The sequence below is a fragment of the Brevibacillus fluminis genome, assembly GCF_052072235.1.
Lineage (GTDB): Bacteria > Bacillota > Bacilli > Brevibacillales > Brevibacillaceae > Brevibacillus_D > Brevibacillus_D fluminis_A.
This window is the reverse complement of sequence record NZ_CM125436.1, coordinates 5,182,672-5,298,014: the sequence shown is the minus strand read 5'-3', so window position 1 is coordinate 5,298,014 and position 115,343 is coordinate 5,182,672. Positions and strand designations below refer to the sequence as shown.

Below are 115,343 nucleotides of genomic sequence, written 5' to 3'. Positions count from 1 at the left end.
CTGCCCGACACCGGAACGGTCGATGCAAACTCGGCGTAGCAAAGCGCCGCGAAAACGCATGCAAGAGCGGCGAGCACGAAAGAAATCACCAATGCAGGTCCGGCATGCTCAGCAGCCGCGACCCCTGTGAGAACAAAGATACCCGTTCCCACGATCGCCCCGATCCCCAGCATGGTCAAATCGAATGCACCCATGCTTTTTCGTAAGGAGGTATCGTGGTTAGTAGCCTGCGCCAACATAGATTCAATCGACTTTTTTCTGAAAAAACTCATATTTTTTGATAACCCCCAATACTGTCTCTCATAGTGATACGTTTGACATTATAGCGCGAATGAAAAAGAAAATTAACAAACAATTTTTAACTGTGTGTAAAAAAAGTTTAATGATCGATAAATGTAATTTTATTAAAAATGTTGATTATATAGTGAACTTTAGTATCGCATCGTTCCAACAGAGTAAAAAAATAGTAGAATATCGAATAAACGCTGCTGGCAGGAGAGTGCGATGAAACGATTGATGAAACGGATTCTGTTGGGATTTCTGCTGTGGTTTTCTGTCCATCTGGTTATCATCACGATCGACGGCTTGCTTGACAAGAAGCAGGCAGCTGACGTGGGCGTCGTTTTAGGAAACAAGGTGGAGCCGAACGGCCGACCGTCGGACCGATTGCAGTCCCGCCTGGAAAAAGCAGCAGAGCTGTACAAGGAAGGATACTTCCCGCGCGTGATTGTGAGTGGAGGAGTCGGGGTAGAAGGGTTCGATGAGGCAAAGGTCATGAAGCAGTATTTGGTGGACAAAGGCTTGCCACAGGAGGCGGTCATTGTGGACAGCCAGGGCTTGAATACAATCATGACGGCACAGAACACGCAAGCTATCATGAAAGACTTGCACATGCAATCGGCCATGGTGATTACCCAGTTCTATCATATCAGTCGGACCAAGCTTGCCTTTCATCAGGCGGGGATCGATCCTGTTTATTCCGCACATGCCGATTTTTTCGAATGGCGAGACTTGTACGCACTGTTCCGCGAGTTTTTTGCCTACCACAAGTATTTGCTTTTCCAAACACCATAACGCTCCGGAAGGGGGATGGCATGAAGTCATGTCGTTCCTCTTTTTTTGCATAATATTCCTGTTTGTCTGCGTTATTGTTGAAAAACAGCGAAGAATAAAAAAAAACAAATAATAATCATGTACAAACAAAAACGAAGGATGTATAATCTGTGATATAAAGACAAACAGGTAAAAACAAAGATAAAAAAATAAACATAATGTTGTGACAACAGCATCGTTTCGTTTGCACAGCGAATAGGAGGACGTTTATGTCTGAATACGTTCTTGAACTGAAAGGAATTACGAAAACGTTTCCAGGCGTCAAAGCGTTGGATCAAGTCCACTTTCAGCTGAAGCCGGGGGAGATCCACGCGCTGATGGGCGAAAACGGGGCGGGCAAATCCACCTTTATCAAAATCATCACGGGCGTGCATCGTCCCAACGAAGGCGAGATTTACGTCAATGGGCAGCTGACGGAAATCAAAAACCCGAAGGATGCGCAAAAGCTGGGAATCGCTGCGATTTATCAGCATGTGACCTGCTTTCCCGACCTGAGCGTCACGGAAAACATCTTCATGGGGCACGAAAAGATCGCCAAGGGGACAAACCGCATCCTCTGGGGACAGATGCATGCGGAGGCGCAGAAGCTGTTGACCGAGCTTGGCGCCAATTTCGATCCGAAAACGAAAATGGGTGCGCTTAGCGTAGCCCAGCAACAAATCGTCGAAATTGCGAAAGCGCTTTCGATGGATGCGCGGATCATCATCATGGATGAGCCGACCGCCGCCCTTACGGCGAGAGAAAGCGAGGAACTGTACAAAATCGCCGAGCAGCTGCGGGACAAAGGGGCTTCGATTATCTTTATTTCCCACAGATTCGAAGATATGTACAGATTGGCTTCCAAGGTGACCGTGTTCCGCGATTCAAAGTACATCGGCTCCTGGGGCATTCACGATATTTCCAATGAAGACTTGATCGTTGCCATGGTCGGCCGCGAGATCACGCAGCTGTTTCCGAAAAAGGAAGCCAAGCTGGGCGAGGAGCTGCTGCGGCTGGAAGGTTTGGGCAAAACGGGCTTTTTCGCAGATGTGTCTTTCACGCTGAGACGCGGAGAAATTCTCGGACTGACCGGATTGGTCGGGGCGGGACGCACCGAGGTTTGCCAGGCGCTGTTTGGGATCACTTCCTATGACAAGGGCCGGGTTTTGCTGAAAGGCCAGGAGATACGGGTGAAGAGCCCGCTGCACGCAATGGAGCTGGGCATCGGGTACCTTCCGGAAGACAGGCAGAAGCAGGGGCTTGTGCTGGAATGGGGCATCGACCGCAACATTACGCTCAGTGCGCTCGACAAGCTGTCCAATAAAGGCTGGATTCAGGAGAAAAAGGAAAGCGAGCTTGCCAAAACCTTGGCGGAGAAAGTGCATGTGAAGGCGCGCAGCATTTTTGATCTCGCCAGCTCGCTGTCCGGCGGGAATCAGCAAAAAGTGGTTGTCGCCAAGCTGCTGACGGCGGACTTGGACATCATCATTCTCGACGAACCGACAAAAGGGGTAGACGTCGGCGCCAAGTCGGCGATCTACGAAATCATCAGCGAACTCGCTGCGCAGGGATATGGCATCATCATGGTTTCCTCCGAGATGCCTGAAGTGATCGGAATGAGCGACCGCATCGTCGTCATGCGCGAGGGCCGGGTGACCGCCACGCTCGATGGGGCGAATGTGACGCAAGAAGCGATCCTGGAGGCTTCCATGGTGAACAGCGCCATCCCGGCGGCAAGCGGTTCTTAGGGAAAAGGGAAGAAGGTGGGAAGGATGTCAATTGGTGCGAGTATAGCCAAGTTTCGCGAACTGGGGCTGTTGGTTTTCATAGTGCTGCTCTCCATCGGCGTGCAGCTGCGCAACCCCAGCTTTCTGACGTGGGAAAATTTGAATGATATGGTGACGAATACGGCGATCCTCGCCATTTTGGCGGTAGGCATGATGCTGGTGATCGTCACGAGGGGAATCGACCTCTCCATCGGCGCGACGCTCGCGTTATCAGGAATGATCGCTGCGTTAACCGTAAGCGCTTACCCGGATACGAATCCGGTCGTGGCGATCTTGCTCGGCATCGCGGTCGGCGTGGTGAGCGGCGTTGTTATCGGATTTTTGGTTTCGAAGGCAGGGATTTTGCCGATCATTGCGACGCTCGGGATGATGAACGTGTTCCGGGGGGCCACCTTTATCGTGAGCGGCGGGAAGTGGGTCAGCGCCCACCAGATGCCGGATTCGTTCAAAGCGATTGCAACCAGCTCGGTGCTTGGAATCAACACGCTGATTTTCATCGCCATTTTGATCTACATCGCATTTTATTACTTCATTACGTACACGCGCACCGGCAGGCAGATTTATGCCGTCGGGAGCAATCCGGATTCCGCGAAGATCAGCGGGATCAACAATGACAAGATTTTGTGGCTGGTCTATACGATCATGGGCGGTCTGTCCGGTCTCGCCGGCGTGCTGTGGGTATCCAAGTTCGCTTCCGCACAGGGCGATACGGCATCCGGCTATGAGCTGAGCGTCATCGCCGCGTGCGTGCTCGGGGGCGTCAGCATTGCAGGTGGCTCCGGCAAAATTTCCGGCATTATCCTGGGTTCGATTTTGCTGGGCATTTTGAACAACGCCCTGCCGTTGATCGATGTGTCGCCGTTCTGGCAAATGGGCATTCAAGGCTCCATCATCCTCATCGCCGTCATCATCAATGCGCTGGTGAAGAGAGGCGTCGACCGCAACAATCTGATGAGGAGGAGAATCTGACCATGGAAAAGAGAGTGATCGAGGGCAGCAAAGCGTTTTCGTGGAAAACCTTTTTCCTGCAATGGGAATGGATGCTCGTCCTGATCTTTATTCTGGTAAACATCATCAATGCCAACCTGTCCCCTTACTATTTAAGCGGCGACAGCCTGCGCGATGCCACCATGACGTTCCTCGACAAGGCGTTCATCGTGCTGCCGATGGTGTTCATCATCATCCTGGGTGACATCGACATCTCGGTCGGCTCCATCGTCGCCTTGTCCTCCGTCATCATGGCGGACCTTTATACAAAAGGAGTGCCGATGGAAATCGCGGTGGTGATCTGCCTGGCGACAGGCACGCTCTGCGGCTACATCAACGGGCTTTTGATCACCCGGTTCAAGGAGCTGTCGGCGGTTATCGTCACGCTGGCCACCATGATCATTTATCGCGGGATCGCGTATGTGATCCTGGAAGACCAGGCGGCGGGCAAATTTCCCGAATGGTTCAGCTATCTCGGCTGGGGCTACGCCGGCTCGATTCCGTTCATCTTCATCGTCTTTGTCATCTGCGCCATCATTTTTGGCTTGCTCTTGCATAAAACAACGTTTGGCCGCCGCGTCTACGCGATGGGCAGCAACCTGACGGCCAGCCAGTTTTCCGGTATCCAGGTCGATAAAATCAAGATCATCGTCTTTACGCTCGCCGGGCTGATGGCGGCGGTCACCGCCTTGTTCCTCACCTCGCGGATGGGCAGCACCCGTCCGAATGTTGCGACCGGCTATGAGCTTGACGTCATCGCGATGGTCGTGCTTGGCGGCGTGAGCACCGCAGGCGGAAAAGGCAAGATGATCGGCGCGATTTTGGCGATCTTCCTCATCGGCTTCCTGCGATACGGCCTCGGGCTCATCAACGTGCCAGCACAGGTGCTTTTGATCATCATCGGTCTTCTGCTCATCTTTGCGGTCATGGTGCCGAATTTGAAAGGCAAACTGGGCAAACTGCGGAAAACGTCTTGAGACAGGTGCATTACAGTTGAACAAACTGTTTTGTATATGAATTGAAAATGGGGGGAATTTCAGTGAAAAAAGTAGTGACGACATGCTTATCACTCATACTCGCAGCGTCCGTGTTGGCTGGCTGCGGCCAGTCGGCGACGACAGATCCGGGCAAACAAGGCGATGCCGGAAGCGCTGCGGGCGGCAAAAAGCGATTCGCCATCATCTTCAAAAACACGGGCAACCCGTATGGCGAAAAGCAGATGGAAGGCTTCAAAACCGCGATTGAGGAAACGGGCGGCGAGGCGATTCTGAAAGCGCCGGACCAACCGACCGCCGAAGCGCAGATTCAAATGATCGAAGAGCTGATTTCGCAAAAAGTCGATGCCATCGCGGTGGTCGCCAACGACCCGGATGCATTGCAGCCTGCTTTGAAAAAAGCGATGGATGCGGGCATCAAAGTGCTTTCGCTCGACTCGGCGGTAAATACAAAGAGCCGTATGGTTCACATCAACCAGGCTGACCCGGAGCGGATCGGCCGCGTACAAATCCAGGCTATCTCCGAAATGATCGGCGGCAAAGGCGAAATCGCGGTATTGAGCGCAACCTCGCAAGCGACCAACCAAAACCTGTGGATCGATTGGATGAAAAAAGAGCTGGAAGATCCGAAATACAAAGACATCAAGCTGGTGAAAGTAGCTTATGGCGATGACTTGCGCGACAAGAGCGTTTCGGAGACCGAAGCGCTGCTGAAATCGTATCCTGACCTGAAAGGGATCATCGCGCCAACGACCGTAGGGATCGCAGCTGCGGGCAAAGTGCTGACCGACAAAGGGCTGAAAGGCAAAGTGATGCTGACCGGACTCGGCTTGCCAAGCGAGATGGCTGAATATATTGAAAGCGGTGTCAGCCCGTGGATGTACCTGTGGAATCCGGTGGATGTGGGCTATCTCGCTGGCTATGCGGCTGACGCGCTGGTGAAAGGCACGATTACAGGCAAAACCGGCGACAAATTCAAAGCAGGCAAACTGGGCGACAAAGAAGTGATCGCCGATGGCGACGGAACCCAAGTCATGCTGGGCGATCCGTTCAAATTCGACCAAAGCAACATCGGCGAGTGGAAAAAAGTGTACTAATCAATAGCTAGCCGTACCATCATGCCTCCAGCAAATCGGGTTTGTTGGAGGCATTCCCATCAGAATACGTTGCGGAGGATGTGCCATGGGCCGATTCGCCAACCTGAGCCTTGTGAAAAAGATGATCGCAGCATTTGTCATCGTGTCGCTGGTCTGGAGCGCCATCTGTGCGGGGACGATCGCGTACATGCTCCAGATGAAAGCGGCGTATGCCGAGCTTTTGCAGCAGGATGCGGCGGCAGCCCTTGCCGCAGAGGAGATTCAATATCAGGTTGCAACGCAAAATCATGCGCTCGTTGCTTATTTGGTCGCGGTCGGTGCTGGTGCAGTCACGGACCAGCAGTCGATTCAGGCGATGCAAAAAGCGAACAGCCGCATTGCCGAGCTTGGGCAAAAGACGCTTGGGCTTGTGCGCAACGGCGATGACCGCGAGACGCTTTCCCAGATCATCGAATCGAACAGGCGCTACAGAGAGAAGGCGGAGGAAGTCATCCGGGCGGTGGAGCAAGAGTCCAACAGGAAGCGGGCGGAAGTCATCATGCAGACAGAGGTTGTCAATCTCTCCGCTCTCATGATTGCGCGCGCTGCTGAGGTAGCTGGCAAGCAGCAGGCTGCCATGAACGAAAAAGAACAGCAAAACACAGAAAAAACGGCACATCTGATACAGACGGTGATTATGAGCGGGGCGGCAGCCATGTTTTTGGCGATTGCGGCAAGCTATGCGGCAGCCAAAAAAATGACCCGTCCGCTGATCAAAATGGTCGACCAAACCGAGCGAATTGCCTCGGGGAATTTGAACATGGAACAGTGGGAACAGACGACGGGCGACGAGATCGGCCGGCTGTCCCGCCACTTTCAGGAAATGGCGCATCAGCTGCGCGGATGTATCGAGCAGATTGCAGCCAGCTCCGACAGCATCGGCGGATCTGCCGTTCATTGGCAGGCGAGCGCGGAGCATACGACAGCTGCCAGCAGATCGATCGCGCAAATCATGCAACAGGTGCAGGCCGCCATCATGGAGCAAATGCAGCAGGTCGAACAGACTGCGAGGCTTGCCGTTGAAATGTCGGCAGGAATCGGACAGATTAACCAAAGCGCGCATCATACTGCCAGCCGTGCTGAGCAGATGCTCCAGCTTTCCCGAAAAGGGACGGAAGAAATGAAAAGCATGGACAAACAGATGGCACAGATTCGCCAGTCTGTGCGTCAGTTGCAAACGCAGTTTTTGGAGTTGCGAGCCAAAAACGACAACATCGGAAAAATCGTTGGCTTCATCCTGGACATCGCCAAACAGACCAACATGCTTGCGCTCAATGCGTCGATCGAAGCGCAGCGGGCAGGGATGCATGGTCGTGGATTTTCGGTCATCGCGGAACATATTCGCCAACTCTCCATACAAACCGGGCAATCTGCCGCCCAAATCCAGACGTTCGTGGGCGAGATCGCCATCGGTTCCGATCAAACGACCGCCTCCATGGAGAACAGCATGCGTGAAGTGGAGCGGGGGATAGCGGCTGTGCTGCAGGCAGAGCAATCTTTTGCAGCAATCGGCCAGGCATTGGAGTCGTACCACGGGCAGATGCAGGAGGTCGCGAGCGCCTCATCGTCCATCGAGGGGATGACGGGGCAAGTTGCTGCCGCGATCGAGCGGATTAACGCTATTTCGCAGACGACGTCCGCCCAAACGCAGGAAGTCACCGCCGCTACGGAGGAGCAGCTCGCTTCTATGGAAGAGATTTTGCATGCCGCCAAAGGCTTGACAGCCCTCGCAGGCGACTTGCAGCAAGCAATCTCCCGCTTTCGGTGGTCTTGAAAAATAAAAATAAAAACATATATTCAAAAATAAACAATAGTATTATAATCAATAACAAACGAAAACGAAGAAATCTTTGGAGGTACGAAATGATACAGAGCTTATGGAATCAAACCCAAGCCGAACAACTTCAAAGTGGATTAGATGAGCTTGTCTACCGTTCCAACCTGATCGGAAGCGACCGCCGCGTCTGCAACTGGGGCGGGGGAAACACCTCCGCCAAAACAACCGTGCAAGATTTTCGCGGCAGAGATGTTGAGATTATGTGGGTAAAAGGCAGCGGTTCCGACTTGGCGACGATGAAAGCGGGCAATTTCACAGGTCTGCGGCTGGACGATATCGCCCCGCTGTTCGAGCGGGACTCGATGACCGATGAGGAAATGGTCGCGTACCTGGCACACTGCATGATCGACAGCAAGCATCCGCGGGCATCGATCGAAACGCTGCTGCACGCATTCCTTCCTTATAAGCACGTCGACCATACGCATCCGGATGCGATCATCAGCATCTGCTGCGCGGACAACGGGAAGGAAGTGGCGCAGGAGATTTTCGGCGATCGGTTTGTCTGGGTGCCATATGTACGCCCTGGGTTCACCCTTTCCAAAATGATCGCGGAAGGCGTGCGCAACAATCCGAAAGCCGAGTTGGTGCTGATGGAAAAGCACGGCTTGGTGACATGGGGCGATACTGCGGAAGCGTGCTATGCGCAAACGATCGCAATCATCCAGGAAGCGGAAGCTTATATTGAAGCGAAAATTCAGGAAGACGCCGTGTTCGGCGGCCAAAAGTTCGAGAGCGTTCCGGAAGAAGAGCGCAGACAAATCCTTGCGCAGGTGATGCCGGTCATTCGCGGCGCAGTCAGCGATGCCAAGCGGATGCTGCTCACCTACGATGATGCAGACGATGTGCTGCAATTCGTCAACAGCAAGGACGCCCAGGTGCTGTCGCAAATCGGCGCGGCGTGCCCGGATCATTTGGTACACACCAAGATGGTGCCGCTCTATGTCGAGTGGAACCCTGCCACAAGAGATGTCGAGGAATTGAAGCAAAGCGTACTCGCGGGAATCGCCCGCTTTAAAGAGGAATACCGGCAATATTTTGAACGAAACAAAAACGAAGGCGACCAGATGTTTGAAGCTGCGCCCCGCGTCATCCTGATCCCGGGAATCGGCATGGTCAACACGGGCAAAAGCTGGTCGAATGCCAAAGTGAGCGGTGCGCTGTACCATCGGGCGATCGCCGTGATGCGCGGCACAACCGCACTCGGCCGATTCGTCTCGCTCAGCGAAAACGAATCGTACAATGTGGAATACTGGCCGCTGGAGCTGTATAAGCTGACGCTGGCTCCGGCCGAAGCGGAATTTTCCCGCAAGGTCGCTTTCATCACCGGCGGAGCGGGAGGCATCGGCAGCGAGACGTGCCGACGGTTTGTAGCCGAAGGCGGACATGTCGTCGTAGCCGACCTGAATATCGATGGCGCGCAAAAGGTGGCGCAGGAGATCAATGAAACGTATGGCGAAGGACGCGCGATCGCCGTGCGGATGGATGTGACCAAGGAAGAGGATGTGCTCGCCGCTTTGGCGGAAGCAGCGCTCGCTTACGGCGGCGTCGATACGGTCGTGAACAATGCGGGGCTGGCGACGTCGAGTCCTTTCGAGGAAACGAGTTTGAACGAGTGGAACTTGAACATCGCGGTTTTGGGCACCGGCTACTTCCTGGTTGCGCGCGAAGCGTTCAAGCAGATGAAGGCGCAAAATCTGGGCGGGAACATGGTGTTCGTCGGCTCCAAAAATTCGGTGTACGCAGGCAAAAACGCGACAGCATACAGCGCGGCCAAAGCGCTGGAGGTGCATCTGGCACGCTGCATCGCGGCAGAGGGCGGCCAATATGGCATCCGTGTCAACTCGATTTTGCCCGATGCGATTTTGCAAGGATCGGCGATCTGGAACTCCAACTGGCGCAACGAGCGCGCAGCCGCTTACGGCATCGAGCCCGATCAATTGGAAGAATACTACCGCAATCGTACGACCTTGCTGGTTAACATTTACCCGAAAGACATCGCGGAAGGCATCCTGTTTTTCGCTTCCTCCAAATCGGAGAAAACAACCGGCTGCATGCTGACCATCGATGGCGGCGTACCGGCAGCGTTTACGCGCTAGGGCAGCACTCATTTTTTGCAGACGTTATGACAGGAAACGGTTCTGAAAAAGGAGAACCATCCAAATAGGAGACCGACACCAATACGCAGTGGAAAGAGGATGGCCATGCTTGTAGCAGAACGACTTGAAAAAATCGTCCGTCTTGTCAACGAAAGAGGGAGCATTCGGGTTTCCGAACTGAGTGATGTGTGCAGCGTGACGGAAGAGACCATCCGCCGTGACTTGGACAAACTGGAGCAAGCGGGTCGTCTGCTGCGAAGTCATGGCGGTGCGGTCAGCATGAAGGACCAGCACGCAGAAATCCCTTATGCCGAGCGGGAAATTTTGCATATGGACGAGAAAAAGCGGATCGCCCAGGAGGCGATTCACTTCATCGAACCGAATGACAAAATCATTCTGGATGCCAGCACGACCGCGTGGTATATGGCGGCCATCGTGCCTGACATTCCGTTGACCGTCGTTACCAACTCGATGAAGGTCGCGATGGAGCTGTCCGGCAAGGAAAAAATTCAGGTGATCGCCACAGGCGGCATCATGGCTCCACGCTCGTTGTCTTATGTCGGGCCACGCGCGGAGAGCTTTTTGGACACGTATTACGTCGACAAGGCGTTCGTCTCCTGCAACGGCATTCATTTTGAGCGGGGACTGAGCGAGTCGAACGAAATGCAGGCCAACGTGAAGAAAAAAATGATCGGCATTTCTGAAAAGGTTTACTTGCTGGTCGACTCCAGCAAATTCGGCAATCAGGCATTCACCCAGTTCGCCACGATTGATCAGATCGACGAAATCATCACCGACGAAAAGGCGGATGCGGAAGTCATTCAAAGCTTGCGCGAACGGGCGGTGCAGGTGACGATTGCACGGTAAACGGGGATGGAAAGAGGGGGGAGTGCGGCTAAGCCCCGTCTAAACGACGGGACTAAGCCGCACCAACATGTCTGATAAGCTGACAATTGGAAAGGAAGGTGATTTAGATGAAAATCTCCCTGTTTGTCACATGTCTGTGCGACAGCGTCTATCCGGGCGTCGCCGAGGCGATGGTGCGGTTGTTGGGCAAGTTTGGCGTACAGCTTGATTTTCCGCAGGTGCAGACATGCTGCGGGCAGCCAGCTTTCAACAGTGGCTACTGGGATGCGGCGCGGGAGTCGGCGAAGACGCTGCTGGCGGCTTTTGATGACAGCGATTTCGTCATTTCGCCGTCGGGCTCCTGTACCGGCATGATCCACCATTACTATCCCGAGCTGTTCGCTGACGATCCGGCCATGTTGGAGAAGGCCGAGCGGCTGAAGGCCAAAACTTATGAATTTACCCAGTTTCTCGTGGGTGTGCTGGGGATTGAGGATGTGGGGGCGGCGTTTCCGCACAAGGTCACGTTTCATCCGTCCTGCCACGGATCGCGTTTGCTGGGGGTAAAAGACGAACCGACAGCTCTGCTCAGCCGGGTGAAAGGAATGGAGCTGGTTCCGCTGCCGTTTGCGGAGGATTGCTGCGGCTTCGGCGGAACGTTCGCTGTCAAAATGAGTGAAATTTCTGGCGCCATGGTCTCGGAAAAGGTGGACCACATCCTGGAGACGGAGGCGGAGGTGCTGGTCGGCATGGACATGGGCTGCCTGCTCAACATCGCGGGCAATCTGCGCTACCGTGGAAAGCCGGTGCGGGTCATGCATATCGCGGAATTGCTGTATGAGGGGGTGATGAGCCGTGAAGGAAGCAGCAGGCAGCACGGTTAAGGAACGGGCAAAAGTCGCGCTCAACGACGAGTTTTTGCGCAACGCGGTCAAATTCACGACGGAGCGGCTGCGCAGCGGCAAAAAAACGGCATCGACCGAGCATGGCAACTGGGAGGAGTGGCGGGAGCGCGGCCACCAGATCCGCCTGCATACCATCGCCCATCTCGACTACTACTTGAATCAGTTCGTCGAAAATGCGCGGGCCAACGGGGTTCACGTTCATTTCGCCGAAACGGCGCAGGAGGCGGTTGCGATCACGATGGAGATCGCCCGGGTGCGGGGCGCGCGCTCCGTGGTCAAATCCAAATCGATGGTGTCCGAAGAGCTGCATATCAATCATGCGCTCGAAGAGGCGGGCATCGAGGCGGTAGAGACCGATCTTGGCGAATACATCATCCAGCTGGCGCATGAAACCCCGTCACACATCATTATCCCGGCGATTCATAAAAACCGCTATCAAATCGCCGAGCTGTTGTCCAAAGAGGCGGGCGAGCCTTTAACGCCCGACACGACGGTGCTGGCGGGCTTTGTCCGCAAAAAGCTGCGCGAAAAGTTTCTCGAAGCCGACATTGGCATGACGGGCTGCAATTTTGCCATCGCGGAAAGCGGCTCGATGGTGCTGTTTGAAAACGAAGGCAACGCCCGGATGGTGACGACCGTGCCGAAAACGCAAATCACCTTGATGGGGATGGAGCGGATCATTCCGACGTGGGACGATCTGGAGGTGATGGCGACGCTGCTGCCGCGCTCGGCGACCGGTCAGAAGCTGACCGTCTACATGTCGGGAATCACGGGGCCGCGCCGGGCGGAAGACGGCGATGGGCCGGAGCAGATGCACATCATCATCGTCGATAACGGCCGCTCGCTGCAGCTGGGCGATCCGCATTTTCAAGAGCTGCTTAACTGTATCCGCTGCGGCGCCTGCCTCAATGCCTGTCCTGTCTACCGCCATATCGGCGGCCATGCTTACGGCGGCACATACAGCGGACCGATCGGGGCGGTGCTGACGCCAGCGCTCAACAAAAATGTGGCGGAATGGGATGACATCGCCAACGCGTCCAGCCTGTGCGGCGCCTGCTATGAAGCGTGTCCGGTCAAAATCCCGCTGCACGATATGCTCGTCTATCTCCGCAACCGCAAAGTGGAAAACGGGCTGGGCGCACCGGAAGAGAGCATCGGCATGAAAGGCTTCAAGTATGTGATGGCCAATCACAAGCGTTATGGAAGAGTGCTGAAAATGGGCAAGGTCGCGCAAAAGCTGCTGATCCGCGACGGCGTGATCAAGGCCAAAATCGGCCCGTTGAAAGGCTGGAACAGCTACCGCCACACGCCCGCACTGCCAGCCGAATCATTCCGTGAGAAATGGTCGTCGCTTGAACAGGAAGTCCGGCAAAACGCGTCTGCCATGGACGACGAGCTGAAAAAACGGCTGGAACGCCAGCTGCAGCAGCGCATCGAAGGAGGGGCAAGCCATGAGTGAAGCGACAGATCAAGCATTGCAGCGGCTGGCGGAGAAATCGCGCCAAAAGCAGCAGACATTCATGCAAAACATCGCGGATCGGCTTGGGCGGCCGCGCGTGACGGAGAAGCCGCATCATCCGTTTAAAGGAGCCCCTGACTTTTGGCGCCAGTTCGACTTGAGCCAGGAGGACAAGATCGCGCTGTTCAGCGAGAACTGGAAAAATGCCGGCGGTCATGTGTGCCGCTTTGCAAATATGGAAGAGGCCAAGCGATTCATCACCGAGAAGGCGCAATCGCTGCAAGCCCGTCTGCTCGTCCGCCAAAACCAGCCGGAACTGGATGCGCTCAAACTGGAAAACGAGCTGCCCGATACGCAGATCGTGGTCTGGAAGGCGGAGGAGAAGGAGTCGCTGCTCACCCATGCCGCAGGAGCGGATATCGGCCTGGCCGTTGTAGATTATGCAGCGGCGTATACCGGGTCCATCGTCGTGACGTCATCGGGGGACAAAGGCAGGGGAGTCAGCCTGCTGCCCACCGTTGTCATGGCGATTATCCCGGTGGAGCGGATGAAAACGCGGCTTGGCGAGGTGTTGGCCCATTTTGACGGACGCCCGCGCGAATCGTTTCCGGCAGGCATCCATTTCATCTCGGGTCCCAGCCGATCCGCCGATATTGAAAACGACCTGACGATCGGCGTGCACGGTCCCGGCGTCGTTTTTGCCCTGATCGTCGGATAGGCGCGACGGAACCGAATGCGGACGGGATGGTGCAACCGATGGAAATCACACGTTTGACCAAAATCAACCATTATGAGCAAATTACCGAGCAGATCAAGCAGCAGATTATAAGAGGCGAGCTGAAAGCAGGCGAACGGCTGCCCTCGACCAAAGAGCTGGCCGAGCGATTCGGCGTCGGCCGCTCATCCATGCGGGAGGCGCTCAGCGCCCTGAAAGCGATGGGGCTGATCGACATCCGTCAGGGCGGCAACAGCACGGTGATCGGCCCCTCGCAGCAAGAAACGGCGCCGATCCCCGGCCTCGCGCATTTGCAAACCAACAAGCAAACAGTGCTGGAGCTGCTCGAAGCCCGCAAAGCGCTCGAAGTATCCAATGCAGGCATCGCCGCCACGAAAGCGACGGAAACCGATATTCGCCAGCTCGCAGCCATCGTTTCCCAAATGGAGATGCATATCGGCAACGAGGAGATCGGCGAGCAAACAGACTGGCAGTTCCATTCCACCCTGGTGCAGGCAACCCACAACTCCATCATGGTCAGCCTGTTCACCAGCATCTCCACCCAAATGGAATCCGCCATCCGCGACACGAGAAGAATCGAACTGTACGCCAATAAATCGGTCTCGCAAAGACTATACGAGGAACATCGGGCTATCTACGAAGCGGTGCGAACAAGAGATGCAGAATCAGCCCAACGCACCATGAACGAACACCTCATCCATGTTGAAACCATTTTGATGAAATATCTCAAGTAGTGGGTTTTTATGACATTACACAGTTATTCAAAAACAAAACAAATAAAACGGGTGTGTTTTTCGTTTTGTATGTGTTGACTCACTAATACGGGTCGATTACTATTATCGTGTAACCGTTTTCTTGCATGGGGAGAGTTGCGAAAATTTCGGGTATTGGAAAAAGAAGGTCGCTACGCTGAATCCTCCTTAAATAATCTTTTTTGCTATTCCATTCATTTTTGATCTTGTTTATTTTTTCTATCCAATAAAAGTTTGTGGACCACTGCAGCGAAGGGCCTTGCGGGAAAAAGGCGCAGCGCAGCCTTGGCGATGCCGACCCAGGCGTAAGCGGAAAAGCGGAACGGCTTTCGCGCCTAACATCATCCGTGAGATACACCCGCCGCGCAGCGAGTGGCTTTTGGGCGCGGTTCCGCTTTTCCGCTTACGCCGGACTCCCATGCCCTCAGCGGGCATTGCCAGTGCGGAGCAGCGCGTTTTTCCCGCAAGGCCCCGCTCAACCACTACAACCAACCAATCAAGAAAGGGTGCCAAAAACCATGATCCGAAAAGCATTCGCGATGAAAGTATTTGCCGACGCCCACGAGGAATACAAAAAACGCCATGACGAAATCTGGCCCGAAATGACCGCCATGCTGCGCGAACACGGCGCACACAGCTATTCGATTTATTTGGACGAACAAACCAACACCCTGTTCGCCTATCTGGAAATCGAAGACGAAGCCCGCTGGAGCAAAACGGCCGAAACCGACATTTGCCAAAAATGGTGGGCGTACATGAAGGACATCATGGAAACGAACGAGGACAACAGTCCGGTCAGCATCGAGCTGAAAGAAGTGTTTCATCTGTAAGACTGCCAACGATAGAGGAGCATTGCCATGCGAAACCATATAGCAGTAGATATCGGTGCATCGAGCGGCCGTCTGGTCTTGGGCACAATCGTGGAAGGCCGCATCCGGCTACAGGAAATCCATCGCTTCAAAAACGGATTTGTGGAAAAAGAGGGACATTGCTACTGGGACATCGATACCCTTTTTGATGAGGTGATCGCAGGTCTGAAAAAAGCGAAAGCACAGGGGATTGACGACTGCACGCTGGGAATCGATACGTGGGCTGTCGACTATGTGCTGCTGGATGAAGCAGGGCAACGGCTGCACGATGTATACGCATATCGTGACGACCGAACCAGCCAAGCCATCGCTGACGTGACCGCCCGCATACCGGCGCGAGCCATTTACGAAAAAACGGGCATCCAGTTCCAAAGCTTCAACACGTTGTTCCAGCTGAGCGTGCATGACCGCGAACAGCTGCGGCAGGCTGCCAGCATTTTGCTTGTTCCCGATTATTTGCACTACCGCCTGACAGGGCAGCGGGTCAATGAGGTGACGAACGCATCGACGACACAGCTCTTGCATTTGCAGACGAAAGACTATGATAAAGATTTGCTGGCCCTGCTTGGCCTTTCGCGCAGCCAGTTTCCGCCGCTTATGCAGCCGGGGGAGTCGCTCGGGTATTTGAGCGAGCCATTGCGCGCAGCGCATGATCTGCCGGACTGTGAAGTGATCTGCGTGGCCACGCATGATACCGCATCGGCGGTGCTGGGCGTTCCGGCGAGACAAGGGGAGAATTGGGCGTATTTGAGCAGCGGGACGTGGTCGCTGCTCGGCGTGGAGGCAAGCCGTCCCATCACGAGCGAGCAGGCGCAGGAAGCGAATTTTACCAACGAATGGGGCGCATACCAGACGTTCCGGTTTTTGAAAAACATCATGGGACTGTGGCTGATCCAGGAAGTACAGCGCCATTGCGGGGGCACGTACTCGTTTGCCGATTTCGTCGCAGCGGCAGAGCAGGAGAAGCCGTTTCAATCTTTCGTGAACTTTGACGATAACCGGTTCCTCAACCCGCACAACATGATGGAGGAAATCCAGCGCTATTGCCAGGAAACCGGTCAGCCTGTGCCACAGACGCCGGGACAGATTGCGCGCTGTATTTTTGATAACCTGGCTATTCTGTATGCGCTGTCGGTCGAAGAGATGGAGGCCATCACTGGCAACGCGATCGAGGTCATTCATATTGTCGGAGGCGGGGCGCACAACGATCTGCTCTGCCAGCTGACGGCTACGGTTTCCCATAAGCGCGTGACGGCAGGGCCGACTGAATCGACAGCGCTCGGCAATCTGGTTGTGCAAATGATCGAGACGGGCGAGGTGGCCGATCTCCACGAGGCAAGGCAGCTGATTCGCCAATCTTTTGACGTGAAGGAATTCGTTCCGGCAGAGACGGCGGAGAGAGCGGCGTGGTTCCGTGAATTCCGCAAATATACGAAACAGACGTGAAGGTTCCCATCAACATACAAGCAGGGTGAAGGAGGCAGTGAACATGCAAAACGGGATTGAGGCAAGCTATCAGGAAGCCAAAACATTGTATGGAAAACATGGCATCGACGTCGATCAGGTGCTGGAAAATCTGGCAAAAATCAAGGTGTCGATGCACTGCTGGCAGGGCGATGACGTGCGCGGGTTCCTCAACCGTGATCAGGAGCTGACGGGAGGCATCGCGGTCACGGGCAATTATCCGGGAGCGGCACGGACAGCGGATGAGCTGCGGCAAGATCTGGAGAAGGCGTTTTCGCTGATTCCGGGCAAGCACAAAGTGAACCTGCACGCCATCTATGCGGATACGGATGAAAAGGTGGACCTCGATCAGCTCGAGCCCAAACATTTTGAAAGCTGGGTCGCTTGGGCCAAGGAGCAGGGGCTGGGCCTCGATTTCAACCCGACCTGCTTTTCGCATGAAAAGTCGGCGGATGGCTTCACGCTCAGTCATGCCGACCCGGCGATCCGCCAGTTTTGGATCGACCATTGCAAGGCGTCGCGCAAAATCGGCGCGTATTTTGGCGAGCAGCTTGGGCAGACATGCGTCACCAACGTCTGGATTCCCGATGGCTACAAAGACATTCCGGTAGACCGGATGGGACCGAGGCAGCGGTTGAAGGACGCGCTGGATGAGGTGTTCAAGGAGGAGCTTAACCCCGCTTTCAACCTGGATGCGGTGGAAAGCAAGGTGTTCGGCCTTGGCTCCGAAAGCTATGTGGTCGGCTCGCACGAGTTTTACATGGGCTACGGCATCCAGAACAACAAGCTGATCTGCCTCGATGCAGGACACTTCCATCCGACAGAGATGATCTCCGGCAAACTGTCCGCGCTTGCGCTTTTTACGAAGGGGATTTTGCTCCATGTCAGCCGCCCGGTCCGCTGGGACAGCGACCACGTGGTCATCATGGACGACGAGCTGCAGGACATCGCCCGCGAGCTGGTGCGCCACAATTTGCTCGACACGACGCATATCGGCCTCGATTTCTTCGATGCGAGCATCAACCGGATCGCCGCCTGGGTCATCGGCATGCGCAATACGCTGAAGGCGCTGCTGCGCGCGATGCTGGAGCCGACCGAAACGCTCAAAAGCATCGAGCTTGCCGGTGATTACACATCCCGCCTGGCCTTGATGGAAGAACTGAAGTCGTACCCGTTCGGCGCGGTCTGGGATTACTACTGCGCGAAGCAGAATGTGCCGGTGCGCGAAGAGTGGCTGGCCGAGGTCAAGGCGTATGAGAAAGAGGTTTTGGTGAAGCGCGGGGAGCAGGGCGTGGTTTGCAAGTAGCTTTCATCATTCAATCAAAAACGGCAGGCAACAAGCTAGGTCATCGTTCCAGCTTATTGCCTGCCGTTATTTTTTCTTGCATTTCACCCGCCATGCTCGCGAAAGATCGCTTCCACCTTGGCTTTGGCCGCGAGCGACCAGTCTTCGCCGAGGCTTTTTTCCAGCTTGAGCGCAGCGCTCCGGGCATTTTTGACGAACCCGGCTTGCAGCAGCAGGGAGATATAGCGGTAGTGAATCTGTTCCGCATACGGATCGCACGCCAGCATCCGTTCGAAATAATCGATGCCTGCGGTAAACTGCATCTGCTTCCAGTGGTGCTCGGCCAGTTCCAGCAGGACTTGCAGATAGCTGTGCCTGAGCCGTTCGCGCGCAGGTTCGATGAACGATTCGTACGGGTATTCGGCAAGCAGATCGCCGCGGTACAGGGCGGCTGCTTGCTGCAGCTTTTGCAATCGCTCTTCGCCGGTCGCCCCGTGCTGTGCGATCAGCTGGGAATAGCGAGCCAAATCAAGGTCGATCTCCTCCATATTCAAATAATAGGAGTCTTTGGCCTGCAGGATATACCGCGATTCTCTGCCCGATTGCGAGGTTGGCTCCAACGCTTTTCGCAGTGTCGAGAGCGATACGAAAAAGCGGTTTTTTTTCGATTGGTAGTCACCGTCCGTGAACAATTCCTCCAGCAGGAGATCCTGAGGCACCTTTTTGCCGTAATGGATGAGCAAATAGTGAAACAGCCGCAGGCTTGCCTTCCGCTGGAGCGAAATCGGCTTGTCTCCGAGCTTCATCTGGAAGCTGCCGAGCACATGCACGGTGAGGGCGTCGTTCGCTTTCACTCCCGCTTCCGGCAGAATTGGCTCGGCAGCTCGTTTCGCATCGCGCCTGAGCGCGGTGATCGCTGCCAGATGGCTTGCCGTGATCTGCTGAAAGTGGCCGTAATTGCGGAAATGCGCGGCTGCTTTTTGCATGCATGTTTCCGCCTCGGCGTAGTCGGCTTCCGCCAAATATGTGAGGGAAAGCTCCATGAGCGCCCAGCCCAAATCGGTGTCGAGGCTGGATTTCTGCGCCTGCTCCAAGCCTTGCATCATCCATGTGCGGGCTTGCTCGTAGTTTCCTTGCAGCCGGTATAATTTGCCGATGGAGATCAACGGGTAAACCCGTGCTCCGACGTCCTCGTATTCCTCCGAAAACCGCACCATTTCCTCCAGGAGCCGCTCGGCTTTGTCAAATTCCTGCTGCTCCAAAAGCAGCTCGGCCATCACCCAAAACGTGTGCGTCAAATTGTTGAAGGTCCCGTATGCTTCCGAGTTGGTCAGCGCCAGCCGCGCATATTCCAGGCCTTGGGCGAAATCGCCGGTGAACCGGCAGCACTGTGCCAAACAGGAGTAATTGAGCGACACCAGGTCCTGGTCGTGCAGCTTCTCGCTGCCATCCAGCGAATCGCGAAAATGCCGCTTCGCTTCCTCCATCTCTCCGCTGTAAAACAAGATCAGTCCCAGACGGTTTTGCAGATAGGTCAGCGGGGCGGACAGACTGCTTTGTGAAAGCGCCGCAATGTTATCCTCAAGTGGGCCGATGAACGTGCGCAAGATGGGGATCGGGATGCAGCGGCAAAAAAAGAGATTGAACGTGACGGTTGGAAATGTCGGACATAGCGTATCGATCGAGCCGTTGAGGAGCAGCAAAAATCGTTCAGGGGTATACAGTTCGGTCATTTTCCGCAAAAGCTGCGCCGCAAGCGCGAACCGTCGGCCGGAGATATAGTGGGAAAATGCATGAAAATACTGATACTTCTTCTCGTAGACATGCGCTACTTGGGCGTGAAGGTCGCAGACGGCCTTTTTCCCGAATTGCTTGAGCAGCCGCTCATACAGATAGGCACGGACGATGGGATAGAACTGGTAGGTTCCCGCCGGTGTTTTATAGACGAACAGATGGTCTTTCAAAAGCGTTCCGATGATCGGTCCGGTATTGGTACTCTCGATGTAGTGGAGCAGCACCTCGGGGTCAAGCTCCTGCAGCAGGCTTGCCTTGAACAAAAATTCCTGCGTGGCATCCGGGAGGGAGCGGATGACTTCTCCACCGATATATTCAAACACTTCTTCGGGCGGAGAGATTCCGCGCCAAAGCTGTTTGCGTTCCTCATAGCTTTTTTCGCGAATCACTTCATGGATCAGCGGCAGCAAGACAGCCCATCCGCTTGTTTTTTGCAGCAGCAGATCGTGCTCGTGCTCCATCAGGCTCATGCCGCGCACCGTTGTGAAATAGGCACCGACTTCCTCGCGGGTAAACGCCAGTTGATCCATCGAGATTTCCAGCAGCCGGTTTTGCACTTTCAATTGCAATAAGGGAAGCGAGGGGCGGACTCTGCTGCTGATCATGACCGTGACGTGCGCAGAGGAGAAGCGGATCAGCTTCATGATGATGTCTTTGATTTCGTCGCACGAATCGATGAAATGGTAGTCATCGAGCACGATCGCCAGGGGAGAAGCCCACGACGCAAGCGCCTTCAGCAGCTCATCGAGCATCGCGTCCGGACGGTTATTCGCGAGCTGGGGGACAACCTCGGCATGGGCTGCAGCCTTTTGCAATCCTGCCAACATGTATCGGAGAAAAGGCAGGGACTCATTGTCTTCAGATGTGAGCTGATACCACAAGGTGGGCAGTTCTTTTGCGCGGACATAGCTGGCGAGCAGCGTTGTTTTGCCGTATCCGCTTCCGCCCGTGATACAGACCAGCGAGCGCCCCAACGAACGATCGAGCTGCGCGAACAGGCTGTCCCGATTCAGGACAGGCGGTAATTCAGGGATGTTCAGTTTGGATTCCAGGATGTTCATCGCTTGAAGGTCACCACGCATCATGAAGAAGGATTGTAGTGTCATTATAGCGTGTAAGAAAATGGTCTGGAAGTGTAAGGATGCTGTAAACCGCGCGAAATACAATCAAAATTGATTCGATTACCACCATCCGAGAGGAGATGCACATGAAGCATACGTTGTATGAAAGAAACAAGCTTTTGTTGACGCTGTATGCCGCCACCGTTTTGTCGGGGATCGTCGGCAATTATTTCTCTGGTTTGGAAGCGTCGCTCAATCTGCTGGTCGCCTCGATCGGCGGCGGCACGATCCTGCTTTTGGCCCTGCTGGTGTTCAAAAGGTGGCTTGTTTCCCAGACCAAATACATTTTCGCGCTCGCACTGGGCGCGCTGACTTATTTGGTGGGCATCACGCACCCGGAGCCTTCTGCCCACACCATGATTTATTACAGTTTGGCCTTATTGTCCCTTTATCTGGATTCACGCCTTATCATCGTGTCCGGTTTGATCAATCTTGGGCTGGTGAACGTCGACTATGTGACACTGCCGGGCATGTTCGCGCCGCATGATCCGAAAGAGCTGTTCATTTACAATGAAATGCTGTTGCTCGTCATCGTGCTTTTGCTCGTGCAAAACAAGATCGGCGAAAGGCTGCGGAAAGAGTCGGTGCTATCGGCGGACAATGCCCAAGCGGCCAAGCGGCAGACCGAAAGTGTTCTGCACAAGGTGAATCTTACGGCGGCTGAGCTTGACCAGTTTCGCGGCGCCTTGAAGCAAAACGTCACGGCGACAGGGCACATTTCCAGGGAGCTTTTCCAGGCATTCCAGGAGATTGCCGCCGGGATCGAGGCGCAAGCGAACAATGTCAATGAGGTGCGCGATTCGATTGAAGCGATCGATGAAGGGATCCAGGTCGTCTCCCAAGCCTCCGAAAATACCAAGCGGCTCTCGCAAAGCACCGCGATCATGACGGTGGAAGGGAGCCAGCATGTCGCTACGCTGTCCCAGCAAATGACGAAGGTGGATGTGCTGGTGCATGAGACGGTTTTGCTCATGAATGAGCTGCGCGAAAAAAACCGCTCGATCAATGATATATTGCAAACGATCACCACGATCAGCCAGCAAACCAATCTGCTGGCTTTAAACGCCGCCATTGAATCGGCGCGCGCAGGTGTGCATGGCAAAAGCTTTGCCGTCGTCGCGGAAGAAATTCGCAGCCTGGCGGATCATTCGCGGAAGTCGACGAAGGAAATCACGAACATTTTGGAAGAAATTCAGATTAAAACCAACATCGTCTCAGACAAAATCATCGTCGGGCAAACGGAAATCCGCGAGGGGCTGCAGGTTGCGACGAAGACGGAATCGATTTTCGGGCTGATTTCGGAGACGACGGAAAGCGTCCGGAAGCAGAGCGTGGAAGTAGAAGGGCTGGTGAAAACCATTCAAGGCAACTCCCACGCGATTTTAAAAGACATCACGTCTGTGGCGGGTATTACGGAAGAGGCGGCAGCATCGGTGGAAGAGGTCGTCGCCAGCGCCGAGGAGCAGCAGAAGCAGATCGACGAGATTGTGACGCAGTTCCGCGTGCTGGAACGGCTCATGATGAATTTGTCCGCATTGGTGAAGGAGGGGCAAACGGAACGATAAGGGAGCAAGGGAGATGATGGTGTCCATGGAACGTTCGGTATCTCGCGCACGCTCTTATTTTGTTTCTGCGGTGCGCTACAAGGAGATTGCTTGTCGGGAAACGGTCATTGTGCTGGTCGTCAGCGATCGTAAACTTTTCATCGATGGAATGCGCGCCTTGTTGCAAAGAGAGACAGACATCATCATGAAACATGCCTCCTATGAGCAGCTGCAACGAAGTCTGGATCTGGAAGAGGACGAGCCTGGCGTCGTTTTGTTCGACGGCGAAGGGTGTGAGGATGCGATTGTGCCAGAAGCGGCGATGCAGCGGTGGCAGCAGGCGAAGATCATTGTCCTCTCGCCGTTTCTGGCGCTCAGCTACCCCAGGCTCTCGGTGAAAAGGCGCGGGGTGGTCGTCACGTCGCTGCGGCCGAGCAGTGTCGCCCAAACGATTCGCATGGTGATCAGCGGAAACTGGTTTTTGCCGTTGCAGGTTGTCCAGCGATCGGCAGACGAGCCTGTTCCGCAATGAAAAAAAGAGCCTCCGTCATGTCACGAGCGTTTCGATGACAGACGGGGGCTTTGTTTCTCTTATTGAGCTTGCGGCAGATTTTCAGGCTGCGCTGCTTTGCGAGCTGCCGGCGAAGCCGCGCTTTTCTTTTTCCTGGACTGCTTCAGACGCATCATGACCAGGCCGGTAACCATCAGCAACGTCGGCACGAGGCCGCCGATGGCGTACAAAATCTGCGTGACCAGTCCGCCGATCCGTCCGGTGTGCAGCGGGAACAGCCATGTTTGGTAAAGGGAAGCAAAGCTCGTATCTTTTACAGAGTCGGTGATGGCGAGCACCTTTCCGCTATACGGCTCGACCCATGCCCGCGCGTTGCCGATGCTCGCTGCGGAAGGATCGTACTGATGGGAAAGGCGGAACTCGATGACGCCTTCCTTTTTGCCTGCCTCGGCCTTTTTCGGCATCCGGATTTGGGTGATCGTCGCGTCAGGCATTTCTTTTTTGATCGACGCGATCATGTCGTCGAGCGGTATGTAGCCCGCAGGAAGCGGCTTGGCGACGAGAACCTTGTCGGACGGCGATGTGCTCGTCTTCAGATTAAAGGCGCCCAAAATGTCTTTGCCAAACGGGAAAAGGAAGCCTGTCAGCGAGACGACCAGCAGAAACGGTACCCAGGAGATGCCGAAGACACGGTGCACGTCAAAATGACGCACGTATTGATTGGTCGTACGGCGGATGACAAAGCCGCGCGCCCAGTTTTTGAGGCCGGGGAACCAGATGAACATGCCGGTCAGTAAAATAAGAAAGAAAAAAATAGCGATAATCCCGACAATCGTTCTCCCGTTGTACTCTTTCAGCAGCAGGTTTTCATGGAAATCAGACAGCCAACCGGTCAGCGTATCGGCGGACGATTGCGTCCCGAGGATGTGGCCTGTGCCAGGATCGACGTAGACCATCAGCGATTTCCTGTCAGCTTTGATGGAAAACGTGTAGATGCCTTCCGAACTCATTTCGTTCGGACTGTAGATGCGCGAGATTTCCGCCTGTGGATAGGCAGCAAGCACGCTTTCCAAGGCAGCCTGATACGAGACGGCAGAGCCTGGGGTTGCCTTGTACAAATCGGCGTTCAGCATCCGGTTAATCTCGTCTTTAAACACCAGTGCGCTGCCGCTCAAGGCGATCAAGCAAATGAATGTGCCGGCAATGAGGCTCAGCCACAGGTGAAGCTTCCCCATCGTCTTTTTGAGCTTCATAATGTTTCGTTACCCCCATCAACGATTTTGATAATCATTATCATTGATAATAATTATCGATCTCAATAATAGAGGCTCGCGTGCGCTTTGTCAATCGTGATCGCGTTAGAAAAACAAAATGCCCCTCATCCCAAACGGGACGAAAGGGGCTTTCGTTACGTCAGACTCATGATTTTTTCCGCTTCACGCACACCTGACAGATAGGCGCCGTGGACGCTCGCATAGTCCGCCCGGTTGGTGGCTTCCCCTGCAAAGAAGAGGCGATTTGCCACCGATTCCGCGACGATGTCCATGTCATCCGGCGTCGAGGCTCCGGTGTGTGCCGTATAGGAGCCGCGAGCATACGGATCGGATGCCCAGCGCGTGATTTTTGCGTCTACAGGGTGAGGGATTTGTGCCCCGTATTGCTTGCGGAGCGATTGCATCGCGTGGTCAACGATCTGTTCATCGGTCCATGCTTCGATTTCATCGCCTGGAGCGGACGAGTAGGAACCGAGCAGCACCGGCTGCTTCGTATATTTGTACAAGCTCAGAAACTCGCCGAGATGCCGGGCAGAGCTGTCAAGGGAGATGGCGCTTTGCGATTGATCCCAAAAAACGTGCGGGAAGCGCAAGTAGACTTTATTGAGGCTGCCTGCATCCAAGCGGCTGATCGCTTGCTGCTTTCGCTCCGGCAGCTCGGGATGAAAGGCGACCTGGCCGCTTTGCAGAACGCCGAGAGGAAGCGTGACGACAGCGCGCTGCGCCTGATAAATGCCATTGTATGTCCCGATGGCGACGCCTCTGTCGTTGTAATGGATCTGATAGACGACCTGGTTGAGGTGGATGTCCAGCCCTTTGGCGATGTCCGCGTACACTTGTTCAAAACCGGAGATCGCGCTCGCTCCGTCCGCATGCAGCATCTCATATTTTTGCGCCAAAAAGCGAATCGGACTGCGGTAATCGATTCCGTGAATCCATGATGCGCCCAGTTCGAGCGGGACGCCGAGATCATGGTTCGTCCAGATGCGGCCGCCGATTCGGTCGCGCGCCTCCAGGACGACAACTTGATGTCCTCCTGCCTGCAGCGCGTGCGCCGCTGCCAAACCGGCAATGCCAGCGCCGATCACGATGACATCCGTCCGATTGACAGGAGTCGGGGTGGTGGCAGCTTGGGCGCGACCCGTACCCATGAGCGTATCCGTCACATCTCCCCAAAGCAAACCTGTTAACGTAGCAAACATACTCGTTTTCAGGAATGAGCGTCTACTAACCTTTTCGAACATTTTGCAAACTCCTTTCGAATGGAACGTCAGGTGATCGTGCGAAAACCTACACATGTTATACCATATTTTTCAGGAGTAGCGATATACCCCCTTTGGATGATTGACGTATTGCAGCAGACTCTCTAAACTAGCAATACATACCAGTACGCATGTATTGCATATTCAATAGAGAAGGGATCGACATGATACATACAATACTTGTCAGCCAGGCAGATGAAGAATTTTTGTATCAGCTATACGCGGCGTCACGCGCTGAGGAGTTGGCAGCGTGGGGAATGGATGAGGGGACTCGCGACATGTTTTTGCGCATGCAGTGGAATGCGCAGCGGCAATCGTACGAGCAGCAATTCCCGGGTGCCGAGCATCAGATCGTTTTGGAAGACGATAATAAAATTGGGAAAATTGTGATTTATCGAACCGAACAGCAGATTCGGCTGGTGGATCTCATCATTTTGCCGGCTTTTCAAAACAGGGGGATTGGAACGCGATTGCTGCAGGAGCTGCAACAGGAGGCAATGCGGGAAGACAAGCCCCTGTTTTTGAGCGTGCTGCAAACCAATCCGGCCAAACGGCTCTACGAAAGGCTGGGTTTTCTCGTCACGGGCGGGGATGAGGTCTATGCCGGAATGGCGTGGCAGGGTACGTGATTATGCAAGCAAACAGGAAAATAGATTTCGAGAGATGATGCTGGCATTCTAGCAAGCGGAGGAGAAAAAAGATGAGTCAACCGTATATTGGTGAAATTCGCATGTTTGGGGGGACTTTTGCCCCGAGTGGTTGGATGAAGTGCGAAGGGCAGCTTCTGCCGATTTCGGAGTATGAGGAGTTATTTAGCCTGATTAGAACCACGTATGGCGGGGACGGGCAAGAGACGTTTGCCTTGCCTGACTTGCGCGGGAGAGTGCCGATTCATTGGGGCTCCGGCGGCGGCGATAACTATTCGTTGGGGCAAATGGGAGGAGTAGAAAACGTTACGCTGACGGTGAGCCAGATTCCGGCGCATACGCATACGCCGATCGCGTCGACGAAGGCGGGGCAAAGCTCGCCATCCGGCAGCTTATGGGCGACACTGCCGCTCTCTGCCTACCAGACGGATACAGCGAACCTGCAACAAATGAACGTGTCGGCGATCGATCCGGTAGGAGGCAGCCAGCCGCATGATAATATGATGCCGTATCTTTCGGTTAATTTCATTATCTCTCTTTTCGGGATATACCCGAATAGTAACTGATCGCGTAATTCGTTCAATGACTTACAGGAAGGCGTGAATCAAATGGCGACACCTTATTTAGGCGAAATTCGCATGTTTTCTTCAATTGTTGTGCCAAAAGGCTGGGCTTTGTGCAATGGCCAGCTTCTGCCAATCATCCAGAATCAGGCGCTGTTTTCTATCTTGGGTAACACGTATGGCGGGGATGGACGAACAACGTTTGCCTTGCCGAATCTGCAAGGAAGGGTACCTGTGCATTGGGGATCGGGAAGCGGCGGGACGATCGTTTTAGGGGAAGCGGGGGGCGAAATGGCTCACACGCTTACCACTCAAGAAATGCCGGTTCATACTCACCAAGTGAAGGCATCGTCGGCTTCAGCGAATGGAATAACGCCTTCGAACAACGTCTGGGCAGCTCAGGAGAATTGCTACAGTCCGGCTACGAATCCGTTGCCGTATCCGCTTACGCAACTGCATCCAGCTGCAGTTTCAACTGTTGGGGGGGGGCAAGCCCATCTCAATATGCAGCCGTTTTTGACGATCAATTTTATCATCGCCTTACAAGGCATTTTTCCAGGTCGTAATTAAGGAGGAGTCAACATGTCGGATCAATTTGTCGGCGAAATTCGCATCTTTGCAGGAAATTACGCGCCAGATGGCTGGGCGCTCTGCGATGGCCAACTGGTGTCTATTGCGCAAAATCCCGCGCTGTTTGCCGTTCTCGGCACGACGTATGGAGGCGATGGAAAAACGTCATTCGCGTTGCCAAACTTGATCGGTCGAGCGCCGATGCACCATGGGCAAGGTCAGGGGCTGAGTGACCGAACCCAAGGGGAGCAGGGCGGGACGAGAACGGTTACCCTGACAAGCACACAGATGCCAGTGCATACCCATATCGCTTATGGCTCTGGACAAATCGGAAACACCAACAATCCGCAGGGGGCGGTGTGGGCGCAGCCGCCGGTACAGGGGAAATTCAACAAGACGCAAACGCCGTTGTACGCTTCATCCGGCAATGCGCCGATGAATTATTCCGCGCTGCCGACTGTAGGAGGCAGCCAACCGCACAACAACATGCAGCCGTATTTGGGCCTTACCTTCATCATTGCCACAAAGGGAATATATCCGCCGAGGGGATAGCGATTTTTATAATCTGTGATTCACGCCGGTTTCGATGCAGTTAACAAAATGGAGGGATTTCATTGCGAAGGTCACGTTGCCTTCCCCTGGTATATCGCTTTTTTTTGATTTTTTCTTTATTTGCGCTTCTTTTTCATGCGGGCGTTACGGGCCAAACGGCTCTGGCTGCGCCTGCTGCTCCGACCTGGCTGAGTCCTTCCGCCAACACGGGCTATATGCTGCAAGGTGTCCGCTATGGAGCAGGCGAATGGCTTGCGCTCGGCATAAACAATACGATCGCCTCTTCAGGGGACGGAAAGAACTGGACCCTTTATCATCCGAACGGCGGCTTTAACGAATGGGCCGATGCCGTCTATGACGGGGGAAACTGGATTCTGGTCGGCAGCGGCAAAATTTTTCAATCTCCTTCAGGAACAGCCGCATCCGACACCGGCTGGACCGCATTGAAAACCGATTTTGCCAGCAACTTGTGGGGGATCGCGTACGGGGGCGGGAAATACGTTACCGTTGGCAGTGATGGCGTGATCCTCACCTCAAGCGATAAAGTGTCGTGGACTACTCAGAATTTGAGCGGGGAAAGCGGAAAGTTCCTTGCGGCAGTGACTTACGCCAATGGACAATTTGTGACGGTCAGCACGTCCGGCAACATTTACGCATCGACGGATGGGCAGTCGTGGTCCAAGGTTTATTCCGGCAGCTCGCCCATCAACGGCGTAACCTTCGGCAATGGAAAGTTCGTCGCGGTGGGAAGTGGCAAAGCGTATACATCGACCGATGGCAGCTCGTGGTCAGTGTCGCCTGATTCTGTCCCGGTGCTGTATTCGGTCGATTACGGCAACAACAAATACGTCGCTGTCGGGGCAGGGGGCATCCTGGCCACCTCGACGGATGGAACGACGTGGAGCACCGATGAGCAGTCAAACACCTTGCAAAACTTGTACGCGGTGCGATACGCGCCGGAGCAAAGCCGCTTTGTCGACGTCGGCGAAAACGGTGTGGTGCGAACGCAGTCGGGCATGAGCGACTTGTCCAATTTGACGATTAGCGCCGGAACATTGACGCCGGCATTCGCCCAGGCGACGAAAAGTTATACGGCAAGCGTCGGTACAGCGGTAGATCAAATCACGCTTACGATGACGCCAGTCGATTCGGATGCCACGATCCTTGTCCAAGGCAACAATGCGGTTGTGACGGGGGGAACGGCGAGCAGCAATGTGTCCCTGAATCCTGGTGCAAACACCATCCCGATTCGAGTGACGTCACAGGACGGCTCCAAGCAGACAGACTATACGCTGACCGTGACAAGAGCCATACCGAATGCGCCTCCGACCGACATCGGGCTGGATAAGACCAGCCTCCCCGAAAATGCGGGCGTTGGCACATTGATCGGAACGCTTTCCGCGACAGATCCGGATTCTACGGTGTTCACGTATTCGCTGGTGAGCGGGTTTGGCGATAATGCGAGCTTTGCGATCGCTGGAAACCAGCTGAAATCGAATGCCGTTTTCGATTTTGAAACAAAGAACAGCTTCAGCATTCAAATTCGCGTAATCGATTCCGGCGGAGCGAACTATGACAAGATTTTCACGATTCAGGTGACAAATGTAGCGGAAGCGCCGACGGTCAGCAACAGCAGCAAGAGCGGCGCAGAGGACAATCCGTTGCTGCTGGGTGCAGCTGATTTCACTGCCGCTTATGCCGATCCGGAAAACGATAGCCTGAAAAAGGTGCAGGTGACGAGCTTGCCCAATGCGTCAGCAGGCACGTTGAAGCTGAACGGGACGGCGGTTGCGGCGAATCAGGAAATCGATGCAGCGGACTTGGGCCAGCTCGTTTTCGAGCCTGTGGCCAACTGGAACGGGACTGCCGCCTTTACGTGGAAAGGAAACGACGGGACGTTTGACTCCGCCAATGCAGCGACATTTACGCTGACGATTGGCGCCGTCAATGATCTTCCAACCGTGACGGACAGCACGAAGAACGGTACGGAAGATACCGCTGTGAAATTTGGGGTGACTGATTTTGCGCCGCAGTTTGCAGATGTCGACGGGAATGCGTTGGCAGGCATCAAAATCGTGAGTTTGCCGAATGCCGGGGCGGGCACATTGATGCTGAACGGCACAGCCGTAAAACTGGATCAGGAGATTGCGGCAAACGCACTGGACCAGCTGCAATTTGTCCCTGCTGCGAATTGGTATGGCACCGCGAGCTTTGATTGGAAAGGCTTTGACGGCACCGACTATTCGCAATCCGCCGCAACGCTGACGCTTTCGATCGTGGCGGTCAATGATCCGCCGACGGTAAGCAACAGCGCGAAAAACGGCACGGAAGATACGGAATTGCCATTTGCACAAGACGATTTTGAACAGCAGTACCAGGATGTGGAGCAGGAAGCGCTGGCCAGCATTCAAATCGTCAGTTTGCCTGCACATGGGACGCTGAATTTGAATGGAGCAGCGGTCAGCGTCAACCAGAGCATCGCGGCCAATCAGCTGGGGCAGCTCGTGTTTGTCCCGGATGCGGACTGGAATGGCAGCACCAGCTTCACATGGAAAGGCTACGACGGCCAGGCGTATTCGGCAGCGGCAGCAGCGTTTACACTGACGATCGGCGCGGTGGAGGATTTGCCTACGGTGACGGATGGCATCGCCGACGGGGTGGAAGACCAGACGTTGCCATTGTCGCACGGCGTGTTTGCTCCTCATTTTGCCGATGCCGACGGAGACAGTCTGCATGACATCCAGATCGTCAGCTTGCCGGATCACGGAACGCTGCAGCTGAATGGAACGGATGTCACCGTGGATCAGAAGCTGACAGACGCCGAGCTGGCGAATCTGTACTTTGTCCCGGATAAAGACTGGAACGGTGAGACCAGCTTCTCCTGGAAAGGAAGCGACGGCAAAGGAGAGTCAGCTACAGCAGCGAAGCTTTCCATCGCAATCGCGCCTGCGAACGACTTGCCGACCGTTACCAACAGCAGCAAGACAGGTGATGAGGATACGAATGTCGCCTTTGCCCTGGCCGATTTCAGCGGGCACTTCAGCGACATCGATCAAGACAACTTGCGCAAAATCCAGATTGTCACCCTGCCGACAACCGGCCGCTTGCAGCTTGAAGCGACCCTGGTGACAGGCGGGCAAGAGATTGCCGCAGCGGACTTGGGCAAGCTAGTCTTTGTGCCTGATACGAACTGGAGCGGCACGACAAGCTTTGCATGGAAAGGCCATGACGGCACAGGGTATTCGCTCAATGAGGCGGTGATCGAGCTGACCATTGCCGCTGTCAACGATGCGCCGACTGTGACGGCCAGCAGCAAAAATGGCACGGAAGATACGGCATTGGCGTTAGGGTCTGCCGACTTTACGCTACAGTATCAAGATGTCGAGAACGAACCGTTGGCGAAAGTGCAAATCGCAAGCTTGCCAGCGCACGGTGCGTTGAATGTCGACGGACATGCCATCAGTGCGAACGATGAACTGACAGTGGCCGACCTGGATCACCTCAGCTTTGTGCCGGATGCCGACTGGAACGGCAGCACGAGCTTTACGTGGAAAGGCTACGATGGCAACTCGTATTCCACGCTGGCGACGTTCACGCTTGTCATCGCGCCGGTTGAAGATTTGCCGACTGTGAAAAACAGCCGCGTAGCTGGACAGGAAGATCATGTCTTGGCGTTTGTGCCGGCGAATTTCAACGACAATTTCACGGATGTCGATGGCGACAGCTTGAGCCAAGTGCGGATTGAAAGCTTGCCAGCCAATGGCGTCCTGACGCTTGACGGCAACCCGGTTTCGGCAGGGCAGGTTATCGCGGCAAGCGACCTGGGTGCTTTGAGCTATGCGCCGCAAGCCAACTGGCACGGAACAGACAGCTTCACCTGGAAAGCCTGGGACGGCAAAGGGTATTCGGCCGATGCCGCGACGATTGACCTGACCATTGCGCCGGAAAACGATCCTCCGACAGTGAGCGACGTGACCATGAACGGCGATGAAGACAAGGAATTGGCGTTTGCGCCAGACGACTTCACCGCGCACTTCACAGATGATGACGGCGATCATTTGAGCAAAATCCAGATCGTCATGCTGCCAGCACACGGCACGTTGACACTCGACGGAGCGGCTGTGAACGAGAACCAGGACATTGCGGCGGCAAAGATCGGCAAGCTGCGTTTTATACCGGATGCCGAATGGAGCGGCAGCACGAGCTTTGTGTGGAAAGCGCACGATGGCATCGACTACTCCGCATCGACGGCAAATGTGATCGTGAACATCGCTGCAATCAACGATCCGCCAACGATGGATGACAGCAGCAAAAATGGCATGGAAGACACAGCGGTTGCTTTTGCGGCAGCTGATTTTACCGGCGTTTATCACGACGCGGAGAATGACAGCCTGCAAAAGGTCAAAATCGTTTCTCTGCCAAACCACGGCACATTGCTGTTGAACCATACGCCTGTCGCTGTGGATCAGCAAATCGATGTGAATGAGCTGGATGAGCTGACGTTCGCTCCTGATGCGGACTGGAATGGAACGACCGGCTTCACATGGAAAGGGTACGATGGCGCCGATTACGCCACGAAAGCGGCAGAGCTGTCCATTGACATCGCTTCGGTGAACGACCTGCCGACGGTGAGCGACAGCAGCAAAAATGGCTCGGAAGGCAATGTCATGACGTTTGCGGTCAATGACTTCACGACCCATTTCAACGATGTGGACGGGGACGCTTTGCAAAAAGTCCAAATCGACTCGCTGCCGACAGGCGGAACGCTGAAGCTGGATGGAACGGCGGTCAGCCTCCACGACGAGATCGATGCGACCGATTTGCGCAAGCTGACCTTCACGCCAAAGACGAGCGGAACGACCAGCTTTACATGGAAGGGAAGCGACGGCAGCGGCTATTCAAACGATGCGGCTACCCTGACCCTGCGAATCGCTCCGGTCATCGTGATCCCGCCGAGCAGCAACGATGCCGATTTGCGCAGCTTGTCCATCTCCGGCGGCACGCTCAAACCGGAATTCCGCGCAGACCAGACAGCGTACAGCGTCGAGGTTGGCAGCGATGTGACCCGGATTACCGTGACACCGATCGCTTCCCATTGGGCAGCGGCGATCATGGTGAATGGCAAAGCGGTGGCAAGCGGAACGAGCGAGACGATCGCGATCAACGATGGCGGCGCAGACGTGCAGATTGTCGTCACCGCGCAAGACGGCACGACAAAAACGTATACGATCAGCATCAGCCAGGGCGATGCGCCGATTACGGACATCAAGCTCGACAAGCGCAGCATCTCCCTGAAAGAAGGAGATCGTCCGGTTCAGCTGAACGTGAGCGTCGAGCCAGCCCACGCTTCAACGAAAGGTCTTGTCTGGACGTCCTCCAAACAAGAGGTCGCTACGGTTGACGACACCGGCACAATCGTGCCGCTGTCCGTTGGAACGACCACCATCACCGTTTCCACGCCTGACGGCAAAATCAGCGCGACCTGCCGAGTGACGGTAAAAGCGGGCAAGATTCAGGAGCTGCTCGCAGAGCCGCAACTGCTTGTGCTGGGTGAAGGAGAGTCCGGGAGCGTCGCCATCAAGGCGTTCTATGGCAATGAGACGGTGAAAGAAATCGAGGATGGAATCGTCTGGTCGAGCGATGATGAAGAGATCGCCACCGTGACAGACGGCGAAATCACAGCGGAAGCAGAAGGCACCACATTTGTTACTGCGTCCTACAAAGGCAAGAAAGTCAAAATTTTGGTCAAGGTGATTCCGGTCAAGTTCGTGGATGAAGCGGCGGTGAAGGCTGCATTCACGCCGCCTGCAAAAGGAAGCTCGCGCTACAAGCTGACGGTGGCGGGAACGCTTTTGACCAAGGAGAGCGTCACCGTTCAGGTGAAGCTCGGCACCAAAACATACAGCGCGACGATCGGGAAAGACCGCAGCTTCAGTCTGGATCGCGCGATGACGTGGAAGGGTGAAATCCCTGACCGGATCGACGTCGTCATCAAGTCGAGGAAGGCGGGGGGCAAAACGCAGATCGTCACGGTTCCGCTGAAGACGTTTGATCCGGAATCGATCGAGGTGACGGAAAAGGGCAAGGGCGAGTACACCATCACCGGTGACTTGCTCGACCCGTCGCTTGTCGCAAAAGTGGAGGCCGTCACCAAGGATGGCGAGCATTATGCCGGCAAGGTGGACGATCAGCAATTTGTAATCTCACTGAAAAATGTCAAAGAGCAAACCGTAACCGTACGGGTCGTCTTGTACTCTGGCTTTGAACAGGAAGCAGAAGTCGAGATCCCGTAGCAGCACAACAGGAAAACAGGCAGCCTCTGCATGAGGGACTGCCTGTTTTTTGTCGTGATCTTTGATGGGACGTGCCGTTAACCTTGAGGGAAGTGACGTTACCGCAGTAACCGGACAGCGAACAGCGGCATACATTGGGCGGGTAGGCATGAATCCATTTGTGGGAGGTTCACATGATTCCTGGGTACCCTTACTATTCCTATAAAACCGAGTGTAACGTGGTCCCGATCTCCTTCCCGCCGCAGCATCAGGATCGACAGCCGGGGCTTGAATATTTGATGGTCCCGCGGCCGATTTCGGAAAATCCGTCGTATCTCGGCTCGCAAAAGCTGAAGGATAAAGTGGCGATCATCACGGGGGGAGACAGCGGGATCGGGCGTGCGGTGGCGATCGCCTTCGCCAAGGAAGGGGCGAATGTCGTCATCCCGTATTTGTACGAGACAGAGGATGCAGAGGAGACTAGACAGCGCGTGCAGCAGCTGGGGCGCGAATGCTTGCCGATCAAATGCGATCTGCGCATGGAGCGGTCATCGGCCGATGTTGTCAACCAGACGATCGGGACGTTTGGGAAGCTGGATGTGCTGGTCAATAACATCGGCGTGCAATTTCCGCAGCAAAGCATTCTCGACATCTCGGCACAGCAGCTGGAAGATACGTACCGGACCAATATTTTTTCGTTCTTCTATATGACCAAAGCGGCGCTCCCGCATTTATGCCAAGGCAGCTCCATCATCAATACCACTTCTGTCACCGCCTATGCCGGGGAAAAAACGCTGATCGACTATTCCTCGACGAAAGGCGCGATCGTTTCGTTTACGCGCTCGCTGTCGCTTAACCTGGTCGAGCAGGGGATCAGGGTGAACGCCGTCGCACCCGGCCCGATCTGGACGCCACTGATCGTATCCAGCTTTTCGGCGGAACGCGTCAGCACATTCGGCACAGACACGCCGATGAAACGGGCCGGACAGCCGTTCGAGCTGGCGCCGACGTACGTATATTTGGCCTCGGATGATTCGAGTTATGTAACCGGACAAGTTTTGCATGTAAACGGGGGCACGATGGTGGAGTCATGACATGGCATGCAACCAAAAAAGGAGCGTGAAGCGTGGGGATTACGCTGCCTTCTCCTTTTTTTGCGGTTTCAATGATCTTTCAACAAGACGGTAAAGGTCGTTCCTGCCTGGAGCTTGCTTTCCACGGAGATTTTTCCTTTATGCTTCGCGACGATTTGCGCCGCGATGGACAAGCCGAGGCCGGTTCCGCCGGTTGCGCGCGACCGCCCTTTGTCGATTCGGTAAAACCGTTCGAAAATAAAAGGGAGATCCTCTTCCGGGATGCCGCAGCCGGTATCTTTGACCGTGATCTTGAGCTTTTTGTATTTCACCGAAGCGACTGAAACGGCGACGAATCCGCCCGAATCGGTGTACTTGATGGCGTTATCGATCAGGATATAGAGCAGCTGGCGGATCTGGTCCTTGTTTCCGTGAAAAGGCAAAGGGCCAAGCTTCTCCTCATCCGCGAGCGTGAGCTGCACGCCTTTTTGGGCGGCGCTGCCGTACATTTGCGTGCAGACTTCCCGCGCCATTTGGCCCACGTCAAATTGCTCCTGCGCGTCATGGGGAAGCTCGGCTGCATCGGTTTCGCTGCGCGCCAGGGAAAGCAAGTTTTCCACCATGCGGATCATGCGGGTGATTTCGTCCATCATGCCGGTTAATACCGTTTGGTGAAAGGGGGGCAAGCTCTCCTTTTTCTCCGCCAAAATTTCCGTAGAGGAGAGCATGACGCTCAGCGGGGTCCGCAGCTCATGGGATGCATCCGCCGTAAATTCCTTCTGGCGCTTGTACGCCTGGGTGATGGGAACCATGGCGCGGCCGGCAAAAAAATAGCCGGCGGCTGTTCCCAGTCCGAGCAGAAGAACGGATGTAATGGTGAGCAGCAGCTGCATCTGGCCGAGCAGCTGATCCATGGAGGTAATATCTTCACCGAAATACACGATCGGATCTGATGGATCAAGCCCGTCAATCGGCGCTCGGAAAATCGCGTACGTCTTGGTTGTACCGTCTACTGTAAGCTGAATGTGGTCCATTTCGCCTGGCTCAAGCGGCTGCTGGCTGATGAAATCACTGACTGTTTGCGTCAACTGAACCTGGGATTCTCCCAACGAAGTAATGGGGGGGCCTCCCTCAGGCCCCTGTACGAAAGCAAACTGCGTCGGTTGCAAAAAGTCCCAATCGACCCGCCCCTTCCGGCCTTTTCCTTTGTCGGGAAGCGGAGGCGGTTTGTCCGGCTCCCAGTCGAACATGTGATGCTCCCGCGATTCATGCCCGATTTTGGCCGTCAAAAATTGCAAGCTGTCTTTCACGTTTGCCGTGATGACGAACGAGAGGGAAAAATAAAAGAAAAAGACCATGACGAGGAGCAGCAGAGCTGCGATTCCTCCATAAAACAGCGTCAGCTTCCTGCGCGTCTGTTCAAACATGGCTGTTTTCCTGGCTGTTGGACAGACGATAGCCGATCCCCCGGATGCTGTGGATCAGCTTATGCTCGAACCCGTGGTCCACTTTTTTGCGGAGCAGCTTGATGGCGGCATCGATCGCATTCGGTGTGATGGCGGAATCGACTCCCCACACTTGATCGAGGATTTGGTCGCGGGAGAGAGTCTGCTCGGCGTGACGGATAAAAAGCAGGATGAGCTGGAATTCCTTCTTGGTGAGGGAGAGGGGCACATTGCCGCGCCTCACTTCATGTGTTTGCGTGTTGACCGTCAAATCGCCGAAGGTGTAAATCTCATCCTGAAAAACAGCGAGATTCGTGCGACGGCCCAAAGCGTTGACGCGGGCGAACAGCTCTTCAAACGCAAAGGGCTTGACCAAATAATCGTCAGCCCCCGTGTTTAAGCCCTGTACCCGATCGGATACAGAGTCTCGTGCCGTCAGCATCAGCACGGGTGTGGTGTCTTTTTGTTTGCGAAGCTCTTCGCAGATTTCCAGCCCGCTTTTTTTCGGCATCATCCAATCAAGAATGTAGAGATCGTAGCTGCTTTTTTGCAAATAGTCCTCGACCAGGTCCGTGTCGCTGACCCAATCGACCGTGTGATATTCCTGGCTAAGCTTATAGTGCAAGAGCGGTCCCAGCTTCAAATCATCCTCGATCAGCAAGATATGCACCGGCTTTTTTCCTCCCGATCACCATCCGAACGATGAGTAATACCAATAGTATGCCAAACGTGCTGACATACAGCAAATACATAAGAGGAGATTGGGAATCCGTTCCCACTTCGATCCCGTGGATCATGGCCATGACAAACGTCGGGTACGAACCGATATGGATGATGCGCCACAGCGTTTTGTTCAGTTTGGCTCGCAGGTCTGTCGTCAGGATGATCACAAGCGTGCCATACAACGCGAGTGAACCTAAGCCGTTCCAGAGCGGATCGTTTTCTGCGGCAAACGGAAGCAAAATTTCCTTCCATGAAAACGGCATGTACGTATCCACGATCAACAGCATGGCATGAAGGATCGCGCTAAAAGTCCCGGTAATGGTGGCGTACGAGTGAACCTTGTAGAGCGTGGCTTTCGCTTTTCCTTTCCAGACCGGCATGCTGTACAGCATCCCCAGGCTAACGCCGAAAAACAGCAAAATGTAAGCGGTGATGCCCAATGTGCGGATCGATTGCCAGATCGGCAGATTGGTAATGATCTCAACCATGGTGTATCCATCCTTCCTGTTCAATGGTGTCGTGAATGAAAGCAACGGCTGTCCCATGCCAGTTCGCTTCCAAACGATTGCGGTCGCCTGCGAAGTGCAGCTCGCCCGTCTGGGTGACCAGCAAGGCGTCACAGTGGGGGAGATGGCGTCCAAACAAGGGGAGGAAGGCAGAAAGGCCAACGATGCAGGCAACCTTTGCCCATACTTCGCATTCGGTGACATGGCTTCCGACAATCGTGCACTGGACGATCTCGCTTTTGCTCGGGCGCAGCGTGCGCGGATCGATCAGGTGGTGCATGTCTCCTTGTTTTGTCTGCCAGCGTCTTCCCAACACGCTTGAGGTGGCGACCGCTCCGTCGACAAGCGCGACCTGGGCGATTTCCACATCATTGTCGCGGGGATCAGCGATTCCCACGAGCCAAGGCTCATCCTCATCGAATCCGCCCCACACGAGCAAATCCCCGCCTGCATTGAGAAATCCTCTTGTCACGTGCTTTTCGCGCTTCAGCCAGTCGCCCAACCGGTCAACCGACCAGCCTTTTACGATTCCTCCCAAATCGAGGTGCGTCCCGGGACCAAGCTTTACCGACCGCATAGATGCATTCAGGGAAATCTGGCAGTCGTGGGGAACCGGCGGCTGTGCCAGGATGTCCCGCATAGGCGCAAGCTGCTCAAAGGAACGGGAATACCCTGCATGCTGCAACGCATCGAGGAGCATGAAATGAAAGATTCCGCCTGTCTTGTGCCGGTACATCTCTGCGAGTGCCAGCACTTCTGCCATTGCAGCCGAAATCAATGTTGTCTTTCCAGACAGCTGGTTGATCCGGGAGAGTTCGCTGTCAGGCAGGAAACGGCTGAACCGTTTTTCGGTCCGGGCAAACCAGTCCGTGACGTCTTCTTGCAGCGGTACGTCGGTTCCCAAGCTGACCTGAATATCCGTGTTCATCGCACGGAAGGAAAGTTCGCGAAAGGGTGCCATCGTGTATTCCTCCAATATGTAGCATCAGGAGCGACGGGATTTGGTATGGGACTTTTTGGGCTGTTCTTCCACATCGCTTTGGCTGTCCGTATTGCTGTTGTCAGGCACCGCTGGCTGTTCCACGCTTTCGGATGATGGCGCATCTGCCGGGCTGCTGTTTTCGACGACAGGCTCCGGAGCGGCTGGAACCGGTTCGGCGGGAGGGGCCGAAGGTTGTTGTGCCGCAGCAGGTGCAGGCTGGTGTACGACAGGAGCAGGTTTCTCATTTGTAGGCTGCGTTGGTGCAGCAGCTTTTGGCGCACTTTTGGCAGCAGCGGGTTTTGAAGCGGAAGCAGTTTTGACTGCTGCCTTTGCTTTTGGCTGAGCGCTGCTATGTGTCTTTGGCGAATTCGTTTTATTGGGTAAAGGCGCAGCCTCTGTTTGAGCTGGTTTCGCCACGCTTGTTTTCGCGGTTTCGGCAGAAGGGGCAGCAACGGCGGGCTGTTCGCTCGGCGCTGTTTTGGCGCTGGCTGCTTCATTCGCTTCATGTTCTGGACCGGCCTCATCCTCCGCTTTCCACTCGTCGATGACAGGGTCAGCCGCAGCGGTTTCTTCTGGCTCATCCCCTTGGTCGGCGGCTTGCAAGGCGGCTTCATGGGCTTTTTCAAAAGCAGGATCAGCCTTGGCCGTTTGCATCAACAGCGCCAGAGAAAAAACAACGCCACCCCCGACTTTCCACTTCAACCATTTGGATCGTTTTTGCTTTTTCATCGTGCATGCCTCCAGTCGAGAAGATAGTCTCATGGTAGTGACCGTTTCTGAAATTCACATGAAAAATCATCTGGAAAAACGAACAAGAGTTGTGGGGGTGGACATCTTGGACGATGGATTTTTTGATGGCGTCGGTGTAGCATGAAATGTATGGATTTTCAGAAGAAGAGAACAGAACTGGCAGGAGGGAGAGGAAAACGCATGTCACTTTCAGCAGTCAATCAACCCGATGGAATTTTTCGCTCTGTATGCTCGCTTGATTGTCCGGACCAATGCGGGCTGTTGGTCCACAAGCAGGATGGCAAAATCGTCCGCATCGAGGGGGACCCGGATCATCCGGTGACACAAGGCGCAATCTGCAACAAGGTGCGCAATATGACCGCCCGCATTTACGATGAAAAACGGCTGACGCATCCGTTGAAGCGCGTCGGCGCCAAAGGGGAAGGCAGGTTCGAGCGGATCAGCTGGGAGGAAGCGATCCAGACGATTGCCGCTCGTTGGAAGGAACTGATCGCTCTGCATGGACCGGAAAGCATCATTCCGTACAGCTTTTACGGGAACATGGGCAGATTGACGGCGGAAGGCATGGATCGCCGCTTTTTCAATCGGCTCGGCGCCAGCAGGCTGGATCGGACGGTGTGCCAATCGGCCGGAACGAAAGGGTACAGCTACACGATGGGCGCTTCCATCGGCACAGACCCCGAGGATACGGTGCACGCCAAGCTTTTTGTGATGTGGGGCGTCAATGCGGTCAGCACCAACATGCACCAGGTGGCACTGGCTGAAAAGGCGCGCAAGAACGGCGCGCAAATCGTGGTCATCGATGTGCACAAAAACCAGACGGGACGATGGGCAGACTGGTTCATCCCGATTTTGCCGGGGACGGATGCAGCGCTGGCGCTCGGGCTGATGCACATTTTGTTCGCGGAAGGGATGATCGACAGCGAGTTCCTCGCGCAATATACGGTCGGCCACGAGGAACTGCGCGAGCATGTGAAGCAATACGACCCGCACAAAGTCTCAGCCATCACAGGCGTGCCGGTCGAGGACATCTACCGGCTGGCTCGCATGTACGGGCAGACCTCGCCGGCGTTCATCCGCATCGGCAACGGTCTGCAGCATCACGACAACGGCGGGATGATCGTGCGCACGATCGCCTGTCTGCCTGCCTTGACAGGACAGTGGCTCGTCAAGGGCGGCGGCGCGATCAAAGGGAACAGCCGGTTTCTCGCATTCAATACGGCGGCGTTGCAGCGGCCGGATCTGCTTGCAAACAAAGGAACGCGCCTGATCAACATGAACCGGATCGGGGAAGCGCTCTTGAACCTCGATCCGCCGATTCGCTCGATGTTCGTCTACAGCTGCAATCCGGCGGTCATCGCGCCGGAGGGCAACAAGGTACGGCGCGGGCTGATGCGGGACGATTTGTTTACGGTTGTCCACGATCTGTTTTTGACGGAGACGGCGGCTTATGCCGATATTGTTTTGCCTGCCACATCGGCATTCGAAAACCTTGATTTTTACACATCTTATTGGCACCACTACATCCAGCTGCACCAGCCGGTCGTCGAGGCGTACGGCGAGAGCAAGTCGAACTCGGAGGTGTTCCGCCTGTTGGCGCAGGCGATGGGCTTTGCGGAGCAGGCGTTCCGCGACAGCGACGAGGACTTGATTACGCAGGCGTTAAGCGGTCACGGCAACGGCTATATTGCGGACGTTACGTATGAAGCGCTGAAGGAACAGCCGTACATCAAGGCGCGGCGTGAACCATTTTTCCTCGATGCATTGGAAACGCCGAGCGGCAAAATCGAGCTGTACTCCGCTGCGATGGAACAAGACGGCCACCCGCCGCTGCCAACCTACACGCCGCTGGCGGAAGACGGGAATGATCCGTTCCTGTTTATTCCGGCGCCGAACCACAACTTCTTGAACTCGACGTTTTCCAATAACGCTAAGCACATTCAGCTGGAAAAAGTCGCGCGCCTGCACATGAACAGCGAGGATGCCGAACGGGCGGGGATTGCCACCGGCGACGTCGTGCGAATCTGGAACCAGCGGGGCGAAAGCGAACTCGTCGCCGCCGTAGGCGACAATGTGCTGCCAGGCGTGGTCGTGAGCCAAGGGTTATGGGCGGATTTGCCGGGGACCAAACAGCTGGTCAACTCGTTAACGCCAGACCGGATTTCGGATATGGGCGGCGGTGCGACCTTCTTTTCGGGGCGGGTGAATGTGGAAAAGAAACGGGCGAAGGCTGAATAAGCGAGGCAAGGTCAGCAGAAAAAAAGAACAGTCAGGGCGATTTCCCCCTGACTGTTTTTTCATGCAAATTACTTAACGGTCACCTTGATTGCAATCGTTTTTCCGCCATAGGTTACAGTTATGGTTGATTTCCCTTTTGAGATGGCCTTGACCACCCCTTTGGAAACCTCAGCTACCTTGGTGTTGCTGGAAACCCAATCTGCCAGATTCGTGATCTCCTCTGTGGTATTGTCTGTGTAGACAGCCTTTACGGTTATTTTTGTGCTTTTTCCGTTGGGGAGGGTAACCGAGGTTTTACTCGGCTTCAATTTGGAAACGATCATATCAGTAACTTTTACCGGGATATCCACTGACAAACCCTCATATTCAACCGTAATGGTCGTCGTACCCAAAGCATTGGCCGTCACTTCTCCGTTTTCCACACTTGCGACTGTGTCGTCTTCCACAGACCATGTTGCGTTATCACTAATGTCTTCTTTCGTGCCATCCGCGTAAACGGCTTGAATCGCAAGGGTAGCCGTTTGATCAGGAGCTAAAAGCAAGGCGCTTTGGGATGGTTCCAGTGAAACAAGCTTGTCCGGGTCGGGATCGCCGCCGCTGTCACCGCTCTTTTCCAGAACATAAGAGAGTGTGGCCAGGGAAGAAGAGATTCGATCCACCCTTACTTTGGCATAGACGTTATCACGAATTTTCATCAAGTATATTTTTCCGTCCGCTACGCCACGCAGAGACGTATCGAATCCGGTGAGATTATTATCGGTCGGTTCTTGCAAATCCTGGTTCGGCAATTCAAGAATCGCTCGTGCTCCGATCGCGCCATATCGGTTGATGACAAAGTCGGCATCGTCTCGTTTGGTTGTCACTTGCTTGCTGGTCAGATTGAAACCGCCTTGGCTCAGCTCATCTCCAAAAGCCAGAATGGTATCCAGCAAAGGGGAGTATTTGGCGGTTTGCACCTCGCCCCACATGATTTGATTGTCGCTTGTTGAGCCAGCCGATACTTTCACTTTTACGCTGGCGGTAAAGCCGCCATCCACGGTTGTGGCCGTAATCGTCGCTTGACCTTCTCCGACAGGTGTAACGGTTCCGGTAGCGTTAACGGTCGCGACAGATGTTTTGCTGGAACTCCACGTAACCGTTTTGTTTGTTGCACCGGAAGGCTTGACGGTGGCAGTCAGCTTGCCGACAGACCCGCCTTTTGTCAGTTCGAGTGTAGATTTGTCAAGGCTGATGCCTGTCACACGAACTTCACTATCAGAAGAAGAGAGTTTGCCGTTCGTTGCGATCGCATAGGGTTGTGAACCTTTTGGAACGTTGTACCCGGTGACTTTAACGGTATAGGTACCTTTTTCGGGTGCCGAAAAGTAAAGATTCTCTACGTTGTTCAGGTGATCTCCACCGTTTGCTGCATACGTTTTGCCGCTTGGGCTGGTGAGCGTCAAATCCAAATCGTTGACGAGAGTTTTCCCTGCGTTCGGGTAACTCGGGTAATCTGTCCAAACCAGCGTTGTGGAAAATGGCTTGGATGGATTGTTCACAGTAATGGTGTAGGATGTACTTTGACCGGTCTTAAGGCCAGCAGTCTCATCTTTATAATCAGAAGCGATGGCCGCTGCCAGATTCGCGCGCCCAAAGCCTTGATCAAACAGATTTAATCCCAGATCGTCTGAGCCATTCACAATCATCGACTTGATCAATGCTGAGCTGGGCGAACTGACGCCTTGTTCATTTAAAAACTGTCGGACTTGCGCGACTCCGCCAGCGAGGATCGGTGTTGCCATGCTGGTTCCGCCCATATAAGCGTAAAACTGATTACTCACGGTGGCATCGAATGAATCATCAGGGGCGAGAGCGGAGCGCGTAGATAAAATCCATGTTCCCGGCGCTACGACATCAGGCTTGGTACGTCCGTCAGCGGTTGGGCCGCGACTGCTGAAATAAGCAATTTCGTTCGGGTTGTCCGCATCGGTAATTCCGTATGATACCAAATCGGGACGATTATTTTCAGATGCTCCGACCGAGATCACGTTTTTTGCAGTAGCGGGACTTCCGATCGTCCGTTTGCCATTTTCCCCCTCATTTCCTCCTGCAACCAGAACCGACATGTCTTTATGATCCCAGATAAACTGATCAACGATGGCGGAGCTGTATCCATACACGCCTCTGTCGTCAGTTCCCCATGAGTCGGAGTGGATACGTGCCCCTGCGTTATACGCTTCTGTTAAAAATTGATTGAAATCACCAGTCAATTCACCCTCGCTGTCACTCATCGAATGGAAGACCAGCTTGGCATCCGGTGCCATTCCTTTTACTTTGCCGTTGGAAGCTTTGCCCGTTCCCACCACAGAGCCTGCGACATGGGTACCGTGGCCATCCGGATCGCTTGCGTCATTGGGACGCCCAACCGGGATGAGCTTTTTTACCCGACCGACAAAATCAGGATGGATGTTCGTCGTGCTTCCCTGGTCCAACCCGGTGTCGGCAACACCGATGATTTGATTTTTTCCCGTATAGCCCGTTGAGGCAAGGGTATCAGAGTGAATGATACCTGCAGCGCGGTCATTGGAAAGCACCCAATGCTCTTTGGGAAGGACAGCGACGATGTCGTCAGAAAGAAGCAGATCCTCCAAATCAGTGCCTTTTACCGATAATTGCGCAAACCCTTTCGTTGTTTGGGTAGGGGAAAAGCGTTTCACTGAGCGAGTCAGGTCTTTTTTGCGGTCAAATCCTACCGCGGTGACTTCCACTTTTTCATTTTGGTCAAGCGCCTGAAGGAGTTCCGGGGAGAGCTTGTAGGCGGGATGGAAAGGACGTACGCTCACAACGAAGGATAATTCCGTCAGTTTGTCTAAATCGGAAGAATCTTTTACTTTTGCCAGATAGGAATATTCAGGCAGGTAATCTCCGAGTGTTGCCCCTGCTTGTTCAAGCGACTCCTTCCATTCCTCCTGAATCGGGCCGGAGCACTTGATAACGACCAAGTGGGCAGAAGCGGGAAGGCTGGATAATTTGCGATGGGAGGCTTCGGTTGCGAACATGGAGCGGTTGACTGATTGAATTTTGGCAGACTCTGTTTCCCGTTTTTGCAAGCTGTCGGAGGCATGGACAGGCAAGCCGCTCAGGAGCATGCAAACGATCAGTGCTCCTGCTGCCATCCGTTTTGTCGTACGTTTAAACATAAAACACAACCTTTCCGAGATGATCTACATTTCTGGTATCGAAGTAGGACTTTAGTAGGGATGCTTGGCTCATTTTTCTATATCTTACCATAAGGTTCAGAATGATGTGGGGAAATGGAAAAATCAAGGGATTTTGAACGGAAAAAGTTTTTCCGCTTCCCCATCGTAAAAGAAGGATGTCCCTCAGTCTTGATCAGACTTTTGGGACATCCCCATGTTTTCGCTTACCCCCGCATTGATTTTGTAGCACAGGCTTTTGCAAGGCGACTGGATCGGCGGAACGAGAAACAACCTGCCGATCGCCATCACCCGCGCGATCGAGAATCAATGCTTTGTCGTCAGCATCAACCATCCGAATCCGGTCGGGATGGGACACTCGGTGGCAGTCGACCCGGAAGGAAGGATCATTGAACAGCTAGGCGACTCCGAATCGTTCACGATCGTGTATTTGAATCTGGATGAGGTTCGGCGCGTCAGGGAAAACGGGTCCATGGGCATGTTCGGGTTTTTGAAAATGCTGAAAGGGTTCAAGGAATCGGGGATTTCGGTTGACGAATGCTACTCGGCCGGCATTGCGGAAGCGCCCGTCTATCAGTCCATGCCAACGCCCTTCCCGAAAACGCCGGCGGACATCCAAAAATACGCTCCTGCAGAAAAAACGGTAAAAATATAGATGTTCCTTCTACACTGGTGGCTCGCCGCCAGTGTTTTTTGTCATCTCCTGTTCATCGTCCGTTCATATTCGGGCCTTATCCTTCTGTAGCAGAAGCGCCGCAACCCGCGTGCGGTCAAGACCGAAAAGAAGGGGGCCTGAACACAGGTGCTGTGGTTGACCCGTTTTTCCGTAAAAAATCCTGTCGCCGTCCTGATCATCTCGCTGCTCGTCGTTTTGGGCGGCGTCTATTCGTTCCTCGTGATCAATATGGAAAGCGAGCCGCAGGCCAAATTGGGCATGCTGACCATTTCCACCGCGTATCCCAATGCATCGTCAGAGGACGTGGTGAACGATATTACCAAACCGTTGGAAACAGCCGTGGACGCGGTGAGCGGCGTCAAAGAGTATATCTCCGCATCCGAGGAAAATCACTCGTTGATCACCGTCTCGCTGGAAGAGTCGGCAGATGCGGACAAAGTGCAGCGCGACGTGGAGAAAAGCATCGCCAACGTCCGTTTGCCGTCCGGAGCCGGGCGCCCCAAGATCGCACTGCAAATGGTCGGGAGCGAGCCGCTGTATTTTTTGGCGATCAGCAACCAGGGGCAGTCCCGTACAAATGAAGCTTTTTACCAGCTGGTGGAGGACCGCTTTGTCGACCGCCTGGAAAAGCTGGACGGCGTATCGTCCGTTCAGGTGATCGGCATGCAGAAAAAAGTGGTCCGGATTAAGCCGAAGCAGGAAATGCTGCTTCATTACGGCCTGACAGCCAGCGATGTGAAACAGGCGGTTGCCGCGCAGCATGTGGCAAGCTCGGCGGGCAGCGTCAACGCGGATGGAACGGAAATGATCGTCCGCCTGGAAAATGAGTATACCGATCTGGAGCAGATCAAGCATACGAGATTGCGCCTGACCGGCACAGGCACGATGGCAGCGGGTTCAATCGAGCTGGGCGACGTGGCCGAGGTAGGCTGGGATACGTCCATCATGTCCGTGAGCCGGCTCAATGGAAAGCCTGCCGTAGCGCTGCAGATCGCCAAGACGCCGGAAGGCAACATCGTGAAAATCAGCGGCGCGATACGCGCCCAGCTGGATGAGTTCCGCAAGCAGTATCCCGATTTGCGGTTTGAAATCGTGTCTGACCGCTCCGATTATGTGAAGTCGTCCATCGGGGGGATGGCCAGGGAAGGCGGCATGGGGATCGTCATGGCGGCGATTGCCATCTATTTGTTCCTGCGCCATGTCAAATCGACATTGATCGTCCTCGTTTCCATCCCGCTCTGCGTGCTGATCAGCCTGACCTTCCTGCAGTACATGGGCGTCAGCATCAATTTGATGAGCCTGTTCGGGATGACCGTCGCGATCGGGCGGGTCGTGGATGACAGCATCGTCGTCATCGAAAACATTTTCCGCCACGTCCGCACAAGACCCGGCGAGAAAGCAACCGTGCTTGTCGCCGTAAAAGAGGTGGCAGGGGCGATCACGTCCTCCACGCTGACGACGGTTGCCGTTTTTTTGCCGATCGCGTTTGTCAGCGGAATCATGGGCGATTTCTTCAAGCCGTTTGCGCTGGCTGTCGTCTGCTCGCTGCTGGGCTCCTTGCTGGTGGCGGTCACCGTCATCCCGCTTCTGGCGAGCGCCACGATGCTAGGTGAGCAGGAACCGGAAAGGCGCGAGGGAAGGCTGCTCGCCGCATACGAGAAGCTGCTGGGCTGGGCCTTTGCCCACAAAGGCAAGGTTGCGGCCATCACGCTGGCCATGTTTCTCGCAAGCGCCGGCCTTGCCGCCAGTCTGCCAACCGGATTCATGCCGGAGCTGAACATGAAGCTGCTTTATGTGAAAGTGAGCATGCCGGCCGGCACGGCGCTGGAAGTAACCGACGCAAAGCTGAAGGAGATCGAAGCGGCTGTTCTGCGGCAAAAAGAGGTTGTCTATGTGCAGAGCCGAATCGGCGCGCCGCTGGACGAAGCGAAGAAAACCACCCTCGGCAATTTGACCATCAAGCTGCGGGACGATGCGGAAGATGACGCTGTGCTGAACAGGGTGAGAACGGCTGTAGACCCGTTGGTACCGGTAGGGGCGCAGATTTCCTACAGCAAACCGGCTGCTGGCGGCCAGGGCGGCTATCAGATCGAGATCAACGCTGACGACTCGGGAGCCTTGAAGGAAGCCGCGACAGTCATCAAGGCCGCAATGAAGCAAAACCCGCTGCTCGCCAACATCAAAGACAATCTGTCTGAACAAATAGAGCAGCTTTCCATCAAGGTTGACCGCGAACGGGCGAGTGAACTGGGGCTGTCGCCCGGTCAAATCGCAGACGAGGTGGAGACAGCCATCGGAAACAACAAGCAAAAGCAGATCGTGGTGAACGGAAAAGAGTACGATTTGATCGTTGGGACGGGAGAGGCAACCGGGATCGCGCAGCTGGAGCAAATGTGGGTTCATTCCCCGCTCGGTCAGCAGGTACCGTTAAGCGAACTCGCCTCCTTGAAAAAAGAAGTAGTTCCCGGGCAGGTGCTGCGCAAGGATGGCAAGCCGTACGTTCAGATTACCGCAGACATTTTGAGCGAGGATAAGGGCGGGGTCTCTCAGGAACAGACGAAAGCGCTCCAGCAGCTGAAGCTGCCGGCAGGCGTGACGATCAGCGCGGAGGGGCTGCAAGCGGATATGCAAAAAGGCTTCATTGAGATGTTTGCCGCCATGGGGGCAGCCGTCCTGCTGGTGTTTCTCGTCATGGTGATCACCTTCGGCAATCTGTCGGCGCCGCTTGCGATCCTGCTTTCCTTGCCGCTCGCCTCTATCGGCGGCCTGCTGGGATTGTGGCTCTCAAATGGTGTAATGGACATGACGGTTCTCATCGGCTTCCTCATGCTCATCGGAATCGTCGTCACCAATGCCATCGTCTTGATCGACCGAGTGCAGCAGCTGCTCGGGGCAGGCGAGTCGATCCGCGCAGCCCTTGTGGAAGCGGGGAAAACGCGCATGCGCCCGATCATGATGACCGCAATCGCCACCATCGCTTCGCTGCTTCCACTGGCATTGGGATTTTCCGAAGGCAGCCTGCTGTCAAAAGGACTGTCGACCGTTGTCATCGGCGGTCTGCTCACCTCGACGTTGCTTACGCTTGTGGTCGTTCCGGTGGGGTATGACAGCCTGTATCGCTTCATCAACCGCAAGCGTTCGCGTCGCAAAAACAACGCTGCACAACTTGAAGGGGGAGTAGCAAATCGATGAAAAAGCAAACGAAGGTGATCGCTCTAGCCGCGTCTGTCCTTGTGGGCGCAAGCCTCGTGTTCGGAGGCTGCACGTCCCCCGCGACAAAGCAGGAAGAACTCAAGCCGCAGCCTACGGCAGTCACCGTGGCCGTTCAGGAGGCAAGGCTGGGCAGTCTGGCGGATCATGCATCTGTCACAGGCAGCGTGAGGGCAAAAGAGACAGGCACCGTGATTCCGGCAGCATCGGGGATCTTGCTGAAGCTCCATGTGAACAAGGGGGATGTCGTCCGCAAAGGCCAGGTCATCGCCGAGGTGGACCCGACCCAGCAGCAATTGGCGGTAAAAGATGCAGAGGCAAAGCTCGCTGATGCCGAGGCCAGGCTCGCCCAGGCGAAGGTCATCCAGACGGCGCAGCCGGATCTGCCCTCGTCTGCCCTTGCACAGCAATCGCTCGCCAATGCGAAAAAAAGCTATGAGCGGATCAAAAAGCTGGTGGCGGAAGGAGCGTTGCCCGCGAGTCAACTCGATGCTGCCGAAGCCGACTTGATCAAGGCGCAAACGAGCTTTCGCACCACTTCCGTATCGGATGCAAAGGATCAGCAGGGGATTGCGATTGCAAACGTCGGCGTACAGCAAGCGCGGGTAGGGTTGGAAAAGGCAAACCAGGCATTGCGCGATACCCGGATCAGGGCGACGATGGATGGCACCATCTCCGAGCTGAACGCCACTGTCGGGGACTTGCTCACCACGCAGGCGCCTCTGGCAAAAATCATCAATCTGCGGGAAGTCATGATCGCGGTGCAAGTGCCGGAGGGGCAGCTGGCCGCGTTTGCTGCCGGAAAAGAGCTGCAGGTGGCTATCCCGGCGATTTCGCTGAAGACCACCGGCAAGGTCAGCTTTGTGGGCATTGCCTCGCAGGCTACGGCCAACTTATACCCGGTTGAAATCAGCCTCGCCAATCCGCAGGGGGCGATTTTGCCAGGCATGAGAGCCGAAGTGACAAGCGGGGAGCTGGCAAAAGAAACGGGGATTTTGGTTCCGTCCGAAGCGATTGTGCGGGAGGGGGCGAAAACGTTCGTTTTTGTCGTGAAGGAGGGCAAGGCGCGCAAGGTAGAGGTCGAGGTTGCGGAGGAGAACGCAACGGATGTGCGGATCGGGAAAGGGCTTGCTGCGGGCGATCAGGTCGTCATCACGGGTCAGTCAGAGCTGGCCGATCAAGCAGCCGTCACGGTTGTTCAAAACTGACAAGGGAAACGGGAAGGATGAGAGGGAGGGCAGATTGCCTTGGCCTTCATTCATTTGGTAACCTTGATAGGAAGAAGGCAGAACCTGTTTAACGCTATTTTCCGAAAACATGAGCCAGCATGAGATGTGCGATCGAGGGAGGGTATCCGATGAGAATCAGCATCCTGGTTGTGGACGATGATCCCCACATCCGCGAGCTGCTCCGCTTTTTCCTGACAAAGGAAGGGTATCGGGTGCAGGCTGCAGCTGATGGAGAAGAGGCGACGCGATTGCTGATGGAGGAACAGATCCATCTGGCGGTCGTCGACGTCATGCTGCCTGGCAAGGGCGGCTGGGAGCTGTGCCAGGAGATTCGCGAGTATTACGACATTCCGGTGATTTTGCTGACGGCGAAAGGAACCGTAAAGGATAAAGAAAAAGGCTTTCTGGCCGGTACGGACGATTATGTGACAAAGCCGTTCGAGCCGGCCGAGCTGCTGTTTCGGATCAAGGCGCTGCTGCGCCGCTACCAGATGGTCAGCCGCAACGTCATCACGATCAATCGGACGGTGATCGACCGCAACAGCTATGTCGTGCGTGTGGGAGAAGAGCAGATGCATCTGCCTTTGAAAGAGTTCGAGCTGTTGGCGCAGCTCGCCAGTTTCCCGGACCGGATTTTTACGCGGGAGCAGCTTTTGGAGCAGATTTGGGGCGCTGATTATGCCGGGGGCAGCCGGACCATCGATGTCCATATCAAACGGCTGCGGGAACGCTTTGATCCGTACGGCGACTTCACCATCGCGACGGTGCGGGGCCTTGGCTACAAGCTCGAGGTCGCCTCGCCATGAAATCGCTCTATGTCCGGCTTGTCGTGACGTTTGTCGGGATTGTGTTTCTTAGCAGCCTGCTGGGGTTTTTCATCGCCAACGGGTATTATCAGCAAAACTTGAAAGCCTTCAATGAACAGAAGCTGACGCGAATCGGCGAGGACATCGTCGATTTGTATCAGGAGAAAGGCACGCTTGGGCTGAACGAATTTTTTCAACGGATCGGCGGCATCAACTATCAGATTTATCTGGTCGATGAGAATGGAAAAGGCACTTTTTTCGGCGCGCCGTTCCGTGATAAGACGATTGCACCGGAGCATGTGCAGCGCGTGTTGGCAGGGGGGATGTATCGCGGGATTACGGAGGAAAAGCACGGGCTGATGGTGACCGGCTTTTTTGAAAATACGCTGACGAACAGCATCGGCCTGCCGATCCACTCCGATCACAAGACATATGCAATGTTTTTGCGCCCGAATACGGAAGGGCAGTTCGGCGAGGTGCAGATCATGCTGACCGTGCTTTTGATCGCCACTTTCGTGCTGAGCATCCTCTTCATTCTCGTGTTTACCCGCTATCTGGTGTGGCCGATCAAAAAGCTGACGCGGGCGACGGAAAAAATCGCAGGCGGCGATTATGCGATCGGGTTGGATATTTCGCGCAAGGATGAGATTGGCACGCTGGCCACCCATTTCGAGAAGATGACGACAGCCCTCAAGCAGCTGGATGAGATGCGGCAAGAGTTCGTCTCCAACGTCTCGCACGAAATCCAGTCGCCGCTCACGTCCATCCAGGGCTTCACCCAAGCGATTCGGACTGGGGAAGTCGACGCGGCACAGCAGGAGGTTTACCTCGGCATCATCGAGGAGGAGAGCAGGCGCTTGGCCTCACTCAGCAAGCAGCTGCTTGTCCTCGCGTCTCTCGAAAAGGAGACAGGCTTGTTCGAGCCAAAGCAATACCGCCTTGACGAGCAGATCCGGCAGGTCGTGCTGCTGTTGGAGCAGCAGTGGCGCGAGAAGCAGTTGAATGTGGAGCTTGATTTGCCGGAAACCCAGATCATCGCCGACCCGTCGCTGCTCAATCAGGTTTGGATCAACCTGATCGCCAACAGCATCAAATTCACCCAGCCGCACGGCACCATCTCCGTATCCATACGCGCCGACAAAATGATCGTCGTGACGGTAGCCGACACCGGCTGCGGAATCGCCCCTGAAGATGTGCCACACATTTTCGAGCGCTTTTACAAAGGCGACAAATCAAGAACCCGCACCGCTTCCGGCAGCGGACTAGGACTCGCCATCAGCCATAAAATCATCAAACGCTCAGGCGGAGAGATCGAAGTGCAGAGTGAGCCGGACCATGGAACGGTCTTCTCGATTAAACTTCCGCGCAGTACCAAAGTGTAAACGAGGTACTGCTTTTTTGTTTTTAATGTTTTTACCCATTCCGCTCGACCACTGCAGTGAGGGATTTTTGCCAGAAAGCGGAGCGAAAGCTTTGGCGATGCCTCCCAGGCGGAGCGGAAAAAAGGGAAACGCTCTTCGCGCCCAATGGCCTCCTTGCGATACATCCGCCGCGCAGCGAGTGGCTTTTGGGCGCGGTTTCCCTTTTTTCCGCGGAGCCGTCCAGTCAATCCCCCAGCAGGCATCGACATGCCTTTCGCGCAGCTTTCTGGCAAAAATCCCGGCTCCTGCACCCCACCCCTCAATTCACATTCAGTTCATAAAACTATCGTATCTTTTCCATGCAAACGAAAACAGCAATGAGCCTTCGGGCCAACGATACAAAACGCAAAGGAGAGATACGACAGATGAAGCAACCCGAAACAAAACAAGCAGGAGGCTGGCAAGCTTTTTACCATCTGATCAAAGAAACCCGCCCATCCAAGCTGCTGCTCGCCACCGCGCTGTTCATGAGCGTGGCGACGACGCTGGTTGGTCTGGCGATCCCGCTTGGCACCAGCAGATTGGTCGACAGCTTTTCCATCTCTACGATCAGCGCCTCGCAAATCGTCCTGTTGGCTGCGGCTTTTCTCGCGCAGGCCATCGCGCTCGGGCTATCGACCTACATGCTCAACCATGTCGGCCAAAACATCGTGGCAAGCCTGCGGGACCGGCTGTGGAAAAAGCTGCTGTCCTTGCCGGTAAGCTACTATGACAACCACCAAACGGGCGAGACGATCAGCCGGATGACCAATGACACGGGGCTGGTCAAACAGCTGATCACGGAGCATTTGTCCAACTTTCTCAGCGGCGTCATTTCCATCACGGGATCGATCGCGGTGCTGTTTTACCTTGACTGGCGAATGACTTTAATCATGCTGACGGCAGTGCCGGTGGCTCTCGGCATCCTGTTCCCGCTGGGGCGACGGATGCGCCTGATCGCGCGGGGACTTCAGGATGAAACGGCCAAGCTCTCCGCTGTATTGACACAGGTGCTCTCCGAAATCCGTCTGGTCAAGTCTTCGAACGCCGAAGAACGGGAATACGGCAACGGGAAGAAAGGGATTGCGGCGCTCCTGCACTTCGGGCTGAAAGAGTCCAAAATCCAGGCGATGATCGCACCGATCGTCTCGTTTGTGCTGATGATGCTGCTCGTGGTGATCATCGGCTACGGCGGCATGCGCGTATCAAGCGGCGCGCTGACAGCCGGAGGGTTGGTGGCGTTCATTTTGTACCTGATCCAAATCATCATGCCGATGGGCCAGCTGACGATGTTTTTCACCCAGCTGCAAAAAACGATGGGCGCGACGGAGCGCATCGTCGGCATTCTCGCGGTCGAAGCGGAAGAGTACGCGAAAGGCCATGAAGTGGAAAATGCGAAGCAGCCGATCCGTGTCGAGCATGTCACATTTGCCTATGAAAATGGCGGGCCGATTTTGCGCGATGTCAGCTTCACCGCCCAGCCGGGGAAAGTGACGGCGGTCGTGGGGCCGAGCGGCAGCGGCAAGACGACGCTGTTTTCCCTTCTGGAGCGGTATTATCAGCCGAGCGGCGGTACCATCCGGCTGGGCGTGGACGAGATTAGCGACTTTTCGCTGGAATCGTGGCGCAGGCAGATCGGCTACGTCTCGCAGGAGAGTCCGATCATCGCAGGCACGATCCGTGAAAACATCTGCTACGGCGTCGACCGTCCGATACCCGACGACGAGCTGGAGCGCGCGGTTGAGATGGCGTATGCCAAAGGATTTATCGAGGATCTTCCGAATAAATACGAGACAGAGGTGGGCGAACGGGGCATCAAGCTGTCGGGCGGACAGCGCCAGCGGATCGCCATCGCGCGGGCCTTGCTGCGCGACCCGAAAATCTTGATGCTTGATGAAGCCACCTCCAGCCTGGACAGCAAATCGGAGATTGTTGTGCAGAAAGCGTTGAAAAACTTGATGAAAGGGCGCACGACACTGGTCATTGCCCACCGGCTTTCGACCATCGTTGATGCCGACCAAATTTTGTTTATGGAAAAAGGGAAAATTACTGGGAGCGGCACGCATGAAGAGCTGCTTTCCACCCATGCGATGTACCATGAATTCGCGACGCAGCAGCTGCGGATGAAGGAGCATGCGTAAAGGAGGCGAGAAGCTGTGACGAAGCTGTTGGTTGTAGATGATGACATCAATATCCGCGAGTTGGTCGCGCTGTTTTTGCGCAATGAAGGCTTTGACGTATATGAAGCGGGCGATGGCGTCGATGCGCTCGCCCTGCTGGAATCGGTCAAGGTCGACATGGTGATTTTCGATATTATGATGCCGAATATGGATGGCTGGACGCTGTGCCGGGAGCTGCGCGAGTTTTACGATTTGCCGCTGCTCATGCTGACGGCAAAAGGGGAGACGACGCAAAAGGTGAAAGGCTTCGAGCTGGGCACCGACGACTACCTCGTAAAGCCGTTTGAGCCGGCGGAGCTGGTGGTGCGGGTGAAGGCGCTGCTCAAGCGCTACCGGATTTCGATCTCGCAGACGGTGCAGATCGGCGAGCTGACCTTGGACCGCAAAACATACGAAGTTTTCTGCGAGGGCAAAAGCATGACGCTGCCGTTAAAAGAATTCGATCTGCTGTTCAAGCTAGCCAGCTATCCTGGCAAAACGCTGTCCCGCGAGCTGCTGATTGAGCAAATTTGGGGCTATGATTACGAAGGCGACGAGCGTACCGTGGACGTCCACATCAAACGGCTGCGCGAACGCTTTCCTGAGGAACGCCATTCGTTTCGGATCAAGACGATCCGCGGGCTGGGGTACCGCCTGGAGGTGCTCGCTTGAAAAAGTTTTGGCATGTCGTCCGCCATGTGCTCGGGTTCATCGCCATCGTCGCCGCTTTGTGCGCCAGCTGGTGGGCCGCTTATTATCTGACCGAGTATGTGTACCGCAAGTTTGACATTCAGTTGGCGGACTATTTTCGGCAAGTCCTGACCGGTTTGGTCGGCATTTTTCTCCTGGGTGCGGTGGCAAACATCATCGGTCGCTTGTTTCATCCCAAACGGATGCGCGGCATCCATATGCTGCTCGATGCGATCCGGCGGATTTCCAAAGGGGACTACAATATCAACCTGAACATTCAGGGCGATGAAGACCACCCGATCAATGCGCTGGCCCACAGCATCAACAACATGGCGGTCGAGCTGGGGCAGATGGAGCAAATGCGCCAGGAATTCATCTCCAACGTCTCGCACGAGATTCAGTCGCCGCTTACCTCGATCAGCGGATTCGCGCGGGCGCTGCAAAACGAGCGGCTCGGCCCGGAAGAACGCGCGCACTATCTGGGCATCATCGAGGCCGAGAGCTTGCGTCTGTCCAAGCTGAGCGACAACTTGCTGAAGCTGACCTCGCTTGAATCGGAGCACCATCCGTTTGACAAAAAAGCGTTCCGGCTCGACAAGCAGCTGCGCAGCATCGTGCTGACGTGTGAGCCGCAATGGCTGGAAAAAGACATCGAAATGGCCGCATCGCTTGCGGACATCACGATCGTGGCGGATGAAGATTTGCTGAGCCAGGTGTGGGTCAATCTTTTGCACAACAGCATCAAGTTCACGCCACATGCAGGCACGATCGGCGTCCAGCTTCATCGGCGGGATGGTGAGGCCGTCGTCCGCATCTCCGATAGCGGCATCGGAATTGCGGCAGAAGATCTCGAGCATATTTTCGAACGGTTTTACAAAGTGGACAAATCCCGGAACCATCGCCTGGGCGGCAGCGGGCTCGGCTTGTCGATCGTGAAAAAAATCGTCGAGATGCATCAGGGGCGGATCGAGGTGGCGAGCACGCCGGGGGAAGGCACCGTGTTTACGGTCGTGCTGCCGATTGGTGCGCACCCACAGCCATAAAAAGGATAAAGGGAAAGCCGGAAGGAGTGTCCGGCTTTCCCTTGTGCCGTTTTCAGGGACAAATTTGGTTCCGATTTATGGCCGTTTTTCCAACGCAAGCCGAATGCCGAAGCCGACCAGTACCAATCCGCTTACACCCTGGATCGCGCGCTGGACGGACGGCTTTTTCATCCACACGCTCAGCGTATCGATCAAGAGCACGTAGAGCAGGAACCAGGCGATCGTGATGGCGGTATACGTCATGCCCATCAGCAGAAATTGCCACAGCGTGTTGCTATGCGTGTCGACGAATTGGGGAAGGAACGTCAGGAAAAAAACAGCAACTTTGGGATTGAGCAAATTCGTGAGAAATCCTTGGCGGAAGCTCGATTTGCCCTGGTGCTTGTGCCCGCCGGATTCGTCCGGCTCCTGGGCGGCTTTGTTTTTTAATGCCCAGAGCGATTTAACGCCGAGGTACAGTAAATAGACGGCGCCGGCGTATTTGAAGAGGGAGAACAGGACAGCGGATTTGACCAGGATGGCGGATAGGCCGAGTACGGCCGCTGCCGTATGAATGACGAGCCCGCACGAAATTCCCAGCATCGTCTGGAACCCGCCTTTTTTACCGTGCAAGATCGTGTTTTGGGTCGTCAAGCCGGTATCAGGGCCAGGCAAGATGACGAGAAGCGTCGCCATCAGGACAAAAAGCGAAAAATGTACCATTGATGATCCCACCCATTGTGTATGTTGCAGAAAATTCTATACCAAATGAAAAGCAGCGGCAATTGGTTTTTCAGCTGCACCATGATGGGAACGCCGAGTAAAAAATCGAACCCTGTGAAAAATGCTCCAGCATCGTCCTGTTCAACGCTGTTTTCGGATGGCAAGGCAGATCAGGCATTCAAATGAAACGATCATGCAAGCTCGCTAACCGCTTTCCTCACATTGGTGTCGACCTCGACCTGCGAAAAAACAAACTGCGTTTTGGTGGCGGCGAAAGGGGTTACGGTGTTGATGAAGGCTTCAATCTGTTCCATGGAACGGGCGGAAAGCTTCACGAGAAAGCAGGCGTCCCCCGCAATCCGGTAGCAAAATTCGCTGTCCGGATAGCTGGCGATAAATCGGCTGAAGCGCTCGTATTCGCCGGTTTTCATCGTGAGCATGACGAAGCATTCGAGCGGGAAGCCCATTTTTTTTCGGTTGATCTTGATCGTGTAGCCTTCGATGATCCCCTGGTCCTCCAGCTTCCGCACCCGCTCCGCCACAGATGGAGCGGACAGGTTAATCCGCTTGGCCAGCTCGCGGATGGACAGCCTGCTGTCCAATTGCAGCTCAGATAAAATCTTGATGTCGGTTTGATCCATATGGAAACCTCCGTGAGTTGATTTTGTTGCAAACGAAATGCAGATGTGTAAATTGCGTTTCAAATGGAGTGTGAACGCTCTTTCTTTACAAATATCATAGATATACAGCTTTATCTACACTCATTGTAACGGAGGTATTCTTATGGCACGCATTTCTTTTTCCGCAAACGGGGCAACGCCTTTCCAGCGTCTTTTGGGTCATAACGAAGCGATTTTGGCAGGGTGGAACGCATTGGGGGAGACCTTTTCCGGCGGCAGGCTGTCGGCGGAGCTGAAGGAGCAGGTGCGCCGGACACTGGCATTCGGCAATGGCTGCGAATACTGCATGGCAAAAGGGAAGCCTGCGGATCTGCACATCGATCCGCGTGAATCACTCGCCGTCGCATTTGCAGGCATCGTGCTGGAAGGCCATCAGCGAATCGATGATGCCGTATTCGATGTGCTGCGCGAGGCGTTCGATGAGCAGGAGATTGCCGAGTTGCTCGCCTATATTTGCTTCACGACCGCCTCGCAAATGTTCGGTGCGCTCACCCGGCTTGAGCCCGGGCCTGAACCAACGGTTTAAAGCATGGAACATAGTCGACATTCTCCCGTGCGGACCCCCGTACTATACTCGATATACGAAAGAGGGGGAAGCAATGATGGAGAATCGTGTAAGTGTTTTGGGCACAGGACGGATGGGCAAGGCGCTGGTAAAGACGCTTGCGCCCCATGTCAGCCGCTTGCGTTGGGGAACGCGCGATCCGCAAAAGCTGGCCGCGTTAATTGAAAAAGAAGCGGGATTGTCACATGTCGAGGTTTGCACCTATGAAGCGGCGCTACAGAGCGAGGTCATCATCCACACGTTGTGGCTGAGGCATTTGCTGCCATTGGCAGAAGCAAACCGCGAACGGCTGGCGGGAAAAATTCTGGTCGACGTGACCAATCCATTCACAGAGGATTTCACCGATTTCAGCCTCCCGTGGGGCACGTCGGCGGCGGAGCAAATTCAGCAGGCGCTGCCGCAGACATTTGTCGTAGGGGCGTTCAAAAACACGTACTTCCAAGTGTTTGACCAGCCTGTGCACCAAGGGATGGTGAGCGATTGTTTCGTGACGGGCGATGCGGAAGACGCGAAGCGGCAGGTGCTGTCTTTGTTTGCGCCGCTGCCGTTTCGTCTGCTCGATGGCGGCGTCTTGGCGAACAACCGCACGATCGAGCGGATGACGCTGTTGGAACGCGAAATCGCTTTGCGGTACAAGTCGTATCCGTATGTGTCACTGCGACTGTTCGGAATCGATGAACAGCCGCACACAAAACGTGAAGCGACTGTCGAATGATTAGAGAAAAGGCCCTGCTCAGGCAAAATAGCGAAGCAGGGTTTTTTCGAGGGAAGCGGCATGCCAGATCAGTGAAATCGTCCGCTTTGCCGCTTCTTCCTCGATCGGCATCGCCTGCAAATCGGCATGGGGCAGGTGCAAGGCGACGAGTTCGGGGACGATCGCCATCCCTGCGCCAGCGGCGACAAAGCCGAGCAAAAAATCACCGAAGCCGACTTCCGTTTTGATGGCAGGGACGTGACCGTGTGTAGCCATGATCGTGCCAACCGTTTTGCGCACGCTGCAATCGGGCGGATACATCACGAGCGGTACGTCGGCAAGCTCGCCAAGTGACACGGAGGCGGCGTTTGCCAGCGGGTCGGACGTTCGGGTGACGGCGTAAAAGCGTTCCTCGAACAGATCGACAACCCGCAGCGACTTATGGGTGGGGATGCGTTCAATCACCGCCGCATCCAGCTCTTCTTTTTTTAACAGGGCGAAAATCTCGGATGACGTAGGGCGAACGACAAGTTCAATCTCAATCGCGGCAGCTTCCATCGCCACGATTCGCTTCGGCAAGTAATGGGCGGCCAAGCTGGGCAAGGTGCCGAGCCGGATGCGCCGCTTTTGCCGACATGCTTGCATATCGCGTTGAATGTGGGCAAGCTCGTGCAGCAGCGGTTGAATCCGCTCCGCCAAAAGCTCACCGCCTGGAGTCAGCTCGACGCCGGATGTAGACCGGTAAAACAAGGAAGTGCCATAGTAGCTCTCCAGCCGCTTGATTTGCTTGCTCAGGGCCGGAGGGGAAAGATTCAGCTTTTCACTCGCTTTCGAAATGCTTTTTTGCCGCGCGGTTTCGAGAAAGCTGTAAAAATAGTCGGTATCCATAGCGAAAACCTCTTTCCGGTGAATTTACAGTAATTGCCGATTGAAAGCCCACGGTTTCAATCGTGGGATGGGCAGGGCAAACACATAGCACATGTGTGAGTGCTATTCTTTTTAAATTTATCGTATCAGTTTGATTATAGTACTGATACAATAGTCATATGGGACAAGAATATAGACGTACAGCTACCACAGTATCTCTCATCAACTATCATTTTGTTTTTTGCCCTCGTTATCGAAGAAAAGTGTTAGTGACACAGGTGGAAATTCGATTCAAGGAACTACTTGAGATGATATGCCAAGAGAACGACTGGCGTATTGTAGCAATGGAAGTCATGCCGGATCATGTCTATCTGTTCCTGAACTGTCTTCCCACTGACTCTCCATCAGACATAATGGCAAAAGTGAAAGGAGTGTCATCTCGAATATTGAGGCAAGAATGTAAGCATCTTGCTCATTTGCCGAGTCTGTGGACACGCTCTTTTTTCGTAAGTACAGCAGGAAACGTATCAAGCGAAACAGTACAACGTTATGTCGAAGAACAAAAGAAAAGGGGGTGAGCTCATGCAATCATTAACTGTAAAAATCCGAATTTTCCCTGATCATCCAGATGTTCTACGCCAATTAGGAAAAGAGTATATTCGGGTAGTTAACCAACTGAGTGAACAGGCGGAACAACTTGGAGTGTTTCCGAAAGTGACAACCAAAGATGTAGAATCCCAACTCCCCTCTGCCGTCTGTAATCAAGCCATTCGTGATGCCAAGAGTGTATACCGAAAAATCAGGAAGTTGGGGACTCGCCCCATTCTGAAAAAACCTGTCTATTTCATCAACAATCAAAACTACACGGTATCCGAAAATACAGTTGCCTTCCCGATCGTTACAGATGGAAAGGCGAAGAAAACAACGTTTTGTGCTACGATGACGAGCCGAGATAGGGAATGGTTAGGCAAAGGAAAATCTGGATTGATGCGTATCGTTGAAAAGTCAGGGAAATGGTACGCTCAAATTTCGGTAGAAGTGCCTACAAGCGTAACAAACAACGAAACCATCATGGGTATTGATCTTGGTTTGAAAGTTCCTGCTGTTGCTGTCACTTCTACAGGTAAAACCCGATTCTTCGGAAACGGCAGACAGAACAAGTACATACGAAGAAAGTACCAACAACGTAGACGTAAATTAGGGAAACTCAAAAAGTTGTCTGCCATTCGCAAACTTGGCAACAAAGAACAACGTTGGATGAAAGATCAAAACCATAAGATAAGTCGTCAAATTGTCAATACAGCCATTCAGGAAGGTGTGTCCATAATCAAGCTTGAGCGACTAAAGAATATTCGCAAAACGGCAAGAACAAGCCGTAAAAACGCAAGGAATCTGCATAGTTGGACATTCTATCAGCTTCAGCAGTTCATCTCCTACAAAGCAAATCTTTCTGGTATACAGGTTGTGGAGGTCAATCCTGCCTACACTTCTCAATCTTGTCCTGCCTGTAGAGAGAAGAACAAAGCGAAAGACAGAAGGTACGAATGTTCATGCGGATTCAAAACTCATCGTGATCGGGTTGGAGCTATCAATATCATGCGTCAACCTGTGGCAGATGGTAACAGTCTGTCAGCCTAAGATGCTAGATGCACTGTCTTAGGACGGGCTGATGAGACAGCCCTAAACTTGGGGGAACTACGGATAGCAGAAATGCACTTCCGACTACCACCCAAGAATCCCACTGATACCGAAGGTGTCAGCTTGCGGCTTTAGCCGTGGGAGTCTCAAAGCCGATCATACACTGTCTGCCGCCATTTGCAAATGCGTCATCACACATCGCGGCAGGCAATACCCGTGGCCGGTACGGCAAGCGTATCTCGCCCAACTCATTCCCGATGATGCCAGGAGTTCGTACATGGCGGTCAATACGCTGGTTTTCCAGGGGGCGCGAATCATCGCATCCTTGTGCATCACGGCTGGATCGGTCGTTTCGCCGGTCACCATGGGCGTCTTCTTCGGCGCAATCGGCCTAATCAGCATCTTGTTGTTTTTTCAGGTCATTCACAGGCTCAATCGAAACAGGCAGCAGCAGCTGTCTGCGTAAAGGGAGAGACTATCGTTTGTGAGAAAGGGGATCGGCTCGCTCGGGGCCGGTCCGTTTCAATTTTGTCCCAGTTACGAGGGCGAGATCTTGAACAAGCTGGAAAAAAGCGCTATGATAAAAGGGAATATACGTTCGTTATTTTTCGTTATAGGGGGAATCGAAATGAACCGATGCGGATGGGTGACGCAGGACCCGCTGTATATGGACTACCACGACAAGGAGTGGGGGGTGCCTGTTTACGATGATCGGCTGCTGTTCGAGTATTTGAATCTGGAAGGTGCCCAGGCAGGGCTCAGCTGGTATACGATTCTCAAAAAACGGGAGAACTACCGCAAAGCGTTTGACAATTTCGATGCCGAGAAGATCGTCGCCTATGACGAGCGAAAAATCGAGGAGCTGCTGCAAAACGAAGGCATCGTTCGCAACCGTCTCAAGGTCAATGCCGTGATCGAAAACGCTCGCGCTTTTTTGCGGGTGCAGGAGGAGTTCGGTTCGTTTCGCGACTACATCTGGTCGTTCGTGGGAGGAAGCCCGCTTATCAATGATTTTCAAAGCATGAGCGAGGTGCCGGCCTCCACCCCGATCAGCGACAAAATGAGCAAGGACTTGAAGAAGCGCGGCTTCAAATTCGTCGGCTCCACCATCTGCTACGCATTCATGCAAGCGGTCGGCATGGTCAACGATCACATTGCCTCATGCGACTGCCGCGCTGCTGTGCAGACAGCGGGGAAGTAAGGGCATTTACATCGAAGGATGCAGGGGCGTCTCCAAGTCGAAAAACCGGCTTTTGAGACAGCCCCTTTGTCATTTCCGAGAGAATCCCCCATGCATCGGCGAGAAGTTGATGTGATGTTATATATTCTGACAAATGAATGTATTTATGAAGTTTGTAAATATTCGTGTAATAAAATATTACATAATTCATGTTGAAAACAATCGGGTTGTTGTGTAAAATCCGAATTAAATAAATCATGTCAGGAAATATAACATTAAAATACAACAGAATCGTTCGCGCCATTGCATACGGAAAAGGAGGGGAAACATGGGGTATTTGTATGATGTGATCATGAGGCAGCTCAACAAACAGAAAAAGTCCGCGTCAAAGACGTATGATCCGAAATACAAGGAGGGGAGCCGTGTTGATCGGGGCACGAGTGATAAAAACGTCCCTGGCAGTCCTCCTGTCCATCCTGATCGCCAGAAGCGTTGAGCTGCACACGCCGCATTTTGCCGGAATGATCGCCGTTCTGTCTGTCCAACCCTCCAGTGGGGATCGGGCATGTTCTGGCGGGAGCGCATGCCGCGACATGGCAAAAACGCAATCAGCCGGGCCATGCCCGATCGTAGGACAGCAGTTATGATTTTTCCGCTGAAAGGCTGCGGTTCATAAGCTCCTGCACCGATGTCGCCACAGATTCGCGCAACGAGTACATTGTTCGGAAGCCGCTTGCTCTGATCTTGTTATCATTCCAGATCCGATCGACGGTAAAGCTTTTGACCATGAACGGATTGACGCGGTAGCTCGCCATCTGCTCGGCAGTCAGCTGTTCGGGGATGGAGAGGACCGGGGCGACTGTACCGGTGCATCGGTCGATCTCGTCTTTCAGCTGCTGCCACGTCGTATCGAATCCTTTGAGCAGATAGACGCCGGGGTCGCGCTCAGGCTTCTCGCTTGTGCCTAACCACACCATCGCGCGCCCGATGTCGCGGGTGTCGACGAGCGAGACTTTGCCCGAGCCATCTTTGATCAGCGGAAACGTCCCGAGGGAGTAGGCGCCGAACAGACGGGAAAAGAAAGAGGTGATGTCGCGTGGACCGATTGCGCTGGCCGGTCGCAAAATCGTGATATCCAGCCCGGTTTGGGCGGCAACCTCGGAGACGACGGCTTCGCGTGCGAGGGCTAGCTGCTGGATCGGGAATTCGGGCTGCGTGGGATACGCTTCATCCATCGGTTCGCCTGTGCGGAAATCGTAAAGAACGATGGTGCTCAGCTGGATGAAGCGCGAAACGCCGAGTAAGGCCGACGTTTCGGCGAGTGTCCGCGTCAGCTTGACCTCAATCGCCGCATCGAGCGAAATGCTGGTATCGAGCTTGGCGTCAGCGGTGCAATTGTACACGGTGTCATGCCCGCGGATCGCAATGCTGATTTCGCTTGGTTGATCGAAATCGACCGTGACCATCGGGACGCCCAGCCTTTCCAAAAACAACGTGTTGCTCGTGCAGCGGACGGCAGCCGTCACGTCATGTCCTGCTGCATGAAGCTGTTCCACCACATGGCTGCCGATAAAACCGGTTGCGCCAAATACGATTGCTTTCATCTTCTCCACCTCTTCGTTTCATCATGTTTAAACTTTTAAACATATCGTGTGTAAAAAAAGTGCGTGGCGCACTCTATTTCCGTCATGCCGCAGCGGACGGTTCATCCTTCTTCAATTGTGTTGATCAGCTCTTTAACCGGGAGCAGTGATTCCCTGATTTGGCCGCTTAAGGTGTAATATTTTTCTTTTCCGCTTTTAAGAAAAGCGACCAGACCAGCTTGTCTCAATATTTTGAGATGGTGTGAAACCGCCGGGCGAGACAAGTCGATCTGCTCGGTAATCTGGTTTACATTCAAGCTGCCCTGATTGAGGAGGAGAGCCAGAATCTGCTGGCGGTTCACATCGCCCAGTGCCTGAAAGACGAGCGTGCCCTGCTGCAGCTTTTCCAGAATGCGCTCCTTGTTCGTGCATGCCGCGCGCTCCATGCCATCACCTGATATGTTTAAAGTTTTAAACATGTTAATCATAAGCGACTTGCGGCACTCTTGCAAGAGGGGGCTGCCGTTTTCGCCCATGTTCAACGGCAGTCTGGATGATGTTGGAATAGCGAATCCGAATCCGTTCATACTAGGGAAAAAAGCGAGGTGGACCGGTTGAACTTTTCTCTTATCATCGGCTTCGTAGAGTCGCTCACATCCTATTATCTCACGTTCATCTTCCTCGTGATGGGACTGTTGCTGCGCTTTCGCACGTATCCGGCTTACAAGAGCAGGCAGCTGACGATGGATGCAGCATGGGCGAGAATCGGCGGGATCGTCTGCATGATCGTGTCGGGAATCGTGCTGGTTTCTCATTTTCTGTTTATTTAGTTTGTCCGATGCGGCGGATTGACGTTTCGACTTGCACCGCAACCTCTGCATCTTTGAAAACCTGCGGCCAATCTTTCTTGTGCGCCTTCCAGTATTTGTAGTGGTGCCTGCGCAACTGCTCCCCGAATCCAAAAATATCAGCCTGGTACACCTGCTGTACCTTCCGGATGTGAGTTTCCAAATCTTTTTTGATTTTTTTGCTGAGCAGTTGTTCCTTCTCCCTGATTTTTTGTAATGTGGGGTTGCGGTTGAATCCGTCCTCCGCGATATGCCCTTCAATCTGGAGGCGGATTTGAAAGACTGGCCGGCTATCCCGCATTGCAGCGTGAATGGTGGCACGGCTTGATTTGACCTCAAATGTGGAATATTTTCCGTTTTCGAGAAAGATCACTTCGTCTCCTGCGCTTTTCGTGCCGACGATCCACCGATGCGCTTTGACTTCCTCACCGCTGAGCCATCCGACCAGTTTATCTTGTTTGAAAACAGCTCCCCCGGAAAACCTTACTTCCCGGTAGTTCGGTTCGATCTGCGGCAGCAAGCTGTCCGCACCAGCGTGCAGATTGCTGGTGAACTCGCCGACTGCGGACATGAGCGGGATGCGTGTGGTCTTCACCTGCGCTTCCTCCGTAAGCATGCTGATATAGCGCGCGGGGACGGGCATCAGCCGTGGACGCACCTCCAGCACATCCTTCGCTTCTCCTTTGGCAATCACCAGCTTGATTTTGCGCCGCATTTCCTGGTCGCGCAAGAAGAGGTCGAGCGGCTTCTCAATTCCTTCCCGGGCCAATTCTTCGCCGATCACAACCACCTGGAGGTGCTCATAAAACGGCTTTCGCGCAATTCGGGTGGCGGTTAACCGGATGCATTCAAAAATCGACTCTCCGACCGTGCTGATGTTCCAGATCGGTGCGATGTTAGGGTTCTTCACCTTCCCTGAAAGAGCCTGCGCCTCGGTCAATTGAACGGTTAGCCGGTATCGGGTCTTCTTTTTGTCCTTGCTCGGCAGCTTGTCGATTCCAACGCCCATGACAAAGAGGCGGTCCTGAATCTCAACACGATCCCAGCACCCGGCGAGGAGCAGGGAGACGAAGAGGATGACGCACAGACAAGGCAGCGACCACAGCTTCATGATTTGGCCCTCCTGTTTTTCCAAAGGTAGACGACCGACATGGATAGCGGCGTGAAGATGGTCATCGCCATCCCAACCCAGCTGACGACATCGCTGAGGTTGCTCACCTCAAAGTCATTGCGCGGCAAAACCGCGATCAAAAAGACGACAGGAAAAAACAGCATGCTGATCACGCGCTGCTCCTGCATCTTGAACAGCTGCGAGGCAATCAGGCTGGCACAGTAATGGAACAGCATGATGGTCGTGACGGTGAACGGAATCCAGACCAGCATCATGATGGAATCGAGGCGTTCGATGAAAGCGCCCGGCACCTCGATGTTTTTGATCACGGTCAAGGTTGGGTACAGCAACAGCGTCACTTCCGGTGCTCCCATGACGGCGATGCAGATGACCGTCACGATCGTATAAAGACCTGTGACGATCAACAGGGAGACGATGGCTGCGGTGCGGGAACGCTCCGGCTTTTCCATGAATGGCAAAATGAACAGCAGCATCTCAAAGCCAAGAAACGAGAACGACGTCGTGGGCAAGCCTCTCAGCACAGGCCCCAAGCCGTCTCCCAGCACGGGCAAGAGGCGTCCGAAATCGGCGTCGCGCAGCGTTTGCGTCAGCACGAGCAGCAGCAGAAGCAGGGAGAGCGGCTGAAACAGCTCGTTAAATCGCGCGATCGCGTTGATCCCATGCTGCACTACATAGGTACTCAGCGACAAAAGCCCGATGACGATGACCTCCATCGGTGTCAAATCGAGGAGGAACAGCTTGGTCACATCGGCCGAGACACGGACAACCATGCCGACGAACAGCAGGAAATACAAGAGAAAAATGACCAGCACCAACGTTCCCAGCCACTTCCCGAACAGCAGCGGTCCATAGTGGATCAAGCTTTGCTCGGGATAGCGCGTCCCGATGAAGCTGATCACGCTCACAATCAAGATCGCGATCAAGCCTGCCAGCAAAATGTCGATCCAGCTGTCGACGCCTGCCTTGCTTGCGACAAGCCGCGGGAGGGAAAGCACTCCGACACCAACCACCGCGCCGAACAGCACGACGGTTACCTGTGGAGCGGTAAGCCTGTCCTTTATCACGCGTTACCATCCTTTCTTGCGTTTACGGAGGTTCATCCGTACGCGATCAAGCGGATGCAAAATCTCGGGGCGTTCCGTTTGGTTGGTGAGCGGCGCCCGGATGATAATGTCTTTCCAGTCGCTAGGCCGATAAGGGGCGAACGGCGAGAAATAATTGATGCCGAAAGATTTGAGTGAGATCAGATGGGCAGCGACCGCGAGAATGCCCAGAATCACCCCTAATAGCCCAAGCGTGCTGGCGAGGATCATCAGCGGGAAGCGCAGGAGACGGATGGCGATTGCACCGTTATAGGCCGGAACCAAAAAGGAAGAGATGGCGGTAATGCCGACGACAATGACCATGACGGGACTGACGATGCCCGCTTCAACCGCTGATTGGCCGATTACCAAGCCGCCGACGATGCCGATGGTCTGTCCCATCACTTTGGGGAGCCGCATCCCTGCCTCGCGCAGCATCTCCAGCGTGGTTTCCATCATGAGCGCTTCCAGAATGCTTGGAAAAGGCACCTGGGCTCGGCTCGCCGCGATGCTTAGCGTCAGCTGTGTCGGGATCATGCCAGGGTGGAAGGAAACGAGTGCAATGTAGAGTGAAGGGAGGACCAACGCGATCAAAGCCCCGAGAAACCGGATTGCGCGAATTGCCGAACCGAAGATCCAGCGCTCAAAATAATCGTCAGGAGCCTGAAACAGCATCGAAAATGTGATGGGGACGATAAGCGCGCTGGGTGAGCCGTCCACGATGATCACGACGCGGCCCTCGCCAAGGGCGCTCACGACCCGGACCGGCAGCTCCGTATATTGCGCCTGCGGGAACGGGGAGTACCAGCTGTCCTGAATCCATTGCTCGATCGTTCCGCAGTCCAGCACCTCGTCGATATCGACGGTGGCGAGCCGTGACTGCACCTCCTGAAGGATCGTCGGATTGACGATGCCGTCGACGAACACCAGCGCCACTTTTGTTTTGCTTCGCCTGCCGAGTATGCTCATCTGGACTTTTAAGCCGGTGTCCGGAAATCTGCGCCGAATGAGCGACAGGTTGACGGAGAGCGATTCGACAAAGCTGTCGCGCGGGCCGCGGATGATGCTCTCGTTTTCGGCGGCCTGGATGGTGCGATTCTCGCTTCCGCCTCCATTCGCCACGTAAGCGGTGGAAGAACTCTCGAAAAACACGACGATGTTCCCGGACAAAATCGCCGTGATCGCTTCATGCAGATCGGGCAGGGGCGTAAGAATCGGACCGCCTTGCCCGGGAAGTGGATGTATATTTTGACCGATATGTTCATTCGCAAAGGTAGTGTCGACCAAGCTGTTGAGATAGAGCAATGTGACACAGTCATCGCCAATCTGAATCGGGTGCGAGACGAAATCGGAAGTGTCCCGAAATGCAGCGTGCAGTTCTTCCACCCCATTCATTTCTTCACATACCCCCTCGTCTGCAGATGAAGGTAGTGTTTTACGTTTATGGAAAATTATTCGTCCAAAAAATATTATTCGACAATCTGTAATAACCTTCCCAATCGTTCGTCAAATGGTGAGAGTTGACATTATGAGGCAGAGGGAAGGAATTCGGAATGAAAAAAATGGTGAAACGCGTCGGCGGATTGTTGCTGCTGCCCGCATTGCTTGCAGGTTGTGCCGGATTGAACCAAGAGGGGACCGGCGAGACTGCAAGCGCGGTGCAGGAGCCGCCGGCCATTGCGGCACAAGTAAAAAATCCCGCAGCACAGATCACAGAGCCGAAACAGGAAACGGAAAAAGAGGCGAAGCCTGCGCAAACAGAGGTGCCAAAGGGCGATTGGGTCGCGTATAAAGGGCCGGTGGAGCACATCTTTTTTCACCCGCTGATCGCCTATCCCGAGCTTGCCTTCGACAATGACAGCATGACAAAAGGCTATGACGACTGGTTCGTCACAGTGAAAGAGTTCGACCATATTTTGGAGGACCTGTACAAAAACCAGTACGTACTGATCAGCATGGATCAGCTGTATGAGCAAAAAACGGTGAACGGGAAAAAGGAGCTGGTCAAAAAACCGCTCATGCTGCCGAAAAACAAAAAGCCGCTCGTGCTGTCCGTGGATGATATGAACTATTACGACTACATGCTGCAAAACGGCAACGTCTACAAGCTGATCCTCGATGAAAAAGGGAGAGTGGCGACCTATTCGCTTACGCCGAAAGGGGAAAAACGGATCGCCTACGACAACGAAATCGTGCCGATTTTGGACACGTTCGTAAGCGAGCATCCCGACTTTTCCATTGACGGCGCCAAAGGGACCATCGCGCTGACCGGCTATCAGGGCGTGCTCGGCTACCGCACGAACGAGCTGACATCGCCAGCCTACCAAACCGAAAAAGCCGACGCGATCAAGGTAATCAACCGGATGAAGGAGACCGGCTGGAGCTTCGCCTCCCACGGATACGGCCACCGCGACGCCCATAAGATCAGCTACAAAAGCCTTGTCGAGGACACGGAGCGCTGGAAAAAAGAAGTCGAACCGCTTGTAGGCGATACCCCGATTTATATCTACCCATACGGCAGCCGGGTCGACACCGACAGCGACAAATACAAGTATTTGGTCAAAGCAGGCTTCCCCGTCCTCTGCGGCGTCGGACCGCAGCCCTACCTCAAATACAAATCCGACTCCATCATGATGGACCGCCGCCACATCGACGGAATCGCACTGAAAACGCAAGGAGACAAACTGAAAGACCTGTTTGACAGCAAAGAAGTGATCGATAGCGTCAGGCCAAAGGGGAACTAAAAAAAGCATCCCGATCCACGCAAAATAGAGCGGATTGGGATGCTTTTTTTTACACGCCGCAGCCAAGGGATTTTTGGAAAAAGCGGAACGCAAGCCTTTGACAGGGCCGACCGAGACGCAGCAGAAAAACGGAACGATCTTTCGCGCCCAACATCATCCATGAGAAACACCCGCCGCGCAGCGAGTGGCTTTTGGGCGCGGTTCTGTTTTTCTGCGGAGTCGTACAGTGAATCCCCCAGCTGGCCCAGTCAACAGCGGCCGTGGAGCTTTTTCCAAAAATCCCGGTACCTGCACTACAGCCAGCCAAAAACTCAAACCGTAAACCGCATCACAATCCCCCTAAGTTCCGCCGCCATCTCATCAAGCCTGCGCGCAGACGCCGACATCCTCTCCAGCGAATCCAGCTGCTCCCGTGTCGAGCGAGCCACGAGCGACAAGTGATCCGCCGAATCTTTGGAAATCGTCGCCAGCTGCGTGACCGTAGCGGAAACCTGCTCCGAGCTGGCCGACATCTGCTCGGAGACCGCCGACACATCCTGCACCTGCAAAGCGACATGCTGGGTCGCCTCCCGAATATGCCGAAATGCATCGCCAGCCTCGCGCGCGACGCGCATGCCCGTTTCGACCACCACGGCGCCAGCCGCCATCGCCTGCACGGCTTTGCTGGTGTCCGCCTGGATTTCCTGAATCAGACTGGTGATTTGCGCCGTGGAGCGGGCCGATTGCTCCGCCAGCTTCCGCACTTCATCGGCGACGACCGCGAAGCCTTTGCCTTGCTCGCCGGCCCGCGCCGCTTCGATGGCGGCATTGAGGGCGAGCAGGTTGGTTTGGGCGGCGATGTCCGTAATGACATTGACGATGCTGCCGATTTCCTGTGACCTGGCGGAAAGCGAGGTGACGACAGACTGCGAGAGCGCTACCGACTGGCTGATCGCATTCATTTGCTCCACGACCTGATGAATCGAGCCGTTGCCATGCTCCGCTTCGTCTGCCATCTCCTGCGACGATTCCGCCACCTGCGCGGAGCTTTCCGCAATTCGCTGGATGCCGATCGACATTTCGGTCATGGCGCGGGCATTTTCATTCGCTGATTGCGACTGTGTATCCGTGCTGCCAGCCAGTTCCTGGATGGTGCCCGACATTTTGTGGATCGCGCCAGTGCTCTCTTCCACGCGGGTGGCAAGCTCGCTCGCAGATGCCGCTGCCTGGAACGCGTGCTGCTGCACGCCTGTAATGATCGTGCGCCACAAGGCGATGACGTTGTTCAACCGGGTTGCCAATTGCCCAAGCTCATCTTTGGAGGAAACTTCCACCTCTACGTCCAGGTGGCCGTCGTTCATTTTTCCGACGGCTGCAAAAATCGCCCGCAGCGGGCGCAGGAAGCGGCGCAAAAACGAAAATTGCAAAAGGAAGACGCCGCTAAACGACAGCAGGAAGATGACAGCCAGCCAGAACAGCAGATCGTTGCGGCTGCGCGTCATGATGCTGGCGTCCATGTCGATGCCGAAAACGGCGATGACCTGATTGTTTTCATCCATGACGGGCTGAAGGATCGAGATCCAGGTGCCGTATGAGTCGGTGTACGTCCCGGTGTTCACGGCTTCCTTCGTCACCATCATTTGCTTGTAGGCACTCACCCATTGCGGCACCTGCTCGAACATCACGCCGAGCTTGTAGCCGGCTTCCTGCACATGGGTCGGGATGGCAACCGTCAAGTTTTTGTTGTCGTCGGTCAGCTCGGCGCCAAACAGATAGCCTTGGGCAATGTTGGGGTTATCCTTGGACATCCGGTCCAACTGAGCGGTCAGTTTTGCCTGAAGGGGAGACGCGGGGTCGTGGTCGGTGAGCGCAGCTTTGACATCAGCCGCTGCCAGTTCCCCTTTGGCGTAAGAGGCGAACCCTTTGGCTTGTCCATCAAGGTTTCGCATCAAAAACGACTGCTGCACATAATAGCTGGTCAGGCTGAGGATGATGCCCATCAGCAAAATGGTGACGCTCGACAACGCCAGATTTTTGCCGAAAAAAGAAAAGCGGAACAACTGCTTGCGTGACATGCTCGACACTCCTTTGACAAAATCATGATGCAGTGATAAATAAGCAAAAATAATGCCAATGATTGTCATATATTGGCGTGTCATAAGACGAAGATGTCGAAAAATACTTTCGAAAAGTTTGAAAAAGAACGATAATGGAAGGAGGTTAACTTTTGGACAGGGGGGAGTTCCTATCGGTGACTGTATGAGGAAAGTGGCGATCATCGCGGGTTCCAAGAAGACCGCGGGCGCCATCGCAGGCCAATTGAATGCGATTTTGGGCGAATTGATTACGTTCATCGGTTTTTCCATGCATGAATGGATGGAAAACAAGGATGACTTCCATATGGTGCTGATCAGCACGCAGACCATCTTCACGCGTCACATCGCACCGCGCATCAAGACGGGGACGGTCATCTTTGTCATCAGGCGGACGCTTTTGCGCAAAAGTTTGGAGAAGGTGATGGCGATCCCGTCGGGGAGCAAGCTGCTTGTTGTCAATGATGAAAGGGACTCGGCGGAAGAAACCATCGCCTTGTTGCGCGAATTGGGGGCCGGTCACATCGAGCTGTATCCCTATTTTCCGGGCGCGGCTGCGTGGGAAGCGTCAACGGTGGCGATCACTCCGGGAGAGCCGGAACTCGTGCCGCCGTTCATTCAGCAGGTGATCGACATCGATGAGCGGGTCGTGGACGTCAGCACCTTGGTCGACATTTTGACCCAGTTCCAGCTGCTGAACAACGAAACCCGCACGATGCTCTCGCGTTACGCCGACAAGATCGTGACCCGCAGCCAGGGCATCCAGTTTACGCTTCAGGGGCTTTTGCACATGAAGACGATTTTGCAGCGGACGCTCAACATGGTGCAGGACGGCGTGATCGCCTACGATCATGACGGCACGATTACGTTGTTCAACCGGGCGGCGGAAACGATTTTCGGCTGCACGTCCGAGGACGCGCAAAAATTCACGGTGGAAGGGCTTCTGCATCGGGAGGGCGTAGACCCGATGACGTTCGTGGAGGAGTGGAAGGACTGCCTCGTTCACATCAAAAAGCAGAAGATTCTGATGAACCGCCAGCACATCATCGAAAATGGCCATGTGACCGGCGGCGTGCTGACGCTGCGGGCAGCGAAAAAGGTGGAGGAGCTGGAACTCAAGCTGCGGCTTCAGGCCAAAGGCTATGAGGCACGCTACTCCTTTGGCGACTTGATCACCGTCTCGCAAAACATGATGAAGGTGGTTGCACGCGCCGAAAAAATGGCGAAGAGCGACTTGAGCGTGCTGATTCTGGGCGAAAGCGGGACAGGCAAGGAGCTGTTCGCGCATGCGATCCACCGTGCCTCACAGCGTGCGGGCTACCCATTCGTGGCGGTCAATTGCAGTGCATTGCCGGACAATCTGCTCGAAAGCGAGCTGTTCGGCTACGAGGAAGGCGCCTTTACGGGAGCGAAAAAGGGCGGGAAGCCAGGCCTGTTCGAGCAGGCGCACAAGGGTACGATTTTTTTGGACGAAATCGGCGACATTTCGCCCAACATGCAGAGCAGGCTCTTGCGGGTGCTGCAGCAAAAGGAAGTGCTCAAAGTAGGGGGAACGCGGCTGATGCCGGTCGATGTCCGCATCATCGCAGCGACCAACCGCAATCTGGCGCGCATGGTCGCAGAAGGCAAATTCCGCGACGATTTGTATTACCGCCTGAAAATTTTGCAGCTCGAGGTACCGCCGCTGCGGGAGCGCCGCGAGGACATCCCGCTGCTTGCCGCCTATTTTCTCGAACGGCGCGGGGCCAATCAGGAGGGGCTGGAACCAATCCACGAAGCGCTGCGGCGCTACCATTGGCCAGGCAATGTGCGGGAGCTGGAGAACACGATGGAGTACATCGCCTTCATGAATGATGGCCATCTGACGGTCGAGGATTTGCCGATGTATACGGACGAATCGGCGGCGGTTGCACGATCTCACGCGGGGGCGCTGGAGCAGATGGTGTCTGTACAGGCGGCGGGAATCCGCGTCGAGCAGCTCGTTTTGGAAATCATTCACCACGCGAAGGCGGCGGGCAAAAACGCCGGCAGGCGGGCGATCGTGGCGGCAGTCAAAGAAAAAGGGCTGATGATTTCCGAAAATGAAGTGAGAAAAACGATCGACAAATTGCGTGACGCCGGCTATGTGGAAGTTGCGGCGGGACGGGCAGGGTGCCGGTTAACCCCAAGCGGGTTCCAAAAAGTACGAAATGGAACTGGATAAATGGGATGAATGGGATAATATCGACCTGTTTATCCCGTTTTCTTTTTGTGTCTTTCTCCATTTGCCGTGGCGAAAAGAATCCGGCGGCATCCGGCCATATTGCGGCAAATCATCGTTTTGATCGACTTGGCACAACTTTTGCACAATCATCTCCGCAACGTTTCCCAAAGGTGAGGATGTCGTTTTTGGGACGACAAGAAAGCAAAGGAGGTGGGTGTGATGGAGGAATCCCTCATCCCGCTAGCCAGCGATCTCATTCGCATGAAAAACACGAGCAGGGAAGCGGTCAACAAATCGGCAGAATATTGCGCGAACTGGTTGCGGAAGCAAGGGCTCAGCGTCAAGGTTGTGGAAAACAAGGGGCTGAAAAGCGTCGTTGCGACCGCAGGGCAGTCTGACAGCGGCAAAACGCTGATCCTGAATGGCCATCTGGATGTGGTGCCAGGAGAAGAGGCCGACTTCATTCCGCGCGTAGAAGCGGGCAAGCTGTTCGGGCGCGGCAGCTACGACATGCTGGGGGCAGTCGCTGCGATGATGGTCGCGACCGCAGACGCAGCCAAGCAGAATGCATCCTGCCAGGTCATGCTGCAGCTTGTCCCGGATGAAGAGACCGGCGGCGCGCATGGCACAGGTTTTTTGGTGGAGGAGGGAGCGCGCGGCGATTTCGTCATCTGCGGCGAACCGACCAATCTCCAGATCGCCGTGCAGGCAAAAGGCGTTTTGCAGCTTTTGGTGGAAACGAGCGGCATTGCCGCGCATGGAAGCCGTCCGTGGCTGGGCAAAAACGCGATCACACACGCGTTTGAGACATACAAGCGGATTGAGCAGCTGGAGTTTTTGCAGGCGAGCAGCACGTTTTTTCCCAAGCCTTCCTTCAACCTGGCCAAAGTGGCGGGCGGCGGGGCGATCAACCAGGTGCCGGATCATTGCGCCTTTTATCTGGATATTCGCTATTTGCCCAATCAGGATGTGGATCGCATCCTCGGCCAAATCCGGCAGGCAGCATCCGATGCAAAGGTAACGGTGCTGCAGCAGGGAGCGCCGGTGCAGACGGATGAGAACGACCGGTTTGTGCGGCTGCTTCAGCAGACGACGAGCGAGCTTGCAGGGTCATCGATCCGATTGTTCGGTCAGGACGGTTCAGCCGACACGCGCTACTATGCCCGTCATGCGATACCTGCCGTCGAATTCGGTCCGATCGGTGCCAATCATCATGGCCCCGACGAATTTGTCGACATTGATTCGCTGTATTTGTACCAACGAATTTTGAACCGGTTTATCACCAACATCGATGAAAGGATGATTTTGCATGAAACTGAAAAATAAAGTGGCGATTGTCACAGGAGCAGGTTCGGGGAATGGGCGCGCGATTGCCCTGCGCATGTTTGAGGAGGGGGCAACCGTCGTCGTGGCGGACATGAACGAAGCAGGCGCGCACGAGACGATCGCGCTCGCGTCGGAAGGCAGCAAGGCGATGGTCGTCAAGGTGGATGTAACCAAGAAGGAAGAAGTGGAAAACATGGTCGCGCAAACGATCCGTGAGCTGGGCAAGATCGACATTCTGGTCAACAACGCGGGGATCGTGGCCTTCACGCCGTTTCTTGAACTGGGCGAAGAGGAGTGGGATCGGGTGCACAACGTGAATTTGAAAGCGCCGTTCCTCTGCTCGCAGGCGGTCGCCAAAGAAATGATCAAGGCCGGCCAAGGCGGGCGGATCATCAATATCACGTCGGTGGAAGCGCATCGCGTCGTCTCCAGCAGCGGCAGCTGCCAGCCGCATTACAACTCGTCCAAAGGCGGCCTGCACATGCTGACCAAAGCGACCGCATTGGAGCTTTCCTCCCACGGGATCACCGTGAATGCCGTAGCTCCCGGCGTAGTGCAGACGCCGTTTACGGAAAAAGGGCTGGCGATTCCGGAAGTCAAGCAGTGGATTCTCGATCGGGTGCCTGTCAAGCGCGTAGGCAAGCCGCAGGATGTCGCCAATGCGGTCGTGTTCCTCGCAACGGATGATGCCGATTACATTACGGGCAGCACGCTGGTTGTCGACGGCGGCTGGACCATTCACTAAGCCTGCCATTTTTGCAGAACGGAGGGAATGAACGCGATGGGAAAAATTGACCTGGAGCAACTGAAAGACCGTGTCCAAAACGGCGAGATCGATATGATCACCGTAGCCGGCGTCGACATGCAGGGGAAGCTGTTCGGCAAAAAGATGCCGGCGCGGTTCTTTTTGGACGATGGGCAGGACGGCATTCATACGTGCGCGATCAACTTCATTTGGGATGTCAGCTTGAAATTTGCAGAAAATTACGCGTTTTGCAATTTTGATACAGGCCTGCATGACATGAAAGTCGTACCTGACATAAGCACGCTGCGCGATTATCCGTGGATTCCGAAAAATGCGATTGTGCTCGGCGACATTTACAACAAGGACGGCTCCGAGGTGAGCATCGCTCCGCGGCACATGCTCAAAAAGCAGCTGAAAAAAGCGGAGGCGCTCGGCTATCGGGCGTTCGCAGCCTCGGAAATGGAGTTTTACATTTTCAAAGAGACGGTAGATTCGGCGCGGGCGAAACAGTTCAGCAACCTGCAGCCGCTGTTCTCGTACCCGATCGATTATTCCATCTACCGGCTGAATGTGGACGATTGGTTTTTGGGGCAGGTGGCGCGTCATCTGGAGGCGATCGGGATTCCGCTGGAAGCGGTCAAAGGCGAGTGGGGCAACGGGCAGATCGAGATCAACGTGAAATATGCCGAGGCGCTGGAAATGGCTGACCGCACCGCCCTTTACAAAAACGCGATCAAAGAGATTGCCGCCCAAAACAACCTGATGGCCACCTTCATGGCCAAGCATGACACGAACGATTCCGGCAGCAGCGGACATACCCATATCAGCCTGTGGGACGAACACGGCACCAACCTGTTTTACGACGCGGACCATCCGTACCGTCTGTCAGACACCGGCCGCTATTTTCTCGGCGGCATGATGGCGCTCGCGCCTGAGCTGATGCTGTTTTACGCACCTTACATCAATTCGTACAAGCGGCTGGCCAACACAGGCGGCGCGCCGAACACGCTGACATGGGGCGAGGACAATCGGACGACCTCCTTCCGCGTGGATGGAAAAGGCAAGTCGTGCCGGATCGAAAACCGCATCCCCGGCTCTGATGTGAACCATTACTTGGTGTTGACCGCGATGCTTGCTTCCGGACTGTACGGCATCGAGCACCAGATCGACATCGCCGCGCCGACGACAGGCGATGCTTCACGAGCACCCGGCGTCAAACGTCTCCCGGCCAATCTGGCGGAAGCGATCAACCAGCTGGAACAAAGCGAAATTGCCCGCCAGCTTTTAGGGGCTGAGGTGGTTGAGCATTATTTGACGGCAGCGAAAAATGAACTGAACGACTACTTCCTGGAAGTCACCGATTGGGAGAGAAAGAAATACTTCGAGTTTATCTAGCAAAAAGCGCATCGATGTAAGGGAAAGAGAGGCGAGGAGAAGCGGATGTACGGGGACAAGTACAATTTTTCATTCATCAATGGGGAAAAAGTTCAGCTGGCGGCTACGAGCGAGGTGATTAACCCGGCGACAGGCGAGGTGATCGGGATCGTCCCGGATGGCGGCGAGGAGCTGACTCGCCGGGCGATCGATGCGGCGGCACAGGCGTTTCCGGCCTGGTCCAAACGGACGGCCGGACAGCGCGCAAGCTATCTGCTCGATTGGGCGGAGCGCGTGCTTGCCGACAAGGAATCGCTCGCACAGCTGCTTTCGCTCGAGCAAGGGAAGCCGCTCGATGAAGCGCGCGGCGAGATCGAGGGCGTTGCCGTTTATATCCGCTGGTATGCGGAGGAGGGCAAACGTGCCTACGGCGAAATCATTCCGGCGTCGCGACCGGGGCAGCAGCTGCTGGTGTTCCGCGAGGCGATTGGCGTTGTTGGCTTGATCACGCCCGCCAACTTTCCGGCTGCGATTCTCGCGATGAAGGTGGCGCCCGCGCTCGCTGCAGGCTGCAGCTTTGTGCTGAAGCCTGCGGAACAGACGCCGATGATCGCGCTCGCGCTGGTGAGCCATCTGTTGGCGACAGGTCTGCCGGCAGGTGTCGCCAACCTGGTCACCGGCGATCCGGCTGAGATCGGCAGCACGCTGCAGGCCGACCCGCGCGTGCGCAAAATCGCCTTTACGGGCTCGACGGCGGTCGGCAAGATTTTGATGAGGCAGGCGGCTGAAAATGTGCAGCGCTTGACGCTGGAGCTTGGCGGCAACGCCCCGGTGGTCGTTTTTCCCGATGCCGATCTCGACAAAGCCGTGGACGGCATCATGGGCAACAAGTTCGAGAACTGCGGGCAAGTCTGCAACGGCATCAACCTGATCTATGCCCACCGTGACATTCATCAGGCATTGGTCGAAAAGCTGGCGGAGCGAATCAAGGCGCTGAAGGTGGCGCACGGAACGGAGCCGGGCTGCCACATCGGCCCGATGATCGACCCGTCCTATCTGGATAAAGTGGAGACGCTGGTCAATGACGCGGTGGAAAAGGGAGCCAGGGTCGTGACCGGAGGCTACCGGATCATGGAGGACGGCTATCGGAACGGTTATTTTTACGCACCGACCTTGCTTGACGGCGTACATGCCGACATGGAGCTGACGCGGCGCGAGATTTTTGGACCGGTTGCACCTGTTCTTACCTTCACCGATGAAGCGGATGTGCTGCAACGCTGCAACGACACGCCATACGGCTTGGCGGGCTACGTTTATACACGCGATGCGGCGCGGATGTTCCGCATGATCGCAGGGCTTCAGGTCGGGAATTTGGCGATCAACGGCACCTCGCTTGCCAATCCGCAGACACCGTTTGGCGGTGTGAAGGAAAGCGGGATCGGCCGCGTGGGCGGGCATCAAGGGCTTGAGGAGTATATGGAATTGAAATACGTGGCGCTTACCCTGGAGTGAGCGCCACTCCTCCCAGGAGGGCTTTTGTCTAAAAAATGAAGAAACGGGGGATGTTCATGTCAGATGTGGCGATTCAAACGACGGAAAATGAGCAAGGCACCAATCTGGGCTACAAGCAAGAACTGAAGCGCAGCCTCACTTTGAAGGACCTGATCATTTACGGCCTGATCACCATGCTGCCGATTGCGCCGATTCAGGTGTACGGCTTGATCGCGCAGGAAAGCTTCGGGATGGCTCCGCTGGTTTATTTGGTCGGGGTTGTCGCGATGGTCTTCACCGCCATGAGCTACAGCCAGATGAGCAAGGAGTTTCCCATCGCAGGCTCGGTTTATTCGTATGTGCAGCGCGGGCTCAATCCGCACATCGGATTCGTGACCGGCTGGCTTATTGCGGTGGATTACATTATGGCGCCAGCGTTGCTGACGGCTTTTTCGGCGATGTGGCTGGGCAGCATTTTGCCGGGTGTCCCGACCTTTGTCATCATTTTCATCTTCCTTGCCATCAATACGTTCATCACCGCCCGGGGCGTCAGTCTGACCGCCAGAGCCAACACGATCTTCCTCATCCTGGAGCTGGCGATCCTCGTGATCTTCCTCGGTTTCGCCATCAAGTACGTCTTCATCGACGGGCACGGAACCGGCGGCTTCTCGCTGGCACCGATCTTCCAGCCTGACAAAATCGATTTCCATTTTATCGCAAGCGCCGCATCCATCGCCGTGCTCGGCTTCCTTGGCTTCGACGTGATCAGCACCTTGTCGGAGGAAGTGAAAAATCCGCAAAAAACCGTCGGAAAAGCCACCGTCGGCGCATTGGTGATCATCGGCACGATCTTCATGCTGCAAACCTACCTCGCTGCGCTCGCGCATCCTGACTATGCAGGACTCGACCCGGATATGGCCTTTTTTGACATCGCTCGCGAAGTGGGCGGCGATTTCCTGTATTACGCGTTCATTCTGGTCGGCGTAGCGGCGGTCGGCATCGCCAATGCGCTCGCGATCCAATCGGCGATCTCCCGAATCATCTACTCGATGAGCCGCGACAAGCTGCTTCCGTTCTCCGGCATCTTGGGCAAAATCCATCCGGTTTACAAAACGCCGTTTAACGCAACGATCTTCGTCGGCCTCGTCTCGTTTGTCGTCGCGCTGCTCGTCTCGATCGAAAACATCGTGCAACTGATCAATTTCGGCGCACTCACATCTTTCATGGTGCTGAACCTGACCGTATTCGTGCACTTCTACCTGAAAAAAGGCCGCCGCGACGCCAAAGGATTTGTGAATTATTTGCTGCTCCCAGTGATCGGCTTCCTGATCATCTTCTACGTCTGGTCGGGATTCGATTGGATGACGTTTGCTGTCGGGACCAGTTGGCTGATCATCGGGGTCATTCTCGGCGCTGTCAAATCGAAAGGATATAAAGAAGTTCCGCCGGTTTTGCGAGATATGTAAGATTCGTGGATACGAGCTGCAGCCAAGGGATTTTCGAAAAAAAGTGAAACGCAAGCCTTTGACAGGACCGACCGAGGCGGAGCAGAAAAACGGAACGTCATTCGCGCCCAACATCATCCACGAGATACACCCGCCGCGCAGCGTGTGGCATTTGGGCGCGGTTCCGTTTTTCTGCGGAGCCGTGCAGTCAATCCTTCAGCGGGTCCGGTTAACAGCGGCGTGTAACTTTTTTTCGAAAATCCCGGGACCTCCGCCGCAGCCAAGGGATTTTCGAAAAAAAGTGAAACGCAAGCCTTTGACAGGACCGACCGAGGCGGAGCAGAAAAACGGAACGTCATTCGCGCCCAACATCATCCACGAGATACACCCGCCGCGCAGCGTGTGGCATTTGGGCGCGGTTCCGTTTTTTTGCGGAGCCGTGCAGTCAATCCCCCAGCGAGTCCAGTCAACAGCGGCGTGTAACTTTTTTTCGAAAATCCCGGTACCTGCACAAAAGCCAAATGCCTTCCCGCATGCTCACCGAGTGAGGGAATTTCGACGAGGGTGCCGGTTTTTTTCACTCCTGCCAAGCGAGCGCAAAGCTGTGCTAACATAAAAGCACAACAAAAGAGAGGACGGTGTGCATGAGCCAGGCTTGCAAAATCAAGTTCAGGCAGGATACGCTGCGGGTGAGGAGCATTCTTTGCGACCATGATCCGCTCGGCTTGATCCGGAGTGGGGCACCAGCGGATGAGTATGACCGGCACGCGGCCAAAACATTGATCATCTTGCACAAAATCAAAAACGGCCAGCAAACATCGGCTGACCTCCATGCTTATCTGAAGGCACTGGGCGACCATGCGGAAATCGATGCGCTCTGTGCCGAGCTGCTCGCGGTGGCAAAGGGGCTCGACGATGAATCCCCACCCACCCCTCATTCGAGCCAATCGTAAAATTAGCCGCTTGCGACGAGGCAGTATGCCTGTGCGAGCGGCTTTTGCTGCGAAAATGCTAGCCTTCCCCTTGCAGATCGCTTGCCTTCAACGGCTTCCGAAACGTCTGCCGCAGCCCTTCCCAATTGACGAACACGATGCCGATAATCGTGATGACGGCGCCCATCGCCATGAACCATGTCACGGTTTCATGATAGAGGATCATGCCCAGAACCATCGCGATGATCGGGGAGATATACAGCCAGGTGGAGGGGAAAACGGGATTGGTTTTGGCGACCAGCCAATAAAAGATGGTGTGGGCGACCATGGAGCCGATGACAACCAGATACAAGAGCGATGCGAGCGCCTTCCCGGTAAACATCGCTTGCAGCGTCTGCGCATGGAGCGGTTCGGTGAACAGGGAGAGAAGCAGCAGCAACGCGCCGCCATACGTCATTTGGGCGGCGTTGAGGGCAATCGGCGATGTATCGGCGAAGCGGCGGATGACCCGCTTGGAATACAAGGCCCCCGATGAGTAAAACACTTGCCCGAGCAAAATCGCCAGGCAGCCGAACAGCCACAGCAGGCTCGCTTTCATGGACACTTGCGGGAGCACGATGAGAGTCACCCCGCCAAGGCCGATCAGGCAGCCGACGACGGCATTGCGGGCGACTTTTTCGCGCAGGGCGGTTGCCTGCAAAAGCAAAATCATCATCGGCGCCGTCGCGGACAAGATCGCGGCAGTTCCCGATGACACGTGCTGTTCAGCCCAATAGAGGGGCGCGAACGTGCCGAAGGTGAGGCCGATTGCCGTCAACAGCATCTCCTTATGCAAAAGCAGCGAAAGCCGCGCTTTCTTTTTCACGATCATCCACGCCAACAGCAGTACGCCCGCCAGAAAAAAACGCAGTCCCGCAGAAAAAAACGGCGGGGCTCCCGCATCGATCCCGACTTTGATTGCCAAAAACGTGGTTCCGAAAATCAAGCACATGATGAGGTAATTCAAAATGACCATGGTAACGCCTCCTTGGTACCGATTATAAGAAGACAAAGACAGAACAGATCATTGTTGACAGAACAGATTGGGCGGAGATTTGGTATGATAAGGGGGGAGGGGGAGTCTGTGATGACTAAGGTTTTCTTGTCCGGCGCGGGCAGCAAGCCGCTGTTCGAGCAAGTTTATGAATATATCAGCACGCGTATCCAGCGGGGAGAATGGAAAGATGACGAGAAGCTCCCGTCCGTACGCGAGCTTGCCGCCGAACTGGAGGTTCACCGGTTGACCGTCTTCAAGGCGTATCAGCTGCTGAAGGACGCGCGGCTCGTGTATGTAAAGGATAAATCCGGTTATTATGTCCACCCCGGCAACCGGTTGCCGTTTCGCGACATCGATTCGCCGATCGTGTCGTCCTATATTCAGAAAAGCCATCTGTCCGAAATTCATCGGGTGCCCGCCACCTACCAGTTTTCCTACGCCCTGATCGATCCCAATCTGCTGCCGAACCGCTATTTTTCCGAATATGTAAAGGAGATTTTCGACCTGTATCCAAAGGTGCTCAGTTCCTATTCGACGGTGCAGGGAGATGAGGAGCTGCGCGAGACATTGTCGCGCTACTTTACGGAGCAGCATCGCTTCCATCTGCCGCCTGAAGACATTCTGATCACGTCGGGCTCCCAGCAGGCGATCGCGCTGGTGGCGCGGATGCTGGTGCAGCCGCTCGATACCGTGCTGCTCGAACGCCCGACCTACAGCGCTGCCATCGATATTTTCCGGCAGCAAGGTGCGCAGATTATCCCGATCGACATTCATCCGGATGGGTATGATCTGGATCAGCTGGAACAGGTGATGAAGCAGTTCAAGCCGCGCTTGTTTTACCTGAACCCGACATTTCACAACCCGACGGGCTATACCGTCCCGGCCGCGCAGCGCAAAAGGCTTGTGGAGATGGCGGAGGAGCATCGCTGCTTCCTGGTCGAGGACGACCCGTTTCATGACATGTATTTTCAGCAGGAGCCGCCTACGCCAATGTTCACCTATGGGACGGAAGGCTATGTCATCTACATCCGCAGCTTCAGCAAATACATTGCGCCCGGTCTGCGGATCGCTGCCGTTTGCTGCCGCCCTGCGCTGATGAACCATCTGTTTGCCGTCAAATCGCTGGCGGACAACGGCACCCCGCTATTGAACCAGAAGGTGTTCCACCATTATTTCACGTCGCAGCGGCTGCAGCAGCACATTGAAAAACTGCGCATCGCGCTTGCCATACGCAAAAATATTCTGGAAGAGGAGCTGGCCAAGACTGATTGGAAGTGGCACAGCCCTGCAGGCGGTCTCAACCTCTGGATCGAGCTTCCGGAGACGCTCCCGCTGGATGCGCTTTTGGCGAATAGCATCGGGCAGTCCGTTTCGTTCGTCCCCGGCTCCATCTGCGATCCGGCGAAACGCGCGGATTCCTGGATACGCCTGAGCTACTCGTACATCAACGAACAGCTGTTGCGCGACGGGGCGAGGCGGCTGATTCAGATCGCCGACGAATTGGAGCAGCAGACAAAACGATAAGGCTTCAGCACGTTAGAAAACCTGGCTACGCCATGCTTTTTGGCTTAAGCCGCGGTTGCACTTATACTGGATAAGATTTTATAAAATCTTATCTGTACAAAAAAGAGCAGCTGTCCGATTAGCGGCAGCTGCTCTTATCGTCTCCTTCGCCGCTCCCAACGTCCCCGTGCAGGGGATGACGAGCAGAATCGCCACAGCGATTTCACCGCAGGCGATAAACAGGTTGTACAGCGGGGAATAGCCGAAAAAATGCCAGGCCAGACTCAGCGCCGGGACGAACGGCCCGGTGGAAAACTGCCCAGGAAAGATTTTACAGTTGTCTTGCGGTTTTGTAAGGAAAAGGGAGAGGAATTTCACATGCTGCTGTGAAATAGAGCTTTGATTGACTATACAAAATATGGTATTCTTTTTGTAACTATCGTAACTTATTTTATAAGTTACATAATGCGAAAAGGGGAGTGATAATGATGTTCACCCGATTCATAGCGAATCATATTCCACAAGGAAAGAAGGAAAGTTATGACATCATTCGTTGTTCGCCCGATCAAGCAAGAGGAATGGGAGAAGTTTGCCGCAATCGGGTGTGCGCCTGAGCATGTGGCAGGCTGTCAACGCTATCTGGAGCAGATGCTGGCCGCAGGATCGATGCGCATCGATTGGTGTTTTGTCGCGGAGGAAGCGGGCCAGCTCATCGGACGTATCGCGAGCTGGACGCTGCCATCGGTCGGAAAGCCGCTTGATTTCGTGCTGCTCGACCTTCCCTGGGAGCGGGAAGATTATGTGGCGATCGGCTCGGCATTGGTGCATGAGGTAGTGGCGCTTGCCCGCAGCCTCGGCGGGGAGCAGATCGGTCATGTGCTGGATACGCCGGCTGTGTCGCCCCAATGGCAGCATCATCCGGAACGGCGGCAAACATTGCTTGCCCATCTCGGTTTTCAGGTCGAGCGCAAGACCGACCGGTTCGAATGGAACTCCGCTGTGCAGGCGGGTGAACTCGATTCCAGGAGCGCCGCCGCGAAAAAGGCTGGCGAGCTGCGGTACCGTTCGCTTGCGGACGTGGGCCAGAACGCATTCGTTCAGGCGGTCATGCGGGTATCGGAGGGGACGTTTGACCAATTCATTCGCGAGGAGCGCGAGCGATTGGGCGCCCTTGAACAAGCCCATTCGTTTTTTACCGAGCTGCAGCGCATGGCCTATGAGCCACACTGGTGGCAGCTTGCCTATACGCCCGGTGGCGAGCTGGTCGGGCTGATCATGCCGACACAAACCCCGGGGTTCGCCACGATCGGCTATATCGGCGTGGTGCCGGAACAGCGGGGGAAAGGGTATGTCCATGCGCTGCTGTATCATGGCACGAGGATGTTGCTCGACAGCGGAGCCACGGTCATCCGAACGGATACGGATGTCGATAACGTGCCGATGGCGCAAGCGTTCCGCGCGGCAGGGTACGATCACTTTACGTCGCGGAGCGAATATTTGGTAAAAGGATAGGTAACGATCCAGTTTTCGTCCGCTCTCTCTGGTATACTCGGGAGAAAAATAGATCGAGTCATCGACGTGAACGTAAAAGGATTTGTGTACGGCTCCAAGCTGTTTGGAGCCCTTTTGCTGGAACAGCAGCGGCGAGGCGTCATCGTCAATATGTCGTCCGTATCTGGCGAAGAAGGCAGCTCGGATGCGGTGTATGGGCTATCCGCTCATACAGTGCTCTTCTTGCTTTCGGAAAACGCGAGGAATTACACCGGTGCCACATTCGATCTCAATAATGGCTGCTATCTCCGATAAAACCGCCGAATTGGAAAAACTGGCTGCACTTATATCTGTTCAACAAAGAAAAAGGGGCAGAGGAGCAAACATACATTTGCTCTCCTGTCCCTCTTTTCACGTTGCTAAGCCGTTTCCTGCTGAAGCTTGGCCCGATTTTTAACAATCATCTCGTGTTTCACAGCAAAGACATCACCGGAAAGAGTTACTCTCCCGTGTCAAAACGGCTCGCCCCGCGGGTGATGGTCGGGGGCAAAACCGTGACGCTGAGCGATTTTTTGTGGGAGGAAGGGGCCCGAGAAGTATACAACGAGAGCATTTACCGCTACGCGTGCACGGTAAAAAAAACGGAAATGATCCCGGAAGGAACAATCCCGGATGAAATTCACCTCGATAATGCAAACTTTGTTTTAGAGAAAACGCCGCCCGCTGCAGAGGCGCTGAACGCTCCGGTCATGATGGACGAACAAGATCGGCAGCTGCAAGGGTCCGTTGCAATCGACGGCCGAATCTATGGGACTGCAGCTCGTCATTGCAGACGTTGAGCTGGTTCAATCCGATTTATATGCGATACTTGCGGAGCAAAAATTGCGTGTGCTGTAATGTGCAAAACAGCGAAAAGAACAATGGAAAGGTACTTAACAATTGTAAGTGAGTTGGGTATAATAGGGCTCACGAGATAAAAAAGGAGTGGATTTGCTATGACACAAACCAGCCAAAGCTTGACTGCCATCGAAGTAATGAAAGAACGCCATTCTGTTCGCCAATATGAGCCTGGGGTAAAAATTCCGGAAGCCGACCTGCAGGAAATCCTGTCCCTCGCTGCCAGTGCGCCATCCTCTTGGAACCTGCAGCATTGGCGTTTTCTCGTCATTCAAGACGAGGCAAACAAGCAAAAGCTGCTGCCGATCGCATACAACCAACAGCAAGTCGTTGACGCGTCCGCTGTCGTAATGGTGCTTGGCGATTTGCAAGCGAACCTGGCCGCGCCTGAAGTCTATGCCAGCGCAACGCCGGAAATCCGCGACATGATGGTCAAACAAATCGAAGGCGCGTATGCCAACAACCCGCAGCTTGCCCGCGATGAAGCGATCCGCAATGCTTCTTACGCTGCGATGCAATTGATGCTCGCGGCAAAAGCGAAAGGCTACGATTCCGTACCGATGGGCGGATACAACCCAGCAGCGCTGATCCAGGAGTTCAACATTCCGGAGCGTTACGTGCCAACATTGATGCTGCCGATCGGAAAAGCGGCCAAACCGGCTCGCCCGACCGAACGCCTTCCGCTCGCACAGCTGGTCATCAACGAGCGCTTCTAAACAGCGAGCGATGGAGCCAATCCGCCGCAACGAGGGAGAAACCGCCATGCTTATGGTCCATGTCCATTTTCATGTGAAAGAAGAGCATATCGAGGCATTCAGGGAGGCGACGCTGGAAAACGCGCGCAACAGCATCAAGGAGCCGGGAGTCGCCCGCTTTGATGCCTTGCAGCAGCAGGACGATCCGTCCCGCTTCGTTTTGGTCGAGGTATACCGAACGGCGGAAGATCAGCAGAAGCATCGGGAGACCGCGCATTTTGCCACATGGCGGGCAGCGGTGATGGACATGTTGGCCGAGCCGTATACGTTCGTCAAATACGACGGCCTGTTCCCGGCCGAATCGGTCTGGTTGGGAGACGGGCAAGATCAGGCATAGCTTTACAAGCGAAATACCCATTGCGAGCAAAAAGAGCACCCTTACGCCAATGATGGCGCGGGGCGCTCTTTTTTTCTTTGGTTTACAGCTGATTTAGCAGCCGCTTTGCTTCCAGATACAAGACGTAAACGAACTTTTTCGGGTTGATTTTGGCGGTAGAAGAGGAGGTGTCCGTCTGGTTTTCCAGCTCCAGCATTTTTTTGCGCACCTCGGTGAAATCGAAGAACTTGGACGCGTAGTTTTCAAAAATCGGATTGGCGTAGTCGGTCAGGCCAAGTGAAGCCAGATGGGACAGCGCCTGCGAGATGGCTCGCCTGATTCGCTGCTCCGATGCCTTCACTTCCTTTTGCAAGGCTGCGCTCGTCGCGTCTTCCCCCAGTTTTTTGACTGCTACACATTGATACAGGTCTTTCAATGCCGGAAACTGCGTCTCATAGAGGGCGGCCGCTTCGGGGCTGGCGATGTATTCGAGCATGTCGAGCAAGTCTTTGCTGCCGCTTTCGCCGATCATGCCCAGCTCGCTTAACACATGCTTGCCTGCCGTGCGAATGGATTTTTCTGCGGGGATGGCCGGTTTGGTCTCAGGCGACTTGCCCAAATTCAGCGCGCTAAGCGACCGCTGAATGTCTTCCACTGACCGCTGCAGGCGAATCCGCTCGCTTACCTTTTGGATGACGGTGATCACTTCCAGTCGGTTGATCGGCTTGGTGATGTAATATTCGATCCCGAGCGAGTACGCTTCGGCAATCATCTCTTTCGATTCGATTTGCGAGATCATGATGATTTTTCCCGCGAAAAACGGGGCGATCTGGCGGATGGTTTCAATGCCGTCCTGAATCGGCATCAGGAGATCGATCAGCAAAATGTCCACCTGCTTGAGCGCAAGCAGTGATTCGTTTACAAAGGAACCGTCCTCCGCTTCTCCCGCAATCGTTCCGAGGTCAGCATCCTCGATAATATGGGTGAGCATGGTACGGACAGCCGGATCGTCATCCGTAATAAAAAAACGCATGGGAATCACCCCTTTTTCTTCATGTGGGCATGTATACGTGCTTTCGGCAGCTTGACGGTAAAGGTCGTCTCGCCGGGGATGGAGTCGACTGTCACATGCCCGTCCAGGCTGTCCACAACTTCCTTCACATACGTAAGCCCAATCCCTGTGGACGGCTGGCCGGTCAAGTCGAATTTGGTCGTGAAGCCGGGCGTGAACAGCACCTGCGGATCTTTTGCCTTGATTCCCGGGCCGTTGTCAGTGACTTGCAAAATCACCCAGCTGCCTTCCTGCCGGATCACAATGGCGATGCGGCCGCTTTCAGGAATGGCTTCGATGGCATTGGTCACCAGGTTGTTCAGCAAGGAGAGCGTCGTATAAATCGGAAAAGGCATCTCGGGCAGATCGCAGCGCCAGTCAATCTCAATCTCTTTGCCTACCAGGCGGGCGTATTTGAGGTTGGCTCGCACGGCGATTCGCCCCAGCTCGGCAAGCGGCATTTCGTCCGTCGCATTTTCATTGGAGATCATTTTGGACAGTCCGGCATAAATCCGCTGGTTGTCCTTTTTGATTTCGTGCACCTGTCCGGCGATGTGGAGCGCGGTCTGCGCGAACGCCTCGGACTGGCCCAGCGGGTGCTCCTTTAGTTTACGATAAAAATCATAGCAATTTCTCGTGATTTCTTCCGAGTGGCGCAGATTTTTTTTCAGCAAAATGGATTCCTCGTACAAATCAGACACAAGCATCAGGATGTGGGCATGACGCTTGCGCTGCTGGGCCTCCAGCCGCTGTGACTGCCTCAGCTCGATCAAGGCGAAAAAGCTGAGCACGAAGAAGCTGCGCAGAATGGCAAACGCCGTGATTTTGCCGAGCGTCGCGATGGTGAAGATGTCGCTCGCAGGCTCGCGCAACAGCAGCTCGATAATATTGCCCAAAATCTCCACGGCTGTTCCCAAAAGACCAACCAGCAACGGTCGATGATGAAAGCGGTTGATGCGAAACAGCGAGTAGAAGCAGCCGAACGATAGGTAGAAAAAGAAGACGGGTATATAGGAGTGGAACGAGCTGTACACGGAAAAGCCGTCCGCCGCATAAAACCAGTCCAATCCGATGCGGAACAGCACCACCGCGATGCCGACAGCCAGTCCGGACAAATAGGATGGAATGCGGGGCAGCCACAGCAAAAAGAAAAAGAATGCGGTCGTGCCGAAGCTGACCCGAAAATCATTGGCAAACGGGTAAAATTTCCATTCACCAGCCAGCGGGACGACGACCAGCATCAGCAAAAACATGTAGAAGGTTTCTCTCATTGCATACACTCTTTTCGCAGAAATCGTAGAAAAATCTTGGAATTTGCAGATTATTCTCTAAGGAAATATAGATTTTTGTAGTTTTTTATAGGTATACGCTTACATTTAGACAATATCACCATACTTGCGCAAATGCAAAGAAAGGGGACCTTATGAAAAAATACGGATTAGCTGTCCAGATTTTGATCGGTCTGGCACTTGGTATTCTTGTTGGTGCACTCTTTTTTGGAAATCCATCTGTTGAACAGTATTTACAGCCAATCGGCGATATTTTTATTCGATTGATCAAAATGATCGTGGTTCCGATCGTCGTCGCTTCTCTGGTCATTGGGGTTGCCAGCGTCGGAGACATGAAGCAGCTCGGGAAAATCGGCGGGAAAACGATTCTGTATTTTGAAATTGTCACGACCATTGCGATTGTTGTGGGATTGCTGGCCTCGAATATTTTTCAGCCGGGCGTCGGCGTCGACATGAGCCATCTGGCGAAAACGGACATCCACTCTTATGTGGAAACGGCGGAAACCGCCACACACCACAGCTTCGTTGATACATTCGTCAACATCGTGCCGAAAAACATTTTTGATGCATTAACCAAAGGCGATATGCTGGCGGTCATTTTCTTCTCCGTCCTGTTCGGCCTCGGCGTAGCGGCGATCGGGGAGCGGGGGAAACCGGTTCTGGCCTTCTTTGAAGGGGTTGCCGAGACGATGTTCTGGGTAACGAACCAAATCATGAAATTCGCGCCATTCGGTGTTTTTGCCTTGATTGGCGTAACCGTTTCCAAATTCGGCTTGAGTTCTTTGGTGCCGTTAGGAAAGCTGGTTTTGCTGGTGTACGGCACGATGTTCCTGTTCATCGTTCTCGTCATGGGCGGTATTGCCAAAATGGTCGGGACAAGCATTTTCGCGATCATCCGCATCCTCAAGGACGAGATTTTGCTGGCGTACTCCACAGCAAGCTCGGAGACCGTTTTGCCGAAAATCATCGAGAAGATGGAAAAGTTCGGCTGTCCGAAGGCGATCACCTCTTTTGTCGTGCCGACCGGATATTCGTTTAACCTGGACGGATCGACACTGTACCAAGCGCTGGCTGCGATTTTCATCGCGCAGATGTACGGCGTTCACCTGTCGATCGGCAGCCAGATCACACTGATGCTGGTGCTGATGGTGACCTCCAAAGGGATCGCGGGCGTGCCGGGCGTATCGTTCGTCGTCTTGCTGGCGACGCTGGGCTCTGTCGGCATTCCGCTCGAAGGTCTCGCGTTCATCGCGGGTATCGACCGTATTCTCGACATGGCGCGCACCGTCGTGAATGTCGTGGGCAACGCGCTCGCTGCAGTGGTCATCTCCAAGTGGGAAGGCAAGTATGACAGCGCAAAAGGAAAAGTGTATTTGCAAAGCTATCAAACCAATAGCCGCAAAGCAGCATAAACACCAAACAGCCACCCGGGTGCATGACGGGTGGCTGTTTTCTTTGATAGAGAGTAGGTCATCCGGCAGCGTCGGGTTGGCCTTTTTCTTGTGGGCGGCGTTTTACCGGTACGTATCGTGGATCGGCGCGAATACGGTTTCGCTGGAATCGCGGGCGCGTCAGTATAGGCTACCCCGCGACTTAAACAAACTGGCAGCTGGGCACCTTTTGCAGGCACGAACATATGCTGTGAAAAAAACGGTTTGGAGTGTTTTGCAGATGTGGGATGAACGGAAAGTGCTTGAGGTGGTTCGCAAGCATCTGCCGCCGACAGCAGAAATATGCCGGGAGGACGACTGGCCTCGTCGCGCATGTGTGCGTCTGGAAGATGTGGACGGCGATGGGATGCAGGAGATAGTGGGTACATACCACTTGGAAGGCAACACGTACATTATGGGACTGAAGGTGGATGAGTCAGGCTGGCAGGTGGTCGCCAATCTGATCGGCAGCCACCGGTACCCTCATGATTTTTACCGTGGTGGTGCTCCTTATTACTGGTATTATCTCGCCGAAGCCCAGCTCAAGGCGAATCTGCCGCAGCAAGCGGTGAAATCGATTGAAGCTGGCTGGCGATTAAAAGAAGCCGGTCCATCGCGCGAAGCTTGGCTGGAATTGCTGCAGCAAGTGCGGATTGAATTGGTCAGGCAAACGGTGAACCTGTTTCCGGCGTCGGTCAAAACCGATCGGGGGACGAAATGGGGCTATATCAACGACAAAGGGCAGCTGGTTATCGAGCCGCGCTATGATTTTGCCGACGATTTTCAGGAAAATGGCTTGGCGATCGTCACGCTCCTGGATAAAAACGGGCTGATTGATAAAGACAACAAGTACGTGATTGTGCCGAAATATGATGCCATCACACGGTTTTCGCAAGACCGCGCCGCTGTCGTCGACAACGCCGGCTTCCATGTGATCAATGAAAAAGGCGAGATTTTGACCGACAAGCCGTACAGCTTCATCGGCATGTATCAGGAGGGCAGGGCGTTGTTTTCGCAAGTCGATCCCCAGGGCACGAGCCATTACGGCTATTTGGACCGGGACGGTAAAGAAGTGATTCCCGCCACGTATCAAAGCGGGACCGACTTCCATGAAGGGCGGGCAGTCGTGCAGGCAAGGCCGAATGAATTCATTCTGATCGGCCGCAACGGCGAGCGTCTGCACACATTCGCGTATGCCAATGTCGGGCAGGCGGGAGACGGTCTCCTCGCGTTTCAGGAGACGGAAAATGGCCCTTATGGGTATGTAGACGAAAAAGGCAACGTCGTGATCACCCCCCGTTTCTTGACCGCGCAGCCTTTCGAGAAGGGGAGGGCCATCGTCAATGCGGCGAAAGACTTTGCGGAGAACAATCAATACGGCTTGATCGATAAAAAAGGAACGTTCCTCATTCCGGGAGAGTACAACGATATCCATTGGCTGAAGGAAAACCGGGTGGCTGTCGGCAAGGCGAGAGATTCGCAGCGGCCTTACCTCGGCTCCAGATTCGCGATTGCGGATACGGACGGCAAAATCTTGACCGATTTTCTTTACAACGAAGTGATGGAATACCAGGACGGCAAAGCATCTGCCAATGATGACCGGCATACGTTTTTCATCAACCGTGGAGGGCAAATCGACCGGTTTTTCCCCATGCTGGAGGGAAGCGGCACGCTGACACAGGAAAACGATCTGGTCAAAGCGCTGATCAACCAGCGCGTATCGTACTATACGCGCACAGGTAAACCCGTCTGGCGGCAAAATACGGTGATCCCGCTGACCGATCAATTCCGTGTCCGGGAAGAGCTGTTTAACCCGAACAAAGACTATATCGTCTACTATCCGCGAGTCGAGGGCATGGCCAACAAAGACGCGCAAAACAACATAAACGACCGGCTCAAGGACATGTCGCAGGTGAAGCCGATTCCGGCCAACGAACAGCTGGACTACAGCTATTCGGGAGACTTCTCGGTCGAGTTTTTCCGCAAGCATCTGCTTGTGCTGCTGCTGGTCGGCTACAATTTCCCCTTTGGCGCTGCACATGGCATGCCGACGCAGACATACGCGCACATCGATCTGGTTAAAGGAAAGATGTACCAGCTCAAAGACCTCTTCAAGCCAAACAGCAATTATGTAAAAGTGCTGAGTGAAATCGTCGGGAATTTGATCAAGAACGACCCGCAGTACTCCTACGTCTTCCCAGGCAGCTACAAGGGCATCAAGCCGGACCAACCGTTCTATGTCAAACAGGACGCGCTGTATCTATATTTTGCGCCGTATGAAATCGGACCGTATGCCGCAGGCTTCCCGACCTTCCGCATCCCGTTTGCGCAAATCATGGATATTATCGATACTGAGGGCGATTTCTGGCAATCGTTTCATTGAAATATATGTAAGAAGGGATGGACCATTTTATGGTTTTCATCCTTTTTATCTATTTATCGAGCAGCGAAGGGATTTTCCGAAAAAAAGCGGCACGCAGCCTTGGCGATGCCTACCAGGCGGAGTGGAAAAAGGGAAACGTCTTTCGCGCCACATCTACTTCCTTGAGATGCTTCCGCCGCGCAGCGTGTGGCTTTGGGGCGCGGTTTCCCTTTTTCCACGGAGCCGGTCACTCCGACCCCCAGTGGGCATTGTCAGAGCGCAGTGACGCTTTTTTTCGGAAAATCCCCGTCCCGCCACAATCGCAACTTCCATGCGCCCTTTCCCTCCCAATTCATGATAAAATGAGAAAAATCGCTCAGGCAGAGGCTGTGTAACAGAAAGGTAACGTGCGCATGATAAAAGCTATTTCTACCGGAACCAACAAACGAATCAGAATCATCTTGATTGTCGCCATTATTTTGAGCTTGTGCTTCATGTCCGCAAACCTTTTGCTGACCTATGACAGTACGATTCGGACGGTAGAGATTTCCATTGCCACGCAAAGCATGAAAACGGCGGCCGACATCGCCAGTGAGGTAGATGTGGCCAGCTTTGAGCGGTTTTTGCAGAAGCCGACTGCCGAGAGCGAGGATTTCGTCAAGCTGAACCGGTTTCTGAACGACTATCGCAAAAAGATCGGGGCGAAGCATGTGTATATCGTCACCATGGACGATGAGGGCAAAAGCCGGGTCATGATCCTCGGCATTTCGCCCGAACTGGCCGCCCAAACCTATATCGGCGAGCCATGCACGCTCACGCGGGAGGAAGCGGAGCCGGCGTACCATGGCGCGACCTTTCATACGAGCATTATCCACGACCCCAAATACGGCAGCTACATGACGGCCGGCGCCCCGCTCATGAATGCGGACGGACAGCTGGTCGGAATCATCGGCATTGATACGGGTGTCGAGCTGCTGCAGCAGATTGAACAAAATGCGCTGAAAAATAGCATTTTTCATATATCCGCCAATTTGCTGATCCTGATTTTGATCGTGGTCAGCTATACCGTGATTCGCCGCTGGTATCAGCGGGAGACGCTGCGGGTCGTCGGCGATTCGGAGCAAACGTTCCAGCGCGAGTTTCGTTCCATTTTGACATCGATCCAATCGATCCGGCATGATTTCGCCAACCATTTGCAAGTATTGTTCGGCCTCTTGGAGCTGAAAAAATATGCGCGCGCCCAGGAATATTTGAAGGGGCTGCAAAGCGATGTCAAGGTCGTGGCTCTCTCGGCACAGGTCGCGAACCCTGCATTGCTCGTGCTGCTGCACTCGAAAGTGGAAAAGGCGCGGGGGCAGCATGTCGAGCTGGAGTTCCAGATACCGCCGGAGGAAACGTTTGATGGGGTCCTTTCCTCCGACATGATCAAGATTTTATCCAACCTGCTCGATAATGCGATCGAAGCCGCAGCAGGCGGACCGGCGGAAGAAGAGCGGTGCATCTGGCTCACCTTGAAAAAAGTCGGCCAGACGTATCAGTTCACGGTGGAAAATACCGGGGGTACGATTCAGGCGGGCGAATTGCAAAAGTTGATGCAGGAAGGCTATACGACCAAGCAGACCGATGAAGGACAAGCACGCGGCTATGGGCTGAGCATTGTGCGCGAGGTTGTCGGCAAATATGCCGGGGAAGTCAACGTGGCCTCTGCAAAAGGGCGGACATGCTTTTCTGTTCTGCTCCACATCTCGGAGCGGCAAGGCTGAAAAAAAGCAGGGGCGTTTCAACGACGAAAAGGAGGCAGCGAGGAACCATGCACAAGCAGCAAATCAACGTTTTGATAGCCGAGGATGATGAGCTTCAGCAGGAACTGCTCGAAGGATACCTGGCTCCTTTGGAAAACGTCCGGATTGCCGCCAAGGTCAGTTCGGGCGATGAGCTGATCGCAGAAGCGACGCTGCGCGCCGATCTGGACGCCATGATTATCGACCTCAATCTGGGGACAGGCCGGGGAGGCTTGGAAAGCTATTCGATTCTCAAGCTGCGCGGAGTCCATCTCCCCACGATTCTCGTCACCGGCATGGCTCCGCACGCCAGCGTCACCTATGATCTCGGCATCGTCGACATCGTGGAGAAGCCGTATACCGCCCGCCGACTCAGACAGGCGATCGACAAGCTGCGCAGCCATATCGCCTATCAAGCCTTCATGCAAGCGGGCGGACTCTATGTCCCGATCATCAGCGACGAAATCATCCAGAAGACGCCCGCCGACATTTTGTACATCGAATCGATCAACCGGACGATTCTGGTGCATACCCGCCATGAGGCGCTTGAAAGCAAAATCCCGATAAAGGTGTACGAAAGCTACTTGCAGGACAGCTGCTTTTATTTGACCCATCGCTCGTTTTTGGTCAACATGAAACAAATCAGCCGCATCGAAGGCAGCGACATTTTTTTCGATCAGGTGCACGGCGAGAAAAAAGCGCTCATCGCTGAAGACAAGACGCACGAAATCGTCTCCTATTGGTACAACCTGCAAAAATGGCTGTAACGCAAGGAAGTGGAGCCTGTCAATCCCGACTCGTATCGACAAATCCCCTCTTGTTTCGACCGAATCTGTTTCAAAATTTTCTGAAACAAGTCTACTATAAAAACGAGGACTACTTACGTTTTTCTAGTTCAGGGGAGGGGTTCGGCTTGCAAAACAGCCAGTACAAACAAGAGTTGAGACGAACGCTGACATTCAAGGACCTGGTCATCTACGGCATGGTGTTCATGGCGCCGCTCGCACCGATGCAGGTATACGGGGCGGTAGCGCAGCAAAGCTTCGGGATGGTGCCGCTCGTGTACGTGATCGGCGTCATCGCCCTGATGTTCACCGCTTTCAGCTACAGCCACATGAGCAAGGAGTTTCCGTACGCCGGCTCCGTCTATTCGTATGTGAGCCGCGGGCTGAACCCGCATGTCGGCTTCATCGCCGGGTGGCTGATCCTGGCCGACTACATTTTGTGTCCCGCGCTCCTGTATGCGTTTGCGGGCGTGTGGATGGCAGGGGTTTTGCCGCAAGTGCCCGCATTTGTCTGGACGCTCATTTTCGTTGTGTGCAACACATTGATCAATGTGCGGGGTATCACGATGACAGCCCGGGCCAATTTGGTCATGTTCTGGATGCAAATCGTCACACTTGTCGTTTTCCTGGGCATCGCTGTCAAATTCGTGCTGATCGACGGGCACGGGATGGGCGGCTTCAGCCTGGCGCCGCTGTATCAGGCGGACCACGTCGATTTTGGTTTCATCGCGACGGCGACTTCCATCGCCGTGCTCGGCTTCCTCGGGTTTGACGGGATCAGCACGCTCGCGGAGGAGGCGCGCGATCCGGTGAAGACGGTCGGCAAGGCGACGGTTTTCTCGATTTTGTTCAGCGGCCTGCTGTTTTTGATCCAGGTGTACATGGCGGCATTGATTCATCCGCAGTATGAAACGCTGAACCCGGATATGGGCTTTTTCGAGATCGCCAAGGAAGCGGGCGGGCCAGTGTTTTACACGATTTTGATTCTGATCAACGTGATCGCGGTCGGAATCGCCGTGACGCTCAACGTACAGTCCGCCACCGCTCGTGTGCTCTACTCGATGAGCCGCGAAAATCTGCTGCCGTTCGCACAGGTGCTGGCCAAGATTCACCCCAAATTCCAGACGCCGGTTAACGCGACGCTGTTTTGCGCGCTGCTTTCCATCGTCGTAACGTTCAGCCTGTCGATTGAGACGCTGTACAAATTCGTGACGTTCGGCGCCATCACCGCTTTCATGATGCTGAACGCCACGATCATCGTCTATTTTTACGGCAAAAAGCGTATGCGTGGAGTGAAAGGCTTCCTCACCTATGCGCTCACCCCGTTCATCGGGCTGCTGATCACGGGCTATGTCTGGTCCGGCTTTGACAAGATGACATTCATGGTGGGGATCGGCTGGGTACTGGTCGGCGTCGTGGTCGGCTATGTGAAATCAAACGGCTACAAGAAAGTGGCACCTGTCATCAAGGAACTATAATAAGGAGGACAAGAGCATGCGTTTGCAAAATAAAATTGCGATTGTAACAGGAGCAGCGAAAGGGATCGGGGCCGCGATTGCGATGCGGTATGCCGAGGAAGGCGCGCGCGTGGTCGCGACGGATATTAGCCCGGCTGGTGCCGAGGTCGTCGCACAGATCGTCGGCAACGGGGGAGAGGCCGTCTTTTTCCAGGCCGATGTGTCCAAGGCAGACCAGGTGCAGGAGCTGATTCGATTCACAAAAGAAACGTACGGCGTGCCGTCCGTTCTGTGCAACAACGCGGCGATCAATGTGCCGGGCTCGGTCGTGGAGCTGGATGAAGAGGTGTGGGACCGCACGATGGAGGTCAACGTGAAGTCGATGTTCCTCACGTCCAAATACTGTGTGCCGGAAATGATCGCAGCGGGAGGCGGCTCCGTCGTCAACATGGCGTCTGCCAACAGCTTCGCTGCCGAGCCGCGCCTGTCCGCGTATGTAGCTTCCAAAGGCGCCATCCATATGCTGACCAAACAAATGGCGCTTGATTTCGCAGCCGACAACGTGCGGGTGAACTGCATTTGCCCGGGATGGGTGGATACAGCCTTCAACGATGCACATGCCGATTTGTTTGGCGGCCGGGATGAGGTGCTCAAAAGCATCAGCGATTTCCAACCGATCGGCAGAACCATCCAGCCGATCGAGATCGCCAATGTGGCCGTTTTCCTGGCGGCCGATGAATCGTCGGCAATGACGGGAAGCGCTGTCGTGGTAGATGGCGGATTGACATCGAAATAAACAGATCAAAGACTTGAAGGCCGGCCGCCCCCACAGGCCGGTCTTCTTTTCGCTTCCGTTTTTGTAACGCAACGGCTTATTGTGAATTTGCCTTGATCCCCGCATTTTTGAGCGAACCGATACTGATGATGCTGACGGCAGGATTGATGTTCACCTTCGCTTGGGAAAATGCCAATCCCCAGTCATTTTGCACTTGTTTCCACTCGTTGTAGGCAAAGGCCCGAGCATAAAGGCCGAGCCCGATCGGGTCCAGCTGCTGTTTTTGCAGTTTTGCCACAAGCGCGCTCATCTCTTTCCTGATTTGATCAGCAAGCGCCTGTTCCAATTGTTTTTGCTCCTTCAGCGGATTGGCATTGACCAGAACCTCATTGAGGACAATCCGGAAATTGAAATGGAGATCGAATTGAAAGCGCCCGTCACGATGAGCGGTTCTATAGGTGAAACGGGTGTAATCGATCAAAAAGCTGACCGAATTCCCGAACTGTCCCTTTTTCTTGAACACATGTTTGGGAAGCTCAATGTTCAAGGAAACGGGGTGTTGAATATCCCGCTGCATGATCAGCAAGTAGGAGCTTTCTTTTGGATTGAGCGTGTCGACATAGAATCCTTTCTTGTTTAACAGGGAAGTGCCTGCGATGTTCAGTCTGTTTTCAACTAATTTCGTTTCTGTCAAAAACGGTGTGATGCCTTTTTCGTAATATTGATGGTAAAGCGTACGGACGGACGTGAGGACGGATGACTCGCTCGTATGCGCCGACTCCACCAACTCACGCAAATAAACCGATAAACGCGGCTTATCCGCTATTTTTATCTCCATGACTTGTCGAATCGGGCTGTCTACCATGACAAGATCGGCCTTGAGCGAGCTTTTGGGATCGCGGAACACAACATCCAGCAGCTCAAAAATGCTTTTTTGCTGGAGCAGTTTTTTCGTAAAAATGATGTTTTGTACTTTTCCCGTTGCGACGGTGCCAATCGCCTCGTCCTCAAGGTGGTCTCTGCCTTCACGGAGGGATTTGGCGTGAACGTGCATAATCTCCGTTTTCTGCTTTGCCTCTCTGCTGAATACCGGGGCCGCGGTATAAATATCCAAGCTTCCATCCTTCGCCAAATCGATCCCGTACGTCAACAGCAAAGTGATTTCATCCAGCTTCATTTGCCCAAGGCAACCTGACAGCAGCAGCGTAACCGGGAGAATGATTGCGAGAAGTCGAACGTTCATTTGTTTTGCCTCCAGCGTGTTGGATCGACAGCTACGACATACAGCCATAAAAAGACAGGGAAAAAATAAGCCATGATCATGCCGTATTGAGCGCTCCAGTTTTGCAGCTGGCTGACCTGGTGAAACGTAGGGTTAAAGGCGAAGCTCAGTAAAATGAAAGCAATGGTAAAGGCGATCAACGGTGGGCGATGATCGTGCTTGCGCAGAAGCTGGCTGATCCCCAAGACACCGATGAACAGGTAAGGAATCCCGCTGGAAGCGATGATAAACAAATAAAACGCTGAAAAGATGATTTCAATTCGTTCCACAAAAGAAAACTCGAGTGTCTCGAACAGATTCAGCGTTGGCCAAATATAGGTGACAACCTGGTCAGGGCTAAACCGGATATAGCAGACCAGCGTGATCAGCAGAAAAACCAGCATGGAGATAGTGTTCGCGATAATGATTCCGCGCGTGGCCCGTTCTTTTTTTTGCAAATAAGGGTACAAAATAAAAGCAAACTCGAATCCTAAAAACGACAGGATGGTTTTCGGGACAGCCTTGAAAACGGGCAGCCAGCCTTCCTTCAAGATGGGCAGCAGGTGGATGAGGTGGCCCTGTTTTAGCGCAAGGAAAAAAACAGCATCCAGATCAAGAAATAGCTGATGAATTCGGCAAAGCGCCCAAGCATCCTAATTCCACTCGCAGCGAGCATGTAAGCGGGAATCGAAAACAAGATCACAAGATAATAGTTTGCGGTTTGCGGCAGCACCCATGTCTGGGTAACATGAACCTCCACAAACAGGGAATTGACGTAGGAGAAGAGCGCAAACAGAATGAACAGAATGGAAAACGCTGTGCCCAGCCATTTCCCGAAATAGCGGGGGAGGAGGCCGAAGATCGTCTCTTCAGGACTGCGTTTCATGATCTGGATGATCATTACGCTCACCGCTATCGCAATCAGCCAGCCCAGCACAATGGAAATCCAGCCGTCCGTACTTGCGACTTCCGCCAGGTCCGAGGGCATGGTGAGAATCCCGACGCCAACCTGGGCCTGCACGATAAAAAACACGTACTGCAAATAAGTGATCTCGTATTTTTTCATGTGGAATCATCTTTCCTACGATTATTGCCCTGGCGAATCGTTTGCTGGGGGCGATTGGCAACCGGCCGTTTCATCATCCACTGAATCGGCAAGCGGATGAGCGCGTCTTTCCAATCCGAGAAGCGAACGGGCGCAAAGGGGCTTCCATAAGGCGTTCCCAACGATTCCAGCGAAATGAGATGGATGATCAACACCAGCAACCCGACGACAATCCCGACAAGACCGAACAGATACGCGGCAATCATCATGGGGAAGCGGAGGATTCTCACAGCTGCCGACAGGTCGGCATTCGGCATGATAAAGGAAGCGATTGCCGTTGTTGCGACCACGATGACCATGATGTTGCTGACAATGCCTGCCGAGACGGCCGCTTGTCCGATGACGATACCGCCGACAATCCCTACTGTCTGGCCAATTTTGGAAGGCAAGCGCAGCCCGGCCTCTCGCAGCATTTCCAAAGCAAGCTCCATGATGATCGCCTCCACAAACGGAGGAATCGGCACCCTTTCGCGGGATTCACCGATCGAAAGGATCAAATCGAGCGGAATAATATCGTAATGAAACGTGAGCGCGGCGATGTACAACGCCGGTAAAAAAATCGAGATAAAGAAAGCGGCGTAACGCATCGCGCGAATGAAGGATGCGACGATCCAGCGCAGATTGTAGTCATCGATGCTTTGAAAGAAGGATGACAATGTCACCGGGCCAACCAAGACGCTGGGGGAATGATCAACGACCATCACGATTCGTCCCTGGAGAAGCTGGGAAGCAGCGTTGTCCGGGCGTTCCGTCGACAAGAACTGGGGAAACGGCGTAATCCGATTGTCCGCGATCAACTCTTCCAATTCCCCTGTCGTAATGATGGCATCAATATTGATACGTTGGATGCGTTCTTCGAGACTCTGCAACGATTCCACATTTACCACATCTTCCAGATACAGGAGCGATACTTTTGTTTTGCTCCGCCAGCCAACGACCAAATCTTTTATTTTTAAATCCTGATCGGGAATGAAAAGGCGAAGCAGCGAGATGTTATACCCGCTCGATTCGATGAACCCGAGATGGGAACCTTTTAAGGCGGACTCTGTCTGCGGCTCTGTATTGGATCGCTGCGGCCATCCTGGCGTATTGAGTATCAGGCAATAGGGCGCGCCATCGACGAACAGCACGCTTTTCCCAAAGAGGATGGATTCCTTGATGGCTGCCCAGGAGGAGGCAGTCTGTTTCAGGCCTACTGGCAGCTCCAGGTCAGACAGCTCGGTGAACGAATGTCTTTTGAACAACAACGGGTGGAGGATGTTGTTGTTGATAATGTCGTTGTCGACGATCCCGTTCAAATAAACAAGCAGGGCAGTAACGTTCGTTTCACTGATCACGAACGTGGAAGTGATCAGGTCGGGTATATCATGAAAAATCGTCTGCAGCCTCTTGCGGTTCGCGGACAAATCGGCACTGATGTGCTCATCGTTGCCTCGGTGCAGCAGCTCTTGAATGGCTGATTTGCGAATCCGTTTATAAAAAAGCCTCATCGCGTAGTCTCCCGAAAGAAGAGAGTGGTGTCACTGTGTTTTTAGATTTTGTAGTTTGCCCGGATTTATTCCAATTGACGGCATTGCTGCCAGCGCCCCCCTTTCAACCAGCCCAAAAGAAAGAAGCATGCTGGTGCAGCGGCATGCTTCTTTCTTTTGGGCTGGGCTTACAGCTTGTCCTCAGCAGAAAGGCGCCTCTAGGGCGCCTGCACATATTTCGCGCGGTATTCGTGCTCCAGGATGCTCATGAGGATCGAGTCGTGGTACTGGTGGTTGTAGAACAGGGCTTCGCGCTGTACGCCTTCCTTCACGAATCCCACTTTTTCATAGACATGCTGTGCGCGTGCATTGTAGGAAAAGACGTTCAGCTCGATGCGGTGCAGGTTGAGAATACCGAAGCCGTACTCGAGCATCAGCTTCATTGCTTCCGTGCCGTAGCCTTTGCCCTGGAAGTTCTCGCTGATGGCAAGCCGGATGTTTGCAGTCCGGTTCATGCCGTCGATGTCCTGCAGCGCAATGTCGCCGATCACCGTGTCATCCTCGCATAGCGCGATCAGCAGCAGGACCGATGAGTTGTCCTGCGATTTCCCGTCGATATAGCGGGCGATTTGCTCCTTGGTGAAATGCTTCTGCGTTCCGCTTAAGCGCCTGACCTCCGGGTAATACAAGGTGCGGTAGTACAATTCGGTATCTTCCTGATTGAGCGGACGCAAATAGACGCGCGCTCCTTCGAGAAAACGTACGGGACGATCTGTTTCTTGTGGCACGTTTGGCATAGGGAAAACCTCCTGAATAATGTATCCTTACTATAAGGAAAAGCTGCCTGTTAGCAAATGCGCAGTTTATAATAAATGAAAAGGACAGAAAAGAGGGAGCCAGGCGTGCTGATTGTGCCGGTTTTGGAGGAAGATGAGGATACCCCTCATTACGTACAGCTTTATCGATTTTTCAAAACGGAAATCGCCACGGGCCGGCTTTCCGAGCAGACGCGGCTGCCTTCTGTCCGAAAGCTTGCCGATTTGCTGTCGCTGAGCACAACACCGGTCGAGACGGCGTATCAGCAGCTGATGGCGGAAGGCTTTATTGGAAGCAGGCCAAGGCAAGGCTATTTCGTGCAAAAGCTGCTCGAACCGTATGCGCAATTGGGCAAAGGTCAGCCGGAAGCGGTAACAGCGCCGCCGCTGCTGCCAAAAGGCGCCTACGCGTACGACTTTCATTTGTCCAAAAATGATTTCAGCGTGTTTCCGTTCCAGACGTGGAGGCGGCTTGTGAATCAAACCATTCAGCGGGAGCAGCAGGACCTGCTGTTTTATGGCGATCCCCAGGGGGAAAGCGGACTGCGGCAGGAGCTTGCCCGCTATTTGCGCCAGTTTCGCGGAGTCGCGTGCGTCCCTGATCAGATCGTCATCGCGGCCGATCACTATGTGCTGCTGTCGTTTTTGGCGTTGCTGCTCAAGGAGGAGCACGCCCGGATCGGCATCGAAAATCCCAGCTATCCGCTGCTCCGCACCACCTTTGCCCGGCATGGACTGAAGATGGTGCCGATCCCGCTTGAAGATGATGGCATCTCCATTCAGGAGCTGTATCAAAAAGAAGTGCGGGTCGCGTGCGTCACTCCTTCCCACCAATACCCGAGAGGAATGATCATGCCGATCTCCCGGCGATTGCAGCTGTTGGAGTGGGCGAAGGAGACAGCGGGACTGATCATCGAGGATGATTATGACGGAGAATTCCGCTATCATGGCAGGCCGATTCCGTCTTTGCAAGGGCTTGTGCCGGATGCCCCGGTCGTTTATCTCGGGGGATTCGGGCAGGTGGTGGCGCCGGCGATGTGCATCAGCTACATGGTGCTGCCGCGCTTTTTACTGGAGCGGTACCGGCAGCTGTACCGCCAGCTTTTGTTCGAGCAGTCATCATCGCCGGTGAATCAGAAAGCGATGCAGCTGTTTATGGAGAAAGGGCATTTTGAGAAGCATGTCCGCAAGATGCGCAATGTGTACCGGAAAAAACACGATGCGCTCATCGCAGCGATCCAGAAGCATTTGGGAGAGAGGGTGGAAATCATCGGGAAGGACGCGGGGTTCCATCTGCTGCTTCGGGCCAAAAGCCCGCGCACGGAAGCCGACTTGTTGGGCAGCGCCAGGCAGGCGGGCATTAACCTCGCCTCCGCGGCGTACACCTGGTTTGGACCCGATCAGGAGGAGCGCAAAGAGTTCCTGATCGGGTTCGGTGGAATTGATACGGATAAAATCGAGCCCGGAATCAAGCTTCTTCGGGAGGTATGGTTCGATTAAGGCTTTTTCACAGGGCGTCTCTCGATTTCTTCGCTTACGACAAAAGCCAGATCGTCATTGCCGAAAATAGACAGCACGCCCAGCAGCGTGGCGTCAGGGATTTCTTCCGATTCTTCGATCGGTACGGTAAGCTCTGTCATTTGCTTCAACAGCGGGTTTTCGCTTTGTGCAGGATAAGCTCTGCAATAAAGCTCCTGCGGGTCAAGCCCGTTGTTGACACACCATTGCGCGAAAATCAGGATCATCATGCCTTCATCCCGTTGATAATTTTGAATCACCTGTTCTTCCATTTCTTTTTTGTTCATCTGAATTCTCCTTTGCGTTTGGCCAACAAACCTGTGCCTCTTATTGTAGGTAAGGAAAGGGACTCGGGCAAGCAAAGAAAGCAGTGGTGCGTCTTGAGAAAATTGGGCCTGTAATCGCTCGTTGTTGTAAAAACGGATGTAGTCATTTATATCTTTTGTATGTATGCAGATAATACCGCTCGCATTTCAGTGTTCCCCAGAAAGCCTCCATTGGGCCATTATCAATGCACCTGCCGACTCGGGACATGCTCTGGTTCACTTTCTTGCCAATCGTAAAGAGATATACTGAAAACCTCGATCACTATGAAGTAGAGGCTTGCTTCCTTTTGCCATTTTCAGGGCTGAACCGCACATATTTCTTTCTCTTTCTGCGAATCACCGACTGGATACCCTGTCGCTTCATCAGGCGGTAGATTCGTTTGTGGTTAAGCCGTTTCCCGGTCTGTCGGCGCAAATGAAGGGCTAATCGACGATACCCATAGATGCCCCCGATATTATTGCATCCTTCCCCCTCTTACGAAGATTCCTTATTTATCACATCTATCGCTGATGTATATTTTCTCGATAACGGTATATGCTATAGAGGTTTTTACACATTGAAAAAAAATTTTTTACAAACGCAACAGTGAGGTTTATAATTAAAATATAAAGTGAAAAGAGGTGTAGCAAATGAGTATCAATTTTTTTGAACATCAAAAGACAATAGCCAAAAACTTACTTACTTTTATTCGAGTAAAAGGTCACTCCAAATTATCCTTGTCGAAACTAACGGGTATATCTCGACCAACCATTGATCAACTTCTTAAAGGTGAGAGTCCATCCCAAACAACTTACAATGGTCAAATCGCAAAGATTAACCAAACTTTTGAACTGCCCGACGACTATTTTATTACAGCCCAAAGCACTCCTTCACTCACTCACCCGCTCGCCTATGCCTATTCAGATCACCGCGTAGGCATGGAAAAGAGTGAAAAAGCAAAAGAACTTTTGGAAGGATTAGATAACGTACTGGACATTTACTCCATGTATGTATAAAGGAGGTATAGCAAATAAGTGAGAATAACGAGTGAGAACCTAGATCAAACCGTTGAACGTAACGAGCAAATTGATCGACAGATCCAGAATCATATTCGTTTCATCGAAAAACGTTTAATAAAGTGGAAGTCTCTTCCGATAGAAGAACAAGCTTTGGGAATCTTAAAAGAACACAATTTAATTGAGATTCCTATTCCTGACAGCAATTGGGGTGGGGCGATTCGGAAATTTCACGGTCAAAAAGCTGTTCCGATAATCAATACTGCTCAACCAAGACTTTACCAATACTTTATCTATTGGCATGAGATCTACCACTTAACCGAGCATGAGGAAATGAGCCTGCACAATGAAGATAACTATGAAATTTCGACTGAGTTTGACTTAAACGAAAGAAAAGCTGATTATTTTGCGAGTCAGATGATTTTTGGTTATTCCGATCTGTACGATTACTTTTACTCTCTGGATTACGATGATTTCATTGTGAAGATTGCTCACTGCATGAAATCATTCAAAGCTCCATACAAGGCTGTACTAATTCAGCTGTACCAAATGGGGAGAAGAAATCAAAACGATCAGCTTCAAGAGAAAATAAAATTGTATTTCGACAAGCAATGGTCAACCAGCGAATGGGCAACTCTTTTCCAGGAATACGCTTTAGATGATAGCTTGATTAAACCTTCCTACGTAACGAATATGAATTCGATCATCAATGCTATAAAAAATCAAATTGCACAGCACCCTGATGTAGAGTTATTTCAAGATAACTTGAAGGTGGTGAAGGAATGGGAGGAAAAGTATAAGCAAGTTCAACGAGAGTTAAAGGAGCGGTTGGATGGGCAGTTATCGTGATATTGAAGGCTTTCTACGAGAAAAAAGGAACGTAAAAATATTGATTTTGGATACGAACAATATCCAATTCTTTTATCAAAATCGGGAAGTATTGACACAATCATTCATTTTTGAACCATACGACATGGTTCTCATTCCTGGATGGGTACGTGCCGAATATGCACATCATGATGGCAAAGTTGCATATATATTAGGCATTACCCCTCCCCTATTTTTTGTCGAGGAATCCGAAGATTATTTACCCATGATAGGGTATATGGATAAGCGGCTTATGGAGCTTTTTCGTGTCGCGGCTCCTTTCAGAGAATCTCAACGATTCTTTAGTCAACACAGTAAGCTTGAAGCTGATGAATTGCCCGATGATTGGATAGAGCTTTATTACGATAACGGCTTCTTTACAAGACAAACGGGGTCGTTGATAACGAAGAAAAATGCAGGCGAGGTATCCATACTTACGTTAGCGTTCCTATTACTCTCTCATTACCCAAATGAGATTTCAAACATATCAATTGCAACAAGCGATTTTGGAATCATAGCTTTGAAGAAAAAGGTACTGGAAGTGGCGAAAGTCCCTCCTTTACAGCTCAATGTGACCAATAAACCTCCAATTTCTTATTTGAGTACGGACGTTGCGCTTTTCAACGCTGTGAAAGCAGGAATCATTCGATCCCAAGACGTTTCGATATTACGCCCTAATCCCAAATCGTCTATCTTTGTTGAGAATTTTGACGATGGAAGCTCAGGTTTACATGAAACAGTAGTTGATACGCCCTCTTTTTTGGAAATGTGCAGTGATCCCGACAGGTATAAAATAGTGTTCTAATTGTCCTTATCAAGATGTTCTGACTTGAGTTTCGACCTCAGAATCCAGATCCACGATGAGTTCCGCAGGCAAACAAGGCGAGATGACCAGCTGGTTTAACTTTCGCAAGTCCCGTTTCCGCTACCATGCTATTCCATGAAACAAGCGCTCCACAAACGCCACTAAACATGTCCGAATATAAGCTGCGCATGTGGAGCGTACGTCGCATTTTTATCCGGAAAAAAGGCGTCCGCTGCCAGTTTTCGGCAGAGGCACCCGCCAACTTGCTTTTCGCTTCCAGCTGTGGTAAAGTTCAACTATAGCCAACGCTTTGATTCACATATTGTAAAGGGTTGACATTTGAACGGATTGTACCTTTTACAATATGTGAATTTTATTTTCATGGAATAAAATGATCATGTTACATTAAAATGTTGGAGGTATTTGTTCATGCAAACAGGTACAGTTAAATGGTTCAACGCTGAAAAAGGTTTCGGTTTCATCGAAGTTGAAGGCGGCAGCGACGTATTCGTTCACTTCTCCGCGATCAAAGGCGACGGTTTCAAAACTTTGGATGAAGGCCAACGCGTTCAATTTGACGTAGTTCAAGGCAACCGCGGCCCACAAGCTGAAAACGTAACAAAACTGTAAGACAAAAACCAAGCTGCCCGATACAAGCAAGTAAAGGGCAGTTCTTCTTTTGGTCAGACATAATCAAAGGGGGGTCTTCATGTTTAATGGTAAGAAGTCGATAGAGGAAGTTCCGAAGGAAAATACGCCGATCTGGTCTTGCACGAAAGAGGGATGTAACGGTTGGATGCGTGCTAATTTTACATTCGAGCATCTGCCGACTTGCCCATTGTGTACGTCCCCGATGGTTAGTGACAGCAAAATGCTGGCGCCGCTCACCAACTATAACCCGATTCAAAAACAGGAATAGTCGACGGCAGCCATTAGAAACCTGGCTACGCCAAGCTTTTTGGCGGAGCCGTGGTTGCACTATCTGTAAAACAAACAAGACCGCAATCCGAATGAACATCGGATACGCGGTCTTTTTCCTTCCATGGTTTCTTTATTCCACGTGGCGGAAGCCTTCCTCGTGCAAGTAGAGAGCGGCTTCCTTGTACGATTCAAATGCGGATTCGAGATGAGCGCCGTCATACACATTCCACAGCTCGTTTTCGCGGACCAGCAGGAGGGTGTGGCCTTCCTTGTTGCGCCATGTCTCTTCTTGCGGCTCGTCCGCATCCGTTCCCGTTGTTTCTTTCGCAGTCGGAACATAAGGCGGCTGGGAGAGCATGTGGATCACTTTTCCAATCAAGGTGCGCAGGTCATCGGCCGAGTAATCGCGGATGTTGACCATGCCTTTGTCGTCCTTTTGATACCCTTTCAGGTGGCCGGCGTAAACGAAGCCGTTGCCATTCGGATGGAGATGGTAGACGACGTTCTTTTTCTCATGGAGACTCTCTTCATAGTGATAGTTCAGCCGGCCCAGTGATACTTTCTTTTCCTGCAATTCCGGGAATGAAGCGATGATCGCTCGTTTTTCTTCGAATGTAAGCATGGATTCCTCCGTAACGATTATGGTGGTGATTCCTTTATTATACCATAGCAGGGAGTGCGAACACATGAATGGACAAAATCGCAATGACATCAAGCCGGGGCTTTCGGTCAGCATTGTGCTGAAGCAGGACCAGCGCACAGGCAAGCTGACGCGCGGCATCGTCAAGGACATCCTGACGAATTCGGGCACACATCCCCATGGCATCAAGGTGCGGCTTGCAGATGGACAAGTCGGGCGGGTGAAGGAGATTCATCCCTCCTGACAGCCTGATGCGTCCCCGTTGCGCAACGCCTTCGGCTCTGGACGAACAGAGGAAGGAATAGTACGATCAAGGCAAGTGAAAATACGATGAGACTGCAACAGGGGTGTTTCGTATGGCCAAAAAAGGGTTGACGATTGGGAAATTGGCAGCTCCCTTTCGCCTGGATTCAACGCAAGGCATCAAAACGCTGGAGGAATACAAGGGCAAACCGCTCGTAATCGTGTTTCTGCGCGGGACATGGTGCCCGAACTGCCGCAAGCAAATGCCGGAATTAAACGAGTATTACGAGAGATTTTTGCAAAAAGGGGTCAATCTGATCGCGATTGTCGGCCAGAAGCTGGCGAATGTGCAACGCTATGTGGAAGAGAACGGCATCAAGTTCCCGATCCTTTCCGACGAAACGCGGGACGTCATCAAAGCGTACGAAGTGTTTACGCCGATCAAATGGGACTCTTTCCGCATCGCAATCCCGAGTACATACATCATCGATGAAAACCAGGTGATCCGGTATTCCTATATCGGGGAGAATCAGGCGGACCGGCCGTCAGCGGCCGAGATTTTGGAAATCATCGATTCGCTGTCGGTTGCGGCCACGCCGGTCAATACGGTAGAGGACGAGCTGCCCATCTTTTTGACCAGCATGCAATCGACCCTCCAGGACGTGAGCCAATCGGCGACGTTCGTCTCGAACAGCGTCGAAAACAATCTGAGCAATATCGAGGGGCTGAAAGCGTCCTCGCTCGACAACTACGAGCGGTTGGAGGAATTCGTCGGCGCCTACCACAGCAAGTTTCAGGAGCTGAATCAATACAGCCAGCAGCTGGCTGCGACATCGAAGGAATTCACGGACATTCAGCATAAAAACGATCAGATGAGCCAAAACATCCAGGCGACCCGCGCCTTGATGGAGGAGCTGATCACGATGACCCATGTCGTGAACGAAATGAGCCGCACGATCTCCGCCATCTCGAACCAGACCAAAATTCTCGCCTTGAATGCATCGATCGAAGCCGCCCGCGCCGGAGAGCACGGCAAAGGCTTTGCCGTCGTGGCGCAGGAAGTCACCAAGCTGGCGAACGGGACGGAGCAATCCGCAGGCAACATTACGGCACAGCTCAAAGCGATCGACGAAACCATCAACCGCAGCTTCGCGTCGTTCACATCGTTTGAAGAGACGATGAACACGGTGCGGGACAACATCACGACCAACTCCGCAAGCATCCTGACCATCGCCGACGGCATCAAACAAGTCGCCCACGACACCCTGCAGCTCGGCAACGAACTGGACGACATCAAAGAAAGCCAACAAAAAGCGCAAGTCCACCTGCAAACCATCGAAAAAGTCGAAAGCAGCATCAAACAGGAAATGACCGAAATCGTAAACGATATGCGTCTGAATATGGAGCAGCTGCAAGTGATTAAGGAAAAGACGAAAAAATAAAAGCAACGAAAAATCCTCTCCCATCGAACGAAGGAGAGGATTTTTTATTAAAAAGACCCCAGAGCGCTACCCCCAAAACCATTCCCATCCCATTTTTTTCTGAGAGAAGGGGAAACCCAGGGATTTTGGCAAGAAAGCGGAGCGGAAGCTTTAGACATGCCAGCCAGGGCCGGCGAAAAAACGGGAAACGCTTTGCGCCACATCTGCTTCCTGAGATTCACCCGCCGCGCAGCGTGTGGCTTTGGGGCGCAGTTTCCCGTTTTTTCACCGGACCGTTCTCCCCGACCCCCAGCAGGCATGGCTACGTTTCCGCGCAGCTTTCTTGCCAAAATCCCCTCGCCTCCACCAACCATACTCATTCTCATATTTCTATCAGAAAACTCTTATCCATCCCTCATCTTTCTATCAGCGTGTTCTCAGATTTCCCAAGTAAGATAAACACTGTAAGAAACACCTGATAACTTCCAAGGAGGATGAAACAATGAAAAAACCAGGATGGAAAATGGGATCGGTGTTTGCGCTGCTGATGTGCACATCATTAGCTTTTGGTGGACAAGTTCATGCAGCATCGCTTGATTCCGTCAAGTCCGGGGCAGATGCCTCCGTAAGCGCGACTGCGGCGAAAAGCAGCGCAGGTGCCAAAGTGATCAAAGCCGGCGAAAAATACATGGGAACACCCTATAAATACGCTTCAAGCCGATACGACAAAAGCACGATGGATTGCTCCGAATTCACCATGTGGGCATTCCGCGAAGGTGCTGGAATCGATCTGGGAAGAGGGGGTGCCCGTTCCCAATACAAAAAAGTGAAGCACATCTCCCGCAGCCAACTGAAGGTGGGGGACCTGATCTTCTTCTCGACGAGAGCAACGATGAAATATGACAAAAATTCGATCAATCGGATCGGGCACGTCGGCATCTATGCCGGCAACAACAAGATTTTGCACACCTACGGCAAGGGCGGCGTTCGTTACAGCACGCTGACCGGCTGGTGGGACCAGCACTTTGTTGCAGCGGGGCGCGTTTTGAATTAAACTTGATGTGTCAGATATTCTTGGGGAATATAGATAGATGAAATAGCAACACCCTTCTTCAGAACAAGAGGCTGATGAAGGGTGTTTTTTTCGACGTATAGATGGCGCCCTGGCGCATGGCCTGTGAAAAAATGCGAGGAACGGTGATTGCGATGGAACATCATCTTGGCGGGCTGATCGCCCACTATGGGTATGCAGGTATTTTGATCGCGCTCTCCCTCGGGATTGTCGGGCTGCCGATCCCCGATGAGACGCTCTTGACGTATGCGGGCTTTGCAGCATACCAGGGGACATTGAGCTTGCCGCTTGTCATCCTGTTCTCCTTCTGCGGATCGGCGTCCGGCATTACCGTCAGCTATGCCATCGGGTACAAGCTGGGGCTGCCTTTTCTGAAAAAATTCGGTCCGAAAATACATATCACGGAAGAAAAAATCACTGGCACGCACCGCATGTTCGAGCGGTACGGCAACATCCTGCTGATCATCGGCTACTATATTCCCGGCGTGCGCCATCTGACGGCCTATGTGGCTGCGATCTCCCAAATGGATTTCCGCAAATTCATGGTGTTCGCCTATACCGGCGCGTTCATCTGGACGCTGACCTTCGTTTTGCTGGGGTATTTTTTGGGGGAGCGCTGGGTTCTTGTGCACCAAGGCATCAAGAGGTATGGCGTGTACGTGCTGATCGCCTTATTGCTGATCGCAGCAGGCGTGTGGCTGTATCGGCAGCGGAAAAAAGCCGTGTAGCAGCGCGGCTCTTGCCATCTCCCGCTCGTCTGTGTAACGATTAGGACAGTAAGGAAGCTGGAGGTATGTTCATGATGACACCAGAGGAGTTGCCGGAATCCGCGCAAATGCTGATGCAGCTTGATTTTCACGATGCGGACGGCAAACCCGGACCGATGGTTTTTCGCAACCCGGTCAAAATTCTCGTCGCCAATCAGGTGGACGAGATCAAACCATTATTGAAGGAGCTTCAGCAGGGCGTGGAAGCGGGGCTTTATGCGGCGGGGTATTTGTCGTATGAGGCGGCACCCGCGTTCGACCCTGCTTTTCGCGTGCATCGCGATCATGCGATGCCGCTTGCCTGGTTCGGCTTGTTCGCCAAGCCTGAGGAGCCTGCCGCAGCGGATGCGGACCAACAGGGCTCCTACCAGATGTCCGAATGGCAGCCGACCGTAGACAGGGAGCGCTACAAGGCGTGCATTACAGCGATTCGGGAGGCGATCGCCAGAGGCGAAACGTACCAGACGAACTACACGATTCGGCTGCGCGGCAGCTTTTCCGGCGATGCGCAGTCTTTTTACCTTGATTTGCGCAAACGCCAGCACGGGCATTATTCGGCCTATTTGCAGGTGGGACGCTATCGGATCTTATCGGCGTCGCCCGAGCTGTTTTTCCGCTGGCAGGGGAACAAGCTGACGACCAAGCCGATGAAAGGGACGGTCAAGCGGGGGAGGTTCGCTGCGGAAGATCGGGCGAATGCGGAGTGGCTGGCCCGCTCGGAAAAAAACAAGGCGGAAAACGTGATGATCGTCGACCTGCTGCGCAACGATCTGGGCACCATTGCAGAAATTGGCTCCGTGCACGTACCGCGTTTGTTCGAGATCGAACGGTATCGCACCGTCTATCAAATGACCTCGACAGTCGAGGCGACGACACGCGATGAGACGACGATTGAAGAAGTGTTTGCGGCGCTCTTTCCATGCGGCTCGATCACCGGAGCGCCGAAGGTCAGCACGATGAAGCTGATTGAGCAGCTGGAGGATTCGCCGCGCGAAGTGTACTGCGGGACCATCGGCTACATCACACCGCAAAAAGAAGCGGTATTCAATGTGGCGATTCGCACTGTTTTGATCGATGCAAAGACAGGGGCTGCCGAATACGGTGTCGGCGGAGGAATCACCTGGGATTCGCAAGCAGAGGATGAATATGACGAGGTGGTCGCCAAATCGGCGATCTTGACTGCGGAGATGCCGGCATTCAGCCTGCTGGAAACGATGAAGCTGGCAGGCGGGGAGTACGAGCTGCTTGCTTGGCATCTCGCGCGCCTGCAAGAGTCGGCCGCCTATTTCGGCATTCCGCTCGATCGGGGACAGCTGGATGCAGAGCTTCAGGCGTTTGCGCGCAAGACGAACGAGACCATGCGCGTCCGGCTGCTGGTTTCGCAGCAAGGGGCGATTGCGCTCGAAGGCACGCCTTTAGCCGAGCAGCCGATTGTGCCGCAGCCATTTGCGGTCGCAAGCCGCCCCATCGCTTCCGCCAATCCGTTTTTTTACCATAAGACGACCGAACGCTCCATCTATCAGGTGCATAAGAGCGAGTATCCCGATGCTTTCGATGTGCTTCTATGGAATGAACGCGGGGAGCTGACGGAATTCACCATCGGCAATCTCGTCCTAGAGATCGGCGGGGAGAAGCTTACGCCGCCGGTCACGTCCGGCTTGCTTGCCGGAACGCTGCGGGCGGAGCTTTTGGCGCAAGGAGCGATTGTCGAGTGCGTGCTGACGATGGATGATCTGGCCCGCGCGACACAGGCGTGGCTCATCAACAGCGTGCGCGGCTGGGTGCCGGTCTACCGGATGGACGATTCGCCTTCCCATTCGGCATAAAAATGATCGAGGTACGCCAGCATGAAAGCGTGGCGCTCCCATGCCAGCTGTTTGCCGTAGTCGGTATTCATCAAGTCTTTGAGCTTGAGCAGCTTTTCATAAAAATGGTTGATCGCGGTGTCATTGCCGCTGCGGTATTCTTCTTGTGTCATCTGCTCGCGCACAGGCAGTGCGGGATCGTGCATGGCGCGGCCTTTTGCGCCGGAGTAGGCGAATACGCGGGCGATGCCGATCGCGCCGATCGCATCGAGGCGGTCGGCATCCTGCACGATTTTGCCTTCGAGCGTGCGCATGGACGGGCGATTTCCGCCTTTGAACGACATCGTGGAGATGATCTCGACGATGTGGGCGGCGGTTTCCGGCGGAACCTGCTGGTCTGCCAGCCAGCTTTTGACCAGAGCCAGTCCGATTTCTTCGGATTGGCTTATTTTTTCATCGGCCACATCGTGCAGCAGCGCGGCCAGCTCGCAGACGAACGAGTCAGCCTGCTCCATGGCGGCAATTGTTTTCGCCGTGCGGGACACGCGGTAAATATGCCACCAGTCATGGCCGCTGCTATCGTTTTTCAGGATGTCCT

The 115,343-nt window shown here is 54.0% G+C and carries 99 protein-coding genes and 2 pseudogenes (2 of these 101 only partly in view); 71 read left to right on the top strand and 30 right to left on the bottom strand.

Annotated features, from left to right (window positions below; translation table 11 throughout):
• On the bottom strand, positions 1-272 hold the 5' end (the start) of the coding sequence (locus ACTID9_RS25930; protein ID WP_441068101.1) for an amino acid permease. The gene continues 1,141 nt to the left of window position 1, outside the view; only the first 272 of its 1,413 coding nucleotides appear in the window; it begins with the start codon at positions 270-272; its stop codon lies off the left edge, out of view.
• 232 nt (positions 273-504) lie between these two features.
• On the opposite strand from ACTID9_RS25930, the gene ACTID9_RS25925 reads away from it, so the two are divergent.
• The 15 genes from ACTID9_RS25925 (at position 505) to rhaA (ending at position 18,267) form a co-directional block, all read left to right on the top strand.
• Complete coding sequence (locus ACTID9_RS25925) at positions 505-1,074, top strand: YdcF family protein (protein WP_441068099.1); 570 nt, start codon at positions 505-507, stop codon at positions 1,072-1,074.
• Between the two features lie 248 nt (positions 1,075-1,322).
• Complete coding sequence (locus ACTID9_RS25920; RefSeq protein WP_441068097.1) at positions 1,323-2,840, top strand: sugar ABC transporter ATP-binding protein; 1,518 nt, start codon at positions 1,323-1,325, stop codon at positions 2,838-2,840.
• A 24-nt stretch (positions 2,841-2,864) separates the two neighbouring features.
• Complete coding sequence (locus ACTID9_RS25915; RefSeq protein WP_441068095.1) at positions 2,865-3,848, top strand: ABC transporter permease; 984 nt, start codon at positions 2,865-2,867, stop codon at positions 3,846-3,848.
• A 2-nt stretch (positions 3,849-3,850) separates the two neighbouring features.
• A complete protein-coding gene (locus ACTID9_RS25910) occupies positions 3,851-4,843 on the top strand; it encodes an ABC transporter permease (protein ID WP_441068093.1) in 993 nt (330 codons plus the stop codon).
• 62 nt (positions 4,844-4,905) lie between these two features.
• On the top strand, positions 4,906-5,958 hold the full coding sequence (gene rhaS / locus ACTID9_RS25905) for a rhamnose ABC transporter substrate-binding protein (protein WP_441068091.1): 1,053 nt from the start codon (positions 4,906-4,908) through the stop codon (positions 5,956-5,958).
• 85 nt (positions 5,959-6,043) lie between these two features.
• The gene (locus ACTID9_RS25900) at positions 6,044-7,771 is read left to right on the top strand and encodes a methyl-accepting chemotaxis protein (RefSeq protein ID WP_441068089.1); all 1,728 of its coding nucleotides are present in this window, start codon (positions 6,044-6,046) and stop codon (positions 7,769-7,771) included.
• 89 nt (positions 7,772-7,860) lie between these two features.
• The gene (locus tag ACTID9_RS25895; protein WP_441068087.1) at positions 7,861-9,930 is read left to right on the top strand and encodes a bifunctional aldolase/short-chain dehydrogenase; all 2,070 of its coding nucleotides are present in this window, start codon (positions 7,861-7,863) and stop codon (positions 9,928-9,930) included.
• A gap of 105 nt (positions 9,931-10,035) precedes the next feature.
• Positions 10,036-10,797, top strand: a complete 762-nt coding sequence (locus tag ACTID9_RS25890) for a DeoR/GlpR family DNA-binding transcription regulator (protein WP_441068085.1) — start codon at positions 10,036-10,038, stop codon at positions 10,795-10,797.
• Positions 10,798-10,904: 107 nt separating this feature from the next.
• Complete coding sequence (locus tag ACTID9_RS25885) at positions 10,905-11,660, top strand: (Fe-S)-binding protein (protein ID WP_441068083.1); 756 nt, start codon at positions 10,905-10,907, stop codon at positions 11,658-11,660.
• Entirely contained in the window at positions 11,632-13,140 is a 1,509-nt protein-coding gene (locus ACTID9_RS25880; protein WP_441068081.1) for a LutB/LldF family L-lactate oxidation iron-sulfur protein, read from the top strand. Before ACTID9_RS25885 ends, ACTID9_RS25880 begins: the two co-directional genes overlap by 29 nt.
• The gene (locus ACTID9_RS25875) at positions 13,133-13,858 is read left to right on the top strand and encodes a LutC/YkgG family protein (protein ID WP_441068079.1); all 726 of its coding nucleotides are present in this window, start codon (positions 13,133-13,135) and stop codon (positions 13,856-13,858) included. The genes ACTID9_RS25880 and ACTID9_RS25875 overlap by 8 nt, the downstream gene beginning before the upstream one ends.
• Before the next feature lie 38 nt (positions 13,859-13,896).
• A complete protein-coding gene (locus tag ACTID9_RS25870) occupies positions 13,897-14,610 on the top strand; it encodes a FadR/GntR family transcriptional regulator (RefSeq protein ID WP_441068077.1) in 714 nt (237 codons plus the stop codon).
• A 536-nt stretch (positions 14,611-15,146) separates the two neighbouring features.
• Positions 15,147-15,458: an L-rhamnose mutarotase gene (gene rhaM / locus ACTID9_RS25865; protein ID WP_441068075.1), complete on the top strand. Its 312-nt coding sequence runs from the start codon at positions 15,147-15,149 to the stop codon at positions 15,456-15,458.
• A gap of 27 nt (positions 15,459-15,485) precedes the next feature.
• A complete protein-coding gene (rhaB, locus tag ACTID9_RS25860) occupies positions 15,486-16,943 on the top strand; it encodes a rhamnulokinase (protein ID WP_441068073.1) in 1,458 nt (485 codons plus the stop codon).
• Positions 16,944-16,986: 43 nt separating this feature from the next.
• Positions 16,987-18,267 (top strand): L-rhamnose isomerase, encoded by a 1,281-nt coding sequence (gene rhaA, locus ACTID9_RS25855; protein ID WP_441068071.1) that lies wholly within the window; start codon positions 16,987-16,989, stop codon positions 18,265-18,267.
• A gap of 83 nt (positions 18,268-18,350) precedes the next feature.
• On the opposite strand, the gene ACTID9_RS25850 is transcribed toward rhaA, so the two are convergent.
• Positions 18,351-21,101, bottom strand: a complete 2,751-nt coding sequence (locus tag ACTID9_RS25850) for a tetratricopeptide repeat protein (RefSeq protein ID WP_441068069.1) — start codon at positions 21,099-21,101, stop codon at positions 18,351-18,353.
• Positions 21,102-21,247: 146 nt separating this feature from the next.
• Between ACTID9_RS25850 and ACTID9_RS25845 the strand changes: the two genes are divergently transcribed.
• Both ACTID9_RS25845 and ACTID9_RS25840 read left to right on the top strand, forming a co-directional pair.
• Complete coding sequence (locus ACTID9_RS25845) at positions 21,248-22,726, top strand: methyl-accepting chemotaxis protein (protein WP_441068067.1); 1,479 nt, start codon at positions 21,248-21,250, stop codon at positions 22,724-22,726.
• Positions 22,727-22,751: 25 nt separating this feature from the next.
• Positions 22,752-23,237 (top strand): hypothetical protein, encoded by a 486-nt coding sequence (locus ACTID9_RS25840; RefSeq protein ID WP_441068065.1) that lies wholly within the window; start codon positions 22,752-22,754, stop codon positions 23,235-23,237.
• Positions 23,238-23,296: 59 nt separating this feature from the next.
• Here ACTID9_RS25840 and ACTID9_RS25835 read toward each other — a convergent pair whose 3' ends face one another.
• Together ACTID9_RS25835 and ACTID9_RS25830 are read right to left on the bottom strand one after the other, a co-directional pair.
• Positions 23,297-24,469 carry a PepSY-associated TM helix domain-containing protein gene (locus tag ACTID9_RS25835; protein WP_441068063.1) on the bottom strand — a complete coding sequence of 391 codons (1,173 nt, stop codon included), beginning with the start codon at positions 24,467-24,469 and terminating at the stop codon, positions 23,297-23,299.
• 155 nt (positions 24,470-24,624) lie between these two features.
• On the bottom strand, positions 24,625-25,734 hold the full coding sequence (locus tag ACTID9_RS25830) for a flavin monoamine oxidase family protein (protein ID WP_441068061.1): 1,110 nt from the start codon (positions 25,732-25,734) through the stop codon (positions 24,625-24,627).
• Positions 25,735-25,916: 182 nt separating this feature from the next.
• Between ACTID9_RS25830 and ACTID9_RS25825 the strand changes: the two genes are divergently transcribed.
• The 6 genes from ACTID9_RS25825 to ACTID9_RS25800 all read left to right on the top strand — a co-directional run bounded on the left by ACTID9_RS25825 (position 25,917) and on the right by ACTID9_RS25800 (position 35,450).
• Positions 25,917-26,381, top strand: a complete 465-nt coding sequence (locus ACTID9_RS25825) for a GNAT family N-acetyltransferase (protein WP_441068059.1) — start codon at positions 25,917-25,919, stop codon at positions 26,379-26,381.
• Positions 26,382-26,452: 71 nt separating this feature from the next.
• Positions 26,453-26,965, top strand: a complete 513-nt coding sequence (locus tag ACTID9_RS25820) for a phage tail protein (protein ID WP_441068057.1) — start codon at positions 26,453-26,455, stop codon at positions 26,963-26,965.
• A 42-nt stretch (positions 26,966-27,007) separates the two neighbouring features.
• Positions 27,008-27,532 carry a phage tail protein gene (locus tag ACTID9_RS25815; RefSeq protein ID WP_441068055.1) on the top strand — a complete coding sequence of 175 codons (525 nt, stop codon included), beginning with the start codon at positions 27,008-27,010 and terminating at the stop codon, positions 27,530-27,532.
• 12 nt (positions 27,533-27,544) lie between these two features.
• Entirely contained in the window at positions 27,545-28,084 is a 540-nt protein-coding gene (locus ACTID9_RS25810) for a phage tail protein (RefSeq protein WP_441068053.1), read from the top strand.
• Between the two features lie 104 nt (positions 28,085-28,188).
• Positions 28,189-34,377, top strand: a complete 6,189-nt coding sequence (locus tag ACTID9_RS25805; RefSeq protein WP_441068051.1) for a tandem-95 repeat protein — start codon at positions 28,189-28,191, stop codon at positions 34,375-34,377.
• A 173-nt stretch (positions 34,378-34,550) separates the two neighbouring features.
• Complete coding sequence (locus ACTID9_RS25800; RefSeq protein ID WP_441068049.1) at positions 34,551-35,450, top strand: SDR family oxidoreductase; 900 nt, start codon at positions 34,551-34,553, stop codon at positions 35,448-35,450.
• A 68-nt stretch (positions 35,451-35,518) separates the two neighbouring features.
• Here ACTID9_RS25800 and ACTID9_RS25795 read toward each other — a convergent pair whose 3' ends face one another.
• Genes ACTID9_RS25795 through ACTID9_RS25775 form a run of 5 tightly spaced genes read right to left on the bottom strand, consistent with a single transcriptional unit; the run spans position 35,519 to position 39,814 of the window.
• On the bottom strand, positions 35,519-36,856 hold the full coding sequence (locus tag ACTID9_RS25795; protein ID WP_441068047.1) for a sensor histidine kinase: 1,338 nt from the start codon (positions 36,854-36,856) through the stop codon (positions 35,519-35,521).
• The gene (locus ACTID9_RS25790) at positions 36,849-37,544 is read right to left on the bottom strand and encodes a response regulator transcription factor (RefSeq protein WP_441068045.1); all 696 of its coding nucleotides are present in this window, start codon (positions 37,542-37,544) and stop codon (positions 36,849-36,851) included. The genes ACTID9_RS25795 and ACTID9_RS25790 overlap by 8 nt, the downstream gene beginning before the upstream one ends.
• On the bottom strand, positions 37,519-38,085 hold the full coding sequence (locus ACTID9_RS25785) for a ferric reductase-like transmembrane domain-containing protein (protein WP_441068044.1): 567 nt from the start codon (positions 38,083-38,085) through the stop codon (positions 37,519-37,521). The genes ACTID9_RS25790 and ACTID9_RS25785 overlap by 26 nt, the downstream gene beginning before the upstream one ends.
• The gene (locus ACTID9_RS25780) at positions 38,078-39,064 is read right to left on the bottom strand and encodes an FAD:protein FMN transferase (protein ID WP_441068042.1); all 987 of its coding nucleotides are present in this window, start codon (positions 39,062-39,064) and stop codon (positions 38,078-38,080) included. The genes ACTID9_RS25785 and ACTID9_RS25780 overlap by 8 nt, the downstream gene beginning before the upstream one ends.
• Before the next feature lie 24 nt (positions 39,065-39,088).
• On the bottom strand, positions 39,089-39,814 hold the full coding sequence (locus ACTID9_RS25775) for a hypothetical protein (RefSeq protein ID WP_441068041.1): 726 nt from the start codon (positions 39,812-39,814) through the stop codon (positions 39,089-39,091).
• 201 nt (positions 39,815-40,015) lie between these two features.
• On the opposite strand from ACTID9_RS25775, the gene ACTID9_RS25770 reads away from it, so the two are divergent.
• Positions 40,016-42,073: a molybdopterin-containing oxidoreductase family protein gene (locus ACTID9_RS25770; protein WP_441068040.1), complete on the top strand. Its 2,058-nt coding sequence runs from the start codon at positions 40,016-40,018 to the stop codon at positions 42,071-42,073.
• 68 nt (positions 42,074-42,141) lie between these two features.
• Here ACTID9_RS25770 and ACTID9_RS25765 read toward each other — a convergent pair whose 3' ends face one another.
• Entirely contained in the window at positions 42,142-45,252 is a 3,111-nt protein-coding gene (locus ACTID9_RS25765; RefSeq protein ID WP_441068038.1) for a S8 family serine peptidase, read from the bottom strand.
• A 256-nt stretch (positions 45,253-45,508) separates the two neighbouring features.
• On the opposite strand from ACTID9_RS25765, the gene ACTID9_RS25760 reads away from it, so the two are divergent.
• From ACTID9_RS25760 to ACTID9_RS25725, 8 genes are all read left to right on the top strand, one after another.
• Positions 45,509-45,925: a nitrilase-related carbon-nitrogen hydrolase gene (locus ACTID9_RS25760; protein WP_441068036.1), complete on the top strand. Its 417-nt coding sequence runs from the start codon at positions 45,509-45,511 to the stop codon at positions 45,923-45,925.
• A 147-nt stretch (positions 45,926-46,072) separates the two neighbouring features.
• The gene (locus tag ACTID9_RS25755; protein ID WP_441068034.1) at positions 46,073-49,138 is read left to right on the top strand and encodes an efflux RND transporter permease subunit; all 3,066 of its coding nucleotides are present in this window, start codon (positions 46,073-46,075) and stop codon (positions 49,136-49,138) included.
• The gene (locus ACTID9_RS25750) at positions 49,135-50,364 is read left to right on the top strand and encodes an efflux RND transporter periplasmic adaptor subunit (RefSeq protein WP_441068032.1); all 1,230 of its coding nucleotides are present in this window, start codon (positions 49,135-49,137) and stop codon (positions 50,362-50,364) included. Before ACTID9_RS25755 ends, ACTID9_RS25750 begins: the two co-directional genes overlap by 4 nt.
• A 149-nt stretch (positions 50,365-50,513) precedes the next feature.
• On the top strand, positions 50,514-51,191 hold the full coding sequence (locus tag ACTID9_RS25745; RefSeq protein ID WP_441068030.1) for a response regulator transcription factor: 678 nt from the start codon (positions 50,514-50,516) through the stop codon (positions 51,189-51,191).
• Entirely contained in the window at positions 51,188-52,573 is a 1,386-nt protein-coding gene (locus ACTID9_RS25740) for a sensor histidine kinase (RefSeq protein ID WP_441068028.1), read from the top strand. Before ACTID9_RS25745 ends, ACTID9_RS25740 begins: the two co-directional genes overlap by 4 nt.
• Before the next feature lie 404 nt (positions 52,574-52,977).
• On the top strand, positions 52,978-54,732 hold the full coding sequence (locus ACTID9_RS25735) for an ABC transporter ATP-binding protein (protein ID WP_441068026.1): 1,755 nt from the start codon (positions 52,978-52,980) through the stop codon (positions 54,730-54,732).
• 15 nt (positions 54,733-54,747) lie between these two features.
• Complete coding sequence (locus ACTID9_RS25730; protein WP_441068024.1) at positions 54,748-55,422, top strand: response regulator transcription factor; 675 nt, start codon at positions 54,748-54,750, stop codon at positions 55,420-55,422.
• On the top strand, positions 55,419-56,483 hold the full coding sequence (locus ACTID9_RS25725; RefSeq protein WP_441068022.1) for a sensor histidine kinase: 1,065 nt from the start codon (positions 55,419-55,421) through the stop codon (positions 56,481-56,483). The genes ACTID9_RS25730 and ACTID9_RS25725 overlap by 4 nt, the downstream gene beginning before the upstream one ends.
• Positions 56,484-56,558: 75 nt before the next feature.
• Here the strand turns inward: ACTID9_RS25725 and ACTID9_RS25720 are convergent, their stop codons facing one another.
• A complete protein-coding gene (locus tag ACTID9_RS25720) occupies positions 56,559-57,185 on the bottom strand; it encodes a LysE family translocator (protein ID WP_441068020.1) in 627 nt (208 codons plus the stop codon).
• A 191-nt stretch (positions 57,186-57,376) separates the two neighbouring features.
• Positions 57,377-57,826, bottom strand: coding sequence for an Lrp/AsnC family transcriptional regulator (locus tag ACTID9_RS25715; RefSeq protein ID WP_441068018.1), 450 nt, complete (start codon positions 57,824-57,826; stop codon positions 57,377-57,379).
• A 142-nt stretch (positions 57,827-57,968) separates the two neighbouring features.
• Here ACTID9_RS25715 and ACTID9_RS25710 point away from each other — a divergent pair, with 142 nt between their 5' ends.
• Positions 57,969-58,391 (top strand): carboxymuconolactone decarboxylase family protein, encoded by a 423-nt coding sequence (locus tag ACTID9_RS25710; RefSeq protein WP_441068016.1) that lies wholly within the window; start codon positions 57,969-57,971, stop codon positions 58,389-58,391.
• Positions 58,392-58,464: 73 nt separating this feature from the next.
• Positions 58,465-59,145: an NADPH-dependent F420 reductase gene (locus ACTID9_RS25705; RefSeq protein ID WP_441068014.1), complete on the top strand. Its 681-nt coding sequence runs from the start codon at positions 58,465-58,467 to the stop codon at positions 59,143-59,145.
• Between the two features lie 18 nt (positions 59,146-59,163).
• Here ACTID9_RS25705 and ACTID9_RS25700 read toward each other — a convergent pair whose 3' ends face one another.
• On the bottom strand, positions 59,164-60,012 hold the full coding sequence (locus ACTID9_RS25700) for a LysR family transcriptional regulator (RefSeq protein ID WP_441068012.1): 849 nt from the start codon (positions 60,010-60,012) through the stop codon (positions 59,164-59,166).
• 158 nt (positions 60,013-60,170) lie between these two features.
• Here ACTID9_RS25700 and tnpA point away from each other — a divergent pair, with 158 nt between their 5' ends.
• The 5 genes from tnpA to ACTID9_RS25675 all read left to right on the top strand — a co-directional run bounded on the left by tnpA (position 60,171) and on the right by ACTID9_RS25675 (position 63,456).
• Positions 60,171-60,569 carry an IS200/IS605 family transposase gene (tnpA, locus tag ACTID9_RS25695; protein ID WP_441068010.1) on the top strand — a complete coding sequence of 133 codons (399 nt, stop codon included), beginning with the start codon at positions 60,171-60,173 and terminating at the stop codon, positions 60,567-60,569.
• Positions 60,570-60,573: 4 nt separating this feature from the next.
• On the top strand, positions 60,574-61,629 hold the full coding sequence (locus tag ACTID9_RS25690) for an RNA-guided endonuclease InsQ/TnpB family protein (RefSeq protein ID WP_441068008.1): 1,056 nt from the start codon (positions 60,574-60,576) through the stop codon (positions 61,627-61,629).
• A gap of 277 nt (positions 61,630-61,906) precedes the next feature.
• Positions 61,907-62,095, top strand: coding sequence for a hypothetical protein (locus ACTID9_RS25685; RefSeq protein WP_441068006.1), 189 nt, complete (start codon positions 61,907-61,909; stop codon positions 62,093-62,095).
• Between the two features lie 162 nt (positions 62,096-62,257).
• The gene (locus tag ACTID9_RS25680; RefSeq protein WP_441068004.1) at positions 62,258-62,830 is read left to right on the top strand and encodes a DNA-3-methyladenine glycosylase I; all 573 of its coding nucleotides are present in this window, start codon (positions 62,258-62,260) and stop codon (positions 62,828-62,830) included.
• A gap of 401 nt (positions 62,831-63,231) precedes the next feature.
• Positions 63,232-63,456 carry an aromatic acid exporter family protein gene (locus tag ACTID9_RS25675; protein WP_441068002.1) on the top strand — a complete coding sequence of 75 codons (225 nt, stop codon included), beginning with the start codon at positions 63,232-63,234 and terminating at the stop codon, positions 63,454-63,456.
• Here ACTID9_RS25675 and ACTID9_RS25670 read toward each other — a convergent pair.
• Both ACTID9_RS25670 and ACTID9_RS25665 read right to left on the bottom strand, forming a co-directional pair.
• Entirely contained in the window at positions 63,451-64,413 is a 963-nt protein-coding gene (locus ACTID9_RS25670) for an NAD-dependent epimerase/dehydratase family protein (protein WP_441068000.1), read from the bottom strand. The genes ACTID9_RS25675 and ACTID9_RS25670 overlap by 6 nt on opposite strands.
• Before the next feature lie 101 nt (positions 64,414-64,514).
• Entirely contained in the window at positions 64,515-64,838 is a 324-nt protein-coding gene (locus ACTID9_RS25665; protein ID WP_441067998.1) for an ArsR/SmtB family transcription factor, read from the bottom strand.
• A gap of 168 nt (positions 64,839-65,006) precedes the next feature.
• Here ACTID9_RS25665 and ACTID9_RS25660 point away from each other — a divergent pair, with 168 nt between their 5' ends.
• On the top strand, positions 65,007-65,222 hold the full coding sequence (locus tag ACTID9_RS25660; protein ID WP_441067996.1) for a CLC_0170 family protein: 216 nt from the start codon (positions 65,007-65,009) through the stop codon (positions 65,220-65,222).
• On the opposite strand, the gene ACTID9_RS25655 is transcribed toward ACTID9_RS25660, so the two are convergent.
• Genes ACTID9_RS25655 through ACTID9_RS25645 form a run of 3 tightly spaced genes read right to left on the bottom strand, consistent with a single transcriptional unit; the run spans position 65,215 to position 68,849 of the window.
• Entirely contained in the window at positions 65,215-66,351 is a 1,137-nt protein-coding gene (locus ACTID9_RS25655; RefSeq protein ID WP_441067994.1) for a Ger(x)C family spore germination protein, read from the bottom strand. The two genes, ACTID9_RS25660 and ACTID9_RS25655, sit on opposite strands and share 8 nt — an antisense overlap.
• Positions 66,348-67,436 carry a GerAB/ArcD/ProY family transporter gene (locus ACTID9_RS25650; RefSeq protein WP_441067992.1) on the bottom strand — a complete coding sequence of 363 codons (1,089 nt, stop codon included), beginning with the start codon at positions 67,434-67,436 and terminating at the stop codon, positions 66,348-66,350. The genes ACTID9_RS25655 and ACTID9_RS25650 overlap by 4 nt, the downstream gene beginning before the upstream one ends.
• A gap of 3 nt (positions 67,437-67,439) precedes the next feature.
• Entirely contained in the window at positions 67,440-68,849 is a 1,410-nt protein-coding gene (locus tag ACTID9_RS25645) for a spore germination protein (protein WP_441067990.1), read from the bottom strand.
• Between the two features lie 158 nt (positions 68,850-69,007).
• Between ACTID9_RS25645 and ACTID9_RS25640 the strand changes: the two genes are divergently transcribed.
• A complete protein-coding gene (locus tag ACTID9_RS25640) occupies positions 69,008-70,198 on the top strand; it encodes a polysaccharide deacetylase family protein (RefSeq protein ID WP_441067988.1) in 1,191 nt (396 codons plus the stop codon).
• Positions 70,199-70,509: 311 nt separating this feature from the next.
• Here the strand turns inward: ACTID9_RS25640 and ACTID9_RS25635 are convergent, their stop codons facing one another.
• Positions 70,510-72,252: a methyl-accepting chemotaxis protein gene (locus ACTID9_RS25635; RefSeq protein WP_441067986.1), complete on the bottom strand. Its 1,743-nt coding sequence runs from the start codon at positions 72,250-72,252 to the stop codon at positions 70,510-70,512.
• A gap of 184 nt (positions 72,253-72,436) precedes the next feature.
• On the opposite strand from ACTID9_RS25635, the gene ACTID9_RS25630 reads away from it, so the two are divergent.
• The 7 genes from ACTID9_RS25630 (at position 72,437) to ACTID9_RS25600 (ending at position 81,807) form a co-directional block, all read left to right on the top strand.
• Positions 72,437-74,473 carry a sigma-54 interaction domain-containing protein gene (locus ACTID9_RS25630; protein WP_441067984.1) on the top strand — a complete coding sequence of 679 codons (2,037 nt, stop codon included), beginning with the start codon at positions 72,437-72,439 and terminating at the stop codon, positions 74,471-74,473.
• Between the two features lie 219 nt (positions 74,474-74,692).
• A complete protein-coding gene (locus ACTID9_RS25625) occupies positions 74,693-75,799 on the top strand; it encodes a M20 family metallopeptidase (RefSeq protein WP_441067976.1) in 1,107 nt (368 codons plus the stop codon).
• Entirely contained in the window at positions 75,783-76,544 is a 762-nt protein-coding gene (locus ACTID9_RS25620; protein WP_441067973.1) for an SDR family NAD(P)-dependent oxidoreductase, read from the top strand. Before ACTID9_RS25625 ends, ACTID9_RS25620 begins: the two co-directional genes overlap by 17 nt.
• Before the next feature lie 36 nt (positions 76,545-76,580).
• A complete protein-coding gene (locus ACTID9_RS25615) occupies positions 76,581-77,939 on the top strand; it encodes a glutamine synthetase family protein (RefSeq protein ID WP_441067971.1) in 1,359 nt (452 codons plus the stop codon).
• A 45-nt stretch (positions 77,940-77,984) separates the two neighbouring features.
• On the top strand, positions 77,985-79,430 hold the full coding sequence (locus ACTID9_RS25610) for an NAD-dependent succinate-semialdehyde dehydrogenase (RefSeq protein ID WP_441067969.1): 1,446 nt from the start codon (positions 77,985-77,987) through the stop codon (positions 79,428-79,430).
• Positions 79,431-79,486: 56 nt separating this feature from the next.
• A complete protein-coding gene (locus tag ACTID9_RS25605; protein ID WP_441067967.1) occupies positions 79,487-80,875 on the top strand; it encodes an APC family permease in 1,389 nt (462 codons plus the stop codon).
• A 623-nt stretch (positions 80,876-81,498) separates the two neighbouring features.
• The gene (locus tag ACTID9_RS25600) at positions 81,499-81,807 is read left to right on the top strand and encodes a hypothetical protein (RefSeq protein ID WP_441067965.1); all 309 of its coding nucleotides are present in this window, start codon (positions 81,499-81,501) and stop codon (positions 81,805-81,807) included.
• Positions 81,808-81,865: 58 nt separating this feature from the next.
• On the opposite strand, the gene ACTID9_RS25595 is transcribed toward ACTID9_RS25600, so the two are convergent.
• Entirely contained in the window at positions 81,866-82,801 is a 936-nt protein-coding gene (locus ACTID9_RS25595; RefSeq protein ID WP_441067963.1) for a DMT family transporter, read from the bottom strand.
• Positions 82,802-82,912: 111 nt separating this feature from the next.
• Here ACTID9_RS25595 and ACTID9_RS25590 point away from each other — a divergent pair, with 111 nt between their 5' ends.
• From ACTID9_RS25590 to ACTID9_RS25565, 6 genes and pseudogenes are all read left to right on the top strand, one after another.
• Positions 82,913-84,346 carry a PLP-dependent aminotransferase family protein gene (locus tag ACTID9_RS25590; protein WP_441067962.1) on the top strand — a complete coding sequence of 478 codons (1,434 nt, stop codon included), beginning with the start codon at positions 82,913-82,915 and terminating at the stop codon, positions 84,344-84,346.
• A 519-nt stretch (positions 84,347-84,865) separates the two neighbouring features.
• On the top strand, positions 84,866-85,837 hold the full coding sequence (locus tag ACTID9_RS25585; protein WP_441067960.1) for a GNAT family N-acetyltransferase: 972 nt from the start codon (positions 84,866-84,868) through the stop codon (positions 85,835-85,837).
• Positions 85,838-85,882: 45 nt separating this feature from the next.
• Positions 85,883-86,131 (top strand): annotated as a pseudogene (locus ACTID9_RS25580) (SDR family NAD(P)-dependent oxidoreductase); the annotation flags it as partial.
• 194 nt (positions 86,132-86,325) lie between these two features.
• Positions 86,326-86,655 (top strand): hypothetical protein, encoded by a 330-nt coding sequence (locus ACTID9_RS25575; protein WP_441067958.1) that lies wholly within the window; start codon positions 86,326-86,328, stop codon positions 86,653-86,655.
• 156 nt (positions 86,656-86,811) lie between these two features.
• Positions 86,812-87,429, top strand: a complete 618-nt coding sequence (locus tag ACTID9_RS25570) for a nitroreductase family protein (protein WP_441067956.1) — start codon at positions 86,812-86,814, stop codon at positions 87,427-87,429.
• Between the two features lie 46 nt (positions 87,430-87,475).
• Positions 87,476-87,805, top strand: coding sequence for a putative quinol monooxygenase (locus ACTID9_RS25565; protein ID WP_441067955.1), 330 nt, complete (start codon positions 87,476-87,478; stop codon positions 87,803-87,805).
• A gap of 82 nt (positions 87,806-87,887) precedes the next feature.
• Here ACTID9_RS25565 and ACTID9_RS25560 read toward each other — a convergent pair whose 3' ends face one another.
• Complete coding sequence (locus ACTID9_RS25560) at positions 87,888-88,817, bottom strand: response regulator (protein WP_441067953.1); 930 nt, start codon at positions 88,815-88,817, stop codon at positions 87,888-87,890.
• Between the two features lie 5 nt (positions 88,818-88,822).
• Positions 88,823-90,106, bottom strand: coding sequence for an ATP-binding protein (locus ACTID9_RS25555; protein WP_441067951.1), 1,284 nt, complete (start codon positions 90,104-90,106; stop codon positions 88,823-88,825).
• Positions 90,107-90,258: 152 nt separating this feature from the next.
• Here ACTID9_RS25555 and ACTID9_RS25550 point away from each other — a divergent pair, with 152 nt between their 5' ends.
• From ACTID9_RS25550 to ACTID9_RS25525, 6 genes are all read left to right on the top strand, one after another.
• A complete protein-coding gene (locus tag ACTID9_RS25550; protein ID WP_441067949.1) occupies positions 90,259-91,536 on the top strand; it encodes a cation:dicarboxylate symporter family transporter in 1,278 nt (425 codons plus the stop codon).
• Positions 91,537-91,579: 43 nt separating this feature from the next.
• Entirely contained in the window at positions 91,580-93,937 is a 2,358-nt protein-coding gene (locus ACTID9_RS25545; protein WP_441067948.1) for a WG repeat-containing protein, read from the top strand.
• A gap of 392 nt (positions 93,938-94,329) precedes the next feature.
• Positions 94,330-95,679, top strand: a complete 1,350-nt coding sequence (locus ACTID9_RS25540) for a sensor histidine kinase (RefSeq protein WP_441067946.1) — start codon at positions 94,330-94,332, stop codon at positions 95,677-95,679.
• Between the two features lie 47 nt (positions 95,680-95,726).
• Positions 95,727-96,464, top strand: a complete 738-nt coding sequence (locus tag ACTID9_RS25535; RefSeq protein ID WP_441067944.1) for a LytR/AlgR family response regulator transcription factor — start codon at positions 95,727-95,729, stop codon at positions 96,462-96,464.
• Positions 96,465-96,610: 146 nt separating this feature from the next.
• Positions 96,611-97,960, top strand: a complete 1,350-nt coding sequence (locus tag ACTID9_RS25530) for an APC family permease (protein ID WP_441067942.1) — start codon at positions 96,611-96,613, stop codon at positions 97,958-97,960.
• A 16-nt stretch (positions 97,961-97,976) separates the two neighbouring features.
• The gene (locus ACTID9_RS25525) at positions 97,977-98,735 is read left to right on the top strand and encodes an SDR family NAD(P)-dependent oxidoreductase (protein ID WP_441067940.1); all 759 of its coding nucleotides are present in this window, start codon (positions 97,977-97,979) and stop codon (positions 98,733-98,735) included.
• 76 nt (positions 98,736-98,811) lie between these two features.
• Here ACTID9_RS25525 and ACTID9_RS25520 read toward each other — a convergent pair whose 3' ends face one another.
• The 4 genes and pseudogenes from ACTID9_RS25520 to ACTID9_RS25505 all read right to left on the bottom strand — a co-directional run bounded on the left by ACTID9_RS25520 (position 98,812) and on the right by ACTID9_RS25505 (position 103,346).
• Positions 98,812-99,957, bottom strand: a complete 1,146-nt coding sequence (locus ACTID9_RS25520) for a Ger(x)C family spore germination protein (RefSeq protein ID WP_441067938.1) — start codon at positions 99,955-99,957, stop codon at positions 98,812-98,814.
• Positions 99,954-101,041: pseudogene (locus ACTID9_RS25515) on the bottom strand (GerAB/ArcD/ProY family transporter). The gene ACTID9_RS25520 and the pseudogene ACTID9_RS25515 overlap by 4 nt, the downstream one beginning before the upstream one ends.
• The gene (locus ACTID9_RS25510; protein WP_441067936.1) at positions 101,038-102,570 is read right to left on the bottom strand and encodes a spore germination protein; all 1,533 of its coding nucleotides are present in this window, start codon (positions 102,568-102,570) and stop codon (positions 101,038-101,040) included. The pseudogene ACTID9_RS25515 and the gene ACTID9_RS25510 overlap by 4 nt, the downstream one beginning before the upstream one ends.
• 197 nt (positions 102,571-102,767) lie before the next feature.
• Positions 102,768-103,346: a GNAT family N-acetyltransferase gene (locus ACTID9_RS25505; protein WP_441067934.1), complete on the bottom strand. Its 579-nt coding sequence runs from the start codon at positions 103,344-103,346 to the stop codon at positions 102,768-102,770.
• A 105-nt stretch (positions 103,347-103,451) separates the two neighbouring features.
• Between ACTID9_RS25505 and pdxR the strand changes: the two genes are divergently transcribed.
• A complete protein-coding gene (pdxR, locus tag ACTID9_RS25500) occupies positions 103,452-104,864 on the top strand; it encodes a MocR-like pyridoxine biosynthesis transcription factor PdxR (protein WP_441067932.1) in 1,413 nt (470 codons plus the stop codon).
• Here pdxR and ACTID9_RS25495 read toward each other — a convergent pair.
• Together ACTID9_RS25495 and ACTID9_RS25490 are read right to left on the bottom strand one after the other, a co-directional pair.
• Entirely contained in the window at positions 104,861-105,169 is a 309-nt protein-coding gene (locus tag ACTID9_RS25495; RefSeq protein ID WP_441067930.1) for a hypothetical protein, read from the bottom strand. The genes pdxR and ACTID9_RS25495 overlap by 4 nt on opposite strands.
• 301 nt (positions 105,170-105,470) lie before the next feature.
• Entirely contained in the window at positions 105,471-105,623 is a 153-nt protein-coding gene (locus ACTID9_RS25490; RefSeq protein WP_441067928.1) for an IS3 family transposase, read from the bottom strand.
• 215 nt (positions 105,624-105,838) lie between these two features.
• Between ACTID9_RS25490 and ACTID9_RS25485 the strand changes: the two genes are divergently transcribed.
• The 5 genes from ACTID9_RS25485 (at position 105,839) to ACTID9_RS25465 (ending at position 108,795) form a co-directional block, all read left to right on the top strand.
• Complete coding sequence (locus ACTID9_RS25485; RefSeq protein WP_441067926.1) at positions 105,839-106,204, top strand: helix-turn-helix domain-containing protein; 366 nt, start codon at positions 105,839-105,841, stop codon at positions 106,202-106,204.
• Positions 106,205-106,222: 18 nt separating this feature from the next.
• Entirely contained in the window at positions 106,223-107,053 is an 831-nt protein-coding gene (locus ACTID9_RS25480; protein ID WP_441067924.1) for an ImmA/IrrE family metallo-endopeptidase, read from the top strand.
• Positions 107,037-107,876 carry a hypothetical protein gene (locus ACTID9_RS25475; protein ID WP_441067922.1) on the top strand — a complete coding sequence of 280 codons (840 nt, stop codon included), beginning with the start codon at positions 107,037-107,039 and terminating at the stop codon, positions 107,874-107,876. The genes ACTID9_RS25480 and ACTID9_RS25475 overlap by 17 nt, the downstream gene beginning before the upstream one ends.
• A 429-nt stretch (positions 107,877-108,305) precedes the next feature.
• Entirely contained in the window at positions 108,306-108,506 is a 201-nt protein-coding gene (locus ACTID9_RS25470) for a cold-shock protein (RefSeq protein ID WP_122921455.1), read from the top strand.
• 79 nt (positions 108,507-108,585) lie between these two features.
• Positions 108,586-108,795 carry a cold-shock protein gene (locus ACTID9_RS25465; protein ID WP_441067920.1) on the top strand — a complete coding sequence of 70 codons (210 nt, stop codon included), beginning with the start codon at positions 108,586-108,588 and terminating at the stop codon, positions 108,793-108,795.
• Between the two features lie 132 nt (positions 108,796-108,927).
• Here the strand turns inward: ACTID9_RS25465 and ACTID9_RS25460 are convergent, their stop codons facing one another.
• Positions 108,928-109,419 carry a hypothetical protein gene (locus tag ACTID9_RS25460; protein WP_441067918.1) on the bottom strand — a complete coding sequence of 164 codons (492 nt, stop codon included), beginning with the start codon at positions 109,417-109,419 and terminating at the stop codon, positions 108,928-108,930.
• A gap of 64 nt (positions 109,420-109,483) precedes the next feature.
• Here ACTID9_RS25460 and ACTID9_RS25455 point away from each other — a divergent pair, with 64 nt between their 5' ends.
• The 5 genes from ACTID9_RS25455 (at position 109,484) to pabB (ending at position 114,766) form a co-directional block, all read left to right on the top strand.
• Entirely contained in the window at positions 109,484-109,681 is a 198-nt protein-coding gene (locus tag ACTID9_RS25455; RefSeq protein WP_441067916.1) for a YwbE family protein, read from the top strand.
• A gap of 112 nt (positions 109,682-109,793) precedes the next feature.
• A complete protein-coding gene (locus ACTID9_RS25450; protein ID WP_441067914.1) occupies positions 109,794-111,122 on the top strand; it encodes a redoxin domain-containing protein in 1,329 nt (442 codons plus the stop codon).
• Positions 111,123-111,603: 481 nt separating this feature from the next.
• Positions 111,604-112,155, top strand: coding sequence for a C40 family peptidase (locus ACTID9_RS25445; protein ID WP_441067912.1), 552 nt, complete (start codon positions 111,604-111,606; stop codon positions 112,153-112,155).
• A gap of 152 nt (positions 112,156-112,307) precedes the next feature.
• Positions 112,308-112,901: a DedA family protein gene (locus ACTID9_RS25440; RefSeq protein WP_441067910.1), complete on the top strand. Its 594-nt coding sequence runs from the start codon at positions 112,308-112,310 to the stop codon at positions 112,899-112,901.
• Positions 112,902-112,972: 71 nt separating this feature from the next.
• Positions 112,973-114,766, top strand: coding sequence for an aminodeoxychorismate synthase component I (gene pabB / locus ACTID9_RS25435; RefSeq protein ID WP_441067908.1), 1,794 nt, complete (start codon positions 112,973-112,975; stop codon positions 114,764-114,766).
• On the opposite strand, the gene ACTID9_RS25430 is transcribed toward pabB, so the two are convergent.
• Positions 114,730-115,343, bottom strand: partial view of an HD domain-containing protein gene (locus tag ACTID9_RS25430; protein WP_441067906.1) — the 3' portion only. It continues 43 nt past the right edge of the window; 614 of the gene's 657 nt are visible here — the last part of the coding sequence; its start codon lies off the right edge, out of view; the stop codon is at positions 114,730-114,732. The two genes, pabB and ACTID9_RS25430, sit on opposite strands and share 37 nt — an antisense overlap.

Bases quoted from the DNA above. Each gene is read 5' to 3' on its own strand.
- ACTID9_RS25740 (WP_441068028.1), top strand. From the start codon at position 51,188: ATGAAATCGCTCTATGTCCGGCTTGTCGTGACGTTTGTCGGGATTGTG.
- ACTID9_RS25820 (WP_441068057.1), top strand. From the start codon at position 26,453: ATGAGTCAACCGTATATTGGTGAAATTCGCATGTTTGGGGGGACTTTT.
- ACTID9_RS25495 (WP_441067930.1), bottom strand. From the start codon at position 105,169: ATGAACAAAAAAGAAATGGAAGAACAGGTGATTCAAAATTATCAACGG.
- ACTID9_RS25825 (WP_441068059.1), top strand. From the start codon at position 25,917: ATGATACATACAATACTTGTCAGCCAGGCAGATGAAGAATTTTTGTAT.
- ACTID9_RS25645 (WP_441067990.1), bottom strand. From the start codon at position 68,849: ATGAATGGGGTGGAAGAACTGCACGCTGCATTTCGGGACACTTCCGAT.
- ACTID9_RS25615 (WP_441067971.1), top strand. From the start codon at position 76,581: ATGGGAAAAATTGACCTGGAGCAACTGAAAGACCGTGTCCAAAACGGC.
- ACTID9_RS25445 (WP_441067912.1), top strand. From the start codon at position 111,604: ATGAAAAAACCAGGATGGAAAATGGGATCGGTGTTTGCGCTGCTGATG.
- rhaA (WP_441068071.1), top strand. From the start codon at position 16,987: ATGCAAAACGGGATTGAGGCAAGCTATCAGGAAGCCAAAACATTGTAT.
- ACTID9_RS25765 (WP_441068038.1), bottom strand. From the start codon at position 45,252: ATGTTTAAACGTACGACAAAACGGATGGCAGCAGGAGCACTGATCGTT.
- ACTID9_RS25440 (WP_441067910.1), top strand. From the start codon at position 112,308: ATGGAACATCATCTTGGCGGGCTGATCGCCCACTATGGGTATGCAGGT.
- ACTID9_RS25925 (WP_441068099.1), top strand. From the start codon at position 505: ATGAAACGATTGATGAAACGGATTCTGTTGGGATTTCTGCTGTGGTTT.
- ACTID9_RS25635 (WP_441067986.1), bottom strand. From the start codon at position 72,252: ATGTCACGCAAGCAGTTGTTCCGCTTTTCTTTTTTCGGCAAAAATCTG.
- ACTID9_RS25850 (WP_441068069.1), bottom strand. From the start codon at position 21,101: ATGAACATCCTGGAATCCAAACTGAACATCCCTGAATTACCGCCTGTC.
- ACTID9_RS25565 (WP_441067955.1), top strand. From the start codon at position 87,476: ATGCTTATGGTCCATGTCCATTTTCATGTGAAAGAAGAGCATATCGAG.
- ACTID9_RS25775 (WP_441068041.1), bottom strand. From the start codon at position 39,814: ATGAAAAAGCAAAAACGATCCAAATGGTTGAAGTGGAAAGTCGGGGGT.
- ACTID9_RS25885 (WP_441068083.1), top strand. From the start codon at position 10,905: ATGAAAATCTCCCTGTTTGTCACATGTCTGTGCGACAGCGTCTATCCG.
- ACTID9_RS25525 (WP_441067940.1), top strand. From the start codon at position 97,977: ATGCGTTTGCAAAATAAAATTGCGATTGTAACAGGAGCAGCGAAAGGG.
- ACTID9_RS25465 (WP_441067920.1), top strand. From the start codon at position 108,586: ATGTTTAATGGTAAGAAGTCGATAGAGGAAGTTCCGAAGGAAAATACG.
- ACTID9_RS25550 (WP_441067949.1), top strand. From the start codon at position 90,259: ATGAAAAAATACGGATTAGCTGTCCAGATTTTGATCGGTCTGGCACTT.
- ACTID9_RS25670 (WP_441068000.1), bottom strand. From the start codon at position 64,413: ATGAAAGCAATCGTATTTGGCGCAACCGGTTTTATCGGCAGCCATGTG.
- ACTID9_RS25510 (WP_441067936.1), bottom strand. From the start codon at position 102,570: ATGAGGCTTTTTTATAAACGGATTCGCAAATCAGCCATTCAAGAGCTG.
- ACTID9_RS25900 (WP_441068089.1), top strand. From the start codon at position 6,044: ATGGGCCGATTCGCCAACCTGAGCCTTGTGAAAAAGATGATCGCAGCA.
- ACTID9_RS25700 (WP_441068012.1), bottom strand. From the start codon at position 60,012: ATGGATACCGACTATTTTTACAGCTTTCTCGAAACCGCGCGGCAAAAA.
- ACTID9_RS25710 (WP_441068016.1), top strand. From the start codon at position 57,969: ATGGCACGCATTTCTTTTTCCGCAAACGGGGCAACGCCTTTCCAGCGT.
- ACTID9_RS25735 (WP_441068026.1), top strand. From the start codon at position 52,978: ATGAAGCAACCCGAAACAAAACAAGCAGGAGGCTGGCAAGCTTTTTAC.
- ACTID9_RS25745 (WP_441068030.1), top strand. From the start codon at position 50,514: ATGAGAATCAGCATCCTGGTTGTGGACGATGATCCCCACATCCGCGAG.
- ACTID9_RS25625 (WP_441067976.1), top strand. From the start codon at position 74,693: ATGGAGGAATCCCTCATCCCGCTAGCCAGCGATCTCATTCGCATGAAA.
- ACTID9_RS25640 (WP_441067988.1), top strand. From the start codon at position 69,008: ATGAAAAAAATGGTGAAACGCGTCGGCGGATTGTTGCTGCTGCCCGCA.
- ACTID9_RS25895 (WP_441068087.1), top strand. From the start codon at position 7,861: ATGATACAGAGCTTATGGAATCAAACCCAAGCCGAACAACTTCAAAGT.
- ACTID9_RS25470 (WP_122921455.1), top strand. From the start codon at position 108,306: ATGCAAACAGGTACAGTTAAATGGTTCAACGCTGAAAAAGGTTTCGGT.
- ACTID9_RS25555 (WP_441067951.1), bottom strand. From the start codon at position 90,106: ATGAGAGAAACCTTCTACATGTTTTTGCTGATGCTGGTCGTCGTCCCG.
- ACTID9_RS25845 (WP_441068067.1), top strand. From the start codon at position 21,248: ATGAAGCATACGTTGTATGAAAGAAACAAGCTTTTGTTGACGCTGTAT.
- ACTID9_RS25875 (WP_441068079.1), top strand. From the start codon at position 13,133: ATGAGTGAAGCGACAGATCAAGCATTGCAGCGGCTGGCGGAGAAATCG.
- rhaB (WP_441068073.1), top strand. From the start codon at position 15,486: ATGCGAAACCATATAGCAGTAGATATCGGTGCATCGAGCGGCCGTCTG.
- ACTID9_RS25840 (WP_441068065.1), top strand. From the start codon at position 22,752: ATGGAACGTTCGGTATCTCGCGCACGCTCTTATTTTGTTTCTGCGGTG.
- ACTID9_RS25570 (WP_441067956.1), top strand. From the start codon at position 86,812: ATGACACAAACCAGCCAAAGCTTGACTGCCATCGAAGTAATGAAAGAA.
- ACTID9_RS25505 (WP_441067934.1), bottom strand. From the start codon at position 103,346: ATGCCAAACGTGCCACAAGAAACAGATCGTCCCGTACGTTTTCTCGAA.
- rhaM (WP_441068075.1), top strand. From the start codon at position 15,147: ATGATCCGAAAAGCATTCGCGATGAAAGTATTTGCCGACGCCCACGAG.
- ACTID9_RS25835 (WP_441068063.1), bottom strand. From the start codon at position 24,469: ATGAAGCTCAAAAAGACGATGGGGAAGCTTCACCTGTGGCTGAGCCTC.
- ACTID9_RS25560 (WP_441067953.1), bottom strand. From the start codon at position 88,817: ATGCGTTTTTTTATTACGGATGACGATCCGGCTGTCCGTACCATGCTC.
- ACTID9_RS25610 (WP_441067969.1), top strand. From the start codon at position 77,985: ATGTACGGGGACAAGTACAATTTTTCATTCATCAATGGGGAAAAAGTT.
- ACTID9_RS25605 (WP_441067967.1), top strand. From the start codon at position 79,487: ATGTCAGATGTGGCGATTCAAACGACGGAAAATGAGCAAGGCACCAAT.
- ACTID9_RS25720 (WP_441068020.1), bottom strand. From the start codon at position 57,185: ATGGTACATTTTTCGCTTTTTGTCCTGATGGCGACGCTTCTCGTCATC.
- ACTID9_RS25795 (WP_441068047.1), bottom strand. From the start codon at position 36,856: ATGTTTGAACAGACGCGCAGGAAGCTGACGCTGTTTTATGGAGGAATC.
- ACTID9_RS25600 (WP_441067965.1), top strand. From the start codon at position 81,499: ATGAGCCAGGCTTGCAAAATCAAGTTCAGGCAGGATACGCTGCGGGTG.
- ACTID9_RS25595 (WP_441067963.1), bottom strand. From the start codon at position 82,801: ATGGTCATTTTGAATTACCTCATCATGTGCTTGATTTTCGGAACCACG.
- ACTID9_RS25535 (WP_441067944.1), top strand. From the start codon at position 95,727: ATGCACAAGCAGCAAATCAACGTTTTGATAGCCGAGGATGATGAGCTT.
- ACTID9_RS25920 (WP_441068097.1), top strand. From the start codon at position 1,323: ATGTCTGAATACGTTCTTGAACTGAAAGGAATTACGAAAACGTTTCCA.
- ACTID9_RS25830 (WP_441068061.1), bottom strand. From the start codon at position 25,734: ATGTTCGAAAAGGTTAGTAGACGCTCATTCCTGAAAACGAGTATGTTT.
- ACTID9_RS25665 (WP_441067998.1), bottom strand. From the start codon at position 64,838: ATGGAGCGCGCGGCATGCACGAACAAGGAGCGCATTCTGGAAAAGCTG.
- ACTID9_RS25770 (WP_441068040.1), top strand. From the start codon at position 40,016: ATGTCACTTTCAGCAGTCAATCAACCCGATGGAATTTTTCGCTCTGTA.
- ACTID9_RS25585 (WP_441067960.1), top strand. From the start codon at position 84,866: ATGACATCATTCGTTGTTCGCCCGATCAAGCAAGAGGAATGGGAGAAG.
- ACTID9_RS25800 (WP_441068049.1), top strand. From the start codon at position 34,551: ATGATTCCTGGGTACCCTTACTATTCCTATAAAACCGAGTGTAACGTG.
- ACTID9_RS25685 (WP_441068006.1), top strand. From the start codon at position 61,907: ATGGCGGTCAATACGCTGGTTTTCCAGGGGGCGCGAATCATCGCATCC.
- ACTID9_RS25705 (WP_441068014.1), top strand. From the start codon at position 58,465: ATGATGGAGAATCGTGTAAGTGTTTTGGGCACAGGACGGATGGGCAAG.
- ACTID9_RS25815 (WP_441068055.1), top strand. From the start codon at position 27,008: ATGGCGACACCTTATTTAGGCGAAATTCGCATGTTTTCTTCAATTGTT.
- ACTID9_RS25520 (WP_441067938.1), bottom strand. From the start codon at position 99,957: ATGAACGTTCGACTTCTCGCAATCATTCTCCCGGTTACGCTGCTGCTG.
- ACTID9_RS25460 (WP_441067918.1), bottom strand. From the start codon at position 109,419: ATGCTTACATTCGAAGAAAAACGAGCGATCATCGCTTCATTCCCGGAA.
- ACTID9_RS25680 (WP_441068004.1), top strand. From the start codon at position 62,258: ATGAACCGATGCGGATGGGTGACGCAGGACCCGCTGTATATGGACTAC.
- ACTID9_RS25690 (WP_441068008.1), top strand. From the start codon at position 60,574: ATGCAATCATTAACTGTAAAAATCCGAATTTTCCCTGATCATCCAGAT.
- pabB (WP_441067908.1), top strand. From the start codon at position 112,973: ATGATGACACCAGAGGAGTTGCCGGAATCCGCGCAAATGCTGATGCAG.
- ACTID9_RS25590 (WP_441067962.1), top strand. From the start codon at position 82,913: ATGACTAAGGTTTTCTTGTCCGGCGCGGGCAGCAAGCCGCTGTTCGAG.
- ACTID9_RS25475 (WP_441067922.1), top strand. From the start codon at position 107,037: ATGGGCAGTTATCGTGATATTGAAGGCTTTCTACGAGAAAAAAGGAAC.
- ACTID9_RS25915 (WP_441068095.1), top strand. From the start codon at position 2,865: ATGTCAATTGGTGCGAGTATAGCCAAGTTTCGCGAACTGGGGCTGTTG.
- ACTID9_RS25890 (WP_441068085.1), top strand. From the start codon at position 10,036: ATGCTTGTAGCAGAACGACTTGAAAAAATCGTCCGTCTTGTCAACGAA.
- ACTID9_RS25540 (WP_441067946.1), top strand. From the start codon at position 94,330: ATGATAAAAGCTATTTCTACCGGAACCAACAAACGAATCAGAATCATC.
- ACTID9_RS25655 (WP_441067994.1), bottom strand. From the start codon at position 66,351: ATGAAGCTGTGGTCGCTGCCTTGTCTGTGCGTCATCCTCTTCGTCTCC.
- ACTID9_RS25620 (WP_441067973.1), top strand. From the start codon at position 75,783: ATGAAACTGAAAAATAAAGTGGCGATTGTCACAGGAGCAGGTTCGGGG.
- ACTID9_RS25810 (WP_441068053.1), top strand. From the start codon at position 27,545: ATGTCGGATCAATTTGTCGGCGAAATTCGCATCTTTGCAGGAAATTAC.
- ACTID9_RS25450 (WP_441067914.1), top strand. From the start codon at position 109,794: ATGGCCAAAAAAGGGTTGACGATTGGGAAATTGGCAGCTCCCTTTCGC.
- ACTID9_RS25910 (WP_441068093.1), top strand. From the start codon at position 3,851: ATGGAAAAGAGAGTGATCGAGGGCAGCAAAGCGTTTTCGTGGAAAACC.
- ACTID9_RS25870 (WP_441068077.1), top strand. From the start codon at position 13,897: ATGGAAATCACACGTTTGACCAAAATCAACCATTATGAGCAAATTACC.
- ACTID9_RS25780 (WP_441068042.1), bottom strand. From the start codon at position 39,064: ATGGCACCCTTTCGCGAACTTTCCTTCCGTGCGATGAACACGGATATT.
- ACTID9_RS25485 (WP_441067926.1), top strand. From the start codon at position 105,839: ATGAGTATCAATTTTTTTGAACATCAAAAGACAATAGCCAAAAACTTA.
- ACTID9_RS25630 (WP_441067984.1), top strand. From the start codon at position 72,437: ATGAGGAAAGTGGCGATCATCGCGGGTTCCAAGAAGACCGCGGGCGCC.
- ACTID9_RS25715 (WP_441068018.1), bottom strand. From the start codon at position 57,826: ATGGATCAAACCGACATCAAGATTTTATCTGAGCTGCAATTGGACAGC.
- ACTID9_RS25455 (WP_441067916.1), top strand. From the start codon at position 109,484: ATGAATGGACAAAATCGCAATGACATCAAGCCGGGGCTTTCGGTCAGC.
- tnpA (WP_441068010.1), top strand. From the start codon at position 60,171: ATGGGACAAGAATATAGACGTACAGCTACCACAGTATCTCTCATCAAC.
- ACTID9_RS25785 (WP_441068044.1), bottom strand. From the start codon at position 38,085: ATGGTTGAGATCATTACCAATCTGCCGATCTGGCAATCGATCCGCACA.
- ACTID9_RS25750 (WP_441068032.1), top strand. From the start codon at position 49,135: ATGAAAAAGCAAACGAAGGTGATCGCTCTAGCCGCGTCTGTCCTTGTG.